Origin of the sequence: Nocardia sp. NPDC051052 (assembly GCF_044456045.1) — a bacterium.
GTDB lineage: Bacteria > Actinomycetota > Actinomycetes > Mycobacteriales > Mycobacteriaceae > Nocardia.
The window spans coordinates 18,742-134,084 of record NZ_JBITFL010000018.1 but is presented as its reverse complement, the minus strand read 5'-3'; the positions used below and the strand labels follow the sequence as shown (position 1 = coordinate 134,084).

Here is a 115,343-nt window from a genome sequence, read left to right as displayed (position 1 = left end):
ACAAGGGCGTCGGCTACGGGCTGCTGCGCTACCTGAACCCGGAGACTGCCACCGAACTGCCCGTCGAACTGCCCGGCCAGGTGAGCTTCAACTACCTGGGCCGTGTCTCCGAGGGCGATGTGCCGGAGTCGCTGCGCGGCTTCGGCTGGATCCCGGCCGCTGAGCTGGGCGCGCTCGGCGGAGCCTACGACGCGGACATGCCCGCGATGGCGCCGCTGGACATCAACGCGATCGTCACCGGCGACAAGCTGACCGCGAACATCGGCTATCCGTCGACGCTGCTCGACGCCGCCGCCGTCCGCGAATTCGGCGAGCTGTGGACGACCGCGCTGGAAGCGGTTGCCCGGCATGCCAATTCGACCGGCGCCGGTGGGCACACGCCGTCCGACTTCGCGCTGGTGCGCAGCGCGCAGGGCGATATCGACGGCTGGGAGCGGCGCTTCCCGAACCTGGCCGACATCTGGCCGCTGTCGGCACTGCAGTCGGGTCTGCTGTTCCACGCCAGGCTCGCCGCCGGCTCGGTGGACGTGTACACCGCGCAGGCGGTGCTCACCCTCACCGGCCGGGTCGACGCGGCCCGGTTGCGTTCGGCCGCACAGGCTTTGGTCGACCGCTACGAGAACCTGCGCACCGCGTTCGTCACCGACCGGGACGGCAGCCCGGTGCAGGTGGTCCTGGACAGCGTCCGGGTCGCCTGGTCCGAGCACGACCGGATCGAGCAGGGCGACGGCGACGATCTCATCGCCGCGGACCGCACCACGCGCTTCGATCTGACCGAGCCGCCGCTGATCCGCTTCACGCTGATCCAGGTGGCGCGCGACCGCTGGCAGTTCGTGGTGGCCAACCACCACATCCTGCTCGACGGCTGGTCCATGCCGCTGCTCATGCAGGACCTGCTCGTGCTCTACGCGGCACACGCGGACACCAGCGTGCTGCCCGCGGTGCGGTCCTACCGGCACTTCCTGGAATGGACGGCGCAGCAGGATCATTCGGCCTCGGTCGCCGCGTGGACCACCGCGCTGCGTGGTGTCACCGAGCCGACGCTGCTGGCCCGCCCGGACGCCGGACGGGAAATCACCTCGCTGTCCGGCGAATACTTCTTCGAGCTCGATGAGACGGCCACCGCGCGGCTTACCGCGCTGGCCGGTTCGCTCGGCGTCACGCCGAACACCGTGCTGCAGACCGCGTGGGGAATCGTGGTCGGCCGGATGACAGGTCGCGACGACGTGCTGTTCGGCACCACGGTGTCCGGGCGTCCCGCCGACCTGTCCGGCGTGGAGTCGATGGTCGGCCTGTTCATCAACACCGTGCCGGTGCGGGTGCGCTTCGACCCGGCGGAGTCCGCGCGGCAGCTGCTGACCCGGACCCAGGGCGAGCAGGCGGATCTGCTCGATCACCACTATGTCGGGCTTGCGGATATCCAGTCTGCGGCGGGCATCGGTGGGCTGTTCGACACGCTCGTGGTGTTCGAGTCCTACCCGATGGACGCCGAGGGACTACAGGCGCAGGCCGCGGATATCGACGGCATGGCGGTCGTCGGCCTCGACGCGGCCGATGCCACGCACTACCCGTTGACGTTGATTGCCCAGCTGGACTCGCGACTGCGGATTCGCGCGGGCTACCTGCGTGATCTGTTCGACGAGCAGACCGTGCGGCGGATCGCCGATCGCTTGATCCGGGTGCTGACCGCGATCACCGCCGAACCGGCTGTGCCGGTGGGCGATATCGAGCTGCTCGACACCGTTGAGCGCGAGCTCGTGGTGTCCGGCTGGAACGACACCGCGTACGAGGTGGATTCGGCCGCGACGCTCGTCTCGAAGTTCTACGAGCAGGCCGCGAGCACGCCCGATGCGACCGCGCTGAGCTTCGAGGGGACAACTCTGGCCCACCCGTCGCCCGACCACCACCCCTCATCGAGTCGCTCCGCGACGCTGACATATGACGAGTTCGCCGGTCGGGTCAACCAGCTCGCCCGCTGGCTGATCGCCCGCGGTGTCGGCGCGGAATCGTATGTGGCGCTTGGCATGCGGCGCTCGATCGACCTCGTTGTCGGTATGTATGCCGTCACCGTTGCCGGTGGCGCGTACGTGCCGTTGGACCCGGATCACCCGGCCGAGCGCACAGAATACATTCTGGCCACGGCGGATCCGGTGTGTGTGCTGACCTCCGGCACCGATCTCGACATCGATACCGCGCAGGTGCGCATCGATCTGCTCGATCTGAGCGGCCTGTCCGAAGCGCCGGTCACCGACGCGGATCGCTGGGCGCCGTTGCGGCCGTCGAACACCGCGTACGTGATCTTCACGTCCGGTTCCACCGGGCGTCCCAAGGGTGTCGGTGTTTCGCACGCCGCGATCGTCAACCGCCTGGTGTGGATGCAGTCCGCCTACGCGCTGGACGCCACGGACGCGGTGTTGCAGAAGACGCCGGCCACCTTCGACGTGTCGGTGTGGGAGTTCTTCTGGCCCTTGCAGATCGGCGCGCGCCTGGTTGTCGCGAAGCCCGATGGGCATCGGGACCCGGCCTACCTGGCCGAGATCATCAGCGCCGAGCGGATCACCGTCACGCACTTCGTGCCGTCGATGCTCGCGGTGTTCGTCGCCGACGCGGCCGCGGCCCAGTGTGATTCGCTGCGGTTGGTGTTCGCCTCCGGTGAGGCGTTGCCGCCCAAGCCCGCCCACCGGCTGCGTGAGCTGACCGGTGCGGCGTTGCACAACCTGTACGGCCCGACCGAGGCCGCGGTCGACGTCACCTTCCACGAGGTCGTCGATACCGACACCGACACCGTGCCGATCGGTGCTCCGGTCTACAACACCCAGGTGTACGTGCTGGATTCGCGGCTGCGCCCGGTTCCGGTTGGTGTCGCGGGTGAGCTGTATCTGGCGGGTACTCAGCTGGCGCGCGGGTACGTCGCGCGTCCGGATCTGACCAGCGACCGGTTCGTCGCCAACCCGTACGGCGCCACCGGCGAGCGCATGTATCGCACCGGTGACCTGGTGGCGTGGACGTCGACTGGTGAGCTGGAGTACTTGGGCCGCACCGACTTCCAGGTGAAGCTGCGCGGTCTGCGCATCGAACTCGGTGAGATCGAGACCGCGCTCACCGCGCTCGACGAGGTCGCCCAGTCGGTCGTGGTGGTCCGCGGTGACCAGCACACCGGCGATCAGCTCGTCGCCTACATCATTCCCGCGCCGAATGTCCGGGTGGATATCGAGCTGCTGCGTGAGGATCTGGCCGAGCGGCTGCCCGCGTATATGGTGCCGTCCGTGGTGCTCGTGCTCGACGAGTTCCCGCTCAACGCCTCCGGCAAGCTCGATCGCAAGGCGCTGCCCGCGCCGGTCTTCGAGGCCGCGGTGTTCCGCGCGCCGACGACGCCGGTGGAGGAGATCGTCGCGGCCACCTTCGCCGAGGTGCTCGGCCTGGAGCGGGTCGGCTTGGACGACGACTTCTTCGCGCTCGGCGGCAACTCGCTGACCGCCACCCAGGTGGCCGCGCGGTTGTCCGCCGCGCTGGACGCCGATCTCGGTGTCCGGGAACTGTTCGAGGCGTCCACGGTGGTCGCGCTCGCGGCCCGGGCGGAGACGCACACCGGTGCCGGTGCGCGGGCGGCCCTGGCGCCGCAGCAGCGACCCGCCTTGGTGCCGCTGTCGCTCGCTCAGCAGCGCATGTGGTTCCTCAACCGCTTCGATCCGGACTCGGCGGTGGACAACATCCCGGCCGCGGTACGGCTGTCCGGTCTGCTCGACCGGCAGGCGCTGCAGATCGCGGTCGCCGACGTGCTGGCCAGGCACGAGTCGCTGCGCAGCTTCTACCCCGAGGTCGACGGCACCGCGCACCAGCAGACGGTGCCGACCGCCAAGGTGATTCCGGATCTCGCGCCCTTCGAGGTCACCGAGGCCGAACTGCCGCAACGGCTTTCCGAGCTGGTGCTGACCGCCTTCGACGTCACCACCGAGGTGCCGTTCCGGGCAAGGCTTTTCGAGGTCAGCCCGACCGAGCACGTGCTGGCCCTGGTGGTGCACCACATCTCCGCCGACGGCTTCTCCATGGGCCCGCTGACCCGAGACGTGATGACCGCCTACGGCGCTCGCGTCGAGGGCGGCGAACCCGCCTGGCGGCCACTGGAAGTCCAGTACGCCGACTTCGCGCTGTGGCAGCGCGCGGTCCTCGGCGACGAGGACGATCCGGAATCGGTGATCGCCAAGCAGATCGCGTACTGGTCGAACTCGCTGGCCGGCCTGCCCGATCAGCTCGACCTGCCCACCGACCGGCCGCGGCCCGCGGTCGCCTCCGGTCGCGGCGCGACCCACGCCTTCGAGATCGACGCCGACACCCACGCCAAGCTCACCGAACTCGCCCGCACCAGGGGCGCGACGCTGTTCATGGTCACCCACACCGCGCTCGCGGTGCTGCTCGCCCGGCTGTCCGGCGAGGACGATATCGCCATCGGCACCCCGGTCGCCGGTCGTGGCGAGCGTGCCCTCGACGACCTGATCGGCATGTTCGTCAACACCCTGGTGCTGCGGACCCCGATCGACAGCGGCGCGACGTTCACCGACCTGCTTCGCACGGTGCGCGCCGCCGACATCGCCGCGTTCGGGCACGCGGACCTGCCGTTCGAGCGGCTGGTCGAGATCCTGAACCCGGCGCGCTCGCAGGCCAGGCACCCGCTGTTCCAAGTGCTGTTGTCGTTCCAGAACCTCGGCCAGAACAGTCTCGAGCTGCCCGGCCTGACGGTCAGCGGCGTCGAATTGCCGATCGACACGGCGAAGTTCGACCTGCAGCTGACGCTGTCGGAGAAGAACACCGGCCAGGCTGTCAACGGCACGGGTGCGGCCCCTGCCGGTATCAGCGCCGAATTCATCTACGCCACCGACCTTTTCGATCCGGAGACGATGGCGGAGCTCGGGCAGCGGTTCAACCGTCTGCTCGGCGCGCTTGCGGCGGAACCGGATCGGCCGATCGGCGATATCGCGCTGCTGGACGAGCGGGAGACCGAGCAGGCACTGCGCGGCTGGAACGACACCGAGCGTGATCTCGGCGCGCCGAGCACGCTGGTCGCCGAGTTCGCCGCTCAGGCACGGGCCACTCCGGATTCGATCGCCGTGGTCGACCCGGCCACCGGAAGCTCGCTCGCCCACCCGTCGCCCGGCCACCACCCCTCATCGAGTCGCTCCGCGACGCTTACCTATGCCGAGTTCGGCGCTCGCGTACATCGGTTGGCGCACAGGCTGATCGAGGCCGGTGTCGGCCCGGAGTCCCTGGTCGCCCTCGGCCTGCGGCGCTCGGTCGATTTCGTAGTTGCCGTCTATGCCGTGCACGAGGCCGGCGGCGGTTACGTGCCGCTCGACCTCGACCAGCCCGCCGACCGGGTGAACTACGTGCTCGAGTCGGCCGATCCGGTGTGCGTGCTGACCACGTCCCGCGACGGGTTCGAGGCGGACGGCCGGACCACGCTGTCGATCGACGAGCTGGATCTGTCCGGCTACGCGGACGAGCCGGTCACCGACGCCGAGCGGCTCGCGCCGCTGCGCCCGGAGCACCCGGCGTACGTGATCTTCACCTCCGGCTCGACCGGCCGCCCCAAGGGCGTCGCGGTGCCGCATGCCGCCGTGGTGAACCAGATCCGTTGGATCACCGGCGAATACGGCATCGGCGCCGACGACGTCGTGCTGTTCAAGACGCCCGCCACCTTCGACGTGTCGGTGTGGGAGCTGTTCGGCCCGATGACCACCGGCGCGCGGTTGGTCGTCGCGAGCTATGACGGTCATCGCGATCCGCAGTACCTGGCGGACGTGATCGCCGCCGAACGGGTCACCATGACCTCGTTCGTGCCCTCGATGCTCACCGTGTTCGCCGGAAACGTCGACATCACCGGCGGCAGTGACGCTCTCGCCTCGCTGCGGACGCTGTTCATCGCCGGTGAGGCGTTCACCAGCGAAGCGGTCGAGGCGATCCGCCGGGTCAGCTCGGCCGAGCTTTACAACCTTTATGGCCCAACGGAATTCACCGTGCACGCCACGCACGGCCCGGTGGCCGACGACGTCACCGGCGCGGTGCCGATCGGTCTGCCGGTGTGGAATGCCCAGGCGTACGTGCTCGATGCCCGGCTGAAGCCGGTGCCCTCGGGTGTCGCGGGCGAGCTGTACCTCGCGGGCGCGCAGCTGGCGCGCGGCTACTTCGGCCGCACCGACCTGACCTCGGATCGCTTCGTGGCCAACCCGTTCGGTGCCGAGGGTGCCCGGATGTACCGCACGGGTGACCTCGTCACCCGCGACGACACTGGCGCCATCGTTTATATCGGCCGCACCGACTTCCAGGTGAAGCTGCGCGGCTTGCGCATCGAGCTCGGTGAGATCGAATCCGCGCTCGCCGCACACGATTCGGTGGCTCAGTCCGTCGCCATGGTGCGCGCGGACGGGCACACCGGCGATCAGCTAGTCGGCTATGTGGTGCCGGCCGGCGGTGCGACGGTGGACGTCGACGAGCTCCGGACGCACCTGGCCGGGCGACTGCCGTCGTACATGGTGCCCGCCGCGCTCGTGGTGCTCGACGCCATGCCGCTCAACCCGAACGGCAAGCTGGATCGGCGCGCGCTGCCCGAACCCGCCTTCGAGGCAAGGGAATTCCGCGCACCGTCCACCCCGATCGAAGAGATCGTGGCCAACACCTTCGCCGAGGTGCTCGGCCTGACCGCCGCCGATGGCGAACGCGCCGTCGGCATCGACGACGACTTCTTCGAGCTCGGCGGCAACTCGCTCATCGCGACCCAGGTGGTCGCCAGGCTCGGCGCCGCACTCGACACCCGCGTCCCGGTGCGGATGCTGTTCGAGGCGCCGACCGTCGCCGCGCTGGCCGGGCGGATGGAGGCCCACCAGGGCACCGGACGCCGCCGCGAACTCGTCGCGGGACAGCGTCCGGCCCGGATTCCGTTGTCGCTGTCACAGCAGCGGATGTGGTTCCTCAACCGGTTCGACACGGACTCGGCAGTCAACAACATCCCGCTGGCCGTCCGGCTCACCGGTTCGCTCGACACCGACGCGCTGCGTCAGGCCGTCGCCGACGTGGTCGACCGGCACGAGGTGCTGCGCACCGTCTACCCGGAGACCGCCGACGGTCAAGGCGTTCAGGTGGTGCTGCCCGCCGGGCAGGAACCCATCGACCTGACCCCGATCGAGGTGTCCGAGACCGAAATCCAGGACCGCGTCCGCGAATTGGTGCTGACCGGCTTCGACGTCACCACCGCGGTGCCGGTGCGGGCCCAGCTGTTCCGGGTGGCCGGCTCGATGGACGGCTCGCAGCCGGACACCCACGTGCTGGTCTTCGTGGTGCACCACATCTCCGGCGACGGCTGGTCGGTGCGCCCGCTGGCCCGCGACGTGATGATCGCCTACGCGGCCCGCTCCCGCGGCGACGCGCCTGCCTGGCCGCCGCTGCCGGTGCAGTACGCCGACTACGCGCTGTGGCAGCGCGAAACCCTTGGCTCCGAAGACGATCCGGCCTCGCTGATCGCGCAGCAGGTCGCCTACTGGTCGGCAAGCCTGGCCGGGCTGCCCGACCAGCTCGACCTGCCGTCGGACCGGTCGCGGCCCGCCGTCGCATCCAATCGTGGTGGGGTATACGAGTTCTCGCTCGACGCCCAGCTGCTGCGTGACCTGAACGCGCTGGCCAGGGAGCACGGCGCGAGCCTGTTCATGGTGGTGCACGCCGCGTTCGCCGCGCTGCTCGCCCGCTTGTCCGGCAGCGACGACATCGCCATCGGCACCGCCGTCGCCGGCCGCGGTGAAGCCGTACTCGACGACGCCATCGGCATGTTCGTCAACACGCTCGTGCTGCGCAGCGAGGTCGACCCCGCGGCGCCGTTCGCGGACCTGGTCGCGCACACCAAGGACCGCGACCTGGCCGCCTTCGGGCACGCGGACCTGCCGTTCGAGCGGCTGGTCGAGATCCTGAACCCGGCGCGCTCGCAGGCCAGGCACCCGCTGTTCCAGGTGATGCTGTCGTTCCAGAACACCGGGGAGGCCTCGTTCGAGCTGCCCGGTCTCGAGGTCGCCGGCGTGCCCCTGGACGTGGTGACGGCCAAGTTCGATCTGCACCTGAGCCTGTCCGACCGGGTCGACGCCGAAGGCTCCGCCGACGGCATGACCGCGGAATTCGCTTACGCGACCGATATGTTCGACGCGGGCACCATCGCCGGCGTCGCGGATCGGCTCGTCCGGCTGTTGACCGCTGTCGTCGCGGATCCGTCCGTGGCGGTCGGTGACGTCGAGCTGCTGGATGCGGCCGAGCACGCGCAGGTGGTCGCGCGCTGGAACGACACCGCGCACGCGGTGGATGATTCGGCGACGTTGGTGTCGATGTTCGAGACGCAGGCCGCTCGGACACCTGACACGATCGCGGTGACGTTCGAGGAGACGAGTCTGTCCTATGCCGAGTTCTCGGCAAGAGTGAATCGTCTTGCGCGTCATCTGATCTCGATGGGTGTTGGCCCGGACTCGATGGTCGCGCTCGGTATGCGCCGCTCGATCGAGCTGGTCGTCGGCATGTACGCGGTGAGCGTTGCCGGTGGTGCGTATGTGCCGCTGGATCCCGATCACCCGGCCGATCGCACGCACTACGTACTCGATACCGCGCGACCGGTCTGCGTGTTGACCACCGTGGGTGATGAGTTCGATGCGGGGAAGACACCTGCCGTCGAGATCGACCGCCTCGAGCTGTCGGACTACTCCGGCGCGCCGGTGACCGACACGGATCGTCGTGCGCCGCTGCGGCCTTCGAACACCGCGTACGTGATCTTCACGTCCGGCTCCACGGGGCGCCCGAAGGGTGTCGCGGTCAGCCATGGTTCGATCGTCAACCGTTTGGTGTGGATGCAGGCCGAGTACGGCTTGGAGCGCACTGATGTGGTGTTGCAGAAGACTCCGGCGACGTTCGATGTGTCGGTGTGGGAGTTCTTCTGGCCTTTGCAGATCGGTGCCCGCCTGGTCGTCGCGAAGCCGGACGGCCACCGCGATCCCGGCTACCTGGTCCAGGTGATCACCGAGCAACAGGTCACCACCGCGCACTTCGTGCCGTCGATGCTCTCGGTGTTCGTCGCCGAGCAGCGCGCGGACGAATGCACCAGCCTGGTCAACGTTTTCGCCTCCGGTGAGGCCCTGCCCGCGGCCACCGCGCAGCGGATGCAGGAACTCACCGGCGCCCGCCTGCACAACCTGTACGGCCCGACCGAGGCCGCCGTCGACGTCACCTTCCACGAGGTGGACGAGGCCGACGCGGTGTCCGTGCCGATCGGTGCCCCGGTGTTCAACACCCAGGTGTACGTGCTGGATTCGCGGCTGCACCCGGTGCCGGTCGGCGTCGCCGGTGAGCTGTACCTCGCGGGTGTGCAGCTGGCCCGCGGCTATGTCGCGCGTCCGGAGCTGACCGCGGATCGGTTCGTGGCCAACCCGTTCGGTACGGACGGCGAGCGCATGTATCGCACCGGAGACCTGGTCACCTGGACTGCGGCTGGTGAGCTGGAGTACCTGGGCCGCACCGACTTCCAGGTGAAGCTGCGTGGCTTGCGGATCGAGCTCGGCGAGATCGAATCCGCGCTCACCACACTGGATTCCATCGCGCAGGCGGTGGTGGTCGTGCGCTCGGATGACCGCCTCGGCGATCAACTCGTCGGGTATGTCGTGCCGACCACCGGCCGGGCGATCGACATCGACGGCGTGCGCGCCGAACTCGGCGGCGAGCTGCCCGCGTACATGGTGCCCTCGGCGTTCGTGGTGCTCGAGCAGTTCCCGCTCAACGCCTCCGGCAAGCTCGACCGCAAGGCGCTGCCCGCGCCGGTGTTCGAGGCCAAGGTGTTCCGCGCACCGTCCACCCCGATCGAGGAGATCGTCGCAGGCACCTTCGGCGACGTGCTCGGTGTCGCCAGGGTCGGTCTCGACGACGACTTCTTCGAACTCGGCGGCAACTCGCTGCTGGCCACCCAGGTGACCGCGCGGCTCGGTGCCGCGCTGGACACCAGGCTGGCGGTCCGCGACCTGTTCGAGGCGTCGACGGTGTCCGCGCTGGCCACCCGGGTCGAGCGCAACGCCGGATCGGGTAGGCAGCGGCCGAAGCTGGAGACGGGGGAGCGTCCCGCGCGGATCCCGCTGTCGCCGGCCCAGCAGCGCTACTGGTTCCTCAACCAGTTCGACACCACCACTTCGGCGGTCGACAACATCCCCCTCGCGGTGCGGTTGTCGGGTGCGCTCGATGTCGCCGCGCTGGAACAGGCGATCGGCGACGTGTTCGCGCGCCACGAGGTGCTGCGCACCACCTACCCGCGCTCCGCGGACGGGCCACACCAGGTGATCCGGCCCGCAGCCCAGTCCGCGGCCGCGCTCACCCCGGTCGAGGTCACCGAGGCCGATCTGCTCAACGCGGTCATCGCGTTCGCGCTGACCACCTTCGACGTCACCGTCGAGGTGCCGCTGGCCGTTGCGCTGTTCCGGATCAGCGCGGGTGGGAGTAGGGCGGGATCCGGCACCGATGAGCACGTGCTCGCGTTCACCGTGCACCATGTGGCGGCCGACGGCTCCTCGATGGGCCCGTTGGCTCGCGACGTGATGGCCGCGTACGTGGCCCGCGTGCAAGGCGAGGTGCCGCAGTGGCTGCCGCTGTCGGTGCAGTACGCCGACTACGCGCTCTGGCAGCGCGTGGTGCTCGGTTCCGAAGACGATCCGGAATCCCTTGCCGCCCAGCAGGTCGCCTACTGGCGGACCGCGCTGGGTGGGCTGCCCGATCAGCTGGAACTGCCCGCCGACCGGCCGCGCCCGCCCGCGCAGTCGTTCCACGGCAAGGCGATTCGCTTCGAGATATCCCCGGAGCGGCACGCCCGCCTGCACGAACTGGCCCGCGCCAACAACGCGTCGCTGTTCATGGTGGTGCACGCGGCGCTCGCCGTGCTGCTGTCGCGACTGTCCGGCACCGACGACATCGCGGTCGGCACCCCGATCGCGGGTCGTGGTGAGCGCGAACTCGACGACCTGATCGGTATGTTCGTCAACACCTTGGTCTTCCGGACCAGGGTCGCGCCGGGCGACCGCTTCGCCGACCTGCTCGCCGACGTCAAGGAACGCGACCTCGAGGCGTTCGCCAACGCGGACGTGCCGTTCGAGCGCCTCGTCGAGGTGCTCAACCCGGTGCGCTCCACCGCGCGCAATCCGCTGTTCCAGGTGGGCCTTTCGTTCCAGAACCTGGCCGAGACCACCTTCGAGCTGCCGGGTCTGTCGGTGAGCGCGGTCAACTTCGACTCGCAGCTGGCCAAAACCGACCTGCACGTCACGCTGTATGACCGGTACGCCGAGGACGGCACGCCCGCCGAGATCATCACCGAATTCGGTTACGCCATCGACCTGTTCGACGAGGACACGGTCCAGGGCTTCGCGGACCGCTTCGTGCGGGTACTGGACGCCGTGGTCGCCGACGCCACCCGGCCGGTGGGCGAGATCGACCTGCTGGCCACCGACGAGCACACCCGGATCCTCAGCACCTGGAACGACACCGCGCACGAGGTCGACACGACCGCGACGCTGGTGTCGCTGCTGGACGCCTCGGTCGCGGCGACGCCGGACGCGGTGGCGCTCGTCGCCGACGAGCCGACCGGTCAGCACCAGGCCCACCCGTCGCCCGGCCACCCCCCCTCAAGGATTCGCTACGCGATCCTGACTTACGCGGAGCTGGACACCCGGGTGAACCGCCTGGCCCGCTACCTGATTCAGCGTGGCGTCGGCCCGGAGGACCGGGTGGCGCTGGCCATCCGCCGCTCCACCGATCTCGTGGTCGCCATGTACGCGGTCGCGAAATCCGGTGCGGCCTATGTGCCGATCGATCCGGATCAGCCTGCCGAGCGGACCGACTACATCCTCGCGACGGCGGCACCGGTCTGCGTGCTGACCACCGGTCGTGACGGATTCCGTACCGCCGCAACCGAGGTCGTGCAGATCGACGCGCTCGATCTGGCCGTGTTCGCGGCCGGGCCGGTCACCGAACGCCGCGGCACGCTCGCCGCGGCGAACACCGCGTACGTGATCTTCACGTCCGGCTCGACCGGCCAGCCCAAGGGTGTCGCCGTTCCGCACGCCGCGATCGTCAACCAGTTGCAGTGGGAGATAGCGACCTTCGGCCTCGGCGCCGACGACGCGATCCTGCTGAAGACCGCGGCGACGTTCGACCTCTCGGTGTGGGAGTTCTGGACCGCCGCCGCGTCGGGCGGTCGCCTGGTGATCTCGGCGGCCGACGGTCACCGCGATCCGGCCTACCTCAACGAGCTGATGCGCACTACCGGCGTCACCACGCTGCACGTGGTGCCGTCGATGCTGGACTCGCTGCTCACCGAATCCGCGGGCCGCCTGACGCATTCGCTGCGCCGGGTACTCGCCATCGGTGAGGCGCTGCCCGCCGCGACCGCGCAGCGGTTCCGCCGTGACAACGCCGCTGAGCTGTTCAACCTGTACGGCCCGACCGAGGCCGCGGTGTCGATCACCAGCCACCTGGTCACCGACGCCGACGAGCTCTCGGTATCGATCGGCGCGCCGGAATGGAACAGCCGCGTCTACGTGCTCGACGCCAGGCTGCGGCCGGTCCCGGTCGGCGTCTCGGGCGAGTTGTACCTGGCCGGTGCGCAATTGGCGCGTGGTTACTTCGGCAAGGCCGAGCTGACCGCCGACCGGTTTGTCGCCGATCCGTTCGGCGCGGCGGGCGAGCGCATGTACCGCACCGGTGACCTGGTGGCCTGGGATGCCGCCGGAGAGCTGGATTACCGCGGTCGTAGCGACTTCCAGGTGAAGATCCGTGGCTTCCGTATCGAGCTCGGCGAGATCGAGGCGGCGCTGCTGCGTCAGCCCGCGATCACGGCGGCCGCGGTACTCGCGCATACCGATCCGAGTATCGGGGACCGTCTGGTGGCGTACGTGGTGCCGCGGGCGGGTCAGCTCGACAAGCGCGGGCTGCAGGCCGCGCTCGCCGCGGAGCTGCCGTCGTACATGGTGCCGTCGGTGCTCGTCCAACTGGCCGCGTTGCCGCTCAACGCCAACGGCAAGCTGGACCGGAAGGCGTTGCCGCAACCCACCTTCGAAAAGGCGGTGTTCCGCGCGCCGGTCACCCCGATCGAGCAGATCGTCGCGAACACCTTCGCCGACGTGCTGCGCATCTCGGATCGGGAAGGGGCGGAATCGAAACGACTCGGCCTCGATGACGACTTCTTCGCCTGGGGCGGTAACTCGCTGCTGGCCACGCAGGTCGCGGCCCGCCTCGGTGAGGCGCTGAACACTCGCGTGCCCGTCCGATTGATGTTCGAGGCGTCCACGGTTGCGGCGCTGGCGGTCCGGGTCGAGCAGCATGCCGACGCCGGTGGTCGCAAGGCACTGACCGCGGCGCCACGCCCCGACCACATTCCGCTGTCGCTCGCGCAGCAGCGCATGTGGTTCCTCAACCGGTTCGACACCCAGTCGGCGGCCTACAACGTGCCGATCGCGGTGCGGCTCACCGGTGCCCTCGACGTGGCCGCGCTGCGTGCCGCGATCGCGGACCTGGTGAGCAGGCACGAGATCCTGCGCACCATCTACCCGCAGACCGACAGCGGTCCGGTGCAGGTGATCCTGCCGCCGGCCCAGGCCGTGCCGCGGCTGGACGTGTGCGTGGTCGCGCCCGCGCAGATCGAATCCGCCGTGGTGGCACTGACTTCGACGATGTTCGACGTCACCACCGAGGTGCCGATGAAGGTCGCGCTGTTCCAGATCGCCGGGGAGCAAACGGAATCGGATGCGGTGTCGTCGGATGGTTCCGCTCCCGCCGAGGTCGAATACGTCCTCGCGATGGTGGTGCACCACATCTCCGGTGACGGTTCTTCGGTCGGCCCGCTGACCCGCGACCTGATGATCGCCTACGCCGCGCGTTCGGCAGGCGAGGCGCCGAACTGGGCCCCGCTCGAGGTGCAGTACGCCGACTACAGCATCTGGCAGCGTGAGCTGCTCGGCAGCGAGGACGAACGGGAGTCGTTGGCGGCCAAGCAGGTCGCGTACTGGCGCCAGGCGCTGGCCGAGCTGCCGGATCAGCTGGATCTGCCCTCGGATCGGCCGCGTCCCGCGGTGCAGTCCTTCGCCGGCGGCAAGGTCGAGCTGCGCATCGACGCCGAGACGCATCAGGCCCTGATCGAGCTGGCCCGCACCGAGGGCGCGACGCTGTTCATGGTCGTGCACACCGCGCTCGCGGTGCTGCTCGCGCGGCTGTCGGGCACCGACGACATCGCCATCGGCACGCCGATGGCGGGTCGCGGCGAGGCCGTCCTCGACGACCTGATCGGCATGTTCGTCAACACGCTGGTGTTCCGCACCAAGGTCGACGCCGGTGAGCCGTTCACCGAACTGCTTGCGCGGCAACGCGAGACCGACATTCAGGCGTTCGCCAACGCCGATGTGCCGTTCGAGCGCCTCGTCGAGGTGCTCAACCCGGTCCGGTCCACCGCGCGGCATCCGCTGTTCCAGGTGGGTCTTTCGTTCCAGAACCTCGCCAAGGCCGCACTGGAGCTGCCGGGTCTGGCGGTGTCCGGGCTCGACATCGACACGGCGCTGTCGCAGTTCGATCTGCACCTGATCGCGACCGACCGCTACAGCGACGCGGGCGAACCCGAGGGCATCACCGGGTTCTTCACCTATGCCACCGACATGTTCGAGCGGGATACGGTGCAGGGCTTCGTCGATCGGTTCGCGCGCCTGATCGGTGAGATCATCGCCGCGCCGCGCACCTCGGTCGGCGACATCGAACTGCTCGACGTCGCGGAGCGCGCACAGCTGGTGACCGGCCGCAATGCGACCGACAACACGGTGGACACGGCAGCGACGCTGGTGTCGCTGCTCGACGCCTCGGTGGCGGCCGGGCCGAAGGAAGTCGCGCTGGTCACCGAGGACGGCGCGTCGATCACCTACGGCGATCTCGACGCTCGGGTGAATCGTCTTGCGCGGCATTTGATCTCGATCGGTGTCGGGCCGGAGTCGCGGGTCGCGCTCGCGTTCCGGCGTTCGGTCGACTTGATCGTGGCGATGTATGCCGTGGCGAAGTCCGGTGGGGCGTATGTGCCGGTGGATCCGGCTCAGGCTGCTGAGCGGACCAGCTACATCCTCGAGACCGCCGCTCCGGTGTGCGTGCTGACCAACGCCGATGCCGAGTTCGATACCGATGTCGCGCCGTTGGTGCGGATCGATCAGCTGGATCTGGCCGAGGTGGCCAAGACCCCGATCGCCGACGCTGACCGGGTGGCGCCGTTGCGCCCGGAGAACACCGCGTACGTGATCTTCACGTCGGGTTCGACGGGTCGTCCGAAGGGTGTTGCGGTTTCGCATGGCGCGATCGCGAATCAGTTGCAGTGGAAGGTCACCGAGTTCGGTCTCGATGCCGCCGATGCGATTCTGCTGAAGACCGCTGCCACCTTCGACCTTTCGGTGTGGGAGTTCTGGTCGGCCGCGGTGTGTGGCGGTCGACTTGTCATCGCCGCGCCCGATGGTCACCAGGACCCGGCCTACCTCAACGAGCTGATGGCCCGCGAGTGGGTGACCACGCTGCATGTGGTGCCGTCGATGCTCGACGCGCTCACGGCCGGTGATTTCCCGAACTCGCTGTGGCGGGTGCTGGCCATCGGTGAGGCGCTGCCCGGTGCGCTGGCGCAGCGGTTCGTGCGCGAGCACTCACGTACCGAGCTGTTCAACCTGTACGGCCCGACCGAGGCCGCCGTGTCGATCACCAATCATCGGGTGACCAGGGCGGACGAGACCTCGGTGTCCATCGGTCTGCCCGAATGGAACAGTCAGGTCTACGTGCTGGATTCGCGACTGCGGCCGGTGCCCGACGGTGTCGCCGGTGAGCTGTACCTCGCGGGTGCGCAGCTGGCCCGTGGGTACTTCGGTCGCGCGGATCTGACCGCGGATCGGTTCGTGGCCAACCCGTTCCAGACCGGTGCGCGGATGTATCGCACCGGTGACCTGGTGGCGTGGAACGCCTCCGGTGAGCTGGAGTACCGGGGCCGCACCGATTTCCAGGTGAAGATCCGTGGTTTCCGGATCGAGCTCGCCGAGATCGAGGCCGCGCTGCTCGCGCTGCCGGAGATCGCGCAGACCGCTGTCATCGCCAAGTCGGATCCGCGCACCGGTGATCGCCTGGTGGCCTACCTGGTGGCGTCGAACGGCGACGTCGATGTCGCCGCCGTGAAGTCGGCGCTGACCGCTGGTTTGCCGTCGTACATGGTGCCGTCGGCGTTCGTGGTGCTCGAGGCGCTGCCGTTGAACGTGAACGGCAAGCTGGATCGAAAGGCGTTGCCGGAGCCGGAGTTCGAGGCCCAGGCGTTTCGTGCGCCGTCGACGCCGATCGAGGAGATCGTGGCGTCGGTGTATGCCGAGGTGCTCGGTGTGGAGCAGGTCGGCGCGGACGACGACTTCTTCGGTCTCGGCGGTAACTCGCTGCTGGCCACTCAGGTCGCGGCCCGCATCGGTGCCGCACTCGATGCCAGGGTGCCGGTGCGCGCACTGTTCGAGGCGTCCACCGTCGCTGGTCTGGCCGTGAAGGTCGAACAGCACGCCGGTGCCGGTGGCCGTCGCGCCCTGGTGGCGGGGCCGCGTCCGGAACAGGTTCCGCTGTCGCTCGCGCAGCAGCGGATGTGGTTCCTGAACCAGTTCGACACCGCGTCGGCCGTCAACAACATCCCGGTTGCCGTGCGGCTCACCGGTGACCTCGATGTCGCCGCGCTGCAGGACGCCGTCGGCGATGTCATCGCCAGGCACGAGACGCTGCGCACGGTGTACCCGGAGCAGGGGCGCGCCGCGAGCCAGGTGATCATGCCCGCCGAGCGGTCGGTGCCGGACCTGACGCCGGAAACCGTTGCCGTCGAAGACATTCAGCAACGGATCGTGGACGTGATCACCGCGGGCTTCGATGTCACGGCGGAGATTCCGTTGCGGGCCAAGCTGTTCCGGATCACCGACGGCGAATACGTGCTGGTGTTCGTTGTTCATCACATCAGCGCGGACGGCTGGTCGATGGGCCCGCTGACCCGCGACGTGATGCTGGCCTACGCGGCCCGCTCGAACGGCGTGCCCCCGGGCTGGGCGCCGCTGCCGGTGCAGTACGCGGACTTCAGCCTCTGGCAGCGCGACGTGCTCGGCTCGGAGGCCGATCCGGCGAGCCTGATCTCGCAGCAGGCCGAATACTGGCGTGCCGCGCTGGCCGGGCTGCCGGACGAGCTCAACCTGCCCGCCGACCGGACCAGGCCGACGACCCAGTCGTTCGCCGGTGGCCGCGTGGTGTTCCCGATCGACGGCGAGCTGCACGGCAAGCTCACCGAGATCGCGCGGGAACAGAACGCGACCATGTTCATGCTGGTGCACGCCGCGCTCGCGCTGTTCCTGGCGCGCATGTCGGGCACCGACGACATCGCCATCGGTACCCCGATCGCGGGTCGTGGCGAGGCCGAGCTCGACGACGTGATCGGCATGTTCGTCAACACGCTGGTGCTGCGCTCGCACGTGGCAGGCGACCTCACCTTCGGCGAGTTGCTCGCCAGGACCAAGGACGCGGACCTGCAGGCGTTCGCGCATGCCGACCTGCCGTTCGAGCGGCTCGTCGAGCTGCTCAACCCGGAGCGCTCGACCGCGCGGCACCCGCTGTTCCAGGTGGCGCTGTCGTTCGAGAATCTGCCGGAGACGAGCTTCGAGCTGCCCGGATTGCACGTCGGGGCGGTCGATTTCGAGGTCGAGACGGCGAAGTTCGATCTGTCGCTGACGATCCGCGAGGCCGCCGCTGGCGGCGACGCGGGCATGTACGCCGAGTTCTCCTTCGCCCGTGACCTTTTCGACGACGCCACAGTCGAGGTCTTCGCGCAGCGGTTCACCAGGCTGCTCGACGCCATCGCCACCGAACGCGAGCTGCCGATCGGTGACCTGCCGCTGCTCGACGCCGACGAGTACGAGCTGCTCACGCACGTGCACGGCGAAGACGTGATGGCCACCGGGCTGCTGCCGGATCTGCTGCAGCGCGGCGCCAAGCTGAACCCGGAGCAGATCGCGGTCCGCTACCAGGGGCGCTCGATCACCTACCGCGAGCTCGACGAATACTCGTCGCGGCTGGCGCGGGTGCTGATCGAACGCGGTGTCGGTCCGGAACGCATTGTGGCGCTGTCCTTCCCGCGCTCCTACGAGATGGTCGCGGCGTTCTGGGCGGTGGCCAAGGCCGGCGGCGCGCACGTGCCGGTCGACCCGACCTACCCCGAAGACCGCATGCGGCACATGATCAACGACTCCGGCGCGGTCATCGGCATCACCGCGACCGAGCACGTGGATCGCCTGCCGCGCGACGTCGAATGGCTGCGGCTGGACGATCCGGCGCTCGGCGAGCTGATCGAGGCCAAGTCGCCGGACTCGGTGACGGACGCGGACCGGATCTCGTCGCTGGCCATGCGGCACCCGGTCTATGTCATCTACACGTCGGGTTCCACGGGTATGCCCAAGGGCGTCACCGTGACCCACGCGGGCATGGGTGGCCTGGTCGGCGTCGCCACCGACCTCTACCAGCTCGAGGCGCACCACCGGTTCCTGCACATCTGCTCGCCGAGCTTCGACCCGTCGGTGCTCGAATGGCTGTGTGCCGCTTACACCGGCGCGACGCTGGTGATCGTGCCGTCGACCATCATCGGCGGGCCGGACCTGGCCGAGCTGCTGCGCACCGAGCGGGTCACGCACACGATCATCACCCCCGCGGTGCTCGGCACCGTCGATCCGGCGGGCATGGAGGCCCTAGAGGTCGCCTCGGTCGGTGGCGATGTCACCACGCCGGAGCTGCTGGCCAAGTGGTACCCGGGCCGGAAGTACTTCAACGCCTACGGCCCGACTGAGACCACGATCATCTCGTCGTACGCCAGCCTGACCCCGGGACGGCACGTCACCATCGGCCTGCCGGTACGCGGCATGTCGGCGCTGGTGCTCGACAACCGGCTCAACCCGGTGCCGCCGGGTGTCGCGGGCGAGCTCTACCTCGCCGGTGGCGCGGTGGCGCGTGGCTATCACAACCGCCCCGACCTCACCGCGGAACGATTCGTCGCCAACCCGTGGAGCAACGAGGGCGCGCGGATGTACCGCACCGGCGACGTGGTGCGCTGGTTCGCCGAGCCGGGCGAGCGCGCGGGCAATGCCGCGGTGCCCGAGGTGCGCTGGGAGCTGGACTACGTCGGGCGCTCGGACTTCCAGGTGAAGATCCGCGGCTTCCGCATCGAGCTCGGCGAGATCGACACGGTGCTCGCGGCCCATCCCGACGTCGAGTTCGCGATCACGCTCGGCAAGGAGACCGCGGCGGGCGCCACGATTCTGGTGTCCTACGTGCTCGCGGTGCCCGGCCACGAGATCGACACGGCCCGGCTCAGCGAGCACGCCTCGCGCAGCCTGCCGCCGCACATGGTGCCGTCGGCGATCATGGTGCTCGACGAGATCCCGCTGACCCCGGTCGGCAAGCTGGACCGCAAGGCGCTGCCCGAGCCGGTGCTCGCGCCGCGTGAGTTCCGGGCACCGGCCAGCGAGATCGAGGCGGTCATCGCCGAGGTGTTCGCCGAGGTGCTCGGGGTCGAGCAGATCGGTTTGGACGACTCCTTCTTCGCCCTCGGCGGCGACAGCATCCTGTCCATCCAGCTGGTATCGCGGGCCAAGGCGCGCGGCGTGGTGTTCTCCCCGCGCGAGGTGTTCGAGCGGCGCAGCGTAGCCTCGCTTGCCGAAATCGCCACGCTGGGTGCGGGTTCGGAACAGGTGAAGCTGGAGGAACTGCCCGGCGGCGGGGTCGGCGACATTCCGCTGACGCCGATCATGACGCAGATCCTCGCGAGTGGCTCGGCCTACGACCGCTTCTCGCAGACGATGGCGCTGCGGCTGCCGGACGGTATCGACCGGGCGACGCTCGTCGGAACCGTCGCGGCGGTGTTCGACCACCACGACGTGCTGCGTACTCGGTTGCGCCGCAACGACGATCGGTGGGTGTTCGAGGCGCTGGCGACCGGTGCGGTCGACGTGGATGCCATGGTGCATCGGGTCGAGCTCGCCGCCGACGTCGACGACGCGGAGCTCAAGCGGGTCGGCAGCGAGGCGTTCGACGCCGCGCTGGGCCGCTTGGATCCCGCGAATGCTGTGATGGCGCAGTTCATCTGGTTCGCTTTTGAGGGCGAGCGGCGCGATGTGCTGCTTATCGTGGCGCATCACTTCGTGGTCGACGGTGTGTCCTGGCGCATCCTGATTCCGGACTTCGCGGTCGCGTGGTCGCGGCTGGCCGCCGGTCAGCAGGTGGCGTTGCCCGCCAACGGAACGTCGATGCGACGCTGGGCACACAGCCTGGTCGAGGCGGCTTCCTCGGCCGAGCGGGTCGCGGAACTGCCGTTCTGGCAGCAGGTTTCGACGACGCCGGATCCGCTGCTCGGCGCGCGCCCGTTCGACCCCGCGGTCGATACGTTCGCCACGGTCGAGCGGGTCGAGGTCACCTTGCCCGCCGAGGTCACCGACGCGGTGCTCACCGCGATCCCCGGCCTCTACCGCGGCGGCGTGAACGACGGGCTGCTGTCCGCGCTGGCGATGGCGGTTGCCCGCTGGCGTGGCCAAGGTGCGGCCGCACTTGCCCACCCGTCGCCCGACCACCGCCCCTCATCGAGTCGCTCCGCGACGCTGGCCCACCCGTCGCCCGACCACCGCCCCTCATCGAGTCGCTCCGCGACGCTGGTAAAACTCGAGGGTCACGGCCGCGAAGAGGAAGTCGTGCCCGGTGCCGATCTTTCGCGCACCGTCGGCTGGTTCACCACGGCCTACCCGGTCCGGCTCGACCTAGGCGACGCCGACCTCGCCGACGCGTTCGACGGTGGTGCTGCGCTCGGCGAGATCGTGAAGTCGATCAAGGAGCAGTTGCTCGCGGTGCCGGACAAGGGTCTCGGTTACGGCCTGCTGCGGCACCTGAATTCGGCGACCGGTCAGCGACTCGGTGCCGCGGGCGGCCAGATCAGCTTCAACTATCTGGGTCGCATGTCGGCCGGGGAGATCCCGGAGCAGCTCGCCGAAATCGGGTGGGTGCCGGTGGCCGACCTCGGTCAGCTGGACGGCGACATGGATCTGGACATGCCCGCCAACGCGACGATCGACATCAACGCGATCGTCACCGACGGCGCGGACGGTCCGGAGCTCGGCGCGGCGTTCGCCTTCCCGACCGGGTTGTTGACGCGGGCACAGGTGCAGGAGTTCGCCGACCACTGGGTCGCCGCGCTCACCGCGCTGGCCACGCACGCGCGGCGGTCGGACGCGGGTGGCTTCACGCCGTCCGACATGTCGCTGGTGCGGGTCGCGCAGACCGATATCGAGCTGTGGGAACGGAACTACCCGGCGCTGGCCGAGGTGTGGCCGCTCTCGCCGCTGCAGTCCGGTCTGCTCTTCCACGCGATGATGACCCAGGCGACGGTCGACGTGTACACCATGCAGGCCGTGGTCGACCTCGGCGGCGCGCTCGACGTGCAGCGGCTGCACGCGGCCGCGCAGGGCATCATCGACCGCTACCCGAACCTGCGCACCGCGTTCGTCACCGACTCCGACGGGCAGGCCGTGCAGGTCGTGCTCGATCGGATCGAGGCGCCGTGGCGCGAGGTGGATCTCACCGCGCTGCCCGCCGACGAGCGGACCGCGGAACTGCGCAGGCAGGTCGCGGCCGATCAGGCGACGCACTTCGACATGGCGGTGCCGCCGCTGCTGCGGTTCACCCTGTTCCGCACCGACGAGAGCCAGTGGCACCTGGCCATCACCACCCATCACATCCTGTTGGATGGTTGGTCGATGCCGCTGCTGATGCGGGATCTGCTGGTGCTGTACGCGGTTCGCGGCGACCAGGCGGCGCTGCCCCGGGTCGCCTCGTACCGCAACTTCCTCGGCTGGCTGGCCGGGCGGGACCGCGAGGCCTCGCTGCGGGCCTGGGCGACCGCGCTCGACGGCGTCAGTGAGCCGACTCAGCTTGCGCCGCAGCCGCGTTCGGCCGAGCAGTACGAGATCGGCAAGCTGGTCACCGAGCTCGACACCGACCGCACCCGCCAACTCACCAAGCACGCCGCCGAATTGGGCGTCACGGTCAACACGCTGGTGCAGGCGGCCTGGGGCATCCTGCTCGGCCGGCTCACCGGCCGTGGCGATGTGGTCTTCGGCGCCACCGTCTCCGGGCGGCCCGCCGAACTGCCGGGCGTGGAGTCGATGGTCGGCTTGTTCATCAACACGCTGCCGGTGCGGTTGCGCATCGATGATCGGCAGACCATCGGCAAGCTGCTGGAGCGGTTGCAGCACGATCAGGCCGATCTGCTCGAGCACCATTACGTGGGACTCACCGACATCCAGCGGGTGGCCGGCACCGGATCGCTGTTCGACACGCTGCTGGTGTTCGAGTCGTATCCGATGGACAAGGAGGCCATTTCGGCCGCCAGCTCCATCGACGGCATGTCGGTGACCGGTGTCGGCGTCAACGACGCCACGCACTACCCGCTGACGCTGCTGGTGACCGCCGAGGCGACGATCGAGCTGACGCTCAAGTATCTGGGCAGCCGGTTCTCCGCGGACGAGGTGGAGATCATGTCCGCGCGGTTGGTCCGGGTGCTGGAAGCGCTGCTCGGCGATCCGGACGGGCTCGTCGGCGACATCGACATCCTCGATGCCGGTGAACGGGCCCGCCTGCTCGTCGAATCCGGCATCACGGCAACCACTTCCGCGCCGGAGCCGACCGGCCGGGTCGGCGCGCACACGGTCGCCAAGGTGCTCGCCGAGGTGGTCGAGGAGGATCCGGAGGCGCCGGCGCTGCTCGCCGACGGCGACGAAATCGCTTACCACGTCCTGGATCGACGCTCCTCGCAGTTGGCGCGGGTGCTCATCGATCGGGGTGCGGGGCCGGGCGACATCGTCGCGGTGGCGCTGCCGCGTTCGCTGGACGCGGTGGTCGCGGCCTGGGCGGTGCAGAAGGCCGGTGCGGCACTGCTGTTCGCCGGTGATCTCACCGTCGACGACATGGTCGGTGCCGGAGCCACTTTCGGCATCACGCCGAATGCGGTGCCGGACAGCCCGATGCAGTGGTTGGTCCCGTCCGAGCCGCGGATGCGGGCCGACCTGGTCGCGGCCCCGTCGCACCCGGTCTCCTACGCCGACCGGGTCCGCCCGCTCGGCGAGGACCACCCGGCCTTCGTCGTCCCGACCGGCGACGGCGTCCTCGCGATCTCGCAGACCGAGGCCCTCGCCCGAGCCGAACACGTCCGCGAGGAGTACGGCATCGACTACGAGTCGACCACCTACACCACGGCCCCCTCCGGCCGCGCCGCCATGCTCGAGTTCCTGGCCGCCGCCACCGCGGGCGCCCTCTCGGCCCTCCCGACCGGCGAAGTCGCCAACGACCTAGCCGACGGCGAAGTCACCCACTGGTTCGTCACCCCCACCGACGCCACCGATGCGGCAGACCCCGAGATCAAGATCGTGATCGCGGAGTAGAACGCAAAAGGCAATCCGCCGGTGCCGAGTGCAGCAGCACTCCGCACCGGCGGTTTCGTCTGTTCTCACTGAGCACTGACCGCCGAGAACTCCGAGTTCAGCGCTCCTGGTTCGACGGTCATCCTGGGGTCGCTCTTTTCGCGGGCGTCAGGGTGCGGGTGACGATCAGGAGGAAGGCCAGGAGGGCGCAGGCGGTGCGTGCGAAATGGAATGCCTCCCAACGGTTGAGGATCTCGGCGTAGTCGGGCGGCGGGGACGTCACCGCCCACACCTTGATGTGCTGGTTGATCGGTACGTTGCCGAAACGGGTGATGAGGAATGCGGCAACGGCCAGAACTGCCGCGGTTCCGGCGAACCAGCGGTCACGGGCGGTTGTCCGGAATGCCAGCACCAGGCAGCTGAGGATGGTCAGGCCCATGAGCGATTGCATGACGGGACCGTTCACGGACATCAGCGCCGTGTGGAAGGTGAAGCGGACGTTCAGTGGGACTTCGCGGAATGCGTAGAGGACGTTGACGGCGCCGTAGCCGAACGCGCCTGCCAGCAGGCCACCGAAGCACAGGGCGGACGCTCTTGCCAGGACGGGCTTTTCGAAGGTGGTCAACGGCGTGGCTCCGAAAGGCGTGCCAGGGCGAGGAGTTCGTCTACTGACCATTGGTCGTAGACGTGTTGGCCGTGTTTGGACGCGAGGACTTGGCCGTCGGGGGCGATGAGGAAGTCGGCGGGGAGGCCGAGGCGGCCGCCTTCGGGTTTTGCTGGGGGAGCGGGTTGTTGCTTGCGGAGGGCGGTGCGGGCGGCGTGGGTTACCCCGCGGAGGATGGCGGGCCAGCCGCGTGGGTCGAGTAGCGCGCGCGGTGCTGATTCGACGCCGAATTCTCGGTAGAGCTCGCGGGTGGGGTCGGCGATGAGATCGAGTGGAATGTCTTCGGTGTAGGTGCGTAATTCCGTTGCGCTGGAGTGGAATACCACCACTTCGCGGATGTTCGCGGCCGCGATCTCGGCGCGGCGCGCGACGATCGAGCGCAGGTGCAGGTTGCAGACGGGGCAGCCGGCGAATCGGCGAAATTGCAGGTGTATCAGGCGGTCCGGGTCGGGGATGTGCACGGGCGCACCGGAGATGGTGGTCAATACCCGATCGGAGACGGAGGCCGGTAGTGACATGAGCGCTTCCTTTCGTAGGCGTACCTTGTACGCCTACGACCAGTATGCGCCTAGCTTGTACGCTGTCAAGCCATGCCACGTCCTCGTTCGCTGACGAAACACGATCTCGGGGTCGCCGCGCTGGCGGTGATCGACCGCGATGGGCTGGCCGCGCTCACCATGCGGTCGGTGGCGAAGGAACTGCACATGGCCACCATGGCGCTGTACCGCTACGTGTCCGACCGGGAGGAATTGGAGGTCCTCGTCGTAGACGAGGTGCTGGCCGGGATCGACGTGTCGACCCCGGCCGACGCGCCCTGGCGAGACCGGCTGACCACCTTGCTCGAGCGGATGCGGGCCGCCATCGCCAACCACTCGGCGACGGTGCCGTTGGTCCCTCGACACCGGAAGTCTTCGACCGCCACCTTGCGCTGGATGGAGGCCATGCTGGCGGTGCTCACCGAGGGCGGCTTCGCCGGGCCCGATCGAGTGATCGCTCAGCGCACGCTGGTCGCGTTCCTGCTCGGGTCCTTGGAGAACCAGCACTACGCGTCGATCAACGCCCCCGCGACCACGGCCATCGCGCAGCTCTCTCCCGAGGAGTACCCGATGCTTACTCAGACTGCGGCGCAGGCCAGGAAGATGTCGATCGACGACGAGTTTCGTGGCGGTCTCGGGATTGTGTTGCGCGGGTTGGCGCCGTAGCGATTCTCAGAGGGAAGAGCCGTTAGTTATTGTGGCGCAACGGCTCTGGGCGCGGCCAGTTGAATAGGGCGGCGATGTCGACGGTTTCGGCCATGACGCGGTGGCCCGCGTCATTGAGGTGCATGCCGTCGCCGCAGTCGTAGCGGGGGGCGATGAAGCCGGGGCGGGCGGGGTCTTCGACGGCGCGGGCCACATCGAAGACCGAGTCGAAAACGCCGGTGGTGCGCAGCCATTCGTTCACTTCGCGCCGCGTCTGCTGGGTCTCCTCGAGTGGCATGCCGGGGTAGATGCAGCCCGCGTAGGGCCCGATGGTAGCGGCGTGGATGGTCAGGCCCGCCTCGTGGGCGCGGCGGGCGATCTCGGTGAAGCCGGCGATCAGTTCGTCGGTGGTGGCGTGCGGTTCGCCGGACATGCCGCCGAGGATGAGGTCGTTGATGCCGAAATTGATCAAGACGGTGCGCGCGCCGGGGACGCTGCGGACGTCGCGGTCGAAGCGGTCCAGGCCGGGCACGCCGATTTCGTTGGTCAGCAGGCGATTTCCGCCGATGCCCTGATTGACGGCCCAGCCGTGGCCGAGTCGGTTGTTGAGGGCGTCCACCGAGCGGAGGTTCGCGCTCATGGTCGAGCCGACGCCTTCGAACCATGAGTCGCCGAACGCGACGGCGACGGGGGTGCCAACAGGGGCGAGCACGTCGACACCGGTGATGTAGAAACGCGCCGGAACCTCTTCTGGGGCTGCGAGATTCGGCTCCGCGGTGACGTCTCCGGTTGCCACGTAGGCGGTTTCGCTCGGCTCGTGGGAGCGGGTCGCGAGGCCGGTCGGCTCGGGCAGGTAAAGGCTCAGGGTGAGATCGGTGCCCGCGGCGACGGCCAGCTCGACCGGATCGCTGACCACGGCACCGCCCGCGGGGATGATGATCCGGTCCGCGCCGTCGAACCTCAGCACCGTGTCGGTTTCCGCGACGATCTCGCTGCCATTCTTGCCCAACGCGACTCGCGCGGCACCGATCACCAGGGGAGTCCGTCCGAACAGATTGGTCAGGTGGATCCGGAACTGCTCGCCGCCACCGGCCAGATGCAGCACCTGACGCACGGTTTCGTCGGCGAATTCCCGCGATTCGGTGAGCTTGACCTGCTCGTACGGGCTGATGACCGCGGAACGGAAACCGGCGACCCAGGCGGTGGTGTCAGGCATCGAGAACTCCAGTAGTTGTCATGCGGAATAATGCGTTGGCATATTTCTACAACGCAGTATTCCTAGTGTCAACTATCCCCATGGCAAGTACTTCGGGTAGGTTGGGCGTCATGAATGCGACCGAGCTGTTCGACGACCCCCGGCTGACCACGATGGGTCTGCTGTTCGAGGCGTTCGAAGGCGTGGTCACAAAGCTGGAAACGGTCTGGAAGGCGCACGGCCTGTCCGGGCTGGATCTGAATGCGCTGATGCGCCTGAGTCGTTCGCCGAACCGGCGGCTGCGCATGACGGATCTCGCCGCGCAGACCACGCTGTCCACCAGCGGCGTCACCCGCCTGGTCGATCGACTGGCGCGGGCGGGGCTGGTCGAGCGTGAACTCGACCCCGGCGATCGGCGCAGTGCGTACGCGGTGCTGACCGAGCCGGGTGCGGCGCGGTTGGAAGAGGTGCTGCCCGACTATCTGGACGCGGTCGAGCGCTGGTTCACCGGGCTGCTGACGCCCGCGCAGCTCGACGGGCTGATCGCCGCCCTGCGGGTGGTTCGAGATGTCACCAATCCGACGGCGACGGTGGGTATCGACCGATCGGCCAAGGTGTGAGACTCAGTCCGGGGCTTCGACGAGGAGCCGTTCGAGCCCGTCGAGAATCAGGTTCAAGCCGAAGCTGAAATCCGCTATACCCGTGTGCTTTCCGTCGATCACCAACTGCGACAACGCGTTCATGTATGGAAACCGATCCGCCGGGATGAGCGGCAGGAACTGCTGTGCGGCAGAGGCGTATTCGTCCGGCTGCAGCGGGAAGTTCACCTGCTGCAAGGTGAATCCGTAGATGTGGCTGTCCAGTGCGTTCCATGCGCGATCGGCCAGCGGGTAGGAGAAGCCCGCGGCCCGCAGGCAGCCGACGGTGGCATCGACGTAGCGCAGCATGGCCGGGCCGACGTTGAGCCGGGTGCCGATCAGTCCGTTGGCCCACGGGTGCCGCAGCAGCACCTCGTGCGCGGCGATGGCCCGCGCGCGCATGGCCGCCTTCCAGTCCCCGCCGATCTCGGGCACGCCCATCTCGGCGACCACCAGATCGGCGATGCCGTCGAGCAGGTCGTCCTTGTTGGTCACGTGGTTGTACAGCGACATCGCCTCGACGCCGAGCGTCTGTGCCAGTTTGCGCATGGACAGGGCCGCGAGTCCGTGCTCGTCGGCAAACTGAACGGCGGTGTGCAGCACCTTTTCCCGGTTGAGCGGCGCGCGTGCGGCGCCGTTGGCGGATGTGTTCGGCATCGGCCCCTCTCTTGACGGACTTACGATGTAAGCGTACCTTTCGTGGTGAGCGACTTACGCTGTAAGTACATGTTTTCAGGCGAGGAAATGCGATGTCCGAGGCCAGCAGCCCGCAATCAACGGTCGATGTCAGCACTATGACGGCGATAGTCGCCCCGCGGTACGGTGCCGGTTCGGTGCTGCGGACCGAGGTGGTCGTCCGGCCCGATCCGCGCCCCGACGAGGTTCTGGTGCGAGTGCGTGCCGCGGCGGTCTGCCAGGGCGACGCCCATCTGCTCACCGGCACGCCCTACCTGCTGCGGCTCGGTTTCGGCCTGCGGCGACCGAAAGATCCGATCATCGGGCACGACCTGGCCGGGGAAGTGGTGGCGGTCGGGCGCGAGGTGACCGGATTCCGGCCCGGCGACGCGGTTTTCGGCTCGGTGAATTCGGGAGCCTTCGCGGAGTACACGTGTGTCTCAGCGCAGCGGCTTGCCCTCGCGCCAACGGGACTATCCCTCGAAGAGGCTGCGGCCCTACCGGATTCGGGGATGACGGCACTCCAGGGGCTGCGCGATGTGGGACAGCTGAAGGCCGGGCAGACGGTGCTCGTCAACGGCGCTTCGGGCGGGGTCGGTACCGCCGCGATCCAGCTCGCCAAGGCGCTCGGCGCCGAGGTCACCGCAGTGTGCAGCACTCGCCACGTCGAGGTGCTGCGATCGCTCGGTGCCGATCACGTAATCGACTACACCAGTGAGGATTTCACCGCGAGCGATCGACGCTACGACGTGCTGCTCGACCTGGCCGGTAACCGATCACTGCGGGACTGCCGGAAGGTACTTGCCCCGAAGGGCGTCTTCGTCTCCTCGGCCGGTGCCCCGGGCGGAAACTGGGTCGGTCCGATCGTGTGGATGGGAAAGGTCTTGCTGACCAACCTGTTCGTCGGCCCGAAGATCGCCATCCTGCTCATGCGCCCGCACCGCGCGGATCTAGAGTTCCTGGCCGGACTGGTCGCCGACGGCAAGCTCCGTCCCCTGATCGAAAAGCGCTACCCGCTGGCCCAAGCGGCCTCGGCCGTACAACACATCATCGAAGGCCACGCCCAAGGCAAGACGGTACTCGTCGGCTGAGCTAGTCGACGGATTGGGCGAGCCTGGTAGTCAGCTCGCGAATGTGCGCGATGAGTTCCGGCGGCTCGTGCACGCGGAATGGGAAGCCGAAAGTGGCTAGATAGACGGCCAATTCGTCGAGTGAGTCCGAACCTATTCGCAGTGCGCAGGTTTCGGCGTCCACGGCCTCGACGGCGCCGATGGTGGGTGCGATGCGGTCGGTGGCGATCTCGGCAGGCACGCCCAGGGTGACGCGAGCGGCATAGCGATACGGCGAACTCGTCACTCCCCGGGAGAGATAGCCGGACAGGTCCACGTCGGGTGCCTCGCGCGGGGTGAAGCGGGGGCCGGTCGGAATGCGCGGGTGCAGGCGGTCGCATCGGTAGGTGCGCCAGGCGGCGCGGTCGACGTCCCAGCCGATGAGGTACCAGCGGCGGCCGGTGTGCGCCAGGCGGTGGGGCTCGGTGGTGCGCAAAGATGTGGTGCCGTCATGGCTTCGATAGTCGAAGCGGAGGCGGTGACTGTCCCGGATGGCGCCGGCGATCGCGGTGAGCGTGTCCGGGTCGACGGTCGCCCCGCCGGCCCGCACCGTGACGGTGACCGACTGAAGCAGGCCGACGCGATGGCGCAGCCTGGACGGCAGCACCTGTTCGAGTTTGGTGAGCGCGCGCAGCGAGCTGTCCTCGATCCCGGTGATGGTGCCGCCCGCCGCGGTGCGCAGACCGATCGCGACTGCCACCGCCTCGTCGTCGTCCAGCAGCAACGGCGGCAGCTTCGCGCCCGCGCCGAGCCGATAACCCGCGACGCCCGGCGTGGCATCCACCGGATAACCGAGGTTGCGCAGCTTGTCGATGTCCCGGCGGACCGTGCGCACGTCCACCTCGAGACGTTCGGCCAGGTCGGTGCCGGTCCAGTCGCGGGGAGTCTGTAAGAGCGAGAGCAGTCGCAGCAGTCGCGCGGAGGTTTCCAACATGGGTTTCAGTCTGCCGGAAACCTAGGGCGGTAGATGTCCTAGGTGGGTCATATCGTTCATTTCATGACCAACGAGATCAACGAATTCCGCATCGACATCCCGCAGCGGCAGCTCGATGACCTGCGTACTCGGCTCGATGGCGCGCGCTGGCCCGCGCCGCTGCCCGGCGACGGCTGGGACACCGGCGTGCCGACCACTTGGCTGCGCGAGCTGGTCGACTACTGGCGGACCGAGTACGACTGGCGTGCCGCGGAGGCGGAGCTCAATGCCTACCCCCAGTACACGACCGAGATCGACGGACAGCACATCCACTTCCTGCACATCCGTTCGCCGCACTCGGCGGCGCTGCCCTTGTTGCTGACGCATGGGTGGCCCGGCTCGGTGGTCGAATTCCTCGACGTGATCGGGCCGCTGACCGATCCCACCGCACACGGTGGCGATCCGAAAGACGCTTTCCACCTGGTCATCCCGTCGCTGCCGGGCTTCGGCTTCTCCGGCCCGGTCACCGAGGCGGGATGGCGGATCGAGCGAACCGCGCAGGCCTGGGTCGAACTCATGCGCAGGCTCGGGTACGAGCGCTACGGCGTGCAGGGCGGTGACATCGGCGCCGGAGTGAGCCCGGAGACCGGCCGGATCGCGCCGGAAAGTGTGGTGGGCGTGCACGTCAACGGCGGACCCGGCCCCATGCCGCAGCTGCCGCTGTCCGAGGCGGAACTGGCGAGCTTGAACGAGGTCGAGCGCGATCGGGTGCGCCGGATCGAGGCGTTCATGCAGGAAGAGTTCGGCTACATCGCGATTCAGTCCACCCGACCGCAGACGCTGGCCTACGGGCTGGTGGATTCCCCGGTCGGACAGCTCGCCTGGATCATGGACAAGTTCCGCGAGTGGACGTATCCGCGAAACGTAGACCCGGACAAGATCATTGACCGAGATCGGCTGCTGACCAACGTAATGCTGTACTGGCTCACCGGAACCGCGGGTTCGGCGGCGTATGTCGGCTATGCGCATTCCGATGCGTGGGGCGCGCCGAAGGTGAACTCCGGAGTACCTACCGCGGCATTGATTCTCGCCCACGACGTCGGCATCCGGCGCTACTCGGAACCTGAGAACACCATCACCCGGTGGACCGAGGCCGACCAGGGCGGTCACTTCGCCGCGCTGGAAGCGCCGGTGCTGCTGACCGCCGATATTCGCGAGTTCTTCCGCGATCTGCGCTGAAAATTGAATTCTGTGGGCCTGTTCCGGCATGTCGCCGCCGGAGCAGGCCCACAATCGGGGGAGCGGACCGTCGGCGAGGTGCAGCCCATGGATAAACCCAGACCATTCACTCAGGAACACCGGGAAGAGTTCTGGCGCCGCTGCGGGTGGTCGCCCGAACTTCCGGAGGCCGAGCGCGCGGCGATCGAACGCGCGTGGGACGACGATTCGATCGATCTGGCGGAACTTTTCGGTTGGTGAATTCAGGGCTTGCCGTTGCCCGGCCGGAGGCGCACCATCAGGTCGGGAGGAACGAGCATGACCACACCGGGGTTACCGAGTCACCGGGATCGCACGATGGTTTCATCACAGGTGGATCCGGTCCTGAACTATTTCGGCAAGTGTCCGCTGTGCGGGTATCCCGCGCACGCGTCGACGATCACCGCGCACTTCGATGACGACGACGTCGAGCAACTGGTGGTCGCCACCTGTGGATTGCCGTGTGGCTGGAGCGGACCCGTCGTGCCGACGACGATGACCTGACGGCGTCAACCCGCGGCGAGTTCACCGGCGAGCTGCCATGAGTTGCGTTCGGCGGCAAAGGCTGTTGCCTGCACGGCGCGGAACTCGGTAATGGACTCGTTGTTGTCGGCGAGGAACTCGCGATAGTCGGCGAGCCGGAATTCGCCGTCCTCGGCCCGCGCCGCAACGCTGCCCGCCGCGAAATCGGCGCGCAGGTCGAGTAGTTCGTCGGCGCAGACCGGATACCAGCGAATGCGATCGAAATAGCGCAGTAGCCAAGGGGTTTCCGCGCCGGCGGGATGGCGGTCCGCACCGGGCCGACCGGCGAGCGGACCTGCGTGGTGGTTCCACACCTGGGTGGTGCGGCCGACGAACTGATAGCCACCAGGGCCTTCCATGCCGTAGATGCACAGATAGGCACCGCCGATGCCGACCGCGTTCTGCGGAGTCCAGGTGCGGGCCGGGTTGTACTTGGTGGTGACCAGGCGGTGGCGCGGGTCGGTCGGGGTGGCGACGGGGGCGCCGAGGTACACATCACCCAAGCCGAGGACGAGGTATTCGGCACCGAAGACGGTGTCGTAAACGTCTGCTACCGAGGCCAATCCGTTCATGCGGCGGATGAATTCGATGTTCCAGGGGCACCACGGGGCGTCGGCGCGGACGCCGTGCATGTAGCGGGTGATGGCCTCGCGGGTTGCCGGGTCATCCCAGGACAGCGGGAGATGCACCGTGCGGCTGGGGACGACGAGCTGGTCGACGGCGGGCAGCTGCTGTTCGGCTTCGGCGAGTAGATCGAGCAGGGCTGACACGGAAAGGATGTGCGGGTCGACTCGGATCTGCAGCGAACGGATGCCAGGGGTCAGCTCGGTCACACCGCGCACACTCGCGGCGAGCAGGTGCTGATGTAGCGCGTGCACGCGGGCGCGCAGCGCGAGATCCAGTGTCATGGTGCCGTATTCGACGAGCACCGCGTCGTCACCCGCGCGGCGATAGGTCACGCCGGTCTCGTCGTCGACCTCGGTGCGTCGCAGGACGCCGTCATCGGCATCGCCGCCGGACGACAGCACGGTCGGCCAGGAGGCCCTGCGCCCGGCGCCGAGCTCTCGAATCGAGGCGGCGCGGTCGCTGCGGATCGGCACGAAGCGCACCGCGTCGCCGGGCGTCAACTGCCCGAGCTTCCAGCGGTCGGCGGCGACCACGGTGATCGGGCAGACGAAGCCGCCGAGGCTCGGTCCGTCGGGGCCGAGCAGGATCGGGGTGTCGCCGGTGAAGTCCAGTGCGCCAACCGAATACGGGGTGTCGTGGATGTTGGACGGATGCAGGCCCGCCTCGCCGCCGTCGGTGCGGGCCCAGTCTGGTCTCGGCCCGATCAGCCGGACGCCGGTGCGATCGGAGTTGAAGTGCACCTCGTAGTCGGTGCCGATGATGGTGTCGAAGTCGACGCGGGTGAAGAATTCCGGTGCGCCGTGCGGACCTGCGGTCACCGCCAGTTCCCAGCGCTTGGTCAGCACCGGCTGGTCACCCATTGGGACCCCGGTCGCGATGGGGCCGCGCTGTGGTCCGAGCGACAAGGTTTCCCAAGCCCGCAGTGCGTTGCCGTTGCTGCCGCCGAATCGCCCGAGCGTGAATGTGGCTGTGCTGCCAAGGTATTCGGGAAGCTGGAGGCCACCGGAGAGCAGCAGGTAGCACCGCATGCCCGGCCCGCGAACGGCACCGATATCGAGGACGCCGCCTGCCGGGATCTGTACGGTCCGCCACTGCTCTAATCGAACGCCGTTCACCGTGACGTCGGTCGGCGCGCCCGTGACGCATACCCACGTGGCTGCTGAAAACCTTAGTGCGGGACCACTAAGGGTGCACTCCAGCCCGGCCGCGCCCTCCGGATTACCGAGCACTCGGTTACCGAGCCGGAACGACAGATCGTCCATCGGCCCCGACGGCGGCACCCCGACATGCCAGTACCCGGTTCGCCCCGGCCAATCCTGCACAGTCGTCAGCATTCCGGGCCGGATGACTTCGACGGAGCGGGCTTCGGCGTTCAAGGCCGTTTCCGCGGATAGCTCGGTGCTGGTCATTTCGTCACCACCATGCGCACCGGTGTGGGATCGAAACCATTGCAGGGGTTGTTGATCTGCGGGCAGTTGGAGACCAGGACGAGGGTGTCGATCTCGGCGCGGAGGGTGACTTTCTTTCCGGGAGCGGACAATCCGTCGACGATTCCGAGCGTGCCGTCGGCCTCCACCGGAACATTCATGAACCAGTTGATGTTCGATACCAGGTCCCGTTTTCCGAGGCCCCAGCGCAACGCCACGGTGAGGAAGTTCTCCACGCAGGCGTGCTGATGCCGGGTGTGCTGGCCGTAGCGGAGCGTGTTCGACTCCTGGGAGCAGGCCCCCGCGATGGTGTCGTGGTTGCCGACCTCGTCGGCGACCACGGTCATCAGGGCGGTTCCCGCGTCCGTCAGTAGCACGCTGCCCGTGGTCAGGAAGATATTGCGCTGCGCGGCGACGGTGGCCTGCGCGCTGTAGCGGTCGGTGTGGTCCGCCGCCGCATACAGCAGGCAGTCCACCGCCTGGTTGCCGTGCAGATCGATGATCTCCAGTTGCTCGCCCGCCTTGACCACCGCGGACCATGGGGCGCGGGCGGGGACGGTTTCGTCGAGAACGACGGTGCTCATGGCCTTGCTTCCAGCGTCAGTGCGGCCGTCCAGGCGCGCTCGGTGTTGTCAACGGCCCGTTGATATTCCGGGTCGCTGCTGTGGGTGAGTTCGAGGTCCTCCGGCGCGGCCCAGGCGACGACGTCGAGATCCGTTGTGGCGCGGTCGTCGAGCGGGTGCGCGGCATTGGCGACCAGCAGGATCACCGGGAGGTGCACCAGCAGGTCGACCGAGGATTCGGGTGCGGCGCTGCCGGTGGCGGTCAGTGCGCCATCGGATTCCACCCGCACCCCACGGAAGAACGACACCGTCGGGCCGATGTCGCGGGGCTCCAGGCCGTGTTTGGCTCCCGCGAGGCGCAGCAGCCGCCGTGCCTCGGCGGCCGGTCCGCACAGGGTGTCGTGGCTACCCGAGGTGTCGGCGAGCACGGTGGCCAGAATGCGGCCCTGGTCGGACAGCAGTGGATGCCCGTCGCCCAGATAGGCCTGCCACGGAACCTTGACGGTGTCGGCGACATTCAGCCGTTCCCAGGGCGCGTCGGGGCGCACCAGCAGCAGATGCGCACAGGCGGCACCCGCCGGATCGGACAGTCGGATCCGAGTGCCCCGCCCGAGCACGACGTTCGTGTAACCATCGCGCGGAATACGCTGGGCGAAGGTAATTTTCGCCGATTCGATGCCCTCGGGCAGTGTGGGTCCCTCGATGGCCGCCGCGGCGGCCTGCGATCGCGCGTGTGCCCGTGCGCCCTCGGTGGATGCGGTGCTGGTCATTGTTTGCCCCCTTTGGTGGGAACGGCCGGTCGGATACGAACGAGGGCGCGGTGGTGGCCGGCACCACCACCGCGCCACCGGTCAGGCGGATGGTGTTGCGGAAACCGGGCTTTCGGTGCTATTCGGCGTGCGGGCGATGAACCAGTGCACGACCACGCCGGTGGCGATCACCAGCACCACGAATAGCGGTGCGGCCCAGAGCATCCACCAACCGCCGCCGTTCGGGGTGTAGACCGCGGCGCGCGGCCAGGCCAGGTTCACCGCCATGGCGATGCCCCAGAGCACAGCCAGCACGTTCACCGGAATTCCCAAGCGGCCCAGGCTGAACAGGGCTGCTTCGCTCGATTCATCCGCGGGCGTTCCCTTGATCCGCCGCACCAGCAGCGGCACGGTAACCAGCAGATACGCCAGGTACAGCGTCACGATGCAGACACTGGCCAGGGTCGCGAAGATCGCGGCGTTGCCGAGATTCAGCACCAGCAGGCCGATGCCGAGCGCGCCGATGATGACCGAGGGCAGCACCGGGGTGCCGAAGCGTGGGTGCACCGCGGCGAGCTGGCGGGCGAACGGCAACCGCCCATCCCTGGCCATCGAGAACATCAGCCGCGAGCCCGCCGTCTGAATCGCCAACGTGCACACCGTGATCGCCACCGCGACGCAGCAGAGCAGCACCGTGCCCGCCGGGCTGTTCAGCTTCGCGGTGAGCACGTAGGCCAGGCCCCCGGTGCCCAGCGAGCCGTCGGACAGGCTCGGCGCGGCCATCAGTGCGCCGAGGAGCAGCAGCCCGCCGCCGAGCGCGGACACCGCGAGCGCGGTCAGGATGGTGCGCGGCGCCACCCGGCGCGGATTCTTCGTCTCCTCGGAAAGCTCACCGGCGGAATCGAACCCGACCATCACGTAGGCGGCCATCAGTCCGGACACCAGGAACGCGGCCCAATACGAGCCGGGCACGGCCTGATCGGTGTCCAGCACCACGCCGGGCCCGCGCTCGGTGTGCGTGAAGAACAGCGCGATGATCGCGAGCACGCCGACGATCTCGACGGTGACGCCGATCGAGTTGATCCGCGACATCAGGTCGATGCCGAGCACATTGACGATCGTGGTGACCGCCAGCAGGATGCTGCCGAGCAGCACCGCGTTGGTCGCACCGGCGGACGAGGTGAGCGCGGTGTCGTCGCCGACGAGCTGGAAGCCGCTCCAGATCGACGGCAGCACCACCTGCAGCGCGATGGCCGCCGCGGCGGCGGTGACGATCTGCGCGATGACCATCATCCAGCCCGCGAACCAGCCGACGAGCTCGCCGCCGAGACGGCGCGACCACTGGTAGATACAGCCCGAAATCGGATAGCGCGCAGCCAGTTCGGCGAAGTTCAGCGCGACCAGGAACTGCCCGGCGAACACGATCGGCCAGGTCCAGAAGAAGGCGGCACCGCCGAACGAATAGCCGAAGCCGAAGAACTGGAAGATCGTGGTGAGGATGGAGACGAACGAGAAGCCCGCCGCGAACGAGGCGTAGCGACCGAGCTTTCGATGCAGCACGGGCTGATAGCCGAATCGGGCCAGATCGGCGCCGTCGCGGCTGGTGTCGGGCGGAGGGGCTGGGGCGAACATCGTGGCCATGAGGGTCCTTCGGCGAGCGGCCAATAACTATCGGATGACAGTTTTGCGGTGGCGATCGCGCTTTCGGTGACCCGCGTGTATCGCTTGCGGTAACCCCGGTTACTTCTGCGTTGCCGAGGTTTCTATCGAATGACAGAAACCTCTCCGCCGGTCACCGGGTGACCGACCGATGCGGATCGGTCCAGCGCGGACCTGCCAGAATGGGCCCTGTGGCAAACCTCGGCCCCGGCCGTCCTCGTGTGGAGCAGCGACGCCGTCGCGGCCAGACGCCGCGCGCCGAGATCCTGGATGCCGCCGGGGAGCTGTTCACCACCAATGGCTATGCGAACACCTCCACCCGTGTGGTCGCCGACGCGGTCGGCATCCGTCAGGCATCGCTCTATCACCACTTCGCCGCCAAGGATGACATCCTCGATGCGCTGCTTGCCGAAACCATAGCCGCCCCACTGGAACTCGCCGAGCGACTGGGGAATGTGTCGCAGCCCGCGCCAACACGGCTTTACGCGCTGGCCCACTTCGACGTCCGGCAACTGTGCGCCGCGCGCTGGAATCTCGGTGCGCTGTATCTGCTTCCGGAGCTGCGCACCGAACGATTCGCGACGTTCCGGCTGCGCCGCGACGACCTGCGCGGGCACTACGAGACATTGGCGGCCACGGTGCTGGCCGAGGCCGGTGGCGCGGGCATCGTCGGGGCGGCGGCGCTGCCGTTCCGGCTGGTCGAGATGGTGATCAGCATGCGCTCGGACGAGGGCAACGCGCCCGAGGACGCGGAGCGGACGATCCCGGAGGCGGCGCTGCGCGTGCTCGGCTGGCCCGGCGATCTGAACGCACTGCGCGGCCAGGCGCAGCGGCTGCTCGATCAGCTCGACACTGCCTGAGACCTACTTGCCCGCGCTACGTCCCCACTCGAGGCCCCAGCCGTAGGCCTGGTCGACTTCCTTCTTGCCCCACAGCGGGCGACCGGCGGGCGGCCGAATGAAGACACCCTGGCGGTGCACCACGAACTCGCCGTTGATGTTCTCGATCAACGCGAGCACCATCTCACGCGAATTGTCGGTGCAGCCGTCGACCAGCATCTCGATCGGCGGCGAGCCGACCGGGTACAGCGTGGCCGTGGCGTGCACGCCACGAAAATCGTCCGCGCCGGCGTACAGCGAGGCGAACACCAGGATCCTGCGGAACTTCGCGGTGTGGTCCAGGTTGATATCGAGGTTCTCGCCGGTGGCGACGGCGCCGGTCCGATCGTCCTGATCGAGCTGGATGAAGGGTGCCTTGCGCAGCGAGCCGAAGCTGTCGAGCGGGCTGATCGCGCCCTTCGTTCCGTCGGTCATCTCCCAGAGGCAACACAGGTCAAGGTCGAGGCCCGCGCTCTTGCGCTTGCCGAACCTGCGCGGTGCGGGCGCCGCGGCGCCGGTCCAGTTCAGGTTGATCCGCATGACGCCGCCGGTCGCACCCTGCTTGGTCAGTGAGATCGAGGGCGATTCTTTGGTCAGCGAGATCTTGTTGAGATCGACAGGAGCGCCGAGCTGCGTCGGAAACTGTTGTGGCGGAGCCATGTTCGGTGGCGGCGAGCCGTAAGTGCCGGGCGGCGCCGGATATCCGGGCGGCGGCGGTGGGAACTGCGGCTGCGGCGGGGCGTACTGCGGGGCGGGCGGCGCCGGGGGCGGCGGCGCGGTGAACTGGTGCGGCGGGGCGGCGGGCGGTGGCGGCGGGGTGAACCGGTGCGGCGGCGCCGCGGGTGCCGCGGCGTCGTCCACCGAGATGCCGTAATCGGTGGCCAGACCGGCCAACCCGGCGGCGTACCCCTGCCCGACCGCGCGGAACTTCCACGCGCCCTGGCGTCGATAGAGCTCGCCGAGCACGAACGCCGTCTCGGTGGTCGCGCCGACGCTGTCGAACCGCGCCACCTCGGCGCCGGTGGCCGGATCGACCAGACGCACGTGGAGGCCACGGAATTGGCCGAAGGTGCCGCCGTCCGCGGAGGCCGCGATCACGATGGTGTCGATCTGCGCTTCGACCTGCGCGAGATTCGCCGACAGCACGTCGAGCACGGTCGGTCCCTGCCGCTTACCCTCGTGCCGGACCGCGCCGGACGGATGCACGGGCTGGTTGTAGAAGACGAAGTCGTTGTCGCCGCGCACCTTCCCGGACACCAGCAGCAGCGCCGAGGCGTCGGCATCGGGCACGCCGGGTCCGCTCTGCCAGCCCAGTTCGATCCGGACGGCGGATGTCGGCACCGCAACGTTGGCGCCCTTCGTCATCGACACACTTGCCAACGTATCGCCAAACGCCCCGAATGGGTACCTGATCAGCGCGTCGGCGGCGCGATCTCCCAGTGCTGCTGCAGCGCGCCCGCGATTTCGGGGAGCACGGTGACCGGAATCCGTTTGCGCCGCAACAGCGCCCGGATCTCGTTCACCTGCTCGCGTTTGCGCAGATCGTAGGCGCCGGACACCGGGCGCAGCACCGGCGGAATGGACAGCAGCACCAATTCGCCGTGCTGTTCGTCCCCGCCGGACAGGTCGAGCGCCAAGGACCAGCGGGATCGTTCGTCGAGGGTGAAGCGTCCGGCGACCACCCGGTCCCAGTCGATGCTCGATTCGGTCCACGGGGTGCGCCGGAAGATCGCCCGTTCGGTGAGCACCACGGCATCCCTGGTGAACAGCGCCGCCACCACCGCGACGCCCGCGACGGCACCGGCCAGCAGGCCGGTGAATACCCGGTTCACCCCGAACAGACCGACCACCACCGCGCACACTCCGACGGTCGCCAGGATGCCGAGGGAGCTGTACAGCGCCGCGCGCCGCGTCGGCACCACACCCGCCCGCACCATTGCCATCTCACCTACCTACATCCGGCGTGCTGCGGCACACGCTACCGCTCGCCGTAGCGCCGCACACCTCCTGATCTCCCGCAGCGATTCGGCGCGCGGGCCATCAGAAGGCGCACAAGTTGATCAAGCCTCCAGCGCGACCGCGGCCTCGGCCGTGTACACCAGGAACGTCAGGCTCTGCTGGAAGTACAGCTCCACCGACTCGGCATCGTGCGACAGGTACCCGATGGACAGGTCCTGGCCGATTCGCAGGTCGTAGTCGCCGCCGCGGCAGGTGAGCACGAACGCGCCGTCGATGGCGGGCGCCCAGATGATCTCGCCGTCCGGGATGAGCCGTTCGATGTGGGTGCGGATCGGGTGACCGTGATCGGAAGTCTCGCTGACGGCCGTGAACAGTTCGGCGCTGAGCAGCACCGAGTACGGGCCGTCGACGCCCGCCAGCCGCAGCGCGGTGAGTGCCTGGGTGACCGACTCCGGCACCAGCCGGGGATCGCCCGGCAGCGCGATCGCCTGGTTGGTCGAACTCGCCCGGATGCCGGTGATATTCGCGGCCGGATAGCCCTCGAAGATGGCCCGGTCCTCGGCGAACGCGATCTTCTTCGCGGCGTCCTTCACCGCGTCCAGATCGGGGTCCATCGCGCCGCGTTCGACGTTGTCGAGCTCCTCGCGGGACAGCCGGAACGGCACCCGCAGCTCGACCAGCGGCGCGACCACCCGCTGCCTGGCCTGCACGCCCTCGTCGGGCGCGGCGATCGGGGTGGTGTGCCCGGTGCCGACGGCGGAGTAGTCGAGTCCGTGCGGACCGGACAGGTCGACGACGCGGCGCCCGGCGATGTGCCGTTTGAAGGTGCGCGTCGCCTCTTCTTCGATCGCCGACCATGCCTCGGCGGTGATCGGCGCGAGTTCGCGATAGAGGTTGTTCATGCTTGCGTGCTCCTTTTCAACGTGCCGATACCGAGTGAGCCCGAGCCGATGGCGGCGCGCCGCACGTCTTCCGCCGCGCCGGCTTCGTCGGGTGGTGGGGGAAGTTCATCGAAGAAATCGAGCGACGGCGCGAAGAACGACGTGCCGGTGACCGCGATGGAGAAGTCGAGGATGCGGTCGTAGGCCGCCTCCTCGGTGCCGACGAACATCCGGGTGAGCATCAACTCGGGGACGCTCGGTGTCGCCGCGTACGCGGCGTAGTACGTGCCGAATTCGCCGTCCTTGACGCTGCCGAACGGCATGTTGGCGCGCAGGATCTCGCGCTCGGTGCCGTCGGCGTCGACGATGGTGTTCAGCGCGACGTGCGAGTCGGCGGGCTTGTCGGCGTCGGACAGCTCGAAGTCGTCGAGCTTGGTGCGCCCGATCACCTTCTCCTGCTCCTCGACCGACAGCGCCCGCCAGTCCGCCAGCGGATGCAGGTACTTCTGCACGATGACGTAGCTGCCGCCGCGGAAGTCGGGATCCTCGTCGCCGACCAGCGCGGCGGCGTACGCGCCACGGCCCTCCGGATTCTCGGTGCCGTCCACGAAGCCGAGCAGGTCGCGCTGCTCGAAGTAGCGGAACCCGACGGTCTCGTCGATGATCGTGGCCGCGCCTGCCAGCCGGTCGCCGATGATCATGGCCAGCTCGAAGCAGGCGTCCTGATTTTCCGCCCTGATGTGGAACAACAGATCGCCCGGCGTCACGGGGGCGGTGTGGTGCTTGCCGACGAAGCCGGGGAAGTCGTGCAGTTCGGCGGGCCGTGGTCCGGTGAAGAGCCGGTCCCAGGCCGCAGAGCCGATCGAGGTGACGCAGTTGAGGCCCGCACCGGGGAGGCGGAAGCCGACCGAGCGGCGCAGACCTTGGATATCGGCGAGGGTGTCCCGGACAACCGCCTCGCCGCCCTCATCGATGGTGGCGACGAGGAAGATCGCGGCCGGGGTGAGCGGATCGAGGATCGGCTGCGGCTCGCTCATGATCGTCAGCCTAGTGCCCGGCACCGACACATCGGCGAGGTGGCACGGGCACCGCGGCTACTACTTGGCCACCGTCATGAGGAAGGCCACGTCGTCCACCGCCATCACGCTGTGCCGTTCTTTGGGCACCACGAGCAGGTCTCCCGCCGAGCCCTTCCATTCCTTGGTCCCGGTGACCAGCGTCAGCGTGCCACTGAGCACGAGCAGGGTGGCCTCGCCGGCGTTGTCATGCTCGGCCAGACTCTGGCCCGCGCTGAGGCCGACCACGGTATGGCGCAGCGAATTCGCGTGACCACCATAGATCGTTTGCGAACTACGCCCGCTGGTGGCGGTGCTCGCAATCTTGAGCTGTTGTCGAGCAACCGCAGTCAGCGATTTCTTGTCCATGGACCACCTTTCGCAAATGACAACAGCCGGTGCGGGGGCTGGTCGCACCGGCTCGGGGGTCCGGACGGACGAAGGGCCGACCCCACTTACCCCAGAAGTATGCCCGACCGTGCTTGGTCTCGAGACGGGTTTGCGCGGCCATGGAGTTCTGTGATCGAACGGTGTTGTGCCGCTGCAATGACCGATGCGGAAAGTTTGCTGACTAGTGGGATTCGCGGCGAGTGTAGCGGCGGATCCGATACCGCAGACCGGATGCCGACTCGAGCCATGGCGCGTTCTCGTCGGTCTCCCATTCGGGGCCGATAGTTGGGGCGTAGGCGTCACCCTCGGTGGTGGTGTCCACCTCGGTGACGAGCAGGTCGGTCGCGAAATCCATAGCGGCGCGGTATATCTCGCCGCCACCGGCGATCCACGCGGTGTCCGGTCCGCTCAGTGCGAGCGCCTCGTCGACCGACGCGGCGCGTTCCGCACCGTCGGCCGCCCAGTCCGGCTGCCTGGTCACCACGATGTTGCGGCGGCCGACCAGCGGGCGGAATTTCGGCGGAAGCGAATCCCAGGTGCGCCTGCCCATCACCACGGGATGTCCCATGGTGGCCGCCTTGAAGTTCGCCATGTCCTCGGGCACGCGCCAGGGGATGGTGTTCTCGAAACCGATCACCCCGTCGGGGGTCTGCGCCCAGATCAGTCCGATCGTGCGCGTCACGCTCTGCCCGATTCGGTGTTCGCTGGGCCCGCCGTGGTTACGCAAGCTGCCTCCTCCGGGCGTATCCGCTCACACCGCAACCGGGGCCTTGATAGCCGGATGATGCTGGTAGTCAACCACTTCCACGTCCTCGTAGACGTAGTCGAACAGCGTCGTCGCCGGGCGAAGGCGCAGCGTGGGGAACGGGAGCGGATCGCGGCTGAGCTGTTCGCGGACCTGGTCGCGATGGTTGTCGTAGATGTGGCAGTCGCCGCCGGTCCAGATGAAATCGCCGAGCGCGAGCTCGGTCTGCTGCGCGACCATCTGGGTGAGCAGCGCGTAGCTGGCGATATTGAACGGCACGCCGAGGAAGAGGTCGGCGCTGCGCTGATACAGCTGGCAGGACAGTTTTCCGTCGGCCACGTAGAACTGGAAGAACGCGTGGCACGGGGCCAGCGCCATCTTGTCCAACTCCGAAACGTTCCAGGCGGACACGAGCATCCGCCGGGAATCGGGGTTGGTGCGCAGGGTGTGCAGCACCTCGGAGATCTGGTCGATGTGCATGCCGTCCGGCGTCGGCCACGACCGCCACTGCACGCCGTAGACCGGGCCGAGTTCGCCGTCGGCATCGGCCCATTCGTCCCAGATGGAGACACCGTGCTCCTGCAGCCAGCGCACGTTGGAATCGCCGCGCAGGAACCAGAGCAACTCGTAGACGATCGACTTCAGATGCACCTTTTTCGTGGTGATCAACGGGAAGCCCGCCGCGAGGTCGTAGCGCAGCTGATGGCCGAAGATGCTGCGCGTTCCGGTGCCGGTGCGGTCCGGCTTCTCGGTGCCGGACTCCAGCACCAGCCGGAGCAGATCCTCGTACTGGGTATCGGTCGCCACGACTGCCCACTTTAGGGGATGGTAGGAGGCGCAGCCGACGGGGCGGGTGAGCACTGGTCTTCGCGCCACCTGACAAACTCGCCGCATGCGCAAGCTCTACGTGATCGGCATCGGCGCGGGCGACCCCGAGCAGGTGACGGTGCAGGCCATCAAGGCGATGCGGCAGGTCGAGGTGTTCTTCGTCATCGGCAAGGGCGCGGAGAAGCGGGAGCTAATCGAGGTGCGGACCGCGATCCTGGCCGAGCACGTCGACCGGCCGTATCGAATCGTGGAGATCGCGGACCCGCCACGTGATCGGACGCCTGCGGACTATCAGGATGTCGTCGAGGACTGGCACGAGCGGCGCTCTGCGGTGCTGGAAGAGGCGTTCGCGAAGGTCGGCGGGGTCGGCGGGATTCTGGTGTGGGGTGATCCGTCGCTCTACGACAGCACCCTGCGGATGATCGAGCGGGTGCTCGCACGCGGGACGACGCCCTTCGATTATGTGGTGATTCCCGGCGTGACCAGCGTGCAAGCGCTGGCCGCTCGGCATCGGATAGTGCTGCACCGCATCGGCGAACCGGTGCACATCACCACCGGCAGGCGGCTGCGTGCGGAGGGGCTCGCCGATGCCGCCGTGGTGATGCTGGACGGCGACTGCTCGTTCACCGAGGTTCCGGGGGACGACGTGCACATCTGGTGGGGCGCGTATCTCGGCATGCCGGACGAAACGCTGATCGAGGGACCGCTGCGCGAGGTGGAGCAGCGGATCGTCGAACGCCGCGCCGGGCTGCGCGCCGAAAAGGGCTGGATCATGGACATCTACCTGCTCAGTCGGCGCTGACTGCCCTGCTCTTGTCGGTGCGGGCCGGTAGCCTGAGCAGGTGCCCGAACTACCGGAAGTAGAGGCGCTGGCGCAGTTTCTGCGGGAACACGCGGTCGGTGCGGTGGTGGGGCGCGTGGATGTGGCGGCGTTGAGCGCCGTGAAGACGTTCGACCCGCCGGTGACCGCGCTGTCCGGCCGGGACGTGACCGGGGCGGGGCGCTGGGGGAAGTTTCTCGGCCTGGACTGCGGTGGATTGTGGCTGATCACGCACCTGTCCCGAGGCGGCTGGCTGCGATGGATCGACGAACCCAGCCAGACGCCGCCGAGGCCCGGCGGTAAGAGTCCGCTCGCGCTGCGGGTGCATTTCTTCACCCCGGAGGGTGCGACACCCGCCTTCGATCTCACCGAGGCGGGCACCAAGAAGCGGCTCGCGGTGTACATCGTCGACGACCCGAAGCTGGTGCCCGGCATCGCCCGGCTCGGGCCGGACGCCCTGGAGGTGACCGAGCAGGAGTTCATCGAGATCCTGCGTGGCACCTCGCAGCGGATCAAGACCGCGATCGTCGACCAGACCCTGCTGGCAGGCATCGGCAACGCCTACTCCGACGAGATCCTGCACACCGCGAAGATCTCCCCATTCGCCAACACGAAAACCCTTGCGGCAGATAAGGGCCCCGAGCTGTACGCGGCCATGCGCTCGGTGCTCACCGATGCCGTGCTGCGTTCGTCGGGTCAGGCCGCCGCCCGCCTCAAGGGCGAAAAACGTTCCGGCATGCAGGTGCACGCCCGCACCGGGTTGCCGTGCCCGGTCTGCGGCGACACCGTGCGCGAGGTGTCCTACGCCGAGCGGTCCTTCCAGTACTGCCCGACCTGTCAGACCGGCGGCAAGATCCTTGCCGACCGGCGGATGTCGCGGCTGCTCAAGTAGGTGCTACCTGGCTCAGGTCATCGTCGGTACGCGGACGCCTTGCCAGGCAAGGCGTTTCGCTTTGTCCGGGTCGTGTTCCAGCCGGGTGGTCGCATCGATGATCAAGGTGCTGCGGCGAGATTCGGAGTAGGCGGGCCAGGAGGGCAGTGGTGCGCCGGTGCGGGCGAACGCGAGCCAGTTGTCCTGGAATTGCTGGGTGACGGACTGGAGTCCGTGACGGCCGCCCGCGGCGGTGATGGCACGGCCGAACGGCGAGTCGCCGCCGCCGAAGACCGGGATCAGGTCCGAGGCGTGGGTGGCACCGAGGCCCGCGAGACGCATTGCGCGCGGGGCGAAGTCGTAGCGGTAGGCATAGGTGGGGGCGTGGCGGCTGTGCCCCGCCATCACCGTGACCGACGGGCGCCAGAAGACGAAGTCGCCACCGGCGCGCACGGCGGCCTTGGCGTCCGGGTAGCCGGGATACGCTGCGGCGATCCGGGTTTCGGAGTCGACATCGGCCAGCGCCGCACGCAGCCGGTCCGGTGTGGTCGGCAGCGAATCCGCGAACTTCGCGAACAAGGTGCCTTCGTCGCGGTTCGTGCCGATGATGAGCGGAACCCGGTGGGCGTTGCCGTCGATGATCGCCTCGATCGGCGCCTGCGGCAGCACCAGACCGTCGACCACCGGGGCGATCGGGAACAGGCCGCGGCGTTCGCGCAGGACCCGGTTGCTGGTGCGGTCGACCGCGCGCCGAATGTCGTTGGCGCTCGCGGTGCGCAATGCGTGGGCGGCCCGGTCCGGCGTGCTGCCGAGCGCTTCGACGCAGCGCCTGGCGAACAGGCGGGCGTCGTCGGCGGTCATTGCCCAGTCGGCGGGCGGGCTCTGCGAGATCGCCTGGTGGAACAGCCCTTTCGCGGCGGGTGCGGCGAGCAGGCTGAGCACCGCGTGCGCGCCCGCGGACTCGCCGAAGATGGTGACGTTGCCCGGATCGCCACCGAACGCGGCGATATTGGTGTGCACCCACTCCAGCGCGGCCACCTGGTCGCGTAATCCGAGGTTCGACTCGAAAACGTGCTCCGGCGTGGAGAATTCACCGAAATCGACGTACCCGAACGCGCCGAGCCGGTAGTTCAGCGACACCAGCACCGCGTCCCCGCGTACCGCAAGCCGAGCGCCGGAGTACAGGCCGAGCGCCGACGTCCCGGTGAGATAGCCGCCACCGTGGATGAACACCAGCACCGGACGCGGCGTGTCCGCCGGCGTCACGGGCACGGTGACATTCAGTGTCAGCGAGTCCTCGTTGGTCGGCTGGTACTGACGCGGCCCGATCCGCGCGCCGGCCCGATGCTGCATCGCGGCGAATCCGAACTCGATGCTCTCCCGCACCCCGGCCCACGGCGTCACCGGTTGCGGTGCCCGAAAACGCAAGTCGCCCACCGGTGGGGCCGCGTAGGGCAGGGATCGCCAGCGCAATACCCGGCGGCCACGACGACCGCGAACGACTCCGTCGGCGGTTTGGATATCTGTCGATGCCACCATCCGCCAATGATACTTACGCGCGCCGTGTCTCCAACAGGCGTAACCAGAACTCGCTCACCGCGGGAAATGCGGGCACCGCGTGCCACAGGGTTGCCAGCGGCACCTTGCCGACCACCGCGATGGTGGCCGCGTGCAATTGTTCGCCCGCCTCCGGGCCGACGAAGGTGGCGCCGAGCAGGGTGTCGGAGGCGGTGTCGATGACCAGCTTCGCGTGGCCCGCGAAGTCGTTGCGCGCCAACGAGGAACCGGCAACGGCGATGTCGAGCTCCACGGTCTCGACGGCATGGCCCGCGTCCCTGGCCGCGGCCTCGGTCAGCCCGACGGACGCGACCTCGGGCGCGGTGTACACCACCTGCGGTACCTGCCCGTGGTCGGCGCTCGCGGTGAACCTGGCGTCGGCGAGCGGCTTGCCCTCCGCGCGCGCCGCGATCACGTCGCCACACACCCTGGCCTGGTATTTACCCATATGGGTAAGGGCGGCGCGGTGATTCAGATCGCCGACGCAGTACAGCCAGTCGCCGGCCACGCCGCGCGCCGTCAGCCGGTCGTCGACCTGCACATAGCCGTCCTGCAGTCCGACGGAGTCCAGGCCGAGGCCCTCGGTCGCCGGGGTGCGGCCTGCCGCCACGATGATCTCGTCGGCCTCGATCTCGGTGTCGCCCTGCGCGCCGTGCAGCCGCACGGTGACCGGGCCGCCGTGAATCCGTCCCTCGCCGGTGTCCTTGGCATCGGGCCGGTGCACGCTCGTGGGTTCGGTGCCTAGCAGGACGTGCACACCGCTGCCCCGCAACGCGGCGAGCACTCGCTCGCTCGCGAACGGTTCGGCCGAGGCGAGCACGGCTTTGCCACGCACGATCATGCTGACGTCCGCGCCGAGCGTGGCCAACCAGGTCGCCGCCTCGCACGCCACCACACCGCCGCCGATGATCACCACGCGGCCGGGCACCTCGTGCAGGTTGGTGGCGTCGCGGGAGATCCACGGCAGCGCGTCACGCAGGCCGGGCACGTCCGGGACGCTGGCCCGGGTGCCGGTGGCCAGCACCACCGCGTGCCTGGCCCGCAGCAGCCGGCCATCGACCTCGACCTGACGCTCGCCCACCAGCCGCCCGGTGCCCCGGACGACCTCGATGCGGTGGTCGCGAGCCCACTTCACCTGCGACGCGTCGTCCTGGTTGCTGATGAAGTGGTCGCGTCGCCGCAGCACCGATTCGACGTCGAGGCCGGTCGCGCTGAGTCCGTCCATGGCCTGCGCGGCGGCCAGCACATGGCCGGGCCGCAGCAGGGCCTTGCTCGGAATGCAGGCCCAATAGGAACATTCGCCGCCGACGAGTTCGCGTTCCACGATCACGGCGGTGCGATCGCTCCCGGCGATGGCGTAGTCGGCGGCGTTCTCGCCGGCCGGGCCGCCGCCGATCACGATGACGTCGTATTCGGCAGGGGTGCCGCCCGCAGCCGCGGCGCGCAAGCTCTCGGTGCTCGGCATGGCGGTTATTGCAGGTAGCCCTCGACCTGACCGGGAGAGCTCGGTTCGGCGCTGTCCGGCGACTGGCCCTGGTCGATTCGCGCCCTGCGGTGCCGCAGCAGGTCCCACGCCTGGTCGAGCATCACCTCGAGCTCGGCGAGCTGCTGGCGTTCGGCCTTGGGGTCCAGGTCACCCTTGGCGGCCTGCGCGCGCAGCTCGTGCTCCTGGTCGACCAGTGCCTTGATGCGGGCCAAAACGTCCTGTTCGGTCATGGCGACCATGCTACGGCCGCGCCAGGCAGTCGGCGGCTATCGGCACCGCCCTGGCAAGGTCGGGCCAGGACAGCGCGGTGTAGCCGAGCGTGACGCCGAAGTGGTGCCGCCGCGGGCCGAGGTGGTAGCGGGCGAGCGGGTCGAGCGCGACGCCCTCGGCGCGGGCCGCGGCGACGCTGCGTTGCTCCGCTTCGGCCGAGGCGAGCGGCACGACCACATGGGAACCCGCGTCGTCGCCGAGCACGTCGAGCCCGCGCCTGCGCAGTTCGGTCACCATGAACGCCCGGCGTGGCGGCAGCGCGCGGCGCAGCCGGCGCAGGTGTCTGGCCAGGTCGCCGTGCGCGGCGAGGGAAACGAACACCTGCTGGCCCGCCGGGCTTGGGCTGGTTCCGGTCCGCTGCCGATGCGCGACGACCGCGTCGGCGATCTCCGGCGCGGCCACGAGCCAGCCGACGCCGAGGCTCGGTGAGAGGATCTTGCTGGTGGTGCCGAGATGCACGACCACGTCCGGTGCCATCGCGGCCAGCAAGGGCAATGGTGCGGTGTCGTAACGCAATTCGCCGTCGTAGTCGTCCTCGATGATCAGCAGCCCGGCGCGGCGGGCGTGCTCGACGAGCTCGACCCGGCGCGCGGCGGGCAGTCGTGCACCGAGCGGAAACTGGTGTGCCGGTGTGCAATACACGGCCTTGATGTGCGGCGGCAGCAGGTCGACGCGGAGGCCGTTGGCGTCGACCGGGACGGGCAGCACCCGGACGCCCGCCGCCGCGAAAGTGCCTACGGCACGCTGATATCCGGGGTCCTCGATGGCGACGGCGTCGCCGGGTGACAGCAGCGCGGCGGCGAGTTCGCCTACGGCGGAACTGGTTCCGGCTGTCGCAAGCAGCACCGTTTCGCTGCCCGCCCCGAGTCCGCGATGGCGGAGCAGATGTTCGGTGATGGCCGCGCGGAAGTCCTGCTCGCCCGCGCGGTCCTTACGTACCAGCGGGGAAAGGTCGGCGGCGGCCCGCCAGGCGCGCCGCCACGCGGGCCGGTCGATCGCGTCGGCGCACGGCGCGCCGGGTTCCAGATCGAGCAGGGCCGGACCGGCGCCGGCACCGCCGGGTTGCAGCGTGTGCGGCGGCGCGGCGGGCGGGGTGGTCGTCAAGTAGGTGCCCGAACCGCGCTTGCCGCTGATCCAGCCCTCGGCGTGCAGCTGGTCGAAGGCGGCGGCCACGACGGTGCGGCTCACGCCGAGGCGTTCGGCGAGGGAGCGCGACGACGGCAATCGATCCCCGCCGCGCAGCAGCCCGTTGCTCGCCGCGGCCCGCAAGCCGTCGGCGACCTGCACCGACAGCGGCTCGGGCAGCGCGCGGTCGAGGACGAGGGGTAGTTCGTCGAGCAACGGTCACCTCACGAGTGGACTGTAATAATCTCCCTGAATTGGCACTGTCATAATGCCACTCGCCATCCGATGCTGGTCATATGACCTCATCGGCCAACCCAAGGACCCCGCTCTCACCGACCCCGCGCAGCACGCTGACGCGGTCGAAGGAACGAGGGCGGGACGAGCGAACGGACCTGGACGCGGTCCTCGACGCAGGTCTGGTCTGCCACCTCGGTGTGCTGCTCGGCGGCGCGCCGGTGGTGCTGCCGACCATCTACGGACGGGACGGCGACACCCTGTACGTGCACGGCTCGACCGGCGCGGGCAATCTGCGCGCCGCGCTGGCCGGGGACGTCTCGGTCGCGGTCACCCTGGTCGACGGCGTCGTCTATGCCCGCTCGGCGTTCCACTTCTCGATGAACTTCCGCTCGGCAGTGGTGCACGGACGCGCGCTAGAGGTCACCGACGCCGCGGACCGGCTGCACGCGCTCGAGGTGATCACCGAACACGCCGCGCCGGGTGCCTGGTCGCGGGTGCGTTCACCGAACAAGAAGGAGCTGGCCGCCACCGTCGTGCTCGCGCTCGATCTCACCGAAGCCTCGGTGAAGGTCCGCGACGGTGGTCCCAAAGACGACCCGGCGGATATCGAGAACGGTGGGGTGTGGGCGGGCGTGCTGCCGATGCGCCAGGTGTGGGGCGAGCCGATCGATTCGGCCGACCTCGAGCCGGGGCTCGCGGTGCCGGACGACGTGCTCGCGCGGTCCGCGTCGAGCCTCATACCGGTGCGGTGAGTTCGACACGGAATCTGTTTGCCTGGGAGTAGTCGGATATGTGGTCGATCGGCCCTATGGTGGGGTGGTTGTTCAGGTTTCGCACCACCTCACCGGGTCGGAGTCCAGCGTGTCGAGATTCCGAAAGACCTTCGCGGCGCTGGCAACGCAACGCGGTGCCCGGCGCCACCTGCTGGCGGCGCTGCGTGCGCTCATCGCCAATGACTACAACCGGCAGCAGGCCGCCGCTGCCCTTGTCGTGCACCGCGATACGCGCAACTATCGCCTCAACCGAATAGGCACGGTGACCGGCTACGACCCCAATCGGCCGGACCATGCCCAGCTCTTCGCGGCCGCGCTTACCGCAAGCGATATCGACGCGATGGAATGACGTGCGGTATCACCAAGCGCGAACGGGAAGTCCGGATTGCAGCAGGGTCTGCTGTGCCAAATCTGTCAGTGCGCCGGATGTTTTGATGCTCGACGGGTCGAGGCTGACCAGGGACAGAATGTAGTCGTCGGCGATGCGGCAGAGGTAGCCGGACAGTCGAGTCCTCGGGAGCCGCGCGACGGTCAGGCCAGGGTGGATGGCGCGGGCGGCGACGCCGAGGCAGCGATGTGGGCCCAGCGCACGCAGGGTGGCGGGCAGGGTTCCGATGTTGGAGCACAGGATGTCTCGCTCACCGGCGCCCTTGGACAACGCGTAGGCCCAATGGTCGGGTATTACCTGGAGTAGTTCCTCGGGCATGCCGCCGGGACTGGTCATCCGGCACTCGTAAGCACCGCGTGACTTCTCCCGGATAGTCGCGAGGGTGTCGGTGCGATCGATCGTGATGTCGGTCATCGCCAGGTCGTTGTCGACCCTGGGTTCGTCGCGGGTATCGACCGGAAGGCTGGCGTCGATTGTGTCGTGCTGAAAACCGCTGTTCCACAGCATGTTTGCGACGACAGAAATGAACAGACTGTTGGGAGTGCCGTCCTGTGCGGCGGCCGCGCGGTCCCAATCGGCCACGGTGCATTGCAGTATCGCGCCGGGCGTCCGCACGCGAGACGGCGCGCCGGTGAGAGTGCGGCCCGTCGCTCGGTTCGGCTGGGCAGGAATCCCGCGACGCAACGCTTTCGCGGTACCGCGCAATACGATCGACCACTGCTTGCTCGCATCAGTCCAGTCCGACTCGGGTGTCGCTGAACGTGTCCGCGGCAGGCGTGCTGCCGAGCCCGATGCGCCGCGATGTGCAGACGAGTGGTCCGAGCCGGAAGCGGCAGTCAGGGACGTACCGCCGAGGGCGGCATCCGCCGCGAGTATCAGTGCCCTACCGTCGGCGAGGGAATGCGAACAGGTCAGGGAGACAAGGGAACCGCCATCGCCCAGCGCGATGGCGGCCAGTCGCCAACCGGGACCGAATTCAGGGTCGAGGTCGGCGCCCTGTGCATCTGCCCATGTCATGAGCGCGGTGGCGGCGAGGGGCTGATCGGTGAGTGCTAGCGGGTAGGCGCGGGTATTGCGCTGCCAGGAACGGCGGGCGCCCGGCACCCTCGGCCGAACCACCCGCCGGCCCAACGGACCGGTGCGCAGCGCCTCGTGCACCTCACGCAACAGCGCGGGGTCGATGCGGTCGGACGTCCGCCACAAGCCTTGCAGGGCAATGGGAGTCCCGAGTCCACGGTGGGTACGCAGGAAGATTTCGTCGACGACGTTCAAGCGGCCCATCGGGCGCACGGTTACCCCTCGCTCTCGACCACGCTCGGTTGCGCTGCGCCCATGGCTGTTTCGTGCGGCACGCGCACGACGCCGCCGTTCCGCATCATCGTGCCTGATGGCGTGCGCAGTCGCGGGTTCGCCCGTTCACGCCCGCGCGCCGTGCCTGCCCGCGCCCGAGGCGAAGCGCTGCGCTCCGTCGAGCGCGCCGTTGGTCAGTGCGGTGATGCCGTGCCGGAGTTCGTTGCGCAGCGCCGCCTCCTCGTCCATGCCGTCTTGTTCCAGCAGCGACATGCGGTCCGAGCGCAGACAGGTTTGCGGCAGCGCGGCCAGCTCGGCTGCGAGTTGTTCTGCGGCACTGCGGGCTTCGCCGGTCGGGACGACGCGGTTCGCCAGGCCGATGTGCAGGGCTTCGGTGGCGTCGACTGGGCGGCCGGTGAGCACCATGTCCATCGCGCGGCTGCTGCCGATGAGTCGCGGCAGCCGCAGCGTGCCGCCATCGATGAGCGGCACTCCCCAGCGGCGGCAGAACACGCCGAAGACGCTGTCCTGCTCGGCAACTCGCAGATCACACCACAGCGCGAGCTCGAGCCCGCCCGCGACCGCGTACCCGGAGACGGCCGCGATCACCGGCTTGGACAACCGCATCCTGGTCGGCCCCATCGGGCCGTCGCCCTCTTCGGTGACCACATTGGACCGCTCGGTGCCGAGGCCCTTGAGGTCGGCGCCCGCGCAGAAGGTGCCGCCATCACCCCAGAGCACGGCAACGGCCGCGTCGGGATCGGCATCGAACTCGCGGAAGGCGTCGGCCAATGCGGCGGCGGTGGGCCCGTCGACGGCGTTGCGCGCTTCGGGCCGATGCAGGATCACCGTGGTCACCGGGCCTTGGCGCTCGATTCGTACATTCATGACTCCACCTCACTGGTCCGCTCGGACACGACCCCGACCATACGCCGTAAAACCCCACTTGTGGCAAGAAATGAATTCGTGGTTCACTTCTTGGGTGGCCTACCGCAGAACCCCCGCCGTGCAGGCCCGTCTGGACGCCAAGGCGGGGCTGATCGTGCAGGCCGCAACCACGGTTTTGTCCAGTGCGGGCTACGCCGGGCTCTCCATGGCGGCCGTCGCGGCCGAGGCCGGCGTGGCCACCGGAACCGTGTACAAGAGCTTCGCGGGCAAGGCGGAACTGGTCAGCGCGGTATTCCGCAAAGTAGTCGCCTGGGAGGTGGCCGCGGTGGCCGCCGCGAGCGCCGACGGCACCGCGATCGAGCGGGTGACCGCCGCGGTGGAGACCTTCGCCGGACGTGCGCTGAAGAATCCGAAGCTCGCCTATGTGCTGCTCGTCGAGCCCGTCGACACCGTGGTCGACGCGGAACGGCTGCATTTCCGCCGTGCCTTCGCCGAAGCCTTCGAATCGGCTGTCGCGGATGGTGTTTCGCGTGGCGAGCTACCCGCACAGGATGCGCGGACCAGTGCCGCCGCGCTGGTCGGTGCGATCGGCGAGGTGCTCGTCGGCCCGCTCGCCTCGGCGCCGCACGGGGAATCCGTTGTCCCCGAACTCATTACCTTCGCATTACGCGCACTCGGGGTGCGCGCGGAGTCGAGCGAGTCCATCGCTCGGCAGGAATCAGGAGTGTCCGATGCAGACGCATGAAGTCTTCAACCAGGTACCCGACATCGCGCCGTTCGACGTCGCGCGCAATCCGGCACTGATCGAGGGCCTGCACCGGGAGGGCGCGGGCTGGGCCGAGGCGGAGGTGCGTGAACTCGGGGTGCTGGCAGGCGGATCCGAGGCGCAGGAGTGGGGACGCCTGGCCAACGAGAATCCGCCGGTGCTGCATACGCACGACCGCTACGGCAACCGGATCGACGAGGTCGAATTCCATCCGCACTGGCACGACTTGATGAATGTCGCTGTGTCGCATGGCCTGCACGGTTCGCCGTGGCTGGACGATCGGCCCGGCACGCATGTCGCGCGCGCGGCGAAGTTCTTCACCTGGGGTGCCGCCGAGGCCGGGCACATGTGTCCCATCTCGATGACCTACGCCGTAGTGCCCGCGTTGCGGCACAACAAGGAACTGTCGGCGCGCTACGAACCGCTGCTCGGTTCCCGGGTCTACGATTTCGGCCTGCGCGAGCCGTCATCGAAGGCGGGCCTGATCGCCGGCATGTCGATGACCGAGAAGCAGGGCGGCTCCGACGTCCGCGCCAACAGCACGACCGCGACACCGCAGCCCGACGGCTCGTATCGGATCGTCGGGCACAAGTGGTTCACCTCGGCCCCGATGTCGGACATGTTCCTCACGCTGGCCCAGGCGCCCGGCGGCCTGTCCTGTTTCCTGCTCACCAGGGTATTGCCGGACGGAACGCGCAATCCCATTCGCATCCAACGGCTCAAGGACAAGCTCGGCAACAAGTCCAACGCCTCCTCGGAAATCGAATACGAGAACGCCACCGGCTGGCTGGTCGGCGCGGAGGGCGCCGGGGTCAAGACCATCATCGAGATGGTGAACATGACCAGGCTGGACTGCGTGATCGGCTCGGCGACCAACATGCGGACCGGCGTGGTGTTCGCCGCGCATCACGCGCGGTATCGAGAAGCGTTCGGCGCCAAGCTGATCGATCAGCCCGCCATGCGTAACGTGCTGGCGGACTTGGTGATCGAGTCCGACGCGGCCACCACGGTGATGATGCGGCTGGCCGGGGCGACCGACCGGGCCACCCAGGATCCGGCCGAGGCGGCGCTGCGGCGCATCGCGTTGGCGGTGACCAAGTATTGGGTGTGCAAGCGGGCGCCCTCGCACGCGGCCGAGGCGCTGGAATGCTTCGGCGGCAACGGTTATGCCGAGGAGTCGGGCATGCCGCGGCTCTACCGAGAGGCGCCGTTGATGTCCATCTGGGAGGGTTCCGGCAATGTCGCGGCGCTGGATGCGTTGCGCGCCATGGGGCGTCAGCCGGAGACGGTCGAGGCGTACTTCAACGAGGTCTCGCTGGCCCGCGGCGCGAACCCGCGGCTCGACGACGCCATCACCCGGGTCGGCAAGGAACTGTCCGACCTCAGCGACATCGAGTTCCGGGCCCGGCGCATCGTCGAGCTCATGGCTCTGGTGCTGCAGGGTGCGCAGCTGGTCCGGCATGGTCACCCGGCGGTCGCCGATGCCTTCTGTGCCACCCGGCTCGGCGACGATTGGGGCATCGCGTTCGGCACCCTGCCGACCGGTGTGGATACCGGAGCGATCTTGGAGCGTGCGTTGGTGTGAGTCCGCCGCGATTGCCGGAATTGGTTGGGTAGCACTAGTTCTGGCTGAATCGTCGGTGCAATTGTTGATCTTTGTCGTGGGTACAGTGCCGTACCTCAATGGCGTCGGCCATCGAAAGCTGTTCTCTCTGAGCGAGTTAGGTTTCGACGTCTCAGGATCGTCGATAGATCAATGCAATTGATGGTTCGGCGTGCCGCAGGGTGCAAGGCGCTTCTTTGCCGGACATCCACGCATTCGAAAGATATTCGCGCATAACTTTTTACGGCCCGAATTCAGTGATAGCTCAAAGATTCCCAGCCCATTCATCTGTTTCCCCAGTGCTCGTCTCCAGTCGAGTTGACCGCCCGTATGTGGTTCTACTTGGTCATGAAACCCACACATAAACGGGCGGGTCGAAATACCGCCTTTGCGATAATTGCTGTCGGGGCAATGATCTTCGCGTCCGGCCCTGGTGCCAGCGGTCAGCCCCCGGCCAGTCCATCCGCACCGGCGGGTTCCGACCTTTCCGCCGTGCCGAAAGAAGTGACGACGGATCAGCAGGGCGCCGTCCAGCAGGTGGTCCCCAAGGAGCCGCTCAAGGCTCCGGCGGGAACGGCTGCCGAAGCACCGGCCGCGGCGCAGGCGCACGCGAACGGTGTGCAGAAGGCGCTCGGCGGAAATGGCGATACCGCCGGTAATCTGGTCGTGGAGTCTGTGTTCCAGGTTGGTGAGGGATCCACGGTCCGACTGCGTCAGGAAATCGACAAGGTACAGGTGTTCGGCGCATCGGCGGCACAGTCGCTGACCGCCGACGGCTCACTGATCTCGGTGACCGGTTCGCTGTCGAAGAAGTCGCAGGGCAAGTACGCGACGACTCAACCGTCCGCCCAGGTGCAGCAGGCCGCGCTGAAAAAGGTTGCCGACCAAAGCAAGACGGCACTCGACAAGCTGTCCGTGAGCGACACGAAGGCCTACTGGTACGACTCGAAGCTGGCCGCCAAGGACGAGGCGCAGAGCATCGCGGTGCCCGCGTTCAAGGTGGAGATCATCGGTGCGACCGCCGAGAAGAAGGGCGAGCCCGCGACCTGGGTCGTCTTCGTCGACGCGAACAACCCCGGCAAGGTGCTCGACAGCTGGAGTGAGACCAAGAACCTCAACCGTGTCGTGTGCGACAACGCCAACCGGCGGATCGACCCCAACCGGGCCGGGTGTGGCACCGGCAGCCTCCGTTCCACCAGGTCGGAAGGCCAGCCGGCCAGCGGAATCGCGGATGTCGACAAGATCTACGACTACTTCGGCAAGACCGAGCAGTTCTACGCGCAGTACACCAAGGTGGCGAACCTGACCAACCTGATCGGGTCGGACACCGGTGACGGCAAAGGTAAAGCGCTGCGCGGCACCGTCCGTCTCTGCACCCCCACCGAATGCCCCTACCAGAACGCCTTCTGGTCCGGCAGCTACATGGCCTACGGTTCGGGTCTGACCACCGAGGACATCACCGCACACGAGCTCACCCACGGCGTAACCCAGCACACCAACGGTCTGGTCTACCGCAATGAGCCGGGCGCGATCAACGAGTCCATGTCGGACGTCTTCGGCGAGCTCACCTTCCTGGTGGACACCGCCAACCCGTGCAACACCGCCGCCAATCGGTGGAAGCTCGGTGTCTGCAGCTCGATCGGCGTGATCCGGGATATGAAGAACCCGAACGCCTACCAGGATCCCGACACCTACCGGGGCACTTACTGGTATTCCGGTAGTGGCGACAGTGGCGGCGTCCACACCAACAGCGGCGTCGGCAACCGGACCGCGTCGATCATGGTCGACGGTGGCACCCTTAATGGCGTGACAGTCGGCGCGCTCGGCATCCCGAAGGTCGCCGCGCTCTACTGGACGACGCAGACCCTGCTGTCGTCGAATTCCAATTACGGTGCATTGTCCACCGCGCTGAAGAACGCGTGCAACACCAATGTCCGCAACAACACCGCGGGGACAACGGCCGCTGACTGCGTCCAGGTGGCCAACGCCACCAAGGCCACCAAGCTGCCGCAGCTGACGACCCGCGACTAACAATCGCTATCGCTGGAACCGAACATCTCACCGCGCTCATCATGAGCTCGGTGAGATGTTCTTTCGTTTGTTAGGGCGCGATTGTTTCCAGCACTCGCTCGACCAGCGCGGTGTCGCAGTGCTCGACCACCTCCGTCAATTGCCCGTCGGTTACCCGGAAGATGAAACAGTAGGTTTGGTGGTAACGGTCGCCGCGAATGGTGTCGCCGTAACCGCGGGCCTGAACGACGACACGATCATCCGCCGCGATGACGAAGTCGGCGGCGACCCGATATTCGGTGAACTGGGCCATCAGTGGCCGCAGAAGGTGCTCGAGCACAACGTCTTTCGGCCCCCACGTGCCACTCCACGACCAACTTCCAGGAAACACCCAGCGGAACTCGTCCGCCATCGCCGCACTCAGCGCGCCGGCGTTGCCAGCGGCCATCTGCTCGAAGACGCGCTCCAGCAGTTTCTTGTTCTCGATCGCACTCACCGATCGACGGTAAGAGCGCGCTATCGCCTGCGACAAGCGAGAATCGCGCATACGCGGCATGCGCGATCGGCATGGATGCGGCAGCGACCGAAGAGCGCCGACTCGACGATCCGGCAGTACAGTGGCGCGGTGGACAGGGCGTATGCCGAAACATCGTTGAGCGCGCTCGTCCGGCGGGTGCGCGAGCACGCGGACGGCCGCGGCGGGCGATACCTGCTCGGCCTCGTCGGACCGCCCGGCGCGGGGAAGTCCACCCTGTCGGTCCGGCTGCGCAACGCGCTCAACGCCGAGTCGCCGATCGCCGAGATCGCGCCGATGGACGGCTATCACCTGACCAACGACGTCTTGCGCGCCGCGGGAAACCTTGCGCGCAAAGGAGAACCGGACACCTTCGACACCGCCGCTTTCCTGGACAACCTCCGCAGGCTACGGGACGCCCCGATCGGCGAACCGGTGCCATGGCCGACCTTCGACCGCGCCATCGACGCTCCGATCCCCGCGGGTCTCGTCTTCGATCGGCAGCAGATCGTGCTCACCGAGGGGAACTACCTGCTGCTCGACGATGTCGGGGGCCGGGAATGGTCGGCGGTGCGCAAGCTGCTGGACGAGTGCTGGTACCTCGACGCGCCGCGTCGCCTGATCGAGGATCGGTTGCTGCGCCGCCACATTCGCGGCGGCCGCACGCCCGCCGCCGCCCGGACGAAGGTACGTGACAGCGACCTGTTGAACGCCGATCTGATCGACACCACAAAGGCGCGAGCCGATCTGGTGCTCCGTCAACGCGGCCGCCGCTACGACGTCCTGGTGCCGTCCTGACCGGCAGGCCTACTTCTTGGCGCGGTACCAGCGGATGAGCGCGTCGGTGGATGAGTCCCCTTGTGGCTCAGGCTCTTCCGGGGAGGTCAGCAGCGGCGCCAGCTCCAGCGCCTGCTGCTTGCCGAGCTCGACGCCCCACTGATCGAAGCTGTCGACGCCCCAGATGGTGCCCTCGACGAACACTTGATGCTCGTACAGCGCGATCAACTGGCCGACAACCGATGGGGTGAGCTGCGGCGCGAGGATGGTGGTGCTCGGCCGGTTGCCCGGCATCACCTTGTGCGGCACCACTTTTGGGTCGGTGCCCTCGGCGGCGATCTCCTCGGCGGTCTTGCCGAACGCCAGCACCTTGGTCTGCGCGAACAGGTTGCTCATCAGCAGGTCGTGCATGCTGCCGGTGCCGTCACGGGTGGGCAGATCGTCGGTGGGGCGGGCGAAACCGATGAAGTCGGCCGGGATGAGGCGGGTGCCCTGATGCAGCAGTTGATAGAAGGCGTGCTGGCCGTTGGTTCCCGGTTCGCCCCAGAAGATTTCGCCGGTGGAGGTGGTGGCCGGGCTGCCGTCGGCGCGCACCGACTTGCCGTTGGACTCCATCGTGAGCTGCTGCAGGTAGGCGGGGAAGCGGGCCAGGTCGTTCGAATAGGGCAGCACCGCACGGGATTCCGCGCCGAAGAAGTTCGAGTACCAGACGCCGAGCAGGCCGAGCAGCACCGGCGCGTTCGCCTCCAGCGGCGCGTTCGCGAAATGCTGGTCCACGGCGTGCATTCCGGCGAGGAACTCGGCGAACCGCGCCTTGCCGATCGCCGCCATCACCGAGAGACCGATCGCGGAATCCACCGAGTAGCGGCCGCCCACCCAGTCCCAGAAGCCGAACATGTTGGCGGTGTCGATGCCGAAATCCGCGACCTTCTCGGCGTTGGTCGAGACGGCGACGAAATGCTTCGCGACGGCGTCCTCGCTGAGCGCGCCGACCAGCCAGCGCCGGGCGGCGGTCGCGTTGGTCAGCGTCTCCAGGGTGGAGAAGGTTTTCGAGGCGACGATGAACAGCGTTGTCGCAGGGTCGAGTCCGGCGAGCTCGGCGACCAGGTCGGCCGGATCGACATTGGAGACGAACCGCGCGCTGATGCCAGCGTCGGCATAGTGCCGCAACGCTCGGTACACCATCACGGGTCCGAGATCGGACCCGCCGATGCCGATATTGACCACGGTGCTGATGCGTTCGCCGGTGGCGCCACGCCATTCGCCGGAGCGCACCGCGTCGGTGAATTCACCCATCCGCCGCAGCACCTCGTGCACCTCGGCGCCCGCGTCGGCACCGTCCACGGTCAGCGACTCGCCCTCGGGCAGCCGCAACGCGACGTGCGCGACCGCGCGATCCTCGGAGGTGTTGATGTGCTCGCCCCGGTACATCGCGTCCCTGCGCTCGGCGACCTTCGCCTCGCGCGCCAATTCGACGAGCAGGTGCAGGGTTTCCCGCGAGACCCGATGCTTGCTGAAGTCGATGTGCAGGTCCGCAACGTCGATAGTCAGCGCACGTCCACGCGACGGATCGTCGGCGAAGAGCTCCCGCAGGTGCCGCCCCGCGATCCCGTCGAAGTGTTCGTGCAGTTTCCGCCAGGCCGCCGTGGCGGTGATGTCGCTGCTCACGTTCGCCGAGGTTACTCACCGCCCCACCGCCGCGCACGGCAAACACCCCGCCGGACTCGGTGAGAACTGATCCGGCGCGGCCTACGCTGGCCTCATGGTGTCCGAACGCGAAGTTCTCGAATCCGTCCCGACGCAACTATGGATCGGTGGGCCGGTGGCCGCCGCCGGCGGCGGCACCTTTCCGGTGCACAACCCGGCCACCGGGGAGGTACTGGCCGAGGTCGCCGACGCGACACCCGAGGACGCGGTGCGCGCCCTGGACGCGGCCGTCGCGGTGCAGGCCGAGTGGGCCGCGCGGCCGTCGCGGGAACGCGGCGAGATCCTGCGCGCGGTCTTCGAGCAGATCACCGCGCGTGCCGAGGAATTCGCGCTGCTGATGACCCTGGAAATGGGCAAGGCGCTGCCGGAGAGCCGCAACGAGGTGAAGTATGGCGCGGAGTTCTTCCGGTGGTTCAGCGAGGAAGCTGTCCGGGTGCACGGGCGCTACCTGCACGCACCGTCCGGCACCGGCCGGATCATGGTGCACAAGCAGCCGGTCGGGCCGTGCCTGGCGATCACGCCGTGGAATTTCCCCCTCGCGATGGGCACCCGCAAGATCGGTCCCGCGCTGGCCGCGGGCTGCACGATGATCGTCAAGCCCGCCTCGGCGACGCCGCTGACCATGCTGCTGCTGGCCAAGCTGTGCGGCGAGGCCGGGCTGCCGGACGGGGTGCTCTCGGTGATCACGTCGAGCCATTCCGGCGCGGTGACCCAGCCGCTGCTCGACGATCCCCGGCTGCGCAAGCTGACCTTCACCGGCTCCACCGAAGTGGGCAAGAAGCTGGTGCAGAAGTCGGCGAACGGGCTGCTGCGCACGTCGATGGAACTCGGCGGCAACGCGCCGTTCGTGGTGTTCGACGACGCGGACATCGACGCGGCCGTGCAGGGCGCGATGCTGGCGAAGCTGCGCAACGGCGGCGAGGCGTGCACCGCGGCCAACCGCTTCCACGTGCAGAACGGCGTGCTCGAGGAGTTCACCAGCAAGTTCGTCGAGGCCATGTCGAGCGGCGTGACCCTCGGCCCCGGCACCGACCCGAACACCACCCTCGGCCCGCTCATCAACGAGGAGCAGCTCAACATCGTCAGCGAACTGGTCGAGGACGCCGTCACGGCGGGTGCCCGGGTCCGGCTCGGCGGCAAGGCGCCGGGCGGCCCCGGCTGGTATTACCCGGCCACCATCCTCAGCGATATCCCGCCGCAGGCCAGGATCCTGCGCGAGGAGGTCTTCGGTCCGGTCGCGCCGATCGTCGGCTTCGCGACGGAGGCGGAGGGCATCGCCGCGGCGAACGACACCGAGTTCGGTCTGGTCAGCTACGTCTACACCAGGGACCTGGATCGCGCCCTGCGCGTCGCCGAGGGCCTCGAGTCCGGCATGGTCGGCGTCAACCGCGGCGTAATCTCCGATCCCGCAGCACCTTTCGGCGGCGTCAAGGCATCGGGCTTCGGCCGCGAGGGCGGCACCGAGGGCATCGAGGAATACCTCTCCACCAAGTACATCGCGCTGAGCTGAGCGGCGGCAGAGACGAAACGACCGCCCCGGGGTGATGAACACCCGGGGCGGCCTTGGGGATGCGGTTGTCGTACTTTTTGCCGCATGGGTCTAGGGCCGCGCGAGGCGGCCGACAGGGGAGGGGGCCGTCAGTGGCCGAGGCGGCCGCGGCCGAGGCGCAGCAGGAGCATGGCGAGCGTGTGGCCTTCCTGGCCGAGTTCGCTGAATCGCTCCAGCACCTTCATTTCGCGATTGTGTACGAGGCGAGGCCCACCCGACGCCATCCTGGTCCGGCCGATGATCCGGGAGATCTCCGTGCGACGCTTGATGGCGGCGAGGATCTCGGCATCGAGACGATCGATCTCCTTACGGAGCTTGTCGATCTCCGCGTCGCTCTGCGGCAACGCCGAATCGGACCCGGTCGTCGTGGCGGGGGTGCTCATCATTCATCTCCTCGTGTCAGAACTGGATCGGCGGGTGAGCCCGGCTCGTTACCGATCGGTTCTTTCACCGTGAAACAGACCTGGTGGGGCCGTCGAATTGTCCCCCCAGGATGTGCGCTCAGATACAGGTGCCGCGATCACGATATCCGGTCGGTAACCGAAACGGATGTATCGCGCGGGCACTCATCATGTCGCCAGTCTGCCACGGGCTGGTAGGTATGCAAAACATTTCGTTTTGTGAATCTGCTGAGAAGCAGGACACGAAATGGTCGCGGCGCCTGCCTGCGGAGTTCACCCGCCGTTCGCCGGGGCGGTACCGAACCGAAACCGGAGCCACCCGGGGCTTCGTCTCTGTCGGTGCTCGCCGGTAGCGTGGATGGGCGATGGACATCACGGTGGCTCCCAAGACGCAGGCCGGTCGCGCCCTGCAGCCGGATTCGACACAAAAACCGCAGGTCACCGGTGGTGACACCGACCAAGCGGGCGGGCCTGTTGAGGAGGTGCGTGCGGTGCGGGAAACACAGCGGGCCGCTGTCCCCGAACCGCCGCCGTCGGCCACCGATTTGGAACAACGGCGTGTCGAACGGGAGCGTCGGCGCGCCGAGGAAGCCGAGCAGCTACTCGATGGCCTGAATCCACAGCAGCGGGCCGCCGTTGTGCACAGTGGCGCACCCCTGCTCATCGTGGCCGGCGCGGGTTCCGGCAAAACCGCCGTGCTCACCCGCCGCATTGCCTACCTGCTCGCCGCCCGTGGCGTCACGCCCGGCCAGGTGCTCGCGATCACCTTCACCAACAAGGCTGCTGCGGAGATGCGGGAGCGGGTCATCGGCCTGGTCGGCCCGCGGGCGAACAACATGTGGGTATCCACTTTCCACTCCAGTTGTGTCCGCATCCTGCGCATGCAAGCGGCCCTGCTGCCCGGCCTGAATTCCAATTTCTCCATCTACGATGCCGATGATTCGCGGCGACTGCTCACCATGATCAGCCGCGACTTCGACATCGACACGAAGAAATACACGGCGCGGCTGCTGTCCACCGCCATCTCGAATCTGAAGAACGAGCTGATCGGGCCGCAACAGGCGGTCGCGGATGCCGAGTCCGACGAAACCGAACTGCCCGGCTTGGTCGCCCGTGTCTACACCGAATATCAACGGCGGTTGCGCGCGGCGAACGCGCTGGACTTCGACGATCTGATCGGCGAGACGGTGGCGCTGCTGCAGCATCATCCGCAGGTCGCCGAGTACTACCGGCGCCGGTTCCGGCACGTGCTCGTCGACGAGTACCAGGACACCAACCACGCTCAGTACATTCTGGTGCGCGAGCTGGTCGGTCACCATCGGAAAGAGCAGAGCGAGGATCAGGCGCCGCCGAGCGAGCTGTGCGTGGTGGGTGACGCGGATCAGTCCATCTATGCCTTCCGCGGCGCAACCATCCGCAATATCGAGGAGTTCGAGCGCGACTTCCCGGACGCGGAAACCATTCTGCTGGAACAGAACTACCGCTCCACCCAGCACATCCTGTCCGCCGCGAACGCGGTGATCTCGCGCAACGAGAACCGGCGCGACAAGAAGCTGTGGACCGATTCCGGCGAGGGCGACCTGATCACCGGCTACGTCGCCGACAACGAGCACGACGAGGCCGCGTTCGTGGCCCGCGAGATCGACAAGCTGGTCGATCAGGGCGAGGCCAACTACGGCGACGTCGCGGTGTTCTACCGGACCAACAACAACTCCCGTGCGCTGGAAGAGATCTTCATCCGGATGGGGCTGCCGTACAAGGTGGTCGGCGGCGTCCGGTTCTACGAGCGCAAAGAGGTGCGCGACATCGTCGCCTACCTGCGGGTGCTGGAGAACCCGGAGGACGCGGTGAGCGTGCGCCGGATCCTGAACACGCCGCGGCGCGGCATCGGCGATCGCGCCGAGGCCTGCGTGGCGGTGCACGCCGACCAGCGCGGCATCGGTTTCGCCGCGGCGCTGCGGGACGCGGCCGACGGCAAGGTCGCGCTGCTGAACACCAGGGCGCAGCGGGCGATCGCCGGGTTCCTCGACCTGCTGGAGGAGATTCGGGCGGCGGGCGTGCAGGAAAACCTCGACTTCCCCGATGTCGGCAATGTCGTCGACGCAGTGCTGGAGCGCACCGGCTACCGGGCCGAGCTGGAGTCGTCCGACGATCCGCAGGACGGCGCCCGGCTGGACAACCTCAACGAACTGGTCAGCGTCGCACGGGAATTCAGTTCCGAGGCGCACAATAACGCGGAGGCAGCCCGCGCGGAGGGGCTGCTGCCGGAGGCCGCCGAGGGTGAACCCGATCCCGGGTCGCTCGCCGCGTTCCTGGAGCGGGTCTCGCTGGTCGCCGACACCGACCAGATCCCGGACGAGGGCACCGGCGTGGTGACGATGATGACCCTGCACACCGCCAAGGGGCTCGAATTCCCGGTCGTCTTCGTGACCGGCTGGGAGGACGGCCAGTTCCCGCACATGCGGGCGCTCGGCGATCCGACCGAGCTGGCCGAGGAACGCCGACTCGCCTACGTCGGCATCACCCGCGCCAGGAAGCGGCTGTACCTGACCCGCGCGGTAGTGCGCTCCGGCTGGGGGCAGCCGGTGTCCAACCCGGAATCGCGCTTCCTGCAGGAGATCCCGGACCACCTGATCGACTGGCGGCGCCTGGAACCGACCGGTTCCGCGGCAACCAGGGGCATCCGCAGGCGCGGTGACGACGACCGGATGGAACGCGATTGGACCCGCGGCGACGGCTGGTCCGAGCAGCAGCGACCCGGCGTCCGCGGCGGCGACCGCGGATCCCGTCGCCCCGCCCCCGGCGGCGCGGCCCGCAACAACGCCAACCTCGTTCTCGCCGTGGGCGATCGAGTCAGCGACGACAAATACGGGCTCGGCAAGGTGGTCGCCGCCGAAGGCTTCGGCCCCCTCGCCACGGTCACCATCGACTTCGGCACCGCAGGCAAGATCCGCCTCATCCCCCAATACAGCAGGACCCTGGTAAAACTGTGACCCGCTCGCAGCGGTAAGCACTCATCGAGGTGAGTCATATGGTCGCCAATTGATCTTCAACAGCGACCATTCGACTCGCCTCGATGGTGCCCGCGGATGGCGGTGAGGTTGTCGCTGCTGGTGCGCGGGTTTGTGCACCAAGCGCCCGGCGGAGGGGTTCGGCGGGGTGCCTGTCTCGGTAGGGTTCGATGATGGACACGGTTGCGCGGCATGTTCTGTGGTTCCTCCCGATGCTCTGGCTTGGGATGGTGCTGGCCATCTCGTTCCTGGAGGCGCCGTTGAAGTTTCGGGCGCCGGGGATCACCGTGGCGCTTGGACTCGGTATCGGGCGGTTGGTGTTTTGGGCGTTGAACATTGCCGAGACCGTGTTGGCCGTCGGGCTGGTGCTGGCAGCGGTGGTTGTCGCGCCCGCATTGGGTACGTGGGGGTGGCTGGTCGTCGCCGTGATCCTGCTTGCTGCGCAGATCCTCGTTGTCCGGCCGCCGTTGAGCCGACGGACCGATCGCGTGCTGGCCGGGGAGGAGTTGCCGCGCTCGCACGCGCACTTCTGGTACATCGGCCTTGAAGTGGCCAAAGTCGTTGCGCTGATCGGTTTGGCGATCGCGGCAGCCCCATAACGAGACCACACCCAGCGTGGTCATCCGGGTGCGACAGCGCGCGAGGCGCTGCCAGACCAGTATCGCCATAGATCCGCACCCTCATTCGGGAGGCGCACTCGGAATAGGGCCCTAGAGGCGGCGGTGCGGATCCCGAGTGTGGGTGCGGACTCTGTTGCTGGCGTGGGGAGTTGGGGTCGCGCATCGTTTGTTCGGCCGTGGGTGTGGTCAGCGCGGTAGTAGGTCGGTCAGGGCTTCGTCGAGGGTGGGGTAGCGGAACGTGAAGCCGTTGTCGCGCAGTACTTCTGAGGTGGCGTGGCGGCCGGTGAGGCCGAGGGCCGGGTCGGTGCGGAGGAAGACGGCGCCGATCTTCAGGATCGCGGCCGGGGTCGGTGGGGCCGGTGGGCGGTGCAGGTGTCGGCGTAGGGCGGCCATCAGCTCACGGTTGCGGACCGGGAAGTCGGTGGCGGCCACCAGGATTCCGTTCGGCAGGGTGAGTTGGGGGTCGAGGCCGAGGGCGGCGCGCACGATGGCAAGCCAATCCTCGACGTGAATCCAGCTGAACCATTGGTCGCCAGGGCCGACGCGGCCGCCGAGGCCTGCTTTGGTCAACTGGCCAAGGCGTTTCAGTGCGGGAGCTTGCGGGTCGAGCACGATCGAGGTGCGCAGGATGGTCGAGTGTGCGGCGTCGGCGCCTTCGAACGCTCGCTCCCATGGTTCGGCTACTCCGGTCATCTGTGGCAGCCCCACCGGCAGCGGAGTTGTTTCGACACAACGGGTTTCGCCAGCGTCCGACCAGATCGCGGTGGTGCTGGCCTGCACCCAGTAGTCGATGGGCGCGTCGAGGGTCGCGGCCGCGTCAACCAGTGCGCGGGTGGAATCCACTCGGCTGCGCCGCAATTCGTCGACATTACGTTTGCTGGGCCGACAGTCGACCAGCTTGCCCGCCAAGTTGATGATCGCGGTAGGCCCCGGATTGCGCAGCGTCGCAACCCAATTGCCTACCGATTTACCGTCCCACTCCACCTGGTTGAACGGCAGCCCGGTGTCGCGGCGCCGGGTGAGGACGGTCACCCGATGGCCGCGGCACGTCAGGTCGGCGGCGATGTGCTTACCCAACGCGCCTGTGCCACCGGCGATTACGACGGTGAGCGCGGTCGCCAAGGGTTCGATACCGGCCAGCTGGGCCAGCCGTGCGAAGCAGACGCGCGCGTCGGTCTCCAGCAGCGGCCCGACCACGATCCTGGCGACCGGCGCCGACGGCCCGGTGAACGTGAGCCGCTGGGTGATTTCGGTGCCGCCGTCGCGCGGCGTCAACGTCCAGGTCAGCCGCATCCGTCCCACCGGTTCCGGCTGCTCGATGCTCAGTTCCCGCCCGGGAATCAGCGTGCTGATGACGAACGGCGGCGCCGTCCGCCCGTGCAATGTCTCCAAGACCCGCCCCCTAGGCAGGTAATTACCCATGGTGCCCACTGCGACCGGACCGTGCAGCCGAACCGAGGTGACGCCCGGATTCCAGGCCGGCCACCGAGCCGGATCCGCCACCACCGCCCACACGAGTTCCGTTGGAAGCGCAATGAACTGGGTGTACAACGTTGTACGTGCCATACCGACGACGCTAGTCCCTGACCAGCATCGATGAACCGTGCGCCTCATCACCTACCGGTCGCCCGGCATCGGACCAGAATGCGCGGCGCATGGCTCCGGCATCGCCGAGGCCCCCGCGCTGATGTGCCCAACTAACGATCGATCCTGCCGACTGGCGACGCGGGCGACGCCTTACACATCCAGATACGCGAAGAAGCGATCATGCCTGAGAATGCATGATCGCTTCTGTCGCGTTTTGACCCCAGCCCCGGAGCTTCAGTCCCGTTGGACGCCGAGGCTGATGCCTCGTGTGGCGAGCCAAGGCAGCGGGTCGATCTTGTCGGACCCGTTCAACCACACCTCGAAGTGGCAGTGCGGACCGGTGGAGAAGCCGCGGTTGCCGATGGTGGCGATCTGGTCGCCCGCCATCACGCGCTGCCCCTGGGACACCGTGGCGGTGTCGATGTGGCCGTAGATGGTGACGGTGCCGTCGTCGTGCAGCAGGCGGACCCACATGCCGAAGCCCGCGGCGGGGCCGGCCTCGATCACGGTGCCGTCGGCGACGGCGACGATCGGGGTGCCGATGGGGCCCGCGATGTCGACGCCGAGGTGCTGGACGCCCCAGCGGGCGCCGTAACCGGAGGTGAAGGTGCCTGCCGCGAACTTGGTGAACAGCGGGCGCAGCTTCGCGGCTTCCTGGGCGGCCAGGTCGTTCGCGTACTTCTGGCCCTTTTGCAGGATGTCGTTGAAATCGCCGACGTTGGTGGCGCCCGAAACGTTCAGGACCTGAGGCGATTCCGGGGAAGCGGTGGGGTCGGCCAGGCTGACGGACTGCGCGGCGATCTCGTGGATCTGCCCGGCGGCCTCGTAGTCGACGGACTGGGACGGCTGGTCGGGCGCGGCGAACGCGGCCTGTCCGGCGGCGACGACCGCGCCGGCGGCCACCGCGGCGACCGCGGCACGACCCTTGAGGGCGGCGGGCGGTGCGGGCAGCCGGTGCGCGCCGCCACGCTTGGCGCTGCGGCGGGCCGGAATGACGGTGGGGGCGACCGCGTTTTCCGAACCGGTGTCGGGTGCCCAGGACTCTTCCGGGGCCCAGCAGCCGTCTTCGGGTGCCTGGTATTCGTTCTCGGTCCAAGCGTCGCCCGCGTTCCATGCGCCGCCGTCGGACCAGGAGTCCTGCGGGGCCCACGAATCCTGCTGGGACCACGAGTCATTGGCGGTCCAGGAGTTCTCGCGGCCGTTCTGGTATCCGGCGTCGGGTGCCGCATTGCCGTAGTCGGCGCGCGGCGCGCTGTAGTCGTCCTGCGGCCTGGCGGGCGCGGCGTTGTACAGCGAGTTCCGCTGTCGATCCACCGAGGGGCCTGCCTGCCTGCCGTGCGGAGCCTGCGCGCCGAAGGCATCGTCATCGTTGCGATAACGATGTCCGGACTGGGCGCGATGTTCAGGAATAAGGGCGGAGCGATAGTTCATCGGCGGTGCCACATCGTGAAGCGGGAGATGTTCGCGGGGCCGAGCGGCCAGCTGATCAGTGGCGTCGACGAGTCGTCTGCGGAACGGCTCTCCATCTGCGGAGTGCTGTGCTGCGTCAAGCTTGCCGTCCTCCTAGTCGTGACCGTGCTGTGACATCGACCGCAATGACGGTAACGAAACGATTGCAGGGTCCGCAAGCGCTGCGGCCTTTCTGTCCGAACATGTGAGATTGATCACGGTAACACCACGGAATATCTATCTGTGCATTGGGGACGCGAGGCGGGTAGATCCACGACGTTCCGTAGTAGATCCAGCCGTGTCCGCGGGTTCTGACGCTCTACCTGGTGAGGTGTCAACAACCTACTGATGAGTAGCGTTGGCCAGGGGTTTCTCCGCCACGCGTATCGGCCCGTGACCTGCGCCACTTAGGATGAACGTGGCCGATTGGCCGTCCATGTGACTGATTAGAGTCCGACCCGACCCGCTTCCGACGTCGGGCCGCCAACAAAGACGTTGTCATCACAACGCAGACGAGACGGTGAGTACATGGATCTCTTCGAATATCAGGCGAAGGAGCTCTTCGTTAAGCACGGAGTGCCCTCGTCCGAGGGCCGCGTCACGGACACGGCCGAGGGCGCCCGCGCCATCGCGGAGGAAATCGGCAAGGCGGTGATGGTCAAGGCTCAGGTCAAGGCCGGTGGCCGCGGCAAGGCGGGTGGCGTCAAGTACGCCGCCACCCCGGACGACGCGTTCACGCACGCGCAGAACATCCTGGGCCTGGACATCAAGGGCCACATCACCAAGAAGATCCTGGTCGCCGAAGCCAAGGACATCGCGGAGGAGTACTACATCTCCTTCCTGCTCGACCGGTCCAACCGCACCTACCTGGCCATGTGCTCGGTGGAAGGCGGCATGGAGATCGAAGAGGTCGCCGCGACCAAGCCGGAGCGTCTCGCCAAGGTCGCCGTCGACGCGGTCAAGGGTGTCGACCTCGCTTTCGCCCGCTCGATCGCCGAGCAGGGCCACCTCCCCGCCGACGTGCTCGACGCCGCGGCCGTGACCATCCAGAAGCTGTGGGAGGTGTTCGTCAAGGAAGACGCCACCCTGGTGGAGGTCAACCCGCTCGTGCGCACCCCGCAGGACGAGATCCTCGCCCTCGACGGCAAGGTCACCCTCGACGAGAACGCCGAGTTCCGGCACCCGGATCACGAGGCCTTCGCGGACAAGGACGCGACCGACCCCTTGGAGCTCAAGGCCAAGGAGAACGACCTCAACTACGTCAAGCTCGACGGTGAGGTCGGCATCATCGGCAACGGCGCCGGTCTGGTCATGTCGACCCTCGACGTGGTCGCCTACGCGGGCGAGAACCACAACGGCGTCAAGCCCGCCAACTTCCTCGACATCGGTGGCGGCGCCTCGGCCGAGGTGATGGCCGCCGGCCTCGACGTCATCCTGGGTGACTCGCAGGTCAAGAGCGTGTTCGTGAACGTCTTCGGTGGCATCACCGCCTGTGACGCGGTCGCCAACGGCATCGTCAAGGCGCTGGAGATCCTCGGCGCCGAGGCGAACAAGCCGCTGGTCGTCCGTCTCGACGGCAACAAGGTGGACGAGGGTCGCCAGATTCTGGTCGACGCCGCGCACCCGCTGATCACGCTTGCGCAGACAATGGACGAAGGCGCCGACAAGGCCGCCGAACTGGCTTCCCGGTAACCCCGAGCCAAGTAAGGAATATTCTGAAATGTCTATCTTCCTCAACAAAGACTCGAAGGTCATCGTTCAGGGCATCACCGGCGGCGAGGGCACCAAGCACACCGCGCTGATGCTGAAGGCAGGCACCCAGGTCGTCGGCGGCGTCAACGCGCGCAAGGCGGGCACCACCGTCGCGCACACCGACAAGGACGGCAACGCGGTCGAGCTGCCGGTGTACGGCACCGTGGCCGAGGCCATCAAGGAGACCGGCGCCGACGTCTCCATCGCGTTCGTGCCGCCGAAGTTCGCCAAGGACGCCATCATCGAGGCGATCGACGCGGAGATCCCGCTGCTCGTGGTCATCACCGAGGGCATCCCGGTGCAGGACACCGCGTTCGCGTGGGCCTACAACGTGGAGAAGGGCAACAAGACCCGGATCATCGGCCCGAACTGCCCCGGCATCATCACCCCCGGCGAGGCGCTGGTCGGCATCACCCCGGCCAACATCACCGGCAAGGGCCCGGTCGGCCTGGTCTCGAAGTCCGGCACGCTGACCTACCAGATGATGTACGAACTGCGCGATTTCGGCTTCTCCACCGCCATCGGCATCGGCGGCGACCCGGTCATCGGCACCACCCACATCGACGCCATCGAGGCGTTCGAGAAGGACCCGGAGACCAAGCTGATCGTGATGATCGGCGAGATCGGCGGCGACGCCGAGGAGCGGGCCGCGGCCTACATCAAGGCCAACGTCACCAAGCCGGTCGTCGGCTACGTCGCGGGCTTCACCGCCCCCGAGGGCAAGACCATGGGCCACGCGGGCGCCATCGTGTCCGGCTCGGCGGGCACCGCCCAGGCGAAGAAGGACGCGCTGGAGGCCGCGGGTGTGAAGGTCGGCAAGACGCCGTCCGAGACCGCCGCGCTGGCTCGCGAGATCCTGGAGAAGGCAAGCGTCGAAGTCTGACAAGAATGACCGAGGCCGCCTTCCCGATCGGGAGGCGGCCTTCGTCATGTCGAAACGAAGGCCGCCCCCTGGTTCGAGGGAGGGCGGCCTTCGTCATGTGCGGCGGCGGGCTCAGCCTGGGCAGAAGCCGAGCGTCCTGGCCAGCCATTCGCAGAACTGTTCCATCGGATTCATGATGGAAACCTCCATTTCGTCTCCCCTCATCGATACGAGCTGAGACACCGCTTGGTTCACCGCTGAGATCATCGATATTGGGGGAGACGCGGACGTACCGGACAGGGCATGCTTAGCGACGTGGATGTGCTGGTGTTGGGTCCAGTGCAGGCGTGGGCTGACGGTGTCGCGGTGACCGTCGATCGGCCGCTGGAACGAGCAGTGCTGGTGCGGTTGGCGTTGGCGAATCGGGTTCCGGTGCCGGACGGGCGGCTGGCCGAGGATCTGTGGGGGGCCGAGGTCGAACGCCCGGTACAGCGGCTGCGCGTGGTGGTGTCGCGACTGCGGGCCGCGCTCGGGCCGCTGGCGGACGTCATCGTGCGGACGCCCGCGGGATATCAGGCGACGGTGGCGGCGACGGATCTGCTCGCCGCCGAGGCGGCGGCGCAGCGGTTGCATACCGCGCGGCGCGGCGGCGACTTCGGTGCCGTGGCGGCTGCGGCGCGAGAGGCGCTCGCGCTGTGGCGTGGACACGCGCTGGCCGATCTGCGCACGATTCCGTTCGCGGCGGCGGAGGGGGAGCGGCTCGATGATTGGCGGCTTTCGCTGACCGTGGCGGGCCTGGAGGCGAATCTCGAACTCGGCGCGGCGGGTGAGGTGGTGACCGAGCTGACGGGACTGGTCGCGCGGCATCCGCTGCATGAGCCGCTGTCGTGCCTGTTGGGGTTGGCGTTGTACCGCACGGGGCGGCAGGCCGACGCGTTGGAGCGGCTGGCGCGGCTGCGGCGGGCGTTGTCCGAGGAGTTGGGCGTCGATCCTTCGCCGGACACGAGTGCGTTGGAACTTCGTATCCTGGAACATGATCCGGCGTTGCGGATCCTTCCGGTCGGGACGGGCGGCGCGGCGCAGGTCGGGTCATCCATGGCGAGTCCGGGCACTGCGCCGCCTGGTATCGATCCAGCAGGTGCCGCCGCGACCGAACCGGAATCGCGGCCATGGCCCGTGCCGGTGCTGGCGGCGCCGATGACGAGCTTCGTCGGTCGCGGCCGTGAATTCGCCACGCTCACAACGCGTCTCGCTGATCCTGGACTGACAACGGTGGTTGGTGTCGCGGGCAGCGGAAAGTCTCGTCTCGCCGCCGAGCTCGCGCGATCGATCGGTCGAGCGGGCCGGCCCGTCGTGCTCGTCGAATTGGCACCGCTCGGCCGCGCCGAGGACGTGTTGCCAGCGGTGGCCGCGGCACTCGAAGCGGGCGGCCTGGCCGTCGACGGATCGATCGATCCCAATGGTCCGCTGCCCGGAATCATCGCCGCACTCGACGGCGGCGTCGACCGTGAGCGCGCCATGCTCGTGCTCGACAACGCCGAGCATGTATTGCACTCGGTGGCCGAATTGGTGACGGCGGCACACGAATTCAGCGTGCTCGTCACGTCGCAGCAGCCGCTGGGGGTGCCGGGCGAGTCGGTGTACCCGCTCGGTCCGCTGGATCGCAGTGTCGGCGTTGCGCTGTTCGTCGAGCGGGCCGGGCTGCACGGGTTGGTGACCGCGACGGAGCGGGACGAGCTGGTGACGATATGCGCGGCGGTGGACTGGCTGCCGCTGGGCATCGAGTTGGCCGCCGGTCTCACCAGGACGTTGACGATTTCCCAACTGGCACAACGGATCGACGACCGGGTCCGGCTGCTGGTCGGCGGCGCACGCGGTGCCGCGGGCGGTCGGCACACCAGCCTGCGGGTCGCGCTGGACTGGAGTCACGAGCTGCTCGCCGAGCGAGAGCGGGCGGTGTTGCGCAGGCTGGGCGTGTTCGCGGGTGGGTGCACGCTGGAGGCGGCCGAGGCGGTGGTGCCGGACGACGATGTCGAGCGGGGCGATGTCGCGCCGGCCATGGCGGACCTGGTGAACCGAAACCTGGTCACCGTCCAGGCCGATGGTGCGACAAGGCGTTTCGTGCTCCTGGAGACGGTTCGCGACTACGCGCTGGCTCGGCTGGCGGAGGCGAACGAGGTCGACGAGCTGCGCGCCGGACACCTGCGCTGGTGTGTGAACCTGGTGCGCACGATCGGCACCCCGGACGATTTCGCCGCGGCGGAATCGGTGGCGGCGGTGTTCGCGGAATGGCCGAACATTCTGGCCGCGCTGGAGCGTGCGCCCGGAACATCAAGGGCCACGGACGGTTTGCGGCTCGCGGTGGAAATGCACGTGCCCTGGCTCGCCAGGGCCTGGTTCCGCGAGGCGCAACGCCACTACGCGGCGCTCACCGACGCGGCCGACATCGCCACGCACGAACTGGCGCAGGCCTTGAGCCACTACGGCTTTCACACGCTGATGACCGGCGACCTCGAAGCCGCGGCCGCCCAACTGGCCAAGGCGGGCGAATTGGCCGCGCCCCTCGACGATCCGGAACTGGCTCAAACCGTCCGCTACTACCAAGGCATCGTCGACATCGAGCGGTGCAGGCTCCCGGAGGCCGTCGAGCGCCTGCGCGAGGGGGAGCGGCTTGCCGTGCGCGACACCCAGGGCTCGTCGTTCGCCGACGCGCTCGGCACGGCACTGCTGTATTCGGGTGATTCGGCCGAGGCGCTCGCGGCCTACACCCGATCCTGTGACGTGGACGCCGCGCACGAGGACGAGCACGGGCTCTCCCGCGGACTGAGCAATCAGGCCAAAGCGCTGCTCGGCCTCGGCCGCGTCGACGAGGCACTGGCCACCGCCGAGGAATCCGATCGCTACGCCCGCCGCCTGGACGACCGGCAGATCCCGCCGCTGAACGACCTGACCCGCGCCGCCGCGGCGCTGGTCGCGGGCCACCTCGACGCGGCCGAGTCGTACTGCCGCGCCGCGCTCGGCCACGAGGAAGACGCGACGGGCCTGGCCCGGATCGACCTCGCCGACGTGCTGCTCGCCAAGGGCGACATCGCGGCCGCCAGGCTGCTGCTCGATGAATTCTTCGCGGCGGCGCCGGGTGGCGTGCCACTGCTCGCCGCCCGCGCCGTCGCCGTGACGCTGCGGCGCGCCGAGGGCGACGACGCCGGCGCGCGATCGCTGCTCGAACAGGTCCGCGCCGAGTTCGCGGCGGCCGGTTTCGGCTGGCACCGCTACACAGACCGGCTGGTCAGGCCCGGTCTGATCGCGTGAGATGCCGGTGAAACCGCGCTGAGACGGTCCGCCGGGAGTCTGGTCCTCGCTACACACCACACCAGACCAGAAAGCGAAGACCGATGACAACCACCCGCATCGCGGCCGCCCGCGCCGCCGCCACCGCCGCCCTGATCGTCGCAGGCCTTTTCGGCGCCACCGGACCCGCGTTCGCGGGCCCCTTCGACAGCGGCTCGGCCGCCCCCGCCGCCCCTGGCAACCTCGGCCCCTTCGAGTACGAACACCAGTGCCTCGAGCGCGGCAACCAGGGCATGGCGAACGGCGAATGGTCCAACTACGACTGCGTGGGCAGCTACGGCGCCTGGCAGCTCATTCCCCGGCCCTGACCCGGTAATCGACTCGGTCGGCCTCGGCCCGGGGTGTGCGCGACCGCGCGGCTCCCGTGCCGCCGTAGGTGCTTGCGGAGGGCGGTGCTTGCTGTCGGCAAACCCCTCGCGACCTGGTCGGGAAGTGTAAATCATCAGGTCCGGGGGGTCGGTTGAGGGTGACCTGGACGGAGGAGTGCAGTAGCGTCAGGTGCAGATCCAGCAGTTGAAGACCACGTATGACTCGACCTAGGAGACGACGACATGTCATACCCGTCCGGGGGCTCCGGGTACAACACACCCGCGCCCGCCACCCCGTCCAGCCCCGCTTCGACGGCGAGTGGTGCCAGTTCCGGTTCGAGCGCGACCGGTGCCGAGGGCAAGGGGCTGCCGTTTTTCCTGGTGGTCGGTGTCGCGGCGCTCGGCGTGATCAACTTCCTGCTCGGTTTCCTGCCCTATGTCGGCACCAAGGCGGTCGATTTCGGCGGTGCCAGGGTGGCCAGCAGCGAGACCGCGAGCCTGTTCGAGGCGGGCGGCTCGGCATTGCTCGGCATCCTGCTGCTCGGCGGACTGCTCGCCGCGCTGTCGGTGCTGCCCAAGCAGAGCTGGACGGGCGCGGCCGCGGCGGCGTCGGTCGCGGGCTTCCTCGCGCTGGCGGTGCACTCCTTCACCCTCTCCGACGGCATCGAGCTGAAGTTCGGCGCGTACGTCGTGCTGGTGCTCGCGTTCGTGCAGGCGGCGGTCGCGGTAGGTGCGGTGCTGCTCGAGGCGGGCATCGTCAAGGCGCCCGCGCCGCGGCCGGCCAGCGCCCCCGCGTTCGGTCAGGGCGGCTACGGCCAGCAGCAGCCGTCGGCCTTCGGACAGAACCAGCCTTCCTACGGACAGAACCAGCAGCCCGGCTACGGTCAGGGCCAGCCGGGTCAGCCCTATGGCCAGCAGGCCGCTTACGGTCAGCAGCCCGGTTACGGTGCGGCGCAGCAGGCTTCGCCGTACGGCCAGAGCCAGCCGAGCCAGCCCGCGTACGGCCAGCCGGGCCAGGCCTACGGTCAGCCGCCCGCCTACGGTCAGCAGCCGCCGACCACGGCTTTCGGTGGGCCGCAGCAGGGTTCGCCATACGGCGCGCCGAGCACCGCGCAGCCCCGGCCGGACGAGGGTGCCACCCAGCACTTCGGCTCGGCCCAGCAGCCCGCGCAGCAGTCGCCGTACGGTTCGTCGAACTACGCGCAGCCGGGTCAGCAGAGCGCGCAGCAAGGCCAGCCGTTCGGCGGCGACCAGGCCGCCGACCCGTCGTCCGACGCCACGCAGGCTTTCCGTCCCTCCGAAGACAACAAGTAGCAGTCGTTCCCCGGCGCGGGTTTACGCGGCGCGCCTGACCCGCTCGCGCCGGGGGAGCTGCCACGCTGAATTGTCATGAGTGAGCGTCAGCGAGTGAGTCAGGGATGCGGCGCGCCCGAGCGCACGATGGAGCCGAGCGTGCCCGAGGCGGCGTCGTGAATTCGTCCAGAAACTCGCTCGTGCGCCGGGCCGGTGGATCGCGCGGTGCGCCCGATCCGCACCCCGAGCCCGAAGAGGCCGGGTTTCTGTCGTTGACGCCCGAGCGCGCCAGGGTTCTCGTCCTGGTGGCCGGCCGCCCGACGACCTACGCGCTCACCGCGATCATCGTTCTCGTGCTCGCGACGCTGCTGACCTCAGGTAGCAATTTGGCGGGCACCTCAGGTGCTATCGCAGCGGGGTGGCTTGGCACGCACCAGGTTTTGCTGGTTATCGGCAAGACTTCACTCGGCCTGCTTCCGTTGTTGCCGACCGCGCTCGTGGTCTGGCTGGCGGGGCGGGAATGTGCCCGCGCCGTCGAACCCGATTGCACGCGTGCCGATCTCGGCTGGATAGTCGGCGCCGCGCTGGCCGGGCCGCTGCTGGTCACGGCCATCTGTCTGGCGGTCGCGGAGGACGCGTCCGGGATTGTCGCGCTGCAACCGCCGAATACCCTCGCCGCGTTCGCCTGGGTCGGCGGCCTGTATCTGGTTGCGGCAGTCGGCGGGATCGCGACCAGCAGCCGACGGCAGGTGTTCGAGCTGCTTCGCCTGCCAGGGTGGGCGATCTCGGGAATGTACGGCGCCGGTCGTGCGATGCTGCGCCTGCTCGGCTGTGCCACCGCGCTCATCGTGATCTCGCTCCTGGTGCACATCCCGCGCCTCGGGGACACCTACCACGGTGCGGGCAACGCCGCCGGGGTGATCGGGCTGACCCTGCTCTCGCTGGCCTACCTGCCGAATCTGGTGGTGCTGGCGGTCGGCGTGCTCGTCGGCTCCAGCGCGCAGATCGGTGTCGCGTCGTTCGGCGTGTTTTCCGTTGTCGGCGGCCCGATTCCGGCCGTGCCGCTGATCGCGGCGGTGCCGACCGGACCGGCTGCGGGCTGGTGGCCGGTGCTGCTGCTGATCCCGGCCGCGGTCGGCGTGCTCGGCGGACTCGACCTCGCGCGCGGCTCGACCGATCGGATCGGCGCGCCCTGGGCGACGCTGTGCTCGGCGGGACTGGCCACCGTCGGACTGGCGCTGCTCGGCGCGATCGGGGGCGGCGAGCTCGGCACCTTCGGCCGGATCGGCCTCGATCTGCCGATCTTCCTCTTGGTCACCTTCGCGTGGCTGGCCATCCCCGGCTACGTCGGGCTGGCTTTCGCTCGCTGGTTTCTCGTCCCGGTCGGCACGGCGCCCGGCGATTACGCCGACCCGTACGACGAGTACGACTACTACGACGACGAGTACGCGGACGACGAGTACGCGGACGACGACTACGCCGACGACGAGTACACCGACGACAACTACGCCGATAACCGCGACTACTTCGAGGACGACTACGCCGACTACGACGGCCCGGACCTGGAAGTCGAACTGGACGGCGAACTCGTCGAGGAGCAGACCTCGATCAACACCGTGCGTACGCCCGACCCGATTATCACACCCGACATCGTCGATGCCGAGGTGGTCGAGGCGGACCTGCCGGAAAGTGACCGGGTCGACGGTCGTTAGGCTCTAGCACGGCGGAGCTCTTCCGTCCGCCATCCGATCGACTCGCAGGAGTAGAGCCCTGAGCGCGCCCACCCCGCCTGCTTCGCCGTCTGCCCCGTGGACCCCGGCGACCGTCGTCGTGCTCGCTTCAGGCACCGGATCGCTGTTGCACGCGCTGCTCGACGAGGCCGCCACCGCGGACTTCCCGGCGAAGATCGTCGCCGTCGGCGTCGACCGCACCTGCGCGGCCACCGAGCACGCGGACGCCGCGGGCGTACCGCATTTCAAGGTGGCGCTGAACGACTTTCCCGATCGCGCCGCCTGGGATGCCGCGCTGACCGACGCGGTCGCCGGCTACGCACCCGATCTCGTGGTGTCCGCCGGATTCATGAAGATCCTCGGGCCCGCCTTCCTCGACCGGTTCGGCGGCCGGATCATCAACACTCACCCCGCGCTGCTGCCCGCCTTCCCCGGCGCGCACGGGGTGCGCGACGCGCTCGCCTACGGGGTGCGGGTCACCGGCTCGACCGTGCACCTGGTCGACGCGGGCGTGGACACCGGGCCGATCCTCGCGCAGGAGGCGGTGCCGGTGCTGCCCGAGGACGACGAGGCGAGCCTGCACGAACGCATCAAGGTGGTGGAACGGCGGCTGCTCGCGCAGGTCGTCGCCGCCGTCGCCACCCGGGGCATTGTTTCCGACGGACGAAAGGCAGTTATCCCAGATGAGCGAGTACTCCGGTGAGTGACCGCAAGGAGATCAAGCGGGCGCTGGTCAGCGTCTACGACAAGACCGGGCTCATCGAGCTCGCGACCGGTCTGCACGCCGCGGGCATCGAGCTGGTCTCGACCGGCTCGACCGCGGGCAAGATCGCCGACGCGGGCATCCCGGTGACCAAGGTCGAGGAACTCACCGGCTTCCCGGAGACCCTCGACGGCCGGGTGAAAACGCTGCACCCCCGGGTGCACGCGGGCATCCTCGCCGACACCCGCAAGCCGGAGCACGTGGACCAGCTGGTCGAGCTGGACGTCGAGGCGTTCCAGCTGGTGGTGGTGAACCTGTACCCGTTCACCCAGACCGTGGCCAGCGGGGCCAGCCCGGACGAGTGCGTCGAGCAGATCGACATCGGCGGACCGTCAATGGTGCGCGCCGCGGCGAAGAACCATCCGTCGGTGGCCGTGGTCGTCGACAGCGGTGACTACGACGAGGTGCTCGGCGCGGTGCAATCCGGCGGCTTCACCCTGGCCGAGCGGACGGCGTTGGCGGCCAAGGCATTCCAGCACACCGCAAGCTATGACGTGGCCGTCGCCAGCTGGATGAGCTCGGTGCTCGCGCCCGGCGTCGCGGCGCAGGCCGAGGACAGCGGCGTGCAGTTCCCCGGTTGGCTCGGCGGCACCTGGGAGCGCGCCGCGGTGTTGCGCTACGGCGAGAACCCGCACCAGGCGGCCGCGCTGTACACCAACAACGACGGCAGCCTCGGGCTCGCGCAGGCGCGGCAGTTGCACGGCAAGGAGATGTCGTACAACAACTACACCGATGCCGACGCCGCCTGGCGCGCCGCCTACGACCACACCGCGCCCACCGTTGCGATCATCAAGCACGCCAACCCGTGTGGCATCGCGATCGGCGCCGACATCGCCGAGGCGCACCGCAAGGCGCATGCCTGCGATCCGGTGAGCGCGTTCGGCGGCGTGATCGCGGCCAACCGCGAGGTCACCGTGGAGATGGCCGAGCAGGTGGCGGAGATCTTCACCGAGGTGATCGTGGCACCGGCCTACGCCGACGGTGCGGTAGAAGTGTTGCAGCGCAAGAAGAACGTGCGCATCCTGATCGCCGAGCCACCGCGGCGCGCCGGTGCCGAGCTGCGCCCGATCAGCGGCGGCGCGCTGCTGCAGCAGCGCGACATCCTCGACGCCGCGGGCGACGACCCGGCCAACTGGACGCTGGCCACCGGCACCGCGGCCGACGCCGAGACCCTCGCTGATCTCGAATTCGCCTGGCGCGCTTGCCGTGCCGTGAAGTCCAACGCGATCCTGCTCGCGCATGACGGCGCCTCGGTCGGCGTCGGCATGGGCCAGGTGAACCGGGTGGACGCGGTGCAGCTTGCCGTGCAGCGCGCCGGTGACCGGGCGAAGGGTTCGGTCGCGGCCTCGGACGCGTTCTTCCCGTTCCCGGACGGCCCGCAGCAGCTCATCCAGGCGGGCGTCCGGGCGATCGTGCAGCCCGGCGGCTCGGTCCGCGACCAGGAAACCATCGACCTCGCCCGCGAGGCCGGAGTAACCCTGTACCTGACCGGTTCTCGCCACTTCGCCCACTGAGCTGACAACTTCGAACGCCATGTCGGTCCGCCGACGTGGCGTTCGGCGTCTTTGCCTGCGTTGGTTTCGTACAGTAACCGCATGTCGGTTCGTGCAGGAGTAGCCAGTGCGGTCGTGATGGTCGCCGCTGTGGCGGTGTCGTTCAGCGGACAGCCCGCTGCGCACGCGGAGCAGGGACCGCCACCTCGGACGCTGCCTTCGCTGAAGGTGTGGACTCCCGGTGGGCCCGAGTTCTCGCTCGGTGCGCATGCGCGGGTGTGGTACGACAAGGACGCATTACGGGACACCGCAACGGATTTCGCTGCAGCGCTGCGTTCATTCACCGGCAATGATGTTGTCGCGCAAGAGGGCTCGTCCGGCGACCCAGGGGACATCGCGCTCGGCACCGGCTCGGTGCCAGGAGCGCCAGACATGCCTGAGGCATACCGTATTTCGATTGGCGAGACCCTCGACCTGCGCGGTGCCGACACTGCGGGCGCGTTCTATGCCACCAGCTCGGCGCTGCAACTGCTGCGCCAGCGGACCACGGTAACCGGTGGCACCGTGACCGATTGGCCGCAATACCGGGAACGCGGCCTCATGCTGGATGTCGGCCGCGAGTTCATGCCGCTCGACCTGCTTCGCGCGCAGATCCGCCGGATGGGCTACCTCAAGCTGAACCTGCTGCACCTGCACCTCTCGGACGCCTTCGGGTTCCGCCTCGAAAGCGATAGTCATCCAGAAATTACTGCGGCACAGCACTATTCGAAGCAGGACATCCGCGATCTGGTCGAGTACGCGGCGCGGTATCAGGTCGAGATCCTGCCGGAAGTGGACTTCCCCGGCCACCTGAACGGCGTCTTGGCCGCGCACCCCGAACTGAAGCTGCGCAGCGCGAGCGGACGGGTCTCCGACGCGGCCATCGATATCGCGAATCCGCGCGCCTACGACCTGATGGGCGACATTCTCGACGAGTTCCTGCCGCTGTTCCCCGGCCGCTACTGGCATCTCGGCGCCGACGAGTTCCTGCTCGACGGCGCCCGTGTCGCAGGCTTCGACGAGTATCCGCAGATCGGCGAGTACGCGCGCGCCACCTACGGCCCGCAGGCGCAGCCTGTGGACGCGTTTCTCGGCCTGATCAACTGGGGCGCGGACATCGTGCGCGCGCACGGCAAGCGCCCGCGTATCTGGAACGACGGACTGCACACCGGCGCGGGGACCCTGACCGTCGGCACCGACATCGTCGTCGACTACTGGAGCAGGGCGGGCATCCCGCAGCTGCCCTTGCCGTTCTTCGGAACAGCCCGCAGCCCAGCCGATCTCATCGCCGCGGGCCACGACGTCAGGAACGCCTCGTTCACCCCGACCTACTTCGTGGCAGGCGGACCGACGGCGGCGGCCAACGTACCCGCGCCCCTCGCCTACCAGCTGTGGGATCCCACGCTGTTCGTGGACGGCACCCGGCTGACACCGGACCAGAGCGCCCACAACCTCGGCTCGGGTCTGTTCGTCTGGTGTGACGACCCGACGGTGCGAACGCCGGACCAGATCGCCGCGGCCGTCACGATGCCGCTGCGGGTCACTGCACAGCAGAACTGGGGTCCACCGCAAGCGGGCAGCTACCTCGAATTCTCGGCGCTGGCCGACGCCGTCGGCGAACCCGCGGCGTAGCGGGTCCGCGCATTACGCCGCGCTCAGCACCTGCCGGTTGCCCAGCGGTGCCTTCAGCGGTACCTGGACCGTGCCGAACACGGCGTTCATGGTGCACATCCGGCCCACCGCGTCGGCGCGGGTGCCCGAACGCAGCTCGACGGTGACGGTCGAATCAGTCTCGCGCACAGTGACGTCCACGCCATAGCATTCGGGCGTGCCGGTCTGGAAGTTGACCGCGATCCGGTCGTCTGCCAGCCGCGTCCAGGTGCTGAACGGAATCGGGCGCCCGTTCACGATGGTCGGGTCGGCGGTGAAGTCCCGTCCGCTGTTGCCGCCGGTGTCCTCGGTCGGTGTGCTCGGCGCCGAGCTGGTGGTCGTGCTGGTTTTCGGTTGCGTCCCACCATCATCCGAACCGGCACACCCCGCCGCGGCAAGGCATCCGAGCACAACGGCAACAGCTGCGGCGGCACGCCCGCCCGACATCCGAGTCATGGCGACCACCCTAGTGGGCAATCCCCGCGGGCATCTCACATCGAACATGACACGGCAATAGGACACACCCCACAGTGAACTTTCGGCGAACCATGCGCGTAATCCCTACGTAGCCCGGTCTCGCGCAGTATCTTCGGCCTAGATGCGCGCCTGTGTCTTCGGCGCGCGTCGATTGTCGGATGCTCTTCAGAACCTTCGAAAGGAAGAACCGTGGGCGACACACTGCGCGTTGGTGAAGAACTCGGACTGGGTCAGTCCCTGCAGGGTGGTGCTTACACCCTTACGCTGCAGGACGACGGCAACCTGGTGTTGTCCGAGCCGGACGGAAATGTGGTGTGGTCCACCCTGACTCACGGTCAGAGTGTCGACCGCGCCGTGCTGCAGGACGACGGAAACTTCGTGGTGTACAAGGGCGACGCGTCGGCCTGGTCCACCGAGACCAATGGCAAGGACGCGGACCGGCTGGTCGTGCAGGCGGACCGCAACGTGGTGCTGTACGGCAAGGACGGCAGCGCGCTGTGGGCCTCGAACACCAAGTCCGACAACCCGCTGCAGGCGCCCGAGCCGGAGCCTGCCGCCGAGGCGCCTGCCGCCGAGGAGGTTCCGCCGCCGGCGCCCGAGGTGCGCACCTACACGGTCGAGCCGGGCGACACCCTGTGGGCGATCGCCGAGCGCTTCTACGGTGACGGCAACCGCTACCAGGAGATCGCGAACGCCAGCGGCATCGACAACCCGGACGCGATCAACCCGGGTCAGGTGCTGACCATCCCGTAACCTATTGCGGCGCAAGACAAAACGTGGGGCCCCGGCGCATCCGGGGCCCCACGCTTTCGTTCGGGGGCGCGACTACCGGCTGGTGAAGGGGAGCAACGCCATCTCGCGGGCATTCTTCACCGCGACGGCGACCTGGCGCTGCTGCTGCGGGGTGAGCCCGGTGACCCGGCGGCTGCGAATTTTGCCGCGATCGGAGATGAACGTGCGCAGCAGGTTGACGTCCTTGTAGTCGACCTTCTCGATGCCCGCGGCAATGAGTGGGTTCTTCTTCGGACGGCGGGCCTGTTCGGCACGCACCTTCTTCGACGGTGCTCGCTTGACTGCCATATACGGATCCTTCGTACGAGAACGGTGGTTTGCTACCAGCTCGATTTGCGCACACCGGGCAACTCGCCCCGGTGGGCCATGTCGCGCACACGCACACGGGACAATCCGAACTTCCGGAGGTGACCGCGCGGTCGTCCGTCAACGGCGTCCCGATTGCGCAATCGTACCGGACTGGCGTCCCGCGGCTGTCGTCGCAGCTCAGCGAGGGCTTCGGTGCGTGCGGTGGCCGATGTGCCCGGCTTGCGGATGAGTTCTTTCAGCTCGGCCCTGCGCTCGGCGTAGCGCGCGACGACGGCCGCGCGTTGCGCGTTGCGGGCGATCTTCGATTTCTTCGCCATGTCAGCGCTCCTCGGGAAAGTCGTTGTCCGGCACCGTGTTCACCGCTCCTCGCGGAAATCGACGTGCTTGCGGACCACCGGGTCGTATTTGCGCAGCACCATCCTGTCCGGATCGTTGCGGCGGTTCTTCCTCGTCACGTAGGTGTATCCGGTGCCGGCGGTGGACTTGAGTTTGACAATCGGCCGGAGCTCGGTCGACTTGGACGCCATGGGGTTTCTCCTGGTCAGATCTTGTCGCCCCGGGCTCGGATGCGGGCAACCACGGCCTCGATCCCGTCCCGGTCGATGGTCTTGATGCCCTTGGCCGAGACGGTCAGCGTGATGCGCCGCCCCTCGCTGGGCAGGAAGTAGGTCTTGCGCTGGATATTGGGATCCCAGCGCCGATTCGTCCGCACGTGTGAGTGCGAGACGGACTTGCCGAACCCGGGTTTGCGCCCGGTGACCTGGCAGTGGGCCGACATGCGGGCTCCCTCCGGTAGATGACAATCATTTTCGACAACGGCTGACCGACAATGTACCGTTGCCTTGACGCAAATGAAAATCGTTATCGAAAGGTGGTGCTGTCAGTGCTCGCACCTGAGACCGACCGGCGAACGCCGGTCGTGGTGCTCGCGGGATTCGCCGGACCGGCCGCGGCGGGTACCGACCACGCGGCGTCCGCGCTGTGCAATGACGCGCCCGGCACCGTCGTCGTCCATCATGACCTCGGCCAGCTGCGCGAGGGCATCGTGCACCGCACGGTCCGCAGCGCCACCTACGAGACGTCGGACGTGCTCGAACTCGCGCACGGCTGCGTCTCCTGCACCTTGCGGATCGACCTGCTGCCACTGCTGCGCACGCTCGCCGCGCGCGACTCGGTCGACCGCATCGTGCTCGCGCTGGATCCCGCGTTCGAGGCCGAGGCGGTCTGCCATGCCATCGAACATGTTGTGGTGGAAGGCATTCTGGGCCGGGTCGACGGTCCGGCCGGGCGCGATGTGCGCATCGATGCCGTGCTGACCTTCTTGGACGCGGATGCGTGGCTGGCCGACGCGACCGGCGAGCAGACCCTGGCCGAACGCGGACTTGCCAGAGCCGACGACGAGCGCACGGTGGCGCAGGTCGCCGTCGGTCAGGTCGAATTCGCGGACGCGGTAATAGCTTTGGGTCCGGTCGCGCCCGGCGGCGACGTCGATCGCGGCAAGCTCGGTGCGGTGCTTGCCCGGCTGGTCCCCGATGCACTGGTGGACTGGGTGGACGATCCGCACCTGCTCACCGCAGCCCGGCTCGAGGGGCTGCTGACGCGAATCCCGGCGCATGCTCGCCGCGGCCGAGTGTTCGACGCGCACGCGCCGCTGCTGCGCGGGCAGCCGCCGCTGTCCAGCGATTACGGTGTCGCCCTGCTGGAATTCGCCGCCAGCAGGCCGTTCCATCCGGCCCGCCTGCACGAGGCGCTCGACGTGCTCTTCGACGGCGTGGTGACCGCGCGCGGCCGGATGTGGCTCGCCACCCAGCCCGACGAGGTGACTTGGCTGGAGTCGGCGGGCGGCGGCCTGCGCGTCGGCAGCGCTGGGCGCTGGCTGGCTTCGATGTCGGAAGCCGAACGGGCACAGGCGGATCCGGACCGGCGGGCGATGGCCGCGCTGCGCTGGGACGAGCAGTTCGGCGACCGGGACATCTCGCTGGTGATCCTGGTGCACGACGCCGACCCCACCGAGATTCGCGAGGCATTGCATTGGGCGCTGGTGGCGGACGACGAATTACGCCTCGTCGAACGCGCACCCGAGCGAGTTGCCCAGTGGGAGGACCCCTTTGGCGCCTGGCACGCCGACCCGTGCGAGACCGCCGACACCACGTTACCGATCGAAGACGTGAAAAGCCCGAGAGGAGAAGCGAAATGAAGACAGGAATCCATCCGGACTACCACCCGGTGGTGTTCGAGGATGCGGGCACCGGCAAGCAGTTCCTGACCAGGTCGACCGCGACGAGCGCCCGCACCGTGCGCTGGACGGACGGCAACACCTACCCGCTGCTGACCGTCGACGTGACCGCCGACTCACATCCGTTCTGGACCGGCGCGCAGCGCGTGCTGGACAGTCAGGGCCGGGTGGAGAAGTTCGAGCGCAAGTACGGCAGGCGCACGCGCCGAGTGGCGGGCTGAGATGGCGGTTCCGAAGCGGAAGATGTCGAGGTCCAATACCCGCAGCAGGCGCGCGCAGTGGAAGGCGACGCCGCCGGATCTGGTGCCGGTGACGGTGGCCGGTGTGGTGCACAAGGTGCCGCGCCGACTGGTCGCGGCCGTCAAGCGGGGATTGATCGACCTCGATCGGCTCTGACGGACAAAGGACAACGGGCCCGCGGCGACTGCCGGGGGCCCGCTGTCATCGATCTCGGCTCGCTCAGCCTTCCTTGGCCGCGAGGTCCGCGAGGGTCGCGGCGAGCCGGAAGTACTTGTTGTTGGCCAGATCGGCGATCGTCTTGATCTTGAGCGCGTCCAGCAGCTGCTTGTCGTGCGCTTCGGTGAGACCGGCGAGGGCCGAGGGTGGAGCGGAGAGGATTTCGTTCAGCGACTTGTTCTCGTACGCCTTGTCGAGAGCCTTGTCGAGCACCACGTTGACGGCCATGCGAACTCCTTCGAACGAACCTGGATGTGCGGCGCCCAGCGAGCGCCATGTGCCAGCCGACGATAACTCGCACGCTGCTGTCATGGGTGGCGAACGCGCCGGGTCGATGGTCGAACGGCCGGGCCGGGACGTCACGCGGGGTTGATGACCAACATTTTCGAAGGAGTGGAACGAGTGGCAATCGAGTAGCTACTGGCCTGGTCAGGGCGACGTTGTCACCTCGTGCACGATGTGATTGCGATCCGATAACTACGGGGCGAAATACCTACTGTTGGTTGGTTTTTGGCCGTCGGAAAAGTCTCCGCGAAGTGATGCGAACGTGTCCTCGCGTCAGTATTCTCGTGCGGGAGGGCGGGTTCTCCCGGTTCCCGAGAGAGCCCGCTCATCGCCAATATCCCGGCCGCGGAACATCTACCCCGCGCATGCGGAACCATCCACCGCACCAGCCGCCCTCATCGCGGAGAACGCGAATCCAGCGCACCACTACTAGATGTGTGCTGCGTACCCGCGCCCTGCCCCGGCAAACCGGGCAAGTCAGGCAGCAAGGCCTCGAGTCGCGCCAACTGCTCACCGACCAGCGCCGCCGGCCCCTCGATCAACGACAACGGCCACGGCCAATGCCGCCCGGTCAGCCGCTGCACCTGCTCGGCCAGCTCAGCGGTGGTCGCCTCCAATTCGCTGATCTCGGTGCGCAACTCGCCGACCTCGCCCTCCAGCTCGCCGATCCGAGCCAGCGCGGCCGCGACACCGTCCACCAGCGTGCGACCCGGCCCGTCGCCGTCGGCCAACTGCGGCCAGCCCGCTAGTCCGGGCCCGCGCAACTGGACCTGGATATCGCGCAGCACTGCCTCTTGCTCCGGCGTCACGTCGGCGTCCTCCTGTGCAAAGAAATCCCACTGACCGAAATCGGTCGTCTCGGCCTCGTTCACATCGCAGACCACGCCACCGACCAGCTGCTGACGCAACGTCTGATGAATACTGCGCCGCGGCTCCACCTTGCCGCCCGACCAGGCATCGGTCTGCCATGCCCAACTCGCGCTACCCGCGTCCAACGCCCGGCTCACCGACCAATATCCGCCGTAGATACCGACATTCGCGCGACCGAGCACCGTCGCGGCACCGTCGAGATAGCCGTTGATCCGCTGCTGATCCTGCGCCGTCACATCGAAATCGGCGGAAAAGTAGATCGGCCGATCCGGCCTGCCGCCGCAGCGCAGCACCTGAGCGAGGCCCGCGCGCGCATCGACCACACCGGCACCATAGCCGTCCAGCATGCGGGTCGCGGTGGTCTCCCAGTTCGCCGCGATCGACACACCGTGCGCGCGCAGATCGTCGGCCTCGGCGGGGGTCAGCAACTTGCCTGGCAAGGTGACGCCGCCATCGGACAGATACCGGACAACGAAGTCGAAACCCGCCGCGCGGATTGCCGCGCCGCCCGGACGCGCCGTGGCGTAGTCCAGACCGAAACGCATGTCTCTCACTGTAAATCGGGCCGTCAGGGATTACGGCGGCATTGCCGAACCATGCCGCGCGGATCAGCTCAGAACGCGGAAGTCGGCGCGGGCACTCGCACCGGAGCCGAGGTGCGCCGGTCCGGCGCGATCAAGATGGCGCTGATCGGGATGGCCAGCGACAGCATGCCGACCACGAACGCGGGCACGAAGAACCCGAACAGGTCCTCACCCGGTGGCGTCGAATTGGCCTTGGCGAGGTCGATCTGCACACCGAGCAGATCGGTGTAGTGCATGCCCGCGATCCCGGCGGCGAACACCAGCGCCGCGCCCGCCAGCATCGCCAGCGGCCGCCTCGGCTGAGTGAACCAGAGGGTGGCCAGCGAGAGGGCGATCGCGATCGCCACCGCGCCGGTGAGCAGCAGCGGCTTCAGGGTGATCGAACCCTGAATGTGCATGGCGTCCAACGCCAGATAGTGCATCAGCCCGAAGCCGCCGCCCATCACCACCCCGGCGCCGATCAGGCGCGGAATGTTCAACGTCTTCCCCATGATCAGCAGCGCCGCCCACACCGCGAGCACCGAAACCACCGCCGCCGCGGTGACACTCCACACGTCGTAGCGAACAAGGCTGCCCGGCACCGTGACACCGAGCATCGAGACGAACACCGGTAGCCAGACACCGATCCCGCCGATCGAGACCGCCGCCGACGCCTGCCACACCACCCGGAACTTGGACGTCACCGACTTCGTCGACTGCCGGATGCAACTGAAACCGACAAGCGCGCCGACCAGCGAAACCGCCGCCGACAAGCCGATGATCCAATAGCCCATGCTGAAATAAGTCACGACTCCGCCCCGCTGTCGCTCGGCTCCATTGTGCCTAAGGGCCTGTGTCCTCGGTTCTCTCGCTGACGCTCGCTCACAGCACGGCCTGTTCGCGTTCCTGCGCGGCAAGGCGTTGGATGGCGTACTCGGTCACCGCGGCCAGCGACTGGCGTACCTCGTTCGCGTTGCGCGCGTCGATGTCCACGATCGGCACGCTCTCGCGCACCGCGAGCGCCTCGCGCAACTCGGCGATCGGGAAGCGGGGCGCGTTGGGGAAGCGATTGACCGCCACCAGGAATGGCAGCTGCCGCGCCTCGAAGAAGTCGACCGCCGCGAAGCTGTCTTCCAGCCTGCGGGTGTCGATCAGCACCACGGCGCCGATCGCGCCACGGATCAGGTCGTCCCACATGAACCAGAAGCGTCGCTGCCCCGGCGTGCCGAATAGATACAGCGCCAGGTTGCCCGGCAGGATGATCCGGCCGAAATCCATGGCGACCGTGGTGGTTTCCTTCTCCGGCGTTTCGGCGAGATCGTCGATGCCGTCGGAGAACCGGGTGACCATGGCCTCGGTGCGCAGGGGAACGATCTCCGACACCGCGCCGACGAATGTTGTCTTGCCTACCCCGAAACCGCCGGCGACCACGATCTTCGTGGACGCGGTCCGATTGTCCCCGTCGGCCTGGCCGGGGTTGGTGTCGGGCCCGATTCTCTTATAGGGCACGGAGTCCACGCAAAGTCCTCTCCATCAAAGAACGGCGCTCATCGAAACTCGCCTCGTCAGTCAGTGTCGAATGCAGACGCACAATGCCGTCGACCACGAGGTCACCGATCATCACCCGGATCATGCCGAGCGGACGATCCAAGTTAGCGGCGATCTCGGCAACAGAAAGCCGATGTGTGCCGAGCCTAAGGATATCCGTGCGGACATCACCGGTTGGCCAGTCGAGATGCGCAGTGTAGGACAGGGTCTCGATGACTGCTTCCAGCGGCAGGTCGACCGCAGGCTCGGTGCGCCCCGAAGTCAGGGCATACGGTCGGACGCGCGTGGTCGGTCGCGGCCCAGGTCCGTAGGGATTGGACATCTCCCGCTCAAACCGCGGTGCGCGCGGTGGCGGTGACCACCGTGCCGACCCGGTCGACCAACAACGCCATCTCGTAGCCGATCCGGCCGATATCGTGCGACTTGTTGGCGAGCACGGCCAGATGAGATCCGTTGCCCACACTCATAACCAGTAGATAGCCACGCTGCATCTCGACGATCGATTGCATCACCTTGCCGCCGTCGAACAGCGACGCCGCGCCCATCGACAGACTCGCCAGGCCCGCGGTGACGGCCGCGAGCTGCTCGGCCCGGTCCGACGGCAGGTGTGGGCTGGTCGCCTGCAACAGGCCATCGGCCGACACCAGCACCGCGTGGGACACGCCGGGCACGTCCCGGGTGAATCTGGCGACCAGCCAGTTCAGGTTCTCGTCCGTGGTGCTGTTCGCGTTGGTCATGCAAGCCCTCCGTCGTCGTACTGCGCATTGGCCCGCCCACTGCGGACCCCACTGAGATGCCTGGTCAGGTTGTTCCGAATCTCCTCGGGATCACGGGCTCCCGATTCGTCTGCCTGAGCCAGACCGCCGGGGACGAGCTGCGCGCCCGGCGTTCGGATAGGAAGTCCACCGCTGGTGCGGCCGGTCGGTGTCGGGTGCGTCGCCTCTTCGGCGGCGGTCCAGCCCACGTCGGCGGGCGAGGTCCAGGTGCTCTCGGCGGCCTGCGAGGTCGCGGGCTCGACCAGCCATTCCGACACCATGCGTTGATAGATCGGGGTCGGCGAGGCGCCCGCCACCGGCTGCAACCGGGTCGAGGTGACCGTCGCAGGCTCGGGTGCCCGTGGCGGCACGGGTGCGGGTTCCGGCACGGCGGACGGTCGCCGGATCGGCAGGCCGGACCGCGAGGTGGTGCGGGCGGGCTCGGCGCTCGGCTGCACCGCTTCGCGCGGCACTCGCTGCTGGGGGATGGTCGGCTCGGGCTCGGGGCCCTTGGCGTCGGACTCGCTCCAGAAATCCTGCTCCGGTTCGGCCGTCCGAGTCGGCCCGCTGCTCGATACGCCCACCGTCGGCGGACCGAAGGGGGACCGGTCGTCGGTGGGAGTGTTGATCGACCACGGCTCGGTCGGCGGCTGCGTGTCGGAATCGGCGTCGGACGTAGTGGCCCGGCCGGGCACCGAGACGGCGGGCTGGCCGGGCGGCTCGGCGACCCGGATGGCGGGCCTGCGCTGCGGCAGGCCGGTGCTGGACACCTCGAACCGCGGCTGCGGCAGGCTCGGCACCGGCGTCAGCGCGCGCGGCTGGACGGGCAGTTCGTAGTCACCGGTCAGCTCGAGCGGCTTGCCGGTCGGGTCGGTGGCGTCCAGCGGCGGCGCGACCAACGCGCCGGGCAGGTGCACGCTCGCGGTGACGCCGGGCTGCTGCGCCGTGGTGGAGGTGCGCCGCAGGTTGGCGGTGATGGTGTGGCGTTTCGCGAGCCTGCCGACGACGAAAAGGCCCATCCGGCGCGCGGTTTCGACGGTGACCTCACCGCCGGAGCTGAGCCGGTCGTTGATGGCGCGCAGATCCTCGGTGGACATGCCGAGGCCGCGGTCGATGATCTCGATCAGATAGCCGCCGTCCACGGCGCGGGCCACCGACAGCGTGACCGGGGTGGTCGGCGGCGAGTAGCGCAGCGCGTTGTCGATCAGTTCGGCGAGCAGATGCTCGATGTCGATGGCGGGCTCGCCGGACACGATGCCGTCCGGGACGGCGCCGATCTCGACCCGCTGATAGTCCTCGACCTGGGAGACCGCGCTCCAGAGCATGTCGGAGAGCTGGACCGGGTGCAGTTGGCCACGACGCAGCGCGGTGCCGGCCAGCACCAGCAGGTTGTCGCCGTTACGGCGCATGCGGGTGGCCAGGTGGTCGAGGCGGAACAGGCTCTGCAGCCGTTCGGTGTTGTCCTCGTCGTGCTCCAGGTCCTCGATCAGGGCCAGCTGCTGCTCGACCAGCGATTGGCTGCGCCGCGAGAGCGTCTCGAACATGCTGCCGATCTGCACCCGCAAACGCGCCTGCTCGGCGGCCAGATGCAGCGAGGCCTGGTGGATATCGTCGACCGCGCGGGCCAGCTGGCCGATCTCCTCGGTGGTGCGGATGTCGACCGGGGTGATCTTCGGCGTCGCGCCGCCGGTGCGCACCACCTCGATCTCGTTCGGCAGATCGACGTGCGCGACCTGCAGCGCGTCGTGGCGCAGCCGGCGAATCGGCACCACCAGCGAGCGGGCGACGCCGAGGGCGAGAGCGAGGCCGGCGAGCAGGGTGGTGATCACGATCGCGACGTCACGCAGCACCGCGCTGCGCAGCTCGATGGTCCGGTCCGCCAGCTTGGAGTCGATCGTGTCGAGCAGTGTGGTGGTGGCCTGGCGATAGGCCTCGGAGCTGGTGTGCAGCGAATCGGTGATGAATCCGTTGCTGCCGAGGCTGTTCGGGTTCTGGCTCAGCGCGCCGATGCGGGACTGCACCTGGTCGATCAAGACCTGGGCATTGGTGGCCGAACCCGGGCTCATCTGCGGGTAGGAGTAGGTGAGCATCATTTCCGCGCCGAGCGTGGTCAGCATGCTGGCTTGCGCGGCCGGGTTGTTGCCGCCGCTCGCCGTCGCCGACATGATCTGCTCCTGGGTGAGCAGGCGCGAGGCGTTGGAGATCAGGCCTAACTGCAGGAAGTAGCGCTGAATGACGATCTCTTCGATGGAGGAGGAGACCGAGATCGCGGTGATGATGCGGGTGCCGACCTCGTCGACCTGTCCGCCGATGGTCGCGGGCGAGGAGGTGCGCAGTCCGTTGCGCATGGTGCGGGCCACCGCGATGGCGGCGGGTAGTTCCTTGGTGATGCCGTCTTCGGTCTTCTTCGTCCGCAGCGCGGTTTCCAGATCGATGGCCGATTGATCGAACTTGGCCGCGACCGTATCGATCGGGTCCTCCGGCCTGGCGTTGACCGCCGCGATCGCGAGTTGCTCGGTGGCCTCGCTGAATTCGAGCATCGGGCGCAGGATGCGGGCCTGCTCGGTAGCCGCGTCGAGCTTCGAGATCACCCCGAGCTCATCCTTGATGCGCAGGCCAGCGAAGGCCGAGGCGAGCAGCACCGGCAGCAACAGCACGATGCCGACCTTGCGCGTGACCGACATGTTGGACAGGCTGAATTGCCAGGAACGCGGTGCAGCTTCCATTCCGCTTCCGTCGCCTCCACTTCGCGCATGGTCCCCGAATGAAGGCTGTCTAGGAGCAGTCTGGAGCAACCCGCCGAGAACCAACTCAAGGTCTTCTTTTTTACCGCAGGGAACATACCGTGCTGACTGGCCGTCGGCAATCCGAGGGACCGGGTCTGCTCGTGGCCGAATATGGCTACGCGGAACATGTTTCGCGCTGTATGAGTTTGCGAGTCTACATAGCTCCTGGACGATTGATCTATACGGCGTGCGATCGCTGATAGCTGATCGGCTGCTGGCTTCCGGCGTGCCGCACGAACTCGGTCGCGGCGTGTCGAACGTCCCCTCTCAGTCGGCTCTCAGTCGATACGGTCAAACTGGTCGCATGCGCATTCTGGTAGTCGACGACGATCGCGCCGTCCGCGAGTCTCTGCGCCGGTCACTGACCTTCAACGGCTACTCCGTCGACCTCGCGGTGGATGGCGTCGATGCCCTCGACAAGGCGACGAGTCAGCGGCCGGACGCGTTGGTGCTCGACGTGATGATGCCGCGGATGGACGGCCTCGAGGTCTGCCGTCGCCTGCGCAGCACCGGTGACGATCTTCCGATTTTGGTTTTGACGGCACGGGATTCGGTGTCCGAGCGGGTTGCCGGACTCGATGCGGGCGCCGACGATTATTTGCCGAAACCCTTCGCGTTGGAAGAATTGCTCGCGCGTTTGCGCGCGCTACTGCGACGCACGACCGCCGATCCCGGAGAGGATTCGGAGGCAATGACGTTCGCCGATTTGTCGCTGGATCCGGTGACTCGCGAGGTTTCTCGCGGCGAGCGCGGGATCAGCCTCACCCGCACCGAGTTCTCGTTGCTGGAAATGCTGATGGCAAATCCGCGCCGGGTGCTGACGCGCAGCCGAATCCTGGAGGAGGTCTGGGGTTACGACTTCCCGACCTCGGGTAACGCGCTCGAGGTGTACATCGGGTATTTGCGGCGTAAGACCGAAGCCGAGGGGGAGTCGCGGCTCATCCACACGGTGCGTGGTGTCGGCTACGTGTTGCGGGAGACGCCCCCGTAGGGGCAGACCATGGCACGAAAAGATCCCAAGCCAGCCGTGATCGCCGGGCTCGGACAGCATCAGCGTCCGCCCGACCCCGCCGAAATGCGGCCGCCGATTCCGCTGACCCGCTCGGTATCGCTGCGCTGGCGGGTGACGTTGCTCGCCGCGTCGGTGGTGGCGATCGCGGTCGCCTTCACCTCGATCGCGGCCTACGCGTTGGTGGCGCGCGCGTTGTACGCGAACGTCGACACCGAACTGCGCAGCAGGGCGACCGCGGTGACGGCCGTCGACCCGTACGGGTTCAATCTGCAGAACCTGGTGCTCGCGACCGCGTTCTACCCCGACACCGGCATCATCCTGCTCTATCCCGGCATCGGTCCCTATACCGTGCCGCAGGCGACCATTCCGCCGGTCGGGGCGCCGGAGGAGGCGGTCTACAAGGGCCAGGTGAATTCGTCGCTGCGCACGGTCGCCAATCAGCGGGTGCTCGCGGTGCGCACGGATGACGGCGCGACGCTGGTCATTTCGCAACGACTGGAGCCGACCAGGAATGTGCTGGATCGCCTCGCGTGGCTGTTGTTCGTCGTCGGTGGTTGCGGGGTCGTGCTTGCCGCCGCGGCGGGTACCGCCGTCGGCCGCACCGGATTGCGGCCGATCGGACGGTTGACGGCGGCCACCGAGCGGATCGCGCGCACCGACGACCTGACGCCCATCCCGGTGACGGGCGACGACGAACTCGCCCGGCTCACCGAGAGTTTCAACACCATGCTGCGCGCGTTGACCGAGTCACGGGACCGGCAGCGCAGGCTGGTCGCCGACGCCGGACACGAACTACGCACCCCCCTCACCTCGCTGCGGACGAACACCGAACTGCTGATGGCGTCGAGTCGGCCTGGCGCGCCGCGCATTCCGGATGAGGACATGGCCGAGCTCCGCTCGGACGTGATGGGTCAGATCGAGGAGTTGTCCAACCTGGTCGGCGACCTGGTCGACCTGGCACGCGAGGATGCGCCCGAAACCGTTTATGAGCGAGTCGATCTCGGCGAGGTCGCCGAGCGGGCGCTGGAACGGGCCCGTCGCCGCCGTGGCACGGTCGAATTCGTCTCCGCGATCCGGCCGTGGTTCGTCTACGGCCACGAGGCAGGGTTGGAGCGGGCGATTCTCAATGTGCTCGACAACGCCGCGAAGTGGAGCCCGGCCGGTGCTCAGGTCTATGTCGAGATGCGCGAGACAGGCCGCGGCCTACTCGAGTTGACCGTCGATGACGCCGGGCCCGGCATCCCGCCCGCCGAGCGTGAGTTGGTGTTCGAGCGCTTCTATCGGACCACCGCGTCGCGCTCGATGCCCGGCTCGGGTCTCGGCTTGGCGATCGTCAAGCAGGTTGTCACGAAGCACGGCGGCACCATCACGATCGAGGCGTCCGGCCGCGGCGGGGCGCGCATCCGCATCGTCTTGCCGGGAGAAAACGGCCGGCCTGCGGATGCCTGACGTCGCGGGCGCGCGAAGTGGCGGGCGGGGCCGTATCGTATGGCGGGGGGTGCGGCCGCTTGCGCCGCGTTGCGTGGGTACACAGTCTCGGACAATTGAAAGCACGGTCTCAGTCCGCTCTCAGTAGTCGTCGTCAAGCTTGTCGGCAGACGCTGAGGAGAAACGAGGAGTCCATGACCGAGGATTCGAAGGACCGGCGGGACGAGCCGGAAACGGCGAACGCCGCACCGGATCAGCCCAACCCGACCGATCAGATCCCGGCCGCACCGACGGAGCCCGTTGGCGCGCCATACGGGGGCGGCTACGCGCCGCAGGGGCCCGGGTTCGGGCCGTACGAGACGCCGCGCCCGCCGTACGAGGTACCGCCTCCGGCGGGCCAGTACCCGCCGCCGTACCAGCACACCCAGCCGTTCCCCGGCCAGGAGTTCGGCGCGCAGCCCTATGAGCACGCGCAGCCTTTCGATCAGCACGCATCCCAAGGCGCTCCGCTCGGTGGGCAGCAGGCGCCCGCTCGGCGCCCGGTCCGCACCGGTCTTGTGCTGGGCGCCGTGGCCCTGGCCCTGGTCAGTGGCGGCGTCGGCGGCGCGGTCGGTGCGCTGGCCACCCACTCGGACAACGGCAACTCGACCATCACCAACGCGCTCGACCAGCCGAAGCCCAACGTCAACAACGTCTCCAACGCGCCGGCGGGCTCGACCCAGGCGGTCGCGCAGAAGGTGCTGCCCAGCGTGGTGATGATCAAGGTGGCCAGCAGCCGCGCCGAGGGCGAGGGCTCCGGCGTGGTGCTGTCCTCCGACGGCCTCATCCTGACGAACAATCACGTCGCCGCGGGCGGTGGCCCCAACGCGAAGATGGACGTCCTGTTCGCCGACGGCAGCTCCGCGCCCGCGACGATCGTCGGCGCCGACCCGGTTTCCGATCTCGCCGTCATCAAGGTCGCGGGCAAGACCGGCCTGACCCCGATCGAGCTCGGCACCTCGGCGAGTCTGCAGGTGGGCCAGCCGGTCGTCGCGATCGGCTCACCGCTCGGCCTGGCCGGGACCGTGACGACGGGCATCGTGTCCTCGCTCAACCGTCCGGTGTCGACCCAGGGCGAGGGTCAGCAGAGCGCCCCGGGCGTGAACCCGGTGATCGACGCGATCCAGACCGACGCCGCGATCAACCCGGGCAATTCCGGTGGCGCGCTGGTCGACGGCACCGGCAAGCTCATCGGCATCAACACCGCGATCGCCAGCCTCGGCGCCGGTGAGCCGGGAGCCGGCCAGCAGAGCGGCTCGATCGGCCTCGGTTTCGCCATTCCGATCGACCAGGCCCGCCGGGTGGCCGACGAGCTCATCAAGACCGGGCACGCCACCTACGCGCAGATCGGCATCAAGATCCAGGCGCAGGCGCAGGACGCGATCAACGGCGCCAAGGTGATAGATGCCACCGCCGACGGCCCCGCCGCGAAGGCGGGCATCCCCGCGGGCGTCATCATCACCAAGCTCGACGACCGCAGCATCACGACCGGCGACGCACTCGTCGCCGCGGTCCGCTCGCATCAACCGGGAGACAAGGTGAAGGTCACCTATACCGATGATCAAGGCAAGAACCCGAAGACCGTCGAGGTGACCCTCACCGGCGCGCCCGCGGACGGTGGCAGATGATGCGCGTGGTCCAGGGCGGCCGGACGCCGCTGCTCGACACGGCCGCAGAGGTTCTCGGCGTAGACGCTACGGTTAGCACCATGGAAATCGATGCTCCGGTGGCGGGGCGTGCTCTGGTGGTGGTCGTCGATGATCGAACGGCGCATGGAGGTATTGACTCGCTCGGCCCGCTGGTCACCGAGCTGCTCACCGAGGCAGGCTTCCTCGTGGACGCCTCCGTCTCGGTGCAGGCCGACGAGGTCGAGATCCGCAACGCGTTGAACACCGCGGTGATCGGCGGTGTCGACCTGGTCATCTCGGTCGGCGGCACCGGCATGTCCCCGCGTGACGTGACCCCGGAGGCCACCTCGCAGGTGCTCGACCGCGAGTTGACCGGCATCAGCGAGGCGCTGCGTTCGTCCGGTCGGGTGGCCGGTTCGCTGGACGCGGGCTTGTCCCGCGGCGTGGCGGGCATCTCCGGCAGCACCTTGGTGGTCAATCTGCCCGGCACCAGGGCCGCGGTCCGCGACGGCATGGCCACCCTCGGCCCGCTGGCCAGCAAGGTCATCGGCGAGCTGTCCGGATTGGTCGAGTAATTACGGTTTCCAGTTCTTCCGACGACATCCCTCGTCCGGCCGCTCGCCGGGCGAGGGATGCGGCGCGTCTCGCCGAGATTTTCGGCGACACCCTCCCAGACACTACGAGCGACGAACGCGGAGATGGCTCCGGAAACGAGTCTTCCGCCGATGATTGGCTGCGCGCGCAGAAGCCGCCGCACCACGGTTGATTGCCCAGATCTACGTAGTAGCTACGTATTGATAAGTTTGGCTAACCGTAATTTACTTGTGATTGTTTCACATCGGCGTTATTCCGCCGATATATGTACGGCCCTGTCCCGTATTCGGCGGCTGACGCTTTAGCGACGCTGACAGCACCGGCCGGTCGGTCCGACTGTCTCCGCCAGCCATTTATGCACGTCAAGCGTTATTCGGATGGTATCAATTGTGATCTACATCACATTGATCTTTACGAAAGCTTACGTTGCAGCGCCGTTACCTAGCGTTTAATGTTCGCCACGAGCCAACCCACAACTGGACCCCGCGGGCCCGGGTCGGCACGTGTGTGGTCGCCCGGCGGAACCTGGCTCGGTTCCGTTGCCAGCTACCGTTGCGCCGAACTTACGGCCGGTTACACATCGGCAATAAAGTAACGACACACTGAGCTGGGCCTGAGAGGACCATTGTCCACCTCGAAGGTCGAGGTCGACTGTTTGAACCTGATGAGGGGAAGTATGAGCGAGAACCGCACCAACGGTCTGCGCCGCGGTGTCCGCGTCGCGGGCGTCGGCGCTGCCGCGGCCGTGGCCATGGGACTGCTTTCGACCGGTGCCGCCAACGCGGACACCTTCGTGCCGTTGCCGGACGGTCAGAAGGTCGGACCCGGAGTGACCATCTCCCGCAATGGCGAGCACGCCTTGATTTCGCCGTCGCTTTCCGCGAACGGCGCCGGCCGTGTCGTGTGGGTGTCGGGCAATGCCGTCGCCGATATCGCCGTGACCCCTGAAGGCAAGGTAGGACCGAACAACGGTGCCACCAACGCCCCGGGCACCAACAATTCCTCGACCCACGGTACGTCCCAGCTGAACACCGGCTACATCGTCGGTTGCCAGGTCAGCATTGCCGACAACGCGATCTCGGCGGGCGTCTCCGGTGGCATCAATCTCAGTGGCGCGAACGCTGGTGGCTCCATCGGCCTCAACCTCGGCCCTGGCGAAGTCAAGTTTGTCGGCATCGACAGCAAGGACATCACCAAGCCGGGCGTCTACTCCGTCGAGTACCAGGATGCCGAGATCCAGATCCAGGGCTGCGCGGGCTACGCCCAGGCGCGTTCCTACACCGTGGTCGAGATCATCGGCGACAACTACTCGAAGACCACCCTGTACGGGATGCCGTTCAGCATCGGCTGACGTCTGTCGAAACACACGAACAATCTTCTCGCTGAAGCGAACTCAATCCCTCGAGGGGCAGTACAAATGATCAACCGAAAGAACTTGGCACGGATGGCCGGTGTCGGCGCCGCTGCCACCATGGCCTTGGGCCTGTTCTCCACCGGCGCCGCCAACGCCGATACCTTCGTCCCGCTGCCGGGTGGTGAAATCACCAAGACGCTGTCCGACGGCACCGTGGTGACGATCAAGCTGGTTGGCGAATCCGCCAACATCAACCCGTCCATGGGGTCCACTCCGGTGCACCGCAACGCGTGGGTTTCCGGCAGCGCGCAGGTCGAGCTCTCCGGTGCCGCGGGCGGCGCGATCTTCCCGGGCTACACCGTCGGCTGCCAGGTCAACATCGCGGGTGGCGGCGCCACCGGCGGCGTCGACGGCAATGTCGACTGGAGTGACGGCCAGAACGTCACCGGTGGCGTCGGCGCCAACACCGGCGGCAACCTGTCGCTCGGCCCGGGCCAGTCGAAGTCGTTCTACGTGCTCGACCTCGAGCAGGCCGACGACTTCGGCAACGAGGCGCACAAGAAGCGCAACAAGTTCAAGGGCACCAGCGGTTCGGTCACCTGGGCCGACGAGACAATCGGCCTGACCGGTTGCGCCGGTTACGCGCAGGCGCGCGCCTTCATCAATGTCGAGGTCGAGACCGACAGCGTCGTCACCTGGGTGACGTTGTGGGGCCAGCCCTTCAGCCTCGGCTGAGTCGACCTGCGTTGAATACCTGGCAAGACCACGAAACGAGCCCGTCGCGCCCTATGCGACGGGCTCGTTTCGTCTGCGAACATGTTGTCTACCAACATTTTTGGTGAACATAGCGGATATCGGGAGTAACATACTCGAAATCTGTGAGAAGTCTGGCAGAAACCAATAACATAAGCCCCACCCGAGATCGTCCTATGACGGGATGGTCGGCAATTCACGTGATGGACAGAACATTCCACCAGGTGTCGCCGGCCTGAAAGGGGTAACTCGGCCTCGACAACCCGAGGTCGACCGCTAGAACCTGATGAGGGGAAGTATGAGCAAGATCCGCACCAGGGGTCTGCATCGAGGGGTCCGCATCGCGGGCGCCGGCGCTGCGGCCGCCGTGGCCATGGGCCTGCTTTCGACCGGCGCCGCAAACGCCGATACCTTTGTGCCGTTGCCGGACGGCCAGAAGATCGGACCCGGCGTCACCATCTCGCGCAATAGCGAGCACGCCTTGATTTCGCCGTCGATGGCGGCGAACGGCGCGGGTCGCGTTGTGTGGGTGTCGGGTAATGCCGTCGCCGACATCACCGCGACGCCCGAAGGCAAGGCAGGACCCAATAACGGCGCCACCGGCGCCCCGGGCACCAACAACTCGTCGACGCACGGCACCTCGCAGCTGAACACCGGCTACATCGTCGGTTGCCAGGTCAGCATCGCCGACAACGCTATTTCGGCGGGTGTCTCCGGTGGCATCGACCTCAGCGGTGCCAACGCGGGTGGCTCCATCGGGCTGAAACTGGGCCCCGGGGATGTCAAGTTCGTTGGTATCGACAGCAAGGACATCACCAAGCCGGGCGTCTACTCGGTCGAGTACCAAGACGCCGAGATCGCGATCCAGGGCTGTGCCGGGTACGCCCAGGCCAGGTCGTACACCGTCGTCGAGATCATCGGCGACAACTACTCCAAGACCACCCTGTACGGTGCACCGTTCAGCATCGGCTGACCGCACCGGATCTGTCATCTCTGTTGTCGCTGAAGCGAATTCGATCCCTGAGGACATTCATAAAATGATCAACCGTAAGAAACTCGCACGGGCGGCCGGTCTCTGCGCCGCCGCCACGATGGCGGTCGGGCTGTTCTCCACCGGCGCCGCCAATGCCGATACGTTCATCCCGCTGCCGGGCGGTGAACTCGTCAAGACGCTGTCCGACGGCACCGTGGTAACGGTCCGGCTGACCGGCGAATCGGCCAACATCAGCCCGTCGATGGGCTCCACCCCGGTGCACCGCAACGCGTGGGTCTCCGGGTCCGCGTCGGTGAACATCCAAGGCGCGAAGGGTGGCGCGATCATCCCGGGTTACGTCGTCGGCTGCCAGGTCAACATCGACGGTGGCGACGCGAAGGGCGGCGTGACCGCCGGCAGCGACTGGCAAGGCAAGAGCCCGAAGATCGGCGCCACCACCGGCGCCGACCTGTCGCTCGGCCCTGGCCAGGCGACCTCGTTCTCCATCATCGACCGGGAGAAGGCCGACGACTACGGTAACGAGGTGCACAAGAAGAGCTGGGCCTTCAAGGGCGAAAGCGCCTCGACCACCTGGGCCGACGAGACCATCGGTCTGACCGGCTGCGGTGGCTACGCGCAGGCCCGTTCGTACGTGAAGGTCGAGGTGGAGACCGACAACGTCATCACCTGGATGGTCCTGTGGGGCCAGCCCTTCAGCCTCGGCTGATAGCAAATATCCACTAGCACAAGAGAAACGGGCTCGTCGCTATCGCGGCGGGCCCGTTTTTTGTTCTCCCGCAAGCGCGTTCAGGACTCGTGCTTACCACCCGCGCTGCGCTGACCCTCGGCGAGCAGATCGCGGATCTGAATGAGCAGTTCGGTGTCGCTGAGCTCGACGGCTTCCTTGCTGAACCGCTTCTTCACGTGCAGCGCGGGCAGTACGAGCACGAGGTATAGCACCGCGGCGATGACCACGAAATTGATCGCGGCGGTGATGATCGGACCGACCTGAACGAAGGTCGCGGGTTTGTCGGCAACGAGCTGGAAACCCAGACCGACCTCATTGCTGCCGCCGAAGACGGCCAGGATCGGATTGACGATGCCATTGGTGAACGCGGTGACGATCGCTACGAAGGCGGTACCGATGACCACTGCCACGGCGAGATCGACGACGTTTCCGCGGAATAGAAAATCCTTGAAGCCCTTGAGCATTGCCGATATCTCCTCTGTGTATGGAGCTGACAAGTCTTGCTCGGCGGTCGACGCCCGTGGTATGGCCGATGCTAGTTGACCTTGATGCAAATATGCGGACAACTCAATGGAATACGACGGTGAGCGCCGTGTGTAGTGACGCGGCCGCGACAGTGGCGGCGTGTTCGGCGTCCATCGCGACCAGGACCACTCGTTCTTTCGCGGCGCGCCCATCGCCGGGACTCGACACCAGCACCACCGCGGCGTCGGTGGCCAACGTGCGCGCGGGTCGCGCGCCCTGCTCTTCGCCGCCGACCACGTCGACCCGGTCACCCGCGCGCAGGATCTCGGCGACGGCGGTGTCGGCCAGCCGGATCGGCACGATGCGCGCGTCGCGCGCGCCGGTTGCCACCGCGGCCAGGCGCGGTCCGACGACGCGGATATCGGTGAACATCTCGCCGCCGCGCATCGCGCCGGTCAGTGTGGCACCGAGCACGGTCGACGGGTCGCGCACGACACCCTCGGGCAGTGCGCTGGATTCGCGGGGAGCCGATCGAAGATCACCCGCGTCGAGCACGTGGCCCGGTGCGAGATCACGCCCGGCGACCACGACCGTGGTTCGGTCCGCGCCCGGATCGCCGCGCAGGAACAGGATCGCCGCGACGACTATCAGGCCGACGGCGAGGAGTCGCCGCGCCAGCAGGCTGTCCGCCCAGGGTGGCCGATGCCACACCTCGAAGCGGCTGCCGCGGCCGAGATCGGCGAGTGCGCGAGTCATGGCCGAATCCTATGACCGCGAGCACACCCGCCAAGCCCGCGAAAGGGCTAGCTGTGGATAACGAAGGGGCTGGGGATAACTCGACGAATCAGCTGGCCACGGCCGTGCTGGCCGACGTGCTGCTGCCGTTGGACGAGCCGGAATCCGAGCTCGTGGAAGTCGTCGAGCTCGACTCCTTGGCGCCGTTGTCGGTCTTCGCCGGTTCGCTCGCGGTGGACGCGCCGCCGCGGCTGTCGGTGCGGTAGAAGCCGCTGCCCTTGAACACGATGCCGACCGAATTGAACAGCTTGCGCAGCTTCCCGGAGCACTCCGGGCATACCGTCAACGCATCGTCGGAAAAGGACTGAACGATGTCGAAGCGGTTGTCACACTGGGTGCACGCATACGAGTAAGTTGGCACAGCATCCTCCGCAAGTTTTCGTCATCTGGCACTCTACAGCCGACAGTGCCAACGTTGCCAATCTACCTTTCATTCCGGCGCGTGATCTTCGCCGAGAGGTTGCAGGCCGCGACCCGGGGTCAGCGCCCAGCCCATTCTCCGGTCGTGTGGCTCCTCCGGCAGTCGGTGGACGAGTTCTTCGTCACCCACCACCGCGACCAGCCGCGCGTCCGGTCGGGCCACGGCCAGCGTCCGGTCGTAATAGCCGGCCCCGCGGCCGAGCCGGACCCCGCGCCGGTCCACCGCGAGTGCCGGAACCAAGATCAGTTCCGCCCAGCCGATCGCAGCGGTGGGCAGCGTTTCGCCGATCGGCTCGAGTAGCCCGAACCTGGCTCGCCGCAGGCTGTCCCGGCCCGTGTACTCGGCCCAATTCAGCGGTCCCGGCGGCCCGGTGACCGGCACAAGCACCCGAGCGCCCGCCGCCCGCAACGCGTCGAGCACCTGGGTCGATCCGGGCTCACCGCGCACCGGTACATAGGCACAGACCCACTCGGGCACATCCAGCCGACCGGCCGCGGCAACCAGCGCGAGCGTGTTCGTCGCATGCTCTTCGGCGGACATCGCCGCCCGTCGAGCAAGAATTTCGGTGCGCCATGCATGTTTATCGCGCTCACCGGGCATCTCCATGGCGACCACCATAGGCTGACCGGACTACCGGTCGGCTCGACGCCGAGTCAGGGGCTGTGACGATGGATAGGGTATGCGCATGACAGCAAAGGCCGGACAACCCGGCGATGCCACGCCGGCCTCGTGCTTCCGCACGGCCGTAGTGCCCGCCGCCGGGCTCGGAACACGGTTCCTGCCCGCGACCAAGACGGTGCCGAAGGAACTGCTGCCGGTGGTCGACACCCCCGGCATCGAGCTGGTCGCCGCCGAGGCCGCCGAGTCCGGTGCCGAGCGGCTGGTGATCGTCACCTCGCCGGGCAAGGACGGTGTCGTCGCGCACTTCGTTGAGGACCTCGTGCTCGAGGGCACCCTCGCCGAGCGCGGCAAGTTCCAGCTGCTCGAAAAGGTGCGCAAGGCGCCGGGCCTGCTCGACGTGACCTCGGTGGTGCAGGAGGAACCGCTCGGCCTCGGCCACGCGGTCGCCCAGTCCGAGGCCGTTCTCGACGACGACGAGGACGTCATCGCCGTGCTGCTGCCGGACGATCTGGTGCTGCCCTCGGGCGTGTTGGACGTGATGTGCCGGGTCCGCCGCAAGCGTGGCGGCACCGTGCTGTGCGCCATCGACGTGCCCAAGGACGAGGTCAGCGCCTACGGCGTATTCGATGTGGCGACCGTGCCGGACGCGGTGAATCCGAATGTGCTGCGCGTCAAGGGCATGGTGGAAAAGCCCACGCTCGCCGAGGCGCCGTCCACCTTCGCCGCCGCCGGTCGATACCTGTTGGACCGCGCCATTTTCGACGCACTGCGCCGCATCGAGCCCGGCGCGGGCGGCGAATTGCAACTCACCGACGCCGTCGCGCTGCTCATTGCCGAGGGTCATCCAGTTCATGTGGTGGTACACCGTGGGTCGCGCCACGATTTGGGCAACCCGGGCGGCTATCTTCGTGCTGCGGTCGATTTCGCTTTGGAACGCGACGAATACGGCCCCGCCCTACGGGAGTGGTTGGAGCATCGGCTCGGGCCCGACTGGGATCCGCAGCTGACGACCTACGACTGAGGCGTCGGGTTTCCTCGATAGTGGGCCGTCGGGTACGAATGATGGTTCACCATCACGCGCGCCGAAATGGTTGTGCCGAAGCGAAATCGCGCGGTGGAATCACAGGTGTGCGAAGAGATCAGGAAGGGCTGGATGCGCTCGGTTGAGGATCAGCAGATCAAGGTGACCGCCGCGGCGGTCGCGCCTCGGCCGGTCCGGGTCGCGATTTCCGAGGCGCAGGGCCTGCTGTGTGCCGAGGACGTCGTCACCGAACGACCGCTGCCCGGCTTCGATCAGGCGGCGATCGACGGCTACGCGGTGCGCAGCGTCGATGTCGCCGCCGCGGGCACCGATATTCGCAACGAGGACGACGAACTCGTCGATCTCACGCTGCCCGTGGTCGGCGAGGTGATCGCCGGATCGCGTCAGCCCATCCGGCTGCAGCCGCGCCAGACCGTGCGCGTCGACACCGGTGCTCCGTTGCCGACGCTCGCGGATGCGGTGCTGCCCTTGGACTTCACCGACGGCGGCCGCGCCAAGATCAAGATCTATGAGCCGGTCCGCACCGGCGACTACGTGCGGCGCATCGGCGACGACGTGCAGCCCGGCGATGTCGCGGTGCGCGCGGGCACCATCATCGGCGCGGCCCAGGTGGGACTACTAGCGGCGGTCGGGCAGGACAAGGTGCTCGTGCATCCGCGGCCGCGGCTTTCGGTGATCTCGGTCGGCGGCGAGCTCATCGATATCGATCGCACCCCTGGCCCCGGCCAGGTCTACGACGTGAACTCCTACGCCCTCGCCGCGGCGGCCAGAGACGCGGGCGCGGACGTGAATCGGGTCGGCATCGTCAGCGCCGATCCGCGGCGGCTGCGCGATGTGGTCGAGGGCCAGTTGGTGCGTTCCGAGGTCGTCGTCATCGCGGGCGCGGTGGGTGGCTGGGCCTCGGATCAGGTCCGCGAGGCACTCGAGGGACTCGGCGAACTCGAAATCGCCCGCGTCGCCATGCATCCCGGCTCGGTGCAGGGTTTCGGCCGGCTCGGGCGCGACGAGGTGCCCACCTTTCTGCTGCCGTCCAACCCGGTCGGTGCGCTGGTCGTTTTCGAGGTGATGGTGCGTCCGCTGATCCGAATCGCCCTGGGGCGCAGGCATCCCATGCGGCGGATCATCATGGCGCGGACCATCACACCGATCAGCTCGATGGCCGGTCGCAAGGGCTACCTCCGCGCACAGCTCATGCGCGACGAGGCCACCGGCGACTATCTCGTGCAACCACTCGGCGGTGGCGCGGGCGCCTCGTCGCACCTGCTCGCCACGCTCGCCGAGGCGAACAGTTTGATCGTGATAGATCCCGACGACACCGAGATTCGCACCGGTGACGAGGTCCGGGTCGCTTTCCTCGCACAGCGCGGCTGAGGCGTGGAGGCGATGAACGTGTTCCGGGTCACCCAGCATCCCGGTTGGCCTGCGCGACTCGGCCCCGTCCGGGTCGCCGCGGGGGAGGTGACGCTGCGCCCGGTGCGCCTGCGTGACGCCGCCGCGTGGAGCCGAATCCGGTTGCAGGACAGGGCACATCTGGAACCGTGGGAGCCCACCGGCCGCGGCGCGTGGGAGGCACGCAACCACGCGTCCAACTGGCCGTCGCTGTGGTCGAGTCTGAAGGCCGAAGCGCGGCGCGGCGCGATGGTTCCGCTGGTGATCGAGGTGGACGGCGCCTTCAGCGGGCAGCTGACCGTCGGCAATATCGTGCGCGGCGCGCTGCGTTCGGGCTGGATCGGTTATTGGGTCGCCAAGGACCTCAGCGGTAAAGGCGTCGCGACCGCCGCGCTGGCGCTCGGCCTCGACCACTGCTTCGGGCCCGTCGGCCTGCACCGCGTGGAGGCGACCGTGCGGCCGGAAAATCTTGCCAGCCAAGCGGTACTGCGCAATGTCGGCTTCCGCGAGGAGGGCATGCTGCGCCGCTACCTCGATGTGGACGGCGCCTGGCGCGATCACCTGCTGGTCGGCATCACCGTGGAGGAGCTGATGGGCACGGTCGTCGACCGGCTCGTTCGCGAGGGCAGGGCCATCTTGCCCAGATAAGCACGCAATACGGACACGCCCGGCGCATCCGACGCGCGGAGGAATTGGTGGCTTTGTGACTCATGTGGCGTATGTGCACGGCGCGCCTGCCGGATCTCGACGTGTCACGGAATTAACCTACGGACGTCGGAGGTGCGTCCTGCACCCTCGGCAGGGAGCCTGCGAGGCGACCGGCGTCCACGCCGCAGCGACGGACGGAAGCCGGGCGGACGCGGGGCGTGCTGCGCACCGCTCGCCGGCCGAACGGACCAAACCAGGCCGGGACGGAGGTGCTGACCGAGATGCCGAATTCAATCCTGTGGATCGGCCTGGTCGTGCTCTGGGTCTTCGTCCTGTTCCCCATCCTCGCCGACCGGCACCCGAGGATCCGGCGGACCACCGACGCCGCCCTCGCCACCCGGGTGCTCGTCCGCGGAGATTCCAAGCGGCGCACCAAGAGTGGACCGGCCGCAGGCCACGAAACCGACCCCAACTGGCGGCCACGCCGCGCACAGAGAAAGCATGCCCACAGCGATGATGCGGAGGACCGGATGACAACACCGGCCGACGAACCAGTCACCGAAGGTGACCTACCGGCGATCGCCGAAGCCGCGGCATCCCGACCCGATCCCGACATCGCTGACGCCGAACTGGACGACGCCGAACTCACCGAAGCCGAATCGGCGGACGCCGAGGCCGAGCCGACCGACGCCGAAACGGTAACCGCGGAAACCGAATCCGACGACACCGAAGTCGCCGCACCGGACGAAGTCGCCGTCGATGATGATGAGGTGGGCGAAGAGCGCACCGAACCACCCGCGGCCCGGATCCCCCCCGCGCCCTCCACCGCACCCGCGCGCGTCACCCTCGACGACTACCTCGCCGACGACGAAGCCGAGCACGTCGCGCGCCGCGGCCGCGACGAATACGACCCCGACGACGACCTCGACTACGTCCCGAGCCGCCGCGGCCGCGGCGGCTACGACCCCGAGGCCGACGCCATCGCCCGCGCGGCCCGCTACACCTTCCGTCAGCGGTCCGTCCTCGGCCTCGTGCTGGCCGGCGTGCTGTGCGGCGGACTGGCCGTCGCGATGTCACCACACTTCTGGTGGGGCTCCGGCCTGGCCGGCCTCGTCCTTATCGGCTACCTCACCTACCTCCGCAAGCAAGTCCGCATCGAAGAAGACATCCGCCGCCGCCGCGCCGCCCGCCTCAGCCGCGCCGAACAACTCGGCGAACACACCCCCCGGCAGGCACAAGCCGCCCGCGCCGCCATGGACCGCGACACCGCCCGCGCCCTACGCCGCCGCTCCGCCCTCCTCGAAGTAGACGACGAAAACCCCATGTTCGACCACCTCGACCCCTTCGACCCCGCCACCGCCCGCGCCCTGCGCGACCGCACCGGCGGCGGCGACATGCGCCGCGCCGCAGGCGAGTAACCACACCAGCGTAACTCCGAATCACCCCAGGTAAACCCCTCGATTCGGAGTCTCGCAACATCCTTTGCTAGAGTGACACAGCGCGGTTCCCAGGAGCCGCACGGGGCTATAGCGCAGTTGGTAGCGCGTCTCGTTCGCATCGAGAAGGTCAGGGGTTCGATTCCCCTTAGCTCCACCAAGTTAGTCATTGCACGAACACCTCTCTTCGAGGCCCTGACCGGCGGTTTTCCGCTGGTCAGGGCTTTGTTCGTTGTTGGGGTGGTTGTGAGTTGGGGGATGTAGAAGACGGGGACGATGGTGTCGGGTCCGGTGATCTTGATTTCTGCGACGTGGGTTTCGATGAGGGCTTTGCGGGTGTGGTCGGTGCCGGAGTTGATGAGCGCGGCGATGTTGTCGGCTACTTCGGTGAGGGTGGCTGGGTCGGGTCCGGTGGGGGCGGTGTCGAGGGTGGCGGTGAGTTCGTCACGCCGGTGGGTGAGTTGGCGGTGGGTGGTGCGCAGTTGGGTGAGGCGGTCACCAATGAGTTGTTCGTCCATGGTGCCGTTTTCGAACGCGGTGAGGTAGCGATCGATTTTGGTGTTGGTGTCGGTGATTTTGGCGTGGACGGCGGCTAGTTCGGCGTGATGGGCGTCGTGTCCGGCGTGGTGCTGGCGTTGGGCTTCGGCCACGGCGTCGGCGATGCGTGCGCGGTGGTCGTGGTAGAACCGTGCCAGCGCGCCGAGTACGGCCGATTCGGTGGCGTCGGCGTTGAGGCGGTAGCCGTCGCATCGAGTGCGGTCGTAGCGGTTGCGGCTGTGGCAGGTGTAGTAGCGGTAGGTCTTGGTTTTGCCGTGGGCGCGGGTGCCGATCATGCCTGTGCCACAGGTGGGGCAGCGCATACGGCCGGTGAGGGTGTAGTCAGAGGCGTTGGCGCGGCGGTGGGCATGGTCCTCGCCGCGTTCGGTGAGTAGTCGTTGTGCTTCGGTGTAGGTCTCGGTGTCGATCAGGGGGGCGTGACAGTCCGGGACGGTGATGTCTCGAAACGAGAGTTCCCCGAGATAGATCCGGTTGGACAGGGTGCGCAGGACTTGATATCCCGACCATGTGCCGCCGTTGGTCGTGCGGTGCCCGCGTGTGTTGAGGGTCTGGGCAATCGCTTTGGACCCCAACCGGTCTCGGGTGTACAGCGTGAAGATCAACCTCACGATCGGGCATTCGCTGGGGTGGGGTGTGAGGGTCTGTGTGGTGGTGTCGGGCAGATAGCCGAACGGGCGTCGCCCGCCTTTCCACAAGCCTTTGGCGGCTTTGCGTTCCATACCCGCGATGACGCGATCGATGATCGTGTCGCGTTCGAACTGGGCGAACATGCCCAGCATTTGCACTAGCATGCGGCCCATTGGGGTAGAGGTGTCGAACGGTTCGGTGGCGGAGCGGAATACGACACCGCACTTGTCGAGGTCATCGAGCAGGGTCACCATGTGGCCCAGGTTGCGGGAGAACCGATCGACGCGGTACACCAGTAGCACATCGATGAGCCCGGCGTGCGCGGCGCGCATCGCGCGCTGTAACTCGTCGCGGTCGGTGGTCGCGCCGGAGGCGTCGTCGGCGAAGCGCATCACGATGTGCCAGCCCGGTTGAGAGTCCACATACGATCCCAGCCGTGCATCCTGGGCTTCGATCGAATAGGGCTGATGTTCGTCGTCGGTGGAACGACGTACGTAGATCCCGACCCGTACTGTGTCAAGGGCATCGAGCCGGGCCGGTTGAACGCACGCGGTGCGGGGCTTGCTCTTGGGTCGCGCCATCGTGGAGAGCTCCTCTCCCATACGGGCCTTGAACTGTGAACGACGGGATTTATTTCATTTGGACGGAGTCCGGAATGAACCGATTTAGCACTTTTATCGAATTGCCTGAATTTCCGACTTCTGCCCCGGTATTTGGTGCTTCCATTGTCCCACAGATTAGGCGCGGCGGCTAGAGTTTACCGGGCTCTACCTGGGGTTATTGTGGTTTAACTTCGGGCGTTGGGCTGTTCTTTCTGTCCTTCCATTCATTGATTAGGGTGGCGAGGGCTGTGACGGCACGCCGGTATTGCTCGGGTGTCATGGGTGTGGTCTCAATTCGTTCCACAATGATTTCCCCGTGTCGCAAGCCGGGGTGTCGTCGGAATGGATTCGGCGGGGACGTCTCGGCTTTGTCGCTGGTGATGCGAGACCGGCCGAGACTGTGTGTCTCGTCGTGATCTCGCTGTGTCGCTCGGTGGTCCCGGGGTGGTGGTGTGTGGTCGGGTTGGCCAGTGCCGCGCCGGTTCGGTGAGCCGTGGTCAGGCGTGTGAGGTTCGCGCATGGAGAGTCCTTCCGTGGTCAGGCTGTAAACCGGGGCGGACGCGTGAGCGCGATGAGTCATTGCCGGTGTTGGTGTCCTGCGGGTAGCCAGATCGGCCCGGCCGGGCCGCAAGCGTGGGTGTCGGCAGTGGTCGTGGTGGCGATGATTGCGCCGGTGTCGGTGGGGTTGTTGGTGATCAGGTGCTGGAATTCGGCGTGGCGTCTGGGGCCGGTGAACACGAACAGCACCGGTAGGGCGCGTCCGGCGTCGGCGAGTTCGTGATATCCGGTGAGTTTGGCGGCCACGTCGGTGAGTCGTTCGGTGCCGTTGTCGAATTCGAGAAAGAACGCCACAGAGCCACCGGTCTCTGCCCATTCGCCGTAGGCGTCCGGGCGTGCGATGGCGGCGCAGCGGCGGGTGGCTTCGCGTTCGTCCAGCCACACCCGTAGCTGACAGTCGGGGTTGTCGCGGGCACGGGCGGCCAGTTGCGAGAAGAACTCGTTGATGCCGAGCAGGTGTTCGAGGTGTTTGGACCGCGACAACCGCAACATGCGTTCGGCTGTGGTGCGAGGACTGGGCAAGCCGTGTCCGACGTTGGCGGCGGTGATCATTGCACCGAGCGGACCGAGGGTATAGCGCCACGGAACCGACCCGGGGCCGGGGCAGATCCGAAAACGCGACACTATGGCGCGTTCGGTCAGCTTCGCCAGCCGCTTGCGCGCAACGTTGTCCGAGGCGAACAGCAGGCGCGCGATCTGCACCGAGGTCAGAACACGATGAGTAGTGAGTAGATCGAGTAGCTCGATATCTCGGGAGGTGAGTTGCCGTTGAGCCGCGACGGCTTCTGCGATACCGAGGGTGTTTTTGTTTGTGGTGGCTATAGAAGCCAATCGGGGTTTCGTCGTCACCACTGCTCACCGTCCTCGACCTGCGGTAACGGTGGCGGGGAGTATCCCGGCGGGTGTCCCGCTCTCAGCTGGGAGGGCGAATGGGATACCGGAGGGGACACCGATCGGGAATCCCAATGGCCAGAGCTGGTTTCGGGCGTGGTGTCGAGTGCAGCGCTCAGGTCGCCGCGCTGTTTGAGGGTCCGTCGCTTGTCAGATGACAGCCCAGTCGATGCCCGTGCGGCGCCACGCAACGCGTCGGCCCTGCCCGCTACGGCAGGCGGCAATGCCACAGTGCCCAGGCTGAATGGTGGTGTGGTGTGCCCGTTGTGGACGATACGCGCACTCACCGCGTAGCCGGGCCGGTTGGCCAGGTCCGTGTGGTCGAAGTACGGCGCGAAGTGCGGGGCGAGTTTGCGGGCGTCGTCGGGGGCGACCGTGAACACGATTTTGTTCCGCGCGTTGGCGTCGACCGCGCCCGCGATATCCGGGGGAAGCTGACGCAAATGTTGGTGGGCCAGCACCAGCGATACCCGGTAGCCGCGTGCCTCGGCCAACACGGTGTCGATACCGATGGGAATGTGCAGGAAGTTGTGGCACTCATCAACGATGATCGTCGCGTCGCGCCGCCGGGCCGGTGGCAAGGCGGCGCGGCGGGTGATCGCCGCCCATAGTCCCGACAGCAGCAACGACCCAACCAATTGGCAGCCGTGCTCACCTATTTCGCCTTTCGGCAGCCGGGCGATCAGCACGCCGCCGTCCAGGATTTCGGTGAGATCGATCGTGGAGGTGGGAGCGGCGAGCAGATCGCGAGCGAAGCGGTGCGAGAGCACCGCCCGCAGCCGCGAGACCACCGGTCCGTACGCCTGTTGCCGCGCGGCGGGGGTCAAGGCGTCGTAGTCGTCCCAGAATCCCTCGAACCCGCCCGGGGTGCCGTAGCGGCGGGTGATCGCGCGGTGGTAGCCGCGCCGGGTCAGGATCGCCACCACATCGGCCAGCGTCGAGCCCGGCCGCCGCGCCAAGGTCAGGCACGCCGCCCGGAACACCTCATCCATCCGAGGACCCCACCACTGCGCATACACCTTGCGGAATGTGCCGATGACCATCTCAGCGGCGAACTCACGGCCCTCGAGATCATCAATCCTGGGCGGGGCGAACACATTCCACGACGGGGGCGCGTCCCGCTCGGCCGGATCGAGGATCACTAACCGTCCGCCCACCGATGCCGGTAACCGGTCGAGCACGCTAACGGCCAAATCGCCTTGTGGGTCGATCACCACTACACCGCGCCCCGCTGTGGCTTCGGCAAGAGCGAGGTTGGCAAGCCACGTGGACTTGCCCGCACCGGTCACCCCCGGCACATGCATATGATGACGCGCGCCTTCCACCGAGAGCCCGACCATGCCGCCGTCGGAAGCGACACCTAGGGGTTTGGGTCGCGCCCGCCCCGGCCAACCCTGTTCCACCAGCAGCAATTTCGGTTTCGGGGTGTGCTGATTCATCGGTCGCCCTCCTCGGTTGTCGGCTCGAACCCCGTGTTTCTGAGACTGCGGTCCCAACGATCATCGAGACCGGTCCAGGGAGTCTCGGGACGGTTCCGGGGAGTGCCGAGACTGTCTCGGGCAGTCTCGGCACTGTTCGCTTGGGGAGTCTCGAGGCGGGGTAGGTCGCGGTGCGGGGCGCGGGTGCGCGCGTCGGTGGTGTCGATGCCATAGAGGGCGGCGTCGGCGGGGATGTGCCACAACGCGCCCATCTCGGCCACGGTGGCGGCGAACCCGGTCCCGGGACGCCGCGAGCTGACCTTGGCCGCCGACCGGTGCACGCGGCGGGTGATCAAGCCGTCCCCGGCCGTGGCCACCGCGTCGTAGCCGTCGGCGATCAACCCCGCCTGCGAACGGTGCTCCCAGGCCGGGGCTGGCCCCGCCACCGCGACCCGCACCGTCACCCGCAAATGCGGCCCGGATGCCTTCTTGGCCACGATCGCCCGCGACCGCACCGTCTGTACCGGGTCCACGGCCGGCGTCACGCGAGGCGGAGTGCCGGCCGAGGGACGACCGTTCATCCGCGTGAACTCTCGGCCCATCTCTTCCACGAACGCCAACACCGCATCGAGTGCCCGCAGGGCCGGGCGGCCCGACCGGGTGCCGCGCTGCGCGGCCACGATCACCTGCACCCACCCAGCCTCACCCGGGCCGCGCCGGGCCAGCATCGTCAACACCTGCCCTAACGGATCGGCCGCGTCCGCACCCGCTCGCACGGCGGCCGCAGGACCCGATGGCTCCACTACCGGTGACCACTCCCCGCCACGGGGCAGCACTTCGCGCCCGCGGACTCCGCCCACGGCCAACACACCCGGTACCGCGCTCACCACAGCCCGCGCGCCCGGCCACGCCCCCGTCACCGCCGAGATCACCGCCTGTGGCGATATCGTGGGCGGCACCCACACCCCGAGGCTCATCACGGTGTCGGTGGCTACGAACTCACACGCCACATAGCGTGGCCGCCACCCATAGCGGCGCGTGCGGTGCAGCACCCCGGCCAGCGACCGCGCGAACCGAACCGAGGCCTCCGGCGGTAGATGCGCGGGCGGAGTGATCCGCACCCACACCGCCTGGGCGGTGTCGGACTCGCGTACCACCCACGAACCCACCCACCACACCAACGCCGCTATCAACCCCGCCACGACACACAGCCGCAACCGCCAGGGTGCGAGCGCGATGAACCCGAATACCGAGTCGAATAGATGAACGACGGTCATGACAAACCTCCTGGTACTGCTGACAATCGGCCGGGCAACATCACTGGGCCTCTGAACTGAAGAAGGTGTCGGACGCGAGCGCGTGTGACAGTCCTCCCGCGAAAAATCGAACGACTATCACCTGCCTCGTCCGGATTCCGGTGTACGACCGCACGCGAGCCGCGTAATGGGGTGGTGTGGATAGTCATGGGGTGCTTTCTCCTGTAGCTCGTCGGCAAAACTTGAGCGCAGAACCCTGCTATAGGTAGACAGATCCAGTTATGACCGGTCCTGTGAACGGGGCGTGCGCAACTTTTTTCTCCTCTCAGCCGTGAAGGCTCAGAAAGGTGCTCTCATAGGGGGTATAGGCGCGGAAAACACCCGATTCCGTCACCCCGCTACACAACAATTTGGTCAAGCCCCGCTCAGAAGCCGGATTTTGCGCAACGGGCCGCCGAGCGGAACCACCCGATTCCGTCACCAGCCGCAAAACGGTTTGGTCGACGCAGTCCCGGAGGTGGGGGGGGGGCCCCCCGGGGGCGCCCCCCCCCCCCGGGGGGGGGGGGCGGGGCGGGCCCCGGGGGGCCCCGCGGCGGCCCGGGGCCCGGGGCCCCCCGCAAACGCGGGGGGCCCCGG

At 68.0% G+C, this 115,343-nt stretch carries 92 protein-coding genes, 1 tRNA gene and 1 pseudogene (1 of these 94 running past the window's edge); 47 read left to right on the top strand and 47 right to left on the bottom strand.

Annotated elements, in window-relative coordinates:
- A protein-coding gene (locus ACIBCN_RS40265; protein ID WP_396997573.1) for a non-ribosomal peptide synthase/polyketide synthase crosses the window boundary here: on the top strand, window positions 1–23,543 show its 3' portion. 20,503 nt of this gene lie to the left of the window's left edge; only the last 23,543 of its 44,046 coding nucleotides appear in the window; its start codon lies off the left edge, out of view; the stop codon is at window positions 23,541–23,543.
- Between the two features lie 118 nt (window positions 23,544–23,661).
- Here ACIBCN_RS40265 and ACIBCN_RS40260 read toward each other — a convergent pair whose 3' ends face one another.
- Both ACIBCN_RS40260 and ACIBCN_RS40255 read right to left on the bottom strand, forming a co-directional pair.
- The gene (locus ACIBCN_RS40260; protein ID WP_396997571.1) at window positions 23,662–24,147 is read right to left on the bottom strand and encodes an anthrone oxygenase family protein; all 486 of its coding nucleotides are present in this window, start codon (window positions 24,145–24,147) and stop codon (window positions 23,662–23,664) included.
- Complete coding sequence (locus ACIBCN_RS40255; RefSeq protein ID WP_396997569.1) at window positions 24,144–24,704, bottom strand: peroxiredoxin-like family protein; 561 nt, start codon at window positions 24,702–24,704, stop codon at window positions 24,144–24,146. Before ACIBCN_RS40255 ends, ACIBCN_RS40260 begins: the two co-directional genes overlap by 4 nt.
- A 72-nt stretch (window positions 24,705–24,776) precedes the next feature.
- Here ACIBCN_RS40255 and ACIBCN_RS40250 point away from each other — a divergent pair, with 72 nt between their 5' ends.
- Window positions 24,777–25,388 (top strand): TetR/AcrR family transcriptional regulator, encoded by a 612-nt coding sequence (locus ACIBCN_RS40250; protein WP_396997568.1) that lies wholly within the window; start codon window positions 24,777–24,779, stop codon window positions 25,386–25,388.
- 22 nt (window positions 25,389–25,410) lie between these two features.
- On the opposite strand, the gene ACIBCN_RS40245 is transcribed toward ACIBCN_RS40250, so the two are convergent.
- Complete coding sequence (locus tag ACIBCN_RS40245; RefSeq protein ID WP_396997566.1) at window positions 25,411–26,583, bottom strand: GDSL-type esterase/lipase family protein; 1,173 nt, start codon at window positions 26,581–26,583, stop codon at window positions 25,411–25,413.
- Between the two features lie 110 nt (window positions 26,584–26,693).
- Here ACIBCN_RS40245 and ACIBCN_RS40240 point away from each other — a divergent pair, with 110 nt between their 5' ends.
- Complete coding sequence (locus ACIBCN_RS40240; protein WP_396997564.1) at window positions 26,694–27,182, top strand: MarR family winged helix-turn-helix transcriptional regulator; 489 nt, start codon at window positions 26,694–26,696, stop codon at window positions 27,180–27,182.
- 3 nt (window positions 27,183–27,185) lie between these two features.
- On the opposite strand, the gene ACIBCN_RS40235 is transcribed toward ACIBCN_RS40240, so the two are convergent.
- Window positions 27,186–27,857, bottom strand: coding sequence for a TetR/AcrR family transcriptional regulator C-terminal domain-containing protein (locus ACIBCN_RS40235; protein ID WP_396997562.1), 672 nt, complete (start codon window positions 27,855–27,857; stop codon window positions 27,186–27,188).
- A gap of 92 nt (window positions 27,858–27,949) precedes the next feature.
- On the opposite strand from ACIBCN_RS40235, the gene ACIBCN_RS40230 reads away from it, so the two are divergent.
- Complete coding sequence (locus ACIBCN_RS40230) at window positions 27,950–28,966, top strand: NAD(P)-dependent alcohol dehydrogenase (RefSeq protein ID WP_396997560.1); 1,017 nt, start codon at window positions 27,950–27,952, stop codon at window positions 28,964–28,966.
- 1 nt (window position 28,967) lies between these two features.
- On the opposite strand, the gene ACIBCN_RS40225 is transcribed toward ACIBCN_RS40230, so the two are convergent.
- Window positions 28,968–29,918, bottom strand: a complete 951-nt coding sequence (locus ACIBCN_RS40225) for a helix-turn-helix transcriptional regulator (protein ID WP_396997558.1) — start codon at window positions 29,916–29,918, stop codon at window positions 28,968–28,970.
- A gap of 63 nt (window positions 29,919–29,981) precedes the next feature.
- On the opposite strand from ACIBCN_RS40225, the gene ACIBCN_RS40220 reads away from it, so the two are divergent.
- From ACIBCN_RS40220 to ACIBCN_RS40210, 3 genes are all read left to right on the top strand, one after another.
- Entirely contained in the window at window positions 29,982–31,136 is a 1,155-nt protein-coding gene (locus tag ACIBCN_RS40220) for an epoxide hydrolase family protein (RefSeq protein ID WP_396997556.1), read from the top strand.
- Window positions 31,137–31,223: 87 nt separating this feature from the next.
- Window positions 31,224–31,376 carry a hypothetical protein gene (locus ACIBCN_RS40215; protein ID WP_396997554.1) on the top strand — a complete coding sequence of 51 codons (153 nt, stop codon included), beginning with the start codon at window positions 31,224–31,226 and terminating at the stop codon, window positions 31,374–31,376.
- Window positions 31,377–31,472: 96 nt separating this feature from the next.
- The gene (locus tag ACIBCN_RS40210) at window positions 31,473–31,658 is read left to right on the top strand and encodes a hypothetical protein (protein WP_396997553.1); all 186 of its coding nucleotides are present in this window, start codon (window positions 31,473–31,475) and stop codon (window positions 31,656–31,658) included.
- 5 nt (window positions 31,659–31,663) lie between these two features.
- Here ACIBCN_RS40210 and ACIBCN_RS40205 read toward each other — a convergent pair whose 3' ends face one another.
- From ACIBCN_RS40205 to ACIBCN_RS40190, 4 genes are all read right to left on the bottom strand, one after another.
- Window positions 31,664–33,712, bottom strand: coding sequence for a 5-oxoprolinase/urea amidolyase family protein (locus ACIBCN_RS40205; protein WP_396997551.1), 2,049 nt, complete (start codon window positions 33,710–33,712; stop codon window positions 31,664–31,666).
- Window positions 33,709–34,314, bottom strand: a complete 606-nt coding sequence (locus ACIBCN_RS40200; protein ID WP_396997549.1) for an urea amidolyase associated protein UAAP2 — start codon at window positions 34,312–34,314, stop codon at window positions 33,709–33,711. The genes ACIBCN_RS40205 and ACIBCN_RS40200 overlap by 4 nt, the downstream gene beginning before the upstream one ends.
- The gene (locus ACIBCN_RS40195) at window positions 34,311–35,063 is read right to left on the bottom strand and encodes a DUF1989 domain-containing protein (RefSeq protein WP_396997547.1); all 753 of its coding nucleotides are present in this window, start codon (window positions 35,061–35,063) and stop codon (window positions 34,311–34,313) included. Before ACIBCN_RS40195 ends, ACIBCN_RS40200 begins: the two co-directional genes overlap by 4 nt.
- Window positions 35,064–35,144: 81 nt before the next feature.
- Window positions 35,145–36,683, bottom strand: a complete 1,539-nt coding sequence (locus tag ACIBCN_RS40190; protein ID WP_396997545.1) for an amino acid permease — start codon at window positions 36,681–36,683, stop codon at window positions 35,145–35,147.
- A gap of 200 nt (window positions 36,684–36,883) precedes the next feature.
- On the opposite strand from ACIBCN_RS40190, the gene ACIBCN_RS40185 reads away from it, so the two are divergent.
- Window positions 36,884–37,561 (top strand): TetR/AcrR family transcriptional regulator, encoded by a 678-nt coding sequence (locus ACIBCN_RS40185; protein WP_396997544.1) that lies wholly within the window; start codon window positions 36,884–36,886, stop codon window positions 37,559–37,561.
- A 3-nt stretch (window positions 37,562–37,564) separates the two neighbouring features.
- Here the strand turns inward: ACIBCN_RS40185 and ACIBCN_RS40180 are convergent, their stop codons facing one another.
- From ACIBCN_RS40180 to ACIBCN_RS40150, 7 genes are all read right to left on the bottom strand, one after another.
- Entirely contained in the window at window positions 37,565–38,944 is a 1,380-nt protein-coding gene (locus ACIBCN_RS40180) for a TerD family protein (RefSeq protein WP_396997620.1), read from the bottom strand.
- Between the two features lie 47 nt (window positions 38,945–38,991).
- A complete protein-coding gene (locus ACIBCN_RS40175) occupies window positions 38,992–39,522 on the bottom strand; it encodes a hypothetical protein (RefSeq protein ID WP_396997542.1) in 531 nt (176 codons plus the stop codon).
- A gap of 117 nt (window positions 39,523–39,639) precedes the next feature.
- The gene (locus tag ACIBCN_RS40170) at window positions 39,640–40,440 is read right to left on the bottom strand and encodes a family 1 encapsulin nanocompartment shell protein (protein ID WP_396997540.1); all 801 of its coding nucleotides are present in this window, start codon (window positions 40,438–40,440) and stop codon (window positions 39,640–39,642) included.
- Complete coding sequence (locus tag ACIBCN_RS40165; RefSeq protein WP_396997538.1) at window positions 40,437–41,456, bottom strand: Dyp-type peroxidase; 1,020 nt, start codon at window positions 41,454–41,456, stop codon at window positions 40,437–40,439. Before ACIBCN_RS40165 ends, ACIBCN_RS40170 begins: the two co-directional genes overlap by 4 nt.
- 60 nt (window positions 41,457–41,516) lie before the next feature.
- Window positions 41,517–41,843 (bottom strand): cupin domain-containing protein, encoded by a 327-nt coding sequence (locus ACIBCN_RS40160; RefSeq protein WP_396997536.1) that lies wholly within the window; start codon window positions 41,841–41,843, stop codon window positions 41,517–41,519.
- Window positions 41,844–42,045: 202 nt separating this feature from the next.
- Entirely contained in the window at window positions 42,046–42,591 is a 546-nt protein-coding gene (locus tag ACIBCN_RS40155) for a dihydrofolate reductase (RefSeq protein WP_396997534.1), read from the bottom strand.
- 24 nt (window positions 42,592–42,615) lie between these two features.
- Window positions 42,616–43,416 (bottom strand): thymidylate synthase, encoded by an 801-nt coding sequence (locus ACIBCN_RS40150; RefSeq protein WP_396997532.1) that lies wholly within the window; start codon window positions 43,414–43,416, stop codon window positions 42,616–42,618.
- An 85-nt stretch (window positions 43,417–43,501) separates the two neighbouring features.
- Between ACIBCN_RS40150 and cobF the strand changes: the two genes are divergently transcribed.
- Both cobF and ACIBCN_RS40140 read left to right on the top strand, forming a co-directional pair.
- Window positions 43,502–44,239: a precorrin-6A synthase (deacetylating) gene (gene cobF, locus ACIBCN_RS40145; protein ID WP_396997530.1), complete on the top strand. Its 738-nt coding sequence runs from the start codon at window positions 43,502–43,504 to the stop codon at window positions 44,237–44,239.
- Window positions 44,240–44,279: 40 nt separating this feature from the next.
- Window positions 44,280–45,149 (top strand): Fpg/Nei family DNA glycosylase, encoded by an 870-nt coding sequence (locus ACIBCN_RS40140; protein WP_396997528.1) that lies wholly within the window; start codon window positions 44,280–44,282, stop codon window positions 45,147–45,149.
- Between the two features lie 12 nt (window positions 45,150–45,161).
- Here ACIBCN_RS40140 and ACIBCN_RS40135 read toward each other — a convergent pair whose 3' ends face one another.
- The 4 genes from ACIBCN_RS40135 to ACIBCN_RS40120 are packed head-to-tail and all read right to left on the bottom strand — an operon-like array spanning window position 45,162 to window position 49,782.
- On the bottom strand, window positions 45,162–46,667 hold the full coding sequence (locus ACIBCN_RS40135) for a carboxylesterase/lipase family protein (protein ID WP_396997526.1): 1,506 nt from the start codon (window positions 46,665–46,667) through the stop codon (window positions 45,162–45,164).
- A gap of 13 nt (window positions 46,668–46,680) precedes the next feature.
- Window positions 46,681–48,150: a dihydrolipoyl dehydrogenase family protein gene (locus ACIBCN_RS40130; RefSeq protein ID WP_396997524.1), complete on the bottom strand. Its 1,470-nt coding sequence runs from the start codon at window positions 48,148–48,150 to the stop codon at window positions 46,681–46,683.
- A gap of 5 nt (window positions 48,151–48,155) precedes the next feature.
- Window positions 48,156–48,401: a DUF2630 family protein gene (locus ACIBCN_RS40125; protein ID WP_396997522.1), complete on the bottom strand. Its 246-nt coding sequence runs from the start codon at window positions 48,399–48,401 to the stop codon at window positions 48,156–48,158.
- 10 nt (window positions 48,402–48,411) lie between these two features.
- Complete coding sequence (locus ACIBCN_RS40120) at window positions 48,412–49,782, bottom strand: PLP-dependent aminotransferase family protein (protein ID WP_396997520.1); 1,371 nt, start codon at window positions 49,780–49,782, stop codon at window positions 48,412–48,414.
- An 80-nt stretch (window positions 49,783–49,862) separates the two neighbouring features.
- On the opposite strand from ACIBCN_RS40120, the gene ACIBCN_RS40115 reads away from it, so the two are divergent.
- Together ACIBCN_RS40115 and ACIBCN_RS40110 are read left to right on the top strand one after the other, a co-directional pair.
- Window positions 49,863–50,555, top strand: coding sequence for a pyridoxamine 5'-phosphate oxidase family protein (locus ACIBCN_RS40115; RefSeq protein ID WP_396997518.1), 693 nt, complete (start codon window positions 49,863–49,865; stop codon window positions 50,553–50,555).
- A gap of 109 nt (window positions 50,556–50,664) precedes the next feature.
- Window positions 50,665–50,925 (top strand): helix-turn-helix domain-containing protein, encoded by a 261-nt coding sequence (locus ACIBCN_RS40110; RefSeq protein WP_396997516.1) that lies wholly within the window; start codon window positions 50,665–50,667, stop codon window positions 50,923–50,925.
- 9 nt (window positions 50,926–50,934) lie between these two features.
- Here the strand turns inward: ACIBCN_RS40110 and ACIBCN_RS40105 are convergent, their stop codons facing one another.
- Together ACIBCN_RS40105 and ACIBCN_RS40100 are read right to left on the bottom strand one after the other, a co-directional pair.
- Entirely contained in the window at window positions 50,935–52,245 is a 1,311-nt protein-coding gene (locus ACIBCN_RS40105; protein WP_396997514.1) for a hypothetical protein, read from the bottom strand.
- Between the two features lie 135 nt (window positions 52,246–52,380).
- The gene (locus tag ACIBCN_RS40100; protein ID WP_396997512.1) at window positions 52,381–53,142 is read right to left on the bottom strand and encodes a crotonase/enoyl-CoA hydratase family protein; all 762 of its coding nucleotides are present in this window, start codon (window positions 53,140–53,142) and stop codon (window positions 52,381–52,383) included.
- A 94-nt stretch (window positions 53,143–53,236) separates the two neighbouring features.
- On the opposite strand from ACIBCN_RS40100, the gene ACIBCN_RS40095 reads away from it, so the two are divergent.
- The 3 genes from ACIBCN_RS40095 to ACIBCN_RS40085 all read left to right on the top strand — a co-directional run bounded on the left by ACIBCN_RS40095 (window position 53,237) and on the right by ACIBCN_RS40085 (window position 57,542).
- A complete protein-coding gene (locus ACIBCN_RS40095) occupies window positions 53,237–53,887 on the top strand; it encodes a TetR/AcrR family transcriptional regulator (protein ID WP_396997510.1) in 651 nt (216 codons plus the stop codon).
- Window positions 53,874–55,493, top strand: coding sequence for an acyl-CoA dehydrogenase family protein (locus ACIBCN_RS40090; RefSeq protein WP_396997508.1), 1,620 nt, complete (start codon window positions 53,874–53,876; stop codon window positions 55,491–55,493). Before ACIBCN_RS40095 ends, ACIBCN_RS40090 begins: the two co-directional genes overlap by 14 nt.
- Window positions 55,494–55,922: 429 nt before the next feature.
- Window positions 55,923–57,542 (top strand): M4 family metallopeptidase, encoded by a 1,620-nt coding sequence (locus tag ACIBCN_RS40085; RefSeq protein ID WP_396997506.1) that lies wholly within the window; start codon window positions 55,923–55,925, stop codon window positions 57,540–57,542.
- 70 nt (window positions 57,543–57,612) lie between these two features.
- On the opposite strand, the gene ACIBCN_RS40080 is transcribed toward ACIBCN_RS40085, so the two are convergent.
- Window positions 57,613–58,017 (bottom strand): nuclear transport factor 2 family protein, encoded by a 405-nt coding sequence (locus ACIBCN_RS40080; RefSeq protein WP_396997504.1) that lies wholly within the window; start codon window positions 58,015–58,017, stop codon window positions 57,613–57,615.
- Window positions 58,018–58,146: 129 nt separating this feature from the next.
- Here ACIBCN_RS40080 and ACIBCN_RS40075 point away from each other — a divergent pair, with 129 nt between their 5' ends.
- A complete protein-coding gene (locus tag ACIBCN_RS40075) occupies window positions 58,147–58,833 on the top strand; it encodes a nucleoside/nucleotide kinase family protein (protein WP_396997502.1) in 687 nt (228 codons plus the stop codon).
- 9 nt (window positions 58,834–58,842) lie between these two features.
- Here the strand turns inward: ACIBCN_RS40075 and pgi are convergent, their stop codons facing one another.
- On the bottom strand, window positions 58,843–60,480 hold the full coding sequence (pgi, locus tag ACIBCN_RS40070) for a glucose-6-phosphate isomerase (protein ID WP_396997501.1): 1,638 nt from the start codon (window positions 60,478–60,480) through the stop codon (window positions 58,843–58,845).
- A gap of 94 nt (window positions 60,481–60,574) precedes the next feature.
- On the opposite strand from pgi, the gene ACIBCN_RS40065 reads away from it, so the two are divergent.
- Complete coding sequence (locus tag ACIBCN_RS40065; protein WP_396997499.1) at window positions 60,575–62,029, top strand: NAD-dependent succinate-semialdehyde dehydrogenase; 1,455 nt, start codon at window positions 60,575–60,577, stop codon at window positions 62,027–62,029.
- A 128-nt stretch (window positions 62,030–62,157) separates the two neighbouring features.
- Here the strand turns inward: ACIBCN_RS40065 and ACIBCN_RS40060 are convergent, their stop codons facing one another.
- Window positions 62,158–62,451: a chorismate mutase gene (locus ACIBCN_RS40060; protein ID WP_014988338.1), complete on the bottom strand. Its 294-nt coding sequence runs from the start codon at window positions 62,449–62,451 to the stop codon at window positions 62,158–62,160.
- Between the two features lie 383 nt (window positions 62,452–62,834).
- Between ACIBCN_RS40060 and pcrA the strand changes: the two genes are divergently transcribed.
- Both pcrA and ACIBCN_RS40050 read left to right on the top strand, forming a co-directional pair.
- Window positions 62,835–65,462, top strand: a complete 2,628-nt coding sequence (gene pcrA, locus ACIBCN_RS40055) for a DNA helicase PcrA (RefSeq protein WP_396997497.1) — start codon at window positions 62,835–62,837, stop codon at window positions 65,460–65,462.
- A 191-nt stretch (window positions 65,463–65,653) separates the two neighbouring features.
- A complete protein-coding gene (locus tag ACIBCN_RS40050) occupies window positions 65,654–66,079 on the top strand; it encodes a hypothetical protein (RefSeq protein ID WP_396997618.1) in 426 nt (141 codons plus the stop codon).
- Between the two features lie 207 nt (window positions 66,080–66,286).
- Here the strand turns inward: ACIBCN_RS40050 and ACIBCN_RS40045 are convergent, their stop codons facing one another.
- Entirely contained in the window at window positions 66,287–67,666 is a 1,380-nt protein-coding gene (locus tag ACIBCN_RS40045) for a DUF1731 domain-containing protein (RefSeq protein WP_396997495.1), read from the bottom strand.
- A 255-nt stretch (window positions 67,667–67,921) separates the two neighbouring features.
- Window positions 67,922–69,118 (bottom strand): M23 family metallopeptidase, encoded by a 1,197-nt coding sequence (locus tag ACIBCN_RS40040; protein WP_396997493.1) that lies wholly within the window; start codon window positions 69,116–69,118, stop codon window positions 67,922–67,924.
- 15 nt (window positions 69,119–69,133) lie between these two features.
- Here ACIBCN_RS40040 and ACIBCN_RS40035 point away from each other — a divergent pair, with 15 nt between their 5' ends.
- From ACIBCN_RS40035 to ACIBCN_RS39990, 10 genes are all read left to right on the top strand, one after another.
- On the top strand, window positions 69,134–69,271 hold the full coding sequence (locus ACIBCN_RS40035) for a hypothetical protein (RefSeq protein ID WP_357381821.1): 138 nt from the start codon (window positions 69,134–69,136) through the stop codon (window positions 69,269–69,271).
- Between the two features lie 393 nt (window positions 69,272–69,664).
- On the top strand, window positions 69,665–70,828 hold the full coding sequence (sucC, locus tag ACIBCN_RS40030; protein WP_396997491.1) for an ADP-forming succinate--CoA ligase subunit beta: 1,164 nt from the start codon (window positions 69,665–69,667) through the stop codon (window positions 70,826–70,828).
- Between the two features lie 28 nt (window positions 70,829–70,856).
- The gene (gene sucD, locus ACIBCN_RS40025; RefSeq protein ID WP_042257652.1) at window positions 70,857–71,771 is read left to right on the top strand and encodes a succinate--CoA ligase subunit alpha; all 915 of its coding nucleotides are present in this window, start codon (window positions 70,857–70,859) and stop codon (window positions 71,769–71,771) included.
- A gap of 294 nt (window positions 71,772–72,065) precedes the next feature.
- Window positions 72,066–75,059, top strand: a complete 2,994-nt coding sequence (locus ACIBCN_RS40020) for an AfsR/SARP family transcriptional regulator (RefSeq protein WP_396997488.1) — start codon at window positions 72,066–72,068, stop codon at window positions 75,057–75,059.
- Window positions 75,060–75,142: 83 nt separating this feature from the next.
- Window positions 75,143–75,406, top strand: coding sequence for a hypothetical protein (locus ACIBCN_RS40015; RefSeq protein ID WP_396997486.1), 264 nt, complete (start codon window positions 75,143–75,145; stop codon window positions 75,404–75,406).
- Between the two features lie 243 nt (window positions 75,407–75,649).
- Entirely contained in the window at window positions 75,650–76,720 is a 1,071-nt protein-coding gene (locus ACIBCN_RS40010; RefSeq protein WP_396997484.1) for a DUF5336 domain-containing protein, read from the top strand.
- Window positions 76,721–76,875: 155 nt separating this feature from the next.
- The gene (locus ACIBCN_RS40005; RefSeq protein WP_396997482.1) at window positions 76,876–78,411 is read left to right on the top strand and encodes a DUF6350 family protein; all 1,536 of its coding nucleotides are present in this window, start codon (window positions 76,876–76,878) and stop codon (window positions 78,409–78,411) included.
- A 58-nt stretch (window positions 78,412–78,469) separates the two neighbouring features.
- Window positions 78,470–79,132, top strand: a complete 663-nt coding sequence (gene purN, locus ACIBCN_RS40000; RefSeq protein WP_396997616.1) for a phosphoribosylglycinamide formyltransferase — start codon at window positions 78,470–78,472, stop codon at window positions 79,130–79,132.
- The gene (gene purH / locus ACIBCN_RS39995) at window positions 79,129–80,706 is read left to right on the top strand and encodes a bifunctional phosphoribosylaminoimidazolecarboxamide formyltransferase/IMP cyclohydrolase (RefSeq protein ID WP_396997480.1); all 1,578 of its coding nucleotides are present in this window, start codon (window positions 79,129–79,131) and stop codon (window positions 80,704–80,706) included. The genes purN and purH overlap by 4 nt, the downstream gene beginning before the upstream one ends.
- An 81-nt stretch (window positions 80,707–80,787) precedes the next feature.
- Window positions 80,788–82,356 (top strand): family 20 glycosylhydrolase, encoded by a 1,569-nt coding sequence (locus ACIBCN_RS39990; protein WP_396997478.1) that lies wholly within the window; start codon window positions 80,788–80,790, stop codon window positions 82,354–82,356.
- Window positions 82,357–82,368: 12 nt separating this feature from the next.
- On the opposite strand, the gene ACIBCN_RS39985 is transcribed toward ACIBCN_RS39990, so the two are convergent.
- A complete protein-coding gene (locus ACIBCN_RS39985) occupies window positions 82,369–82,830 on the bottom strand; it encodes a hypothetical protein (protein WP_396997476.1) in 462 nt (153 codons plus the stop codon).
- Between the two features lie 210 nt (window positions 82,831–83,040).
- Here ACIBCN_RS39985 and ACIBCN_RS39980 point away from each other — a divergent pair, with 210 nt between their 5' ends.
- Window positions 83,041–83,604 carry a LysM peptidoglycan-binding domain-containing protein gene (locus tag ACIBCN_RS39980; RefSeq protein WP_396997474.1) on the top strand — a complete coding sequence of 188 codons (564 nt, stop codon included), beginning with the start codon at window positions 83,041–83,043 and terminating at the stop codon, window positions 83,602–83,604.
- Between the two features lie 72 nt (window positions 83,605–83,676).
- Here the strand turns inward: ACIBCN_RS39980 and rpsR are convergent, their stop codons facing one another.
- From rpsR to rpmB, 4 genes are read right to left on the bottom strand one after another with little or no spacing between them, the layout of a single operon-like run.
- Window positions 83,677–83,931 (bottom strand): 30S ribosomal protein S18, encoded by a 255-nt coding sequence (gene rpsR / locus ACIBCN_RS39975; RefSeq protein WP_040738992.1) that lies wholly within the window; start codon window positions 83,929–83,931, stop codon window positions 83,677–83,679.
- Window positions 83,932–83,963: 32 nt separating this feature from the next.
- The gene (gene rpsN / locus ACIBCN_RS39970) at window positions 83,964–84,269 is read right to left on the bottom strand and encodes a 30S ribosomal protein S14 (protein ID WP_396997472.1); all 306 of its coding nucleotides are present in this window, start codon (window positions 84,267–84,269) and stop codon (window positions 83,964–83,966) included.
- Between the two features lie 39 nt (window positions 84,270–84,308).
- Complete coding sequence (rpmG, locus tag ACIBCN_RS39965) at window positions 84,309–84,479, bottom strand: 50S ribosomal protein L33 (protein WP_011211511.1); 171 nt, start codon at window positions 84,477–84,479, stop codon at window positions 84,309–84,311.
- A 14-nt stretch (window positions 84,480–84,493) separates the two neighbouring features.
- Window positions 84,494–84,730 (bottom strand): 50S ribosomal protein L28, encoded by a 237-nt coding sequence (rpmB, locus tag ACIBCN_RS39960; protein ID WP_396997470.1) that lies wholly within the window; start codon window positions 84,728–84,730, stop codon window positions 84,494–84,496.
- A gap of 96 nt (window positions 84,731–84,826) precedes the next feature.
- Here rpmB and mrf point away from each other — a divergent pair, with 96 nt between their 5' ends.
- From mrf to rpmF, 3 genes are read left to right on the top strand one after another with little or no spacing between them, the layout of a single operon-like run.
- On the top strand, window positions 84,827–86,149 hold the full coding sequence (gene mrf / locus ACIBCN_RS39955; RefSeq protein ID WP_396997468.1) for a ribosome hibernation factor-recruiting GTPase MRF: 1,323 nt from the start codon (window positions 84,827–84,829) through the stop codon (window positions 86,147–86,149).
- The gene (locus tag ACIBCN_RS39950) at window positions 86,146–86,409 is read left to right on the top strand and encodes a type B 50S ribosomal protein L31 (protein WP_396997466.1); all 264 of its coding nucleotides are present in this window, start codon (window positions 86,146–86,148) and stop codon (window positions 86,407–86,409) included. The genes mrf and ACIBCN_RS39950 overlap by 4 nt, the downstream gene beginning before the upstream one ends.
- Window position 86,410: 1 nt before the next feature.
- Window positions 86,411–86,584 (top strand): 50S ribosomal protein L32, encoded by a 174-nt coding sequence (gene rpmF / locus ACIBCN_RS39945; protein ID WP_150402032.1) that lies wholly within the window; start codon window positions 86,411–86,413, stop codon window positions 86,582–86,584.
- Between the two features lie 63 nt (window positions 86,585–86,647).
- Here the strand turns inward: rpmF and ACIBCN_RS39940 are convergent, their stop codons facing one another.
- The 7 genes from ACIBCN_RS39940 to ACIBCN_RS39910 all read right to left on the bottom strand — a co-directional run bounded on the left by ACIBCN_RS39940 (window position 86,648) and on the right by ACIBCN_RS39910 (window position 93,391).
- Window positions 86,648–86,872 (bottom strand): hypothetical protein, encoded by a 225-nt coding sequence (locus ACIBCN_RS39940; protein ID WP_364723029.1) that lies wholly within the window; start codon window positions 86,870–86,872, stop codon window positions 86,648–86,650.
- Window positions 86,873–87,324: 452 nt separating this feature from the next.
- Window positions 87,325–88,344, bottom strand: coding sequence for a glycoside hydrolase domain-containing protein (locus tag ACIBCN_RS39935; protein ID WP_396997463.1), 1,020 nt, complete (start codon window positions 88,342–88,344; stop codon window positions 87,325–87,327).
- A gap of 68 nt (window positions 88,345–88,412) precedes the next feature.
- The gene (locus tag ACIBCN_RS39930) at window positions 88,413–89,171 is read right to left on the bottom strand and encodes an MHYT domain-containing protein (RefSeq protein WP_396997461.1); all 759 of its coding nucleotides are present in this window, start codon (window positions 89,169–89,171) and stop codon (window positions 88,413–88,415) included.
- A gap of 73 nt (window positions 89,172–89,244) precedes the next feature.
- A complete protein-coding gene (locus tag ACIBCN_RS39925) occupies window positions 89,245–89,871 on the bottom strand; it encodes an ATP/GTP-binding protein (RefSeq protein WP_379281097.1) in 627 nt (208 codons plus the stop codon).
- Window positions 89,861–90,232 carry a DUF742 domain-containing protein gene (locus ACIBCN_RS39920; protein ID WP_396997459.1) on the bottom strand — a complete coding sequence of 124 codons (372 nt, stop codon included), beginning with the start codon at window positions 90,230–90,232 and terminating at the stop codon, window positions 89,861–89,863. Before ACIBCN_RS39920 ends, ACIBCN_RS39925 begins: the two co-directional genes overlap by 11 nt.
- Before the next feature lie 7 nt (window positions 90,233–90,239).
- Window positions 90,240–90,647 carry a roadblock/LC7 domain-containing protein gene (locus ACIBCN_RS39915; RefSeq protein ID WP_107659354.1) on the bottom strand — a complete coding sequence of 136 codons (408 nt, stop codon included), beginning with the start codon at window positions 90,645–90,647 and terminating at the stop codon, window positions 90,240–90,242.
- On the bottom strand, window positions 90,644–93,391 hold the full coding sequence (locus tag ACIBCN_RS39910; protein WP_396997457.1) for an ATP-binding protein: 2,748 nt from the start codon (window positions 93,389–93,391) through the stop codon (window positions 90,644–90,646). Before ACIBCN_RS39910 ends, ACIBCN_RS39915 begins: the two co-directional genes overlap by 4 nt.
- Before the next feature lie 364 nt (window positions 93,392–93,755).
- On the opposite strand from ACIBCN_RS39910, the gene ACIBCN_RS39905 reads away from it, so the two are divergent.
- The 8 genes from ACIBCN_RS39905 (at window position 93,756) to ACIBCN_RS39870 (ending at window position 101,959) form a co-directional block, all read left to right on the top strand.
- Complete coding sequence (locus ACIBCN_RS39905) at window positions 93,756–94,442, top strand: response regulator transcription factor (RefSeq protein WP_396997455.1); 687 nt, start codon at window positions 93,756–93,758, stop codon at window positions 94,440–94,442.
- Between the two features lie 9 nt (window positions 94,443–94,451).
- Window positions 94,452–95,912 (top strand): ATP-binding protein, encoded by a 1,461-nt coding sequence (locus ACIBCN_RS39900; protein ID WP_396997453.1) that lies wholly within the window; start codon window positions 94,452–94,454, stop codon window positions 95,910–95,912.
- Window positions 95,913–96,085: 173 nt separating this feature from the next.
- Window positions 96,086–97,558 (top strand): S1C family serine protease, encoded by a 1,473-nt coding sequence (locus tag ACIBCN_RS39895; protein WP_396997452.1) that lies wholly within the window; start codon window positions 96,086–96,088, stop codon window positions 97,556–97,558.
- A gap of 80 nt (window positions 97,559–97,638) precedes the next feature.
- Window positions 97,639–98,133: a MogA/MoaB family molybdenum cofactor biosynthesis protein gene (locus tag ACIBCN_RS39890; RefSeq protein ID WP_357381779.1), complete on the top strand. Its 495-nt coding sequence runs from the start codon at window positions 97,639–97,641 to the stop codon at window positions 98,131–98,133.
- Between the two features lie 695 nt (window positions 98,134–98,828).
- Complete coding sequence (locus ACIBCN_RS39885) at window positions 98,829–99,503, top strand: MspA family porin (protein WP_396997451.1); 675 nt, start codon at window positions 98,829–98,831, stop codon at window positions 99,501–99,503.
- Window positions 99,504–99,569: 66 nt separating this feature from the next.
- On the top strand, window positions 99,570–100,241 hold the full coding sequence (locus ACIBCN_RS39880) for an MspA family porin (RefSeq protein WP_396997449.1): 672 nt from the start codon (window positions 99,570–99,572) through the stop codon (window positions 100,239–100,241).
- Window positions 100,242–100,557: 316 nt separating this feature from the next.
- Window positions 100,558–101,232, top strand: a complete 675-nt coding sequence (locus ACIBCN_RS39875) for an MspA family porin (RefSeq protein WP_396997448.1) — start codon at window positions 100,558–100,560, stop codon at window positions 101,230–101,232.
- Window positions 101,233–101,296: 64 nt separating this feature from the next.
- Complete coding sequence (locus ACIBCN_RS39870; RefSeq protein ID WP_396997447.1) at window positions 101,297–101,959, top strand: MspA family porin; 663 nt, start codon at window positions 101,297–101,299, stop codon at window positions 101,957–101,959.
- A gap of 80 nt (window positions 101,960–102,039) precedes the next feature.
- Here the strand turns inward: ACIBCN_RS39870 and mscL are convergent, their stop codons facing one another.
- The 4 genes from mscL to ACIBCN_RS39850 all read right to left on the bottom strand — a co-directional run bounded on the left by mscL (window position 102,040) and on the right by ACIBCN_RS39850 (window position 104,267).
- Window positions 102,040–102,444 (bottom strand): large conductance mechanosensitive channel protein MscL, encoded by a 405-nt coding sequence (gene mscL, locus ACIBCN_RS39865; RefSeq protein ID WP_396997445.1) that lies wholly within the window; start codon window positions 102,442–102,444, stop codon window positions 102,040–102,042.
- Between the two features lie 103 nt (window positions 102,445–102,547).
- Window positions 102,548–103,201: an SAF domain-containing protein gene (locus ACIBCN_RS39860; RefSeq protein ID WP_396997443.1), complete on the bottom strand. Its 654-nt coding sequence runs from the start codon at window positions 103,199–103,201 to the stop codon at window positions 102,548–102,550.
- Window positions 103,202–103,289: 88 nt separating this feature from the next.
- Window positions 103,290–103,601: an FmdB family zinc ribbon protein gene (locus ACIBCN_RS39855; RefSeq protein WP_396997442.1), complete on the bottom strand. Its 312-nt coding sequence runs from the start codon at window positions 103,599–103,601 to the stop codon at window positions 103,290–103,292.
- 69 nt (window positions 103,602–103,670) lie between these two features.
- Window positions 103,671–104,267, bottom strand: a complete 597-nt coding sequence (locus tag ACIBCN_RS39850) for a 5-formyltetrahydrofolate cyclo-ligase (RefSeq protein WP_396997441.1) — start codon at window positions 104,265–104,267, stop codon at window positions 103,671–103,673.
- A gap of 79 nt (window positions 104,268–104,346) precedes the next feature.
- Between ACIBCN_RS39850 and ACIBCN_RS39845 the strand changes: the two genes are divergently transcribed.
- The 6 genes from ACIBCN_RS39845 (at window position 104,347) to ACIBCN_RS39820 (ending at window position 109,393) form a co-directional block, all read left to right on the top strand.
- Complete coding sequence (locus tag ACIBCN_RS39845; RefSeq protein ID WP_396997440.1) at window positions 104,347–105,303, top strand: UTP--glucose-1-phosphate uridylyltransferase; 957 nt, start codon at window positions 104,347–104,349, stop codon at window positions 105,301–105,303.
- Between the two features lie 132 nt (window positions 105,304–105,435).
- The gene (gene glp / locus ACIBCN_RS39840; protein ID WP_396975265.1) at window positions 105,436–106,695 is read left to right on the top strand and encodes a gephyrin-like molybdotransferase Glp; all 1,260 of its coding nucleotides are present in this window, start codon (window positions 105,436–105,438) and stop codon (window positions 106,693–106,695) included.
- 12 nt (window positions 106,696–106,707) lie between these two features.
- Window positions 106,708–107,361 (top strand): GNAT family N-acetyltransferase, encoded by a 654-nt coding sequence (locus tag ACIBCN_RS39835; RefSeq protein WP_396997439.1) that lies wholly within the window; start codon window positions 106,708–106,710, stop codon window positions 107,359–107,361.
- 281 nt (window positions 107,362–107,642) lie between these two features.
- Entirely contained in the window at window positions 107,643–108,779 is a 1,137-nt protein-coding gene (glpR, locus tag ACIBCN_RS39830; protein WP_396997438.1) for a gephyrin-like molybdotransferase receptor GlpR, read from the top strand.
- A gap of 102 nt (window positions 108,780–108,881) precedes the next feature.
- Window positions 108,882–108,957, top strand: a tRNA-Ala gene (locus ACIBCN_RS39825).
- 151 nt (window positions 108,958–109,108) lie between these two features.
- The gene (locus tag ACIBCN_RS39820) at window positions 109,109–109,393 is read left to right on the top strand and encodes a hypothetical protein (protein ID WP_396997436.1); all 285 of its coding nucleotides are present in this window, start codon (window positions 109,109–109,111) and stop codon (window positions 109,391–109,393) included.
- A 108-nt stretch (window positions 109,394–109,501) separates the two neighbouring features.
- Here ACIBCN_RS39820 and ACIBCN_RS39815 read toward each other — a convergent pair.
- From ACIBCN_RS39815 to ACIBCN_RS39800, 4 genes and pseudogenes are all read right to left on the bottom strand, one after another.
- A pseudogene (locus ACIBCN_RS39815) lies at window positions 109,502–110,563 on the bottom strand (recombinase family protein); the annotation flags it as partial.
- Window positions 110,564–111,160: 597 nt separating this feature from the next.
- On the bottom strand, window positions 111,161–111,991 hold the full coding sequence (locus ACIBCN_RS39810; protein ID WP_396997435.1) for a replication-relaxation family protein: 831 nt from the start codon (window positions 111,989–111,991) through the stop codon (window positions 111,161–111,163).
- Window positions 111,988–113,472: a type IV secretory system conjugative DNA transfer family protein gene (locus tag ACIBCN_RS39805; RefSeq protein WP_396997434.1), complete on the bottom strand. Its 1,485-nt coding sequence runs from the start codon at window positions 113,470–113,472 to the stop codon at window positions 111,988–111,990. The genes ACIBCN_RS39810 and ACIBCN_RS39805 overlap by 4 nt, the downstream gene beginning before the upstream one ends.
- Complete coding sequence (locus tag ACIBCN_RS39800) at window positions 113,469–114,728, bottom strand: hypothetical protein (protein ID WP_396997432.1); 1,260 nt, start codon at window positions 114,726–114,728, stop codon at window positions 113,469–113,471. The genes ACIBCN_RS39805 and ACIBCN_RS39800 overlap by 4 nt, the downstream gene beginning before the upstream one ends.
- Window positions 114,729–115,343 lie beyond the last annotated feature (615 nt).

Excerpts from the sequence above, each read along its gene's own strand:
- ACIBCN_RS40255 (WP_396997569.1), bottom strand. The coding sequence starts at position 24,704 with ATGTCACTACCGGCCTCCGTCTCCGATCGGGTATTGACCACCATCTCC.
- ACIBCN_RS40125 (WP_396997522.1), bottom strand. The coding sequence starts at position 48,401 with ATGACCGAACAGGACGTTTTGGCCCGCATCAAGGCACTGGTCGACCAG.
- ACIBCN_RS40090 (WP_396997508.1), top strand. The coding sequence starts at position 53,874 with ATGCAGACGCATGAAGTCTTCAACCAGGTACCCGACATCGCGCCGTTC.
- ACIBCN_RS39875 (WP_396997448.1), top strand. The coding sequence starts at position 100,558 with ATGAGCAAGATCCGCACCAGGGGTCTGCATCGAGGGGTCCGCATCGCG.
- ACIBCN_RS40165 (WP_396997538.1), bottom strand. The coding sequence starts at position 41,456 with ATGAGCGAGCCGCAGCCGATCCTCGATCCGCTCACCCCGGCCGCGATC.
- mscL (WP_396997445.1), bottom strand. The coding sequence starts at position 102,444 with ATGCTCAAGGGCTTCAAGGATTTTCTATTCCGCGGAAACGTCGTCGAT.
- ACIBCN_RS39860 (WP_396997443.1), bottom strand. The coding sequence starts at position 103,201 with ATGACTCGCGCACTCGCCGATCTCGGCCGCGGCAGCCGCTTCGAGGTG.
- ACIBCN_RS39845 (WP_396997440.1), top strand. The coding sequence starts at position 104,347 with ATGACAGCAAAGGCCGGACAACCCGGCGATGCCACGCCGGCCTCGTGC.
- ACIBCN_RS40115 (WP_396997518.1), top strand. The coding sequence starts at position 49,863 with ATGACCTCATCGGCCAACCCAAGGACCCCGCTCTCACCGACCCCGCGC.
- ACIBCN_RS39890 (WP_357381779.1), top strand. The coding sequence starts at position 97,639 with ATGGAAATCGATGCTCCGGTGGCGGGGCGTGCTCTGGTGGTGGTCGTC.
- cobF (WP_396997530.1), top strand. The coding sequence starts at position 43,502 with ATGCGCAAGCTCTACGTGATCGGCATCGGCGCGGGCGACCCCGAGCAG.
- rpmF (WP_150402032.1), top strand. The coding sequence starts at position 86,411 with ATGGCGGTTCCGAAGCGGAAGATGTCGAGGTCCAATACCCGCAGCAGG.
- ACIBCN_RS39985 (WP_396997476.1), bottom strand. The coding sequence starts at position 82,830 with ATGACTCGGATGTCGGGCGGGCGTGCCGCCGCAGCTGTTGCCGTTGTG.
- ACIBCN_RS39910 (WP_396997457.1), bottom strand. The coding sequence starts at position 93,391 with ATGGAAGCTGCACCGCGTTCCTGGCAATTCAGCCTGTCCAACATGTCG.
- ACIBCN_RS40160 (WP_396997536.1), bottom strand. The coding sequence starts at position 41,843 with ATGGACAAGAAATCGCTGACTGCGGTTGCTCGACAACAGCTCAAGATT.
- ACIBCN_RS40180 (WP_396997620.1), bottom strand. The coding sequence starts at position 38,944 with ATGACGAAGGGCGCCAACGTTGCGGTGCCGACATCCGCCGTCCGGATC.
- ACIBCN_RS39905 (WP_396997455.1), top strand. The coding sequence starts at position 93,756 with ATGCGCATTCTGGTAGTCGACGACGATCGCGCCGTCCGCGAGTCTCTG.
- ACIBCN_RS39885 (WP_396997451.1), top strand. The coding sequence starts at position 98,829 with ATGAGCGAGAACCGCACCAACGGTCTGCGCCGCGGTGTCCGCGTCGCG.
- ACIBCN_RS40185 (WP_396997544.1), top strand. The coding sequence starts at position 36,884 with ATGGGCCCTGTGGCAAACCTCGGCCCCGGCCGTCCTCGTGTGGAGCAG.
- rpsN (WP_396997472.1), bottom strand. The coding sequence starts at position 84,269 with ATGGCGAAGAAATCGAAGATCGCCCGCAACGCGCAACGCGCGGCCGTC.
- ACIBCN_RS40245 (WP_396997566.1), bottom strand. The coding sequence starts at position 26,583 with ATGCCTGACACCACCGCCTGGGTCGCCGGTTTCCGTTCCGCGGTCATC.
- ACIBCN_RS40065 (WP_396997499.1), top strand. The coding sequence starts at position 60,575 with ATGGTGTCCGAACGCGAAGTTCTCGAATCCGTCCCGACGCAACTATGG.
- rpmG (WP_011211511.1), bottom strand. The coding sequence starts at position 84,479 with ATGGCGTCCAAGTCGACCGAGCTCCGGCCGATTGTCAAACTCAAGTCC.
- ACIBCN_RS40235 (WP_396997562.1), bottom strand. The coding sequence starts at position 27,857 with ATGCCGAACACATCCGCCAACGGCGCCGCACGCGCGCCGCTCAACCGG.
- ACIBCN_RS40225 (WP_396997558.1), bottom strand. The coding sequence starts at position 29,918 with ATGTTGGAAACCTCCGCGCGACTGCTGCGACTGCTCTCGCTCTTACAG.
- ACIBCN_RS40085 (WP_396997506.1), top strand. The coding sequence starts at position 55,923 with ATGATCTTCGCGTCCGGCCCTGGTGCCAGCGGTCAGCCCCCGGCCAGT.
- ACIBCN_RS39835 (WP_396997439.1), top strand. The coding sequence starts at position 106,708 with ATGAACGTGTTCCGGGTCACCCAGCATCCCGGTTGGCCTGCGCGACTC.
- ACIBCN_RS40215 (WP_396997554.1), top strand. The coding sequence starts at position 31,224 with ATGGATAAACCCAGACCATTCACTCAGGAACACCGGGAAGAGTTCTGG.
- ACIBCN_RS39935 (WP_396997463.1), bottom strand. The coding sequence starts at position 88,344 with ATGCGTTTCGGTCTGGACTACGCCACGGCGCGTCCGGGCGGCGCGGCA.
- ACIBCN_RS39915 (WP_107659354.1), bottom strand. The coding sequence starts at position 90,647 with ATGACCAACGCGAACAGCACCACGGACGAGAACCTGAACTGGCTGGTC.
- ACIBCN_RS39805 (WP_396997434.1), bottom strand. The coding sequence starts at position 113,472 with ATGAATCAGCACACCCCGAAACCGAAATTGCTGCTGGTGGAACAGGGT.
- ACIBCN_RS40250 (WP_396997568.1), top strand. The coding sequence starts at position 24,777 with ATGCCACGTCCTCGTTCGCTGACGAAACACGATCTCGGGGTCGCCGCG.
- sucD (WP_042257652.1), top strand. The coding sequence starts at position 70,857 with ATGTCTATCTTCCTCAACAAAGACTCGAAGGTCATCGTTCAGGGCATC.
- rpsR (WP_040738992.1), bottom strand. The coding sequence starts at position 83,931 with ATGGCAGTCAAGCGAGCACCGTCGAAGAAGGTGCGTGCCGAACAGGCC.
- ACIBCN_RS39940 (WP_364723029.1), bottom strand. The coding sequence starts at position 86,872 with ATGGCCGTCAACGTGGTGCTCGACAAGGCTCTCGACAAGGCGTACGAG.
- glp (WP_396975265.1), top strand. The coding sequence starts at position 105,436 with ATGCGCTCGGTTGAGGATCAGCAGATCAAGGTGACCGCCGCGGCGGTC.
- ACIBCN_RS40175 (WP_396997542.1), bottom strand. The coding sequence starts at position 39,522 with ATGGCAATGGTGCGGGCGGGTGTGGTGCCGACGCGGCGCGCGGCGCTG.
- sucC (WP_396997491.1), top strand. The coding sequence starts at position 69,665 with ATGGATCTCTTCGAATATCAGGCGAAGGAGCTCTTCGTTAAGCACGGA.
- ACIBCN_RS40220 (WP_396997556.1), top strand. The coding sequence starts at position 29,982 with ATGACCAACGAGATCAACGAATTCCGCATCGACATCCCGCAGCGGCAG.
- ACIBCN_RS40060 (WP_014988338.1), bottom strand. The coding sequence starts at position 62,451 with ATGAGCACCCCCGCCACGACGACCGGGTCCGATTCGGCGTTGCCGCAG.
- ACIBCN_RS40100 (WP_396997512.1), bottom strand. The coding sequence starts at position 53,142 with ATGAATGTACGAATCGAGCGCCAAGGCCCGGTGACCACGGTGATCCTG.
- glpR (WP_396997438.1), top strand. The coding sequence starts at position 107,643 with ATGCCGAATTCAATCCTGTGGATCGGCCTGGTCGTGCTCTGGGTCTTC.
- ACIBCN_RS39850 (WP_396997441.1), bottom strand. The coding sequence starts at position 104,267 with ATGGAGATGCCCGGTGAGCGCGATAAACATGCATGGCGCACCGAAATT.
- ACIBCN_RS40050 (WP_396997618.1), top strand. The coding sequence starts at position 65,654 with ATGGACACGGTTGCGCGGCATGTTCTGTGGTTCCTCCCGATGCTCTGG.
- ACIBCN_RS40230 (WP_396997560.1), top strand. The coding sequence starts at position 27,950 with ATGTCCGAGGCCAGCAGCCCGCAATCAACGGTCGATGTCAGCACTATG.
- pcrA (WP_396997497.1), top strand. The coding sequence starts at position 62,835 with ATGGACATCACGGTGGCTCCCAAGACGCAGGCCGGTCGCGCCCTGCAG.
- ACIBCN_RS40015 (WP_396997486.1), top strand. The coding sequence starts at position 75,143 with ATGACAACCACCCGCATCGCGGCCGCCCGCGCCGCCGCCACCGCCGCC.
- ACIBCN_RS40240 (WP_396997564.1), top strand. The coding sequence starts at position 26,694 with ATGAATGCGACCGAGCTGTTCGACGACCCCCGGCTGACCACGATGGGT.
- ACIBCN_RS40205 (WP_396997551.1), bottom strand. The coding sequence starts at position 33,712 with ATGACCAGCACCGAGCTATCCGCGGAAACGGCCTTGAACGCCGAAGCC.
- ACIBCN_RS40170 (WP_396997540.1), bottom strand. The coding sequence starts at position 40,440 with ATGAACAACCTCTATCGCGAACTCGCGCCGATCACCGCCGAGGCATGG.
- ACIBCN_RS39800 (WP_396997432.1), bottom strand. The coding sequence starts at position 114,728 with ATGACCGTCGTTCATCTATTCGACTCGGTATTCGGGTTCATCGCGCTC.
- ACIBCN_RS40200 (WP_396997549.1), bottom strand. The coding sequence starts at position 34,314 with ATGAGCACCGTCGTTCTCGACGAAACCGTCCCCGCCCGCGCCCCATGG.
- ACIBCN_RS39900 (WP_396997453.1), top strand. The coding sequence starts at position 94,452 with ATGGCACGAAAAGATCCCAAGCCAGCCGTGATCGCCGGGCTCGGACAG.
- ACIBCN_RS40130 (WP_396997524.1), bottom strand. The coding sequence starts at position 48,150 with ATGCCGAGCACCGAGAGCTTGCGCGCCGCGGCTGCGGGCGGCACCCCT.
- ACIBCN_RS39920 (WP_396997459.1), bottom strand. The coding sequence starts at position 90,232 with ATGTCCAATCCCTACGGACCTGGGCCGCGACCGACCACGCGCGTCCGA.
- ACIBCN_RS39895 (WP_396997452.1), top strand. The coding sequence starts at position 96,086 with ATGACCGAGGATTCGAAGGACCGGCGGGACGAGCCGGAAACGGCGAAC.
- ACIBCN_RS40135 (WP_396997526.1), bottom strand. The coding sequence starts at position 46,667 with ATGGTGGCATCGACAGATATCCAAACCGCCGACGGAGTCGTTCGCGGT.
- rpmB (WP_396997470.1), bottom strand. The coding sequence starts at position 84,730 with ATGTCGGCCCACTGCCAGGTCACCGGGCGCAAACCCGGGTTCGGCAAG.
- ACIBCN_RS39870 (WP_396997447.1), top strand. The coding sequence starts at position 101,297 with ATGATCAACCGTAAGAAACTCGCACGGGCGGCCGGTCTCTGCGCCGCC.
- ACIBCN_RS40045 (WP_396997495.1), bottom strand. The coding sequence starts at position 67,666 with ATGGCACGTACAACGTTGTACACCCAGTTCATTGCGCTTCCAACGGAA.
- ACIBCN_RS40190 (WP_396997545.1), bottom strand. The coding sequence starts at position 36,683 with ATGGCCACGATGTTCGCCCCAGCCCCTCCGCCCGACACCAGCCGCGAC.
- ACIBCN_RS40210 (WP_396997553.1), top strand. The coding sequence starts at position 31,473 with ATGGTTTCATCACAGGTGGATCCGGTCCTGAACTATTTCGGCAAGTGT.
- ACIBCN_RS39950 (WP_396997466.1), top strand. The coding sequence starts at position 86,146 with ATGAAGACAGGAATCCATCCGGACTACCACCCGGTGGTGTTCGAGGAT.
- ACIBCN_RS40105 (WP_396997514.1), bottom strand. The coding sequence starts at position 52,245 with ATGGGCCGCTTGAACGTCGTCGACGAAATCTTCCTGCGTACCCACCGT.
- ACIBCN_RS40195 (WP_396997547.1), bottom strand. The coding sequence starts at position 35,063 with ATGACCAGCACCGCATCCACCGAGGGCGCACGGGCACACGCGCGATCG.
- ACIBCN_RS40040 (WP_396997493.1), bottom strand. The coding sequence starts at position 69,118 with ATGAACTATCGCTCCGCCCTTATTCCTGAACATCGCGCCCAGTCCGGA.
- ACIBCN_RS39990 (WP_396997478.1), top strand. The coding sequence starts at position 80,788 with ATGTCGGTTCGTGCAGGAGTAGCCAGTGCGGTCGTGATGGTCGCCGCT.
- ACIBCN_RS39880 (WP_396997449.1), top strand. The coding sequence starts at position 99,570 with ATGATCAACCGAAAGAACTTGGCACGGATGGCCGGTGTCGGCGCCGCT.
- ACIBCN_RS40010 (WP_396997484.1), top strand. The coding sequence starts at position 75,650 with ATGTCATACCCGTCCGGGGGCTCCGGGTACAACACACCCGCGCCCGCC.